Annotated in this window: 104 protein-coding genes and 2 pseudogenes (1 of these 106 running past the window's edge); 71 read left to right on the top strand and 35 right to left on the bottom strand. The window is 66.1% G+C overall.

The window, feature by feature from the left end; translation table 11 throughout:
* Positions 1 to 117: the 5' end (the start) of a glycine betaine/L-proline ABC transporter ATP-binding protein gene (locus tag C5O79_RS05135; RefSeq protein ID WP_122477816.1), read on the bottom strand. 1,173 nt of this gene lie to the left of the window's left edge; the window shows 117 of its 1,290 coding nt (coding positions 1–117); its start codon is at positions 115 to 117; its stop codon lies off the left edge, out of view.
* Positions 118 to 729: 612 nt separating this feature from the next.
* On the opposite strand from C5O79_RS05135, the gene C5O79_RS05130 reads away from it, so the two are divergent.
* Positions 730 to 1,320: a dimethylsulfonioproprionate lyase family protein gene (locus C5O79_RS05130; RefSeq protein WP_122477819.1), complete on the top strand. Its 591-nt coding sequence runs from the start codon at positions 730 to 732 to the stop codon at positions 1,318 to 1,320.
* A gap of 162 nt (positions 1,321 to 1,482) precedes the next feature.
* On the opposite strand, the pseudogene C5O79_RS05125 reads toward C5O79_RS05130, so the two are convergent.
* Positions 1,483 to 2,364: pseudogene (locus C5O79_RS05125) on the bottom strand (transposase); the annotation flags it as partial.
* A gap of 1,018 nt (positions 2,365 to 3,382) precedes the next feature.
* Between C5O79_RS05125 and C5O79_RS05120 the strand changes: the two are divergent.
* A complete protein-coding gene (locus C5O79_RS05120; protein ID WP_122477824.1) occupies positions 3,383 to 4,294 on the top strand; it encodes a DUF72 domain-containing protein in 912 nt (303 codons plus the stop codon).
* Positions 4,295 to 4,354: 60 nt separating this feature from the next.
* Positions 4,355 to 4,525 (top strand): hypothetical protein, encoded by a 171-nt coding sequence (locus C5O79_RS38020; protein WP_162999306.1) that lies wholly within the window; start codon positions 4,355 to 4,357, stop codon positions 4,523 to 4,525.
* Between the two features lie 42 nt (positions 4,526 to 4,567).
* Here the strand turns inward: C5O79_RS38020 and C5O79_RS05115 are convergent.
* Positions 4,568 to 5,466, bottom strand: a pseudogene (locus C5O79_RS05115) (LysR substrate-binding domain-containing protein).
* Between the two features lie 110 nt (positions 5,467 to 5,576).
* Between C5O79_RS05115 and C5O79_RS05110 the strand changes: the two are divergent.
* Both C5O79_RS05110 and C5O79_RS05105 read left to right on the top strand, forming a co-directional pair.
* Positions 5,577 to 6,440 carry an NmrA/HSCARG family protein gene (locus tag C5O79_RS05110; RefSeq protein ID WP_122478973.1) on the top strand — a complete coding sequence of 288 codons (864 nt, stop codon included), beginning with the start codon at positions 5,577 to 5,579 and terminating at the stop codon, positions 6,438 to 6,440.
* A gap of 124 nt (positions 6,441 to 6,564) precedes the next feature.
* Positions 6,565 to 6,963, top strand: a complete 399-nt coding sequence (locus C5O79_RS05105) for a cupin domain-containing protein (protein WP_071336112.1) — start codon at positions 6,565 to 6,567, stop codon at positions 6,961 to 6,963.
* A 132-nt stretch (positions 6,964 to 7,095) separates the two neighbouring features.
* On the opposite strand, the gene C5O79_RS05100 is transcribed toward C5O79_RS05105, so the two are convergent.
* Complete coding sequence (locus tag C5O79_RS05100; RefSeq protein WP_046546918.1) at positions 7,096 to 7,971, bottom strand: aldo/keto reductase family oxidoreductase; 876 nt, start codon at positions 7,969 to 7,971, stop codon at positions 7,096 to 7,098.
* Positions 7,972 to 8,074: 103 nt separating this feature from the next.
* Between C5O79_RS05100 and C5O79_RS05095 the strand changes: the two genes are divergently transcribed.
* Together C5O79_RS05095 and C5O79_RS05090 are read left to right on the top strand one after the other, a co-directional pair.
* Positions 8,075 to 8,980, top strand: a complete 906-nt coding sequence (locus tag C5O79_RS05095) for a LysR family transcriptional regulator (RefSeq protein WP_122477826.1) — start codon at positions 8,075 to 8,077, stop codon at positions 8,978 to 8,980.
* Between the two features lie 178 nt (positions 8,981 to 9,158).
* Positions 9,159 to 9,806, top strand: a complete 648-nt coding sequence (locus tag C5O79_RS05090; protein WP_205746221.1) for a substrate-binding domain-containing protein — start codon at positions 9,159 to 9,161, stop codon at positions 9,804 to 9,806.
* Between the two features lie 161 nt (positions 9,807 to 9,967).
* Here C5O79_RS05090 and C5O79_RS05085 read toward each other — a convergent pair whose 3' ends face one another.
* Positions 9,968 to 10,537 carry a lipocalin family protein gene (locus tag C5O79_RS05085; protein WP_047853329.1) on the bottom strand — a complete coding sequence of 190 codons (570 nt, stop codon included), beginning with the start codon at positions 10,535 to 10,537 and terminating at the stop codon, positions 9,968 to 9,970.
* Positions 10,538 to 10,787: 250 nt separating this feature from the next.
* Here C5O79_RS05085 and C5O79_RS05080 point away from each other — a divergent pair, with 250 nt between their 5' ends.
* The 13 genes from C5O79_RS05080 (at position 10,788) to C5O79_RS05020 (ending at position 22,159) form a co-directional block, all read left to right on the top strand.
* On the top strand, positions 10,788 to 11,399 hold the full coding sequence (locus C5O79_RS05080; RefSeq protein WP_034203526.1) for a sigma-70 family RNA polymerase sigma factor: 612 nt from the start codon (positions 10,788 to 10,790) through the stop codon (positions 11,397 to 11,399).
* Entirely contained in the window at positions 11,396 to 12,130 is a 735-nt protein-coding gene (locus C5O79_RS05075) for an anti-sigma factor (protein WP_122477828.1), read from the top strand. Before C5O79_RS05080 ends, C5O79_RS05075 begins: the two co-directional genes overlap by 4 nt.
* Positions 12,131 to 12,287: 157 nt before the next feature.
* Positions 12,288 to 13,121, top strand: coding sequence for a DUF1295 domain-containing protein (locus tag C5O79_RS05070; RefSeq protein WP_122477830.1), 834 nt, complete (start codon positions 12,288 to 12,290; stop codon positions 13,119 to 13,121).
* A complete protein-coding gene (locus tag C5O79_RS05065) occupies positions 13,118 to 14,218 on the top strand; it encodes a class I SAM-dependent methyltransferase (RefSeq protein WP_122477832.1) in 1,101 nt (366 codons plus the stop codon). Before C5O79_RS05070 ends, C5O79_RS05065 begins: the two co-directional genes overlap by 4 nt.
* The gene (locus C5O79_RS05060) at positions 14,215 to 14,835 is read left to right on the top strand and encodes a lipocalin family protein (RefSeq protein WP_122477834.1); all 621 of its coding nucleotides are present in this window, start codon (positions 14,215 to 14,217) and stop codon (positions 14,833 to 14,835) included. Before C5O79_RS05065 ends, C5O79_RS05060 begins: the two co-directional genes overlap by 4 nt.
* A 92-nt stretch (positions 14,836 to 14,927) precedes the next feature.
* Positions 14,928 to 16,232 (top strand): FAD-dependent oxidoreductase, encoded by a 1,305-nt coding sequence (locus C5O79_RS05055; protein WP_122477838.1) that lies wholly within the window; start codon positions 14,928 to 14,930, stop codon positions 16,230 to 16,232.
* Positions 16,229 to 17,083, top strand: coding sequence for a DUF1365 domain-containing protein (locus tag C5O79_RS05050; protein ID WP_122477841.1), 855 nt, complete (start codon positions 16,229 to 16,231; stop codon positions 17,081 to 17,083). Before C5O79_RS05055 ends, C5O79_RS05050 begins: the two co-directional genes overlap by 4 nt.
* Positions 17,080 to 18,297, top strand: coding sequence for a cyclopropane-fatty-acyl-phospholipid synthase family protein (locus C5O79_RS05045; RefSeq protein WP_122477844.1), 1,218 nt, complete (start codon positions 17,080 to 17,082; stop codon positions 18,295 to 18,297). The genes C5O79_RS05050 and C5O79_RS05045 overlap by 4 nt, the downstream gene beginning before the upstream one ends.
* Before the next feature lies 1 nt (position 18,298).
* Positions 18,299 to 18,832, top strand: a complete 534-nt coding sequence (locus C5O79_RS05040; RefSeq protein WP_046546927.1) for a chalcone isomerase family protein — start codon at positions 18,299 to 18,301, stop codon at positions 18,830 to 18,832.
* Positions 18,833 to 18,926: 94 nt separating this feature from the next.
* Positions 18,927 to 19,097 (top strand): DUF2256 domain-containing protein, encoded by a 171-nt coding sequence (locus C5O79_RS05035; protein WP_122477846.1) that lies wholly within the window; start codon positions 18,927 to 18,929, stop codon positions 19,095 to 19,097.
* Positions 19,098 to 19,406: 309 nt separating this feature from the next.
* A complete protein-coding gene (locus tag C5O79_RS05030; protein WP_236862417.1) occupies positions 19,407 to 20,507 on the top strand; it encodes a hypothetical protein in 1,101 nt (366 codons plus the stop codon).
* Positions 20,508 to 20,606: 99 nt separating this feature from the next.
* A complete protein-coding gene (locus C5O79_RS05025; RefSeq protein WP_021157777.1) occupies positions 20,607 to 21,338 on the top strand; it encodes a GTP cyclohydrolase I in 732 nt (243 codons plus the stop codon).
* A gap of 116 nt (positions 21,339 to 21,454) precedes the next feature.
* Entirely contained in the window at positions 21,455 to 22,159 is a 705-nt protein-coding gene (locus tag C5O79_RS05020; protein ID WP_122478975.1) for a sigma-70 family RNA polymerase sigma factor, read from the top strand.
* A 125-nt stretch (positions 22,160 to 22,284) separates the two neighbouring features.
* Here the strand turns inward: C5O79_RS05020 and C5O79_RS05015 are convergent, their stop codons facing one another.
* Positions 22,285 to 23,814, bottom strand: coding sequence for a cryptochrome/photolyase family protein (locus C5O79_RS05015; RefSeq protein ID WP_131931288.1), 1,530 nt, complete (start codon positions 23,812 to 23,814; stop codon positions 22,285 to 22,287).
* A gap of 280 nt (positions 23,815 to 24,094) precedes the next feature.
* Here C5O79_RS05015 and C5O79_RS05010 point away from each other — a divergent pair, with 280 nt between their 5' ends.
* A complete protein-coding gene (locus C5O79_RS05010; RefSeq protein ID WP_122477855.1) occupies positions 24,095 to 25,066 on the top strand; it encodes a MerR family transcriptional regulator in 972 nt (323 codons plus the stop codon).
* Positions 25,067 to 25,151: 85 nt separating this feature from the next.
* Here C5O79_RS05010 and C5O79_RS05005 read toward each other — a convergent pair whose 3' ends face one another.
* Positions 25,152 to 26,111 carry an alpha/beta hydrolase gene (locus tag C5O79_RS05005; RefSeq protein WP_047853319.1) on the bottom strand — a complete coding sequence of 320 codons (960 nt, stop codon included), beginning with the start codon at positions 26,109 to 26,111 and terminating at the stop codon, positions 25,152 to 25,154.
* A 412-nt stretch (positions 26,112 to 26,523) separates the two neighbouring features.
* Between C5O79_RS05005 and C5O79_RS05000 the strand changes: the two genes are divergently transcribed.
* Together C5O79_RS05000 and C5O79_RS04995 are read left to right on the top strand one after the other, a co-directional pair.
* A complete protein-coding gene (locus C5O79_RS05000; RefSeq protein ID WP_236862418.1) occupies positions 26,524 to 27,084 on the top strand; it encodes a DUF2878 domain-containing protein in 561 nt (186 codons plus the stop codon).
* A 74-nt stretch (positions 27,085 to 27,158) separates the two neighbouring features.
* Positions 27,159 to 28,679 carry a deoxyribodipyrimidine photo-lyase gene (locus tag C5O79_RS04995; protein WP_122477859.1) on the top strand — a complete coding sequence of 507 codons (1,521 nt, stop codon included), beginning with the start codon at positions 27,159 to 27,161 and terminating at the stop codon, positions 28,677 to 28,679.
* Between the two features lie 136 nt (positions 28,680 to 28,815).
* Here C5O79_RS04995 and C5O79_RS38015 read toward each other — a convergent pair whose 3' ends face one another.
* The gene (locus tag C5O79_RS38015; protein ID WP_163009064.1) at positions 28,816 to 28,980 is read right to left on the bottom strand and encodes a hypothetical protein; all 165 of its coding nucleotides are present in this window, start codon (positions 28,978 to 28,980) and stop codon (positions 28,816 to 28,818) included.
* Between the two features lie 67 nt (positions 28,981 to 29,047).
* On the opposite strand from C5O79_RS38015, the gene C5O79_RS04990 reads away from it, so the two are divergent.
* The 4 genes from C5O79_RS04990 (at position 29,048) to C5O79_RS04975 (ending at position 32,779) form a co-directional block, all read left to right on the top strand.
* Positions 29,048 to 29,737, top strand: coding sequence for a hypothetical protein (locus C5O79_RS04990; RefSeq protein WP_122477861.1), 690 nt, complete (start codon positions 29,048 to 29,050; stop codon positions 29,735 to 29,737).
* Positions 29,725 to 30,426: a hypothetical protein gene (locus C5O79_RS04985; RefSeq protein WP_131931223.1), complete on the top strand. Its 702-nt coding sequence runs from the start codon at positions 29,725 to 29,727 to the stop codon at positions 30,424 to 30,426. The genes C5O79_RS04990 and C5O79_RS04985 overlap by 13 nt, the downstream gene beginning before the upstream one ends.
* 201 nt (positions 30,427 to 30,627) lie before the next feature.
* Positions 30,628 to 30,942, top strand: coding sequence for a hypothetical protein (locus C5O79_RS04980; protein ID WP_046546935.1), 315 nt, complete (start codon positions 30,628 to 30,630; stop codon positions 30,940 to 30,942).
* A gap of 466 nt (positions 30,943 to 31,408) precedes the next feature.
* On the top strand, positions 31,409 to 32,779 hold the full coding sequence (locus C5O79_RS04975; protein ID WP_122477863.1) for an MFS transporter: 1,371 nt from the start codon (positions 31,409 to 31,411) through the stop codon (positions 32,777 to 32,779).
* A 204-nt stretch (positions 32,780 to 32,983) separates the two neighbouring features.
* Here the strand turns inward: C5O79_RS04975 and C5O79_RS04970 are convergent, their stop codons facing one another.
* A complete protein-coding gene (locus C5O79_RS04970) occupies positions 32,984 to 33,145 on the bottom strand; it encodes a hypothetical protein (RefSeq protein ID WP_236862419.1) in 162 nt (53 codons plus the stop codon).
* 458 nt (positions 33,146 to 33,603) lie between these two features.
* On the opposite strand from C5O79_RS04970, the gene C5O79_RS04965 reads away from it, so the two are divergent.
* On the top strand, positions 33,604 to 34,260 hold the full coding sequence (locus tag C5O79_RS04965) for a hypothetical protein (RefSeq protein WP_122477866.1): 657 nt from the start codon (positions 33,604 to 33,606) through the stop codon (positions 34,258 to 34,260).
* Between the two features lie 298 nt (positions 34,261 to 34,558).
* On the top strand, positions 34,559 to 35,230 hold the full coding sequence (locus tag C5O79_RS04960) for a hypothetical protein (RefSeq protein ID WP_047853312.1): 672 nt from the start codon (positions 34,559 to 34,561) through the stop codon (positions 35,228 to 35,230).
* A gap of 83 nt (positions 35,231 to 35,313) precedes the next feature.
* Here C5O79_RS04960 and C5O79_RS04955 read toward each other — a convergent pair whose 3' ends face one another.
* Positions 35,314 to 36,504, bottom strand: coding sequence for a WG repeat-containing protein (locus C5O79_RS04955; RefSeq protein ID WP_163009065.1), 1,191 nt, complete (start codon positions 36,502 to 36,504; stop codon positions 35,314 to 35,316).
* A 147-nt stretch (positions 36,505 to 36,651) separates the two neighbouring features.
* Here C5O79_RS04955 and C5O79_RS04950 point away from each other — a divergent pair, with 147 nt between their 5' ends.
* Positions 36,652 to 37,338, top strand: coding sequence for an HAD family hydrolase (locus C5O79_RS04950; protein ID WP_047853310.1), 687 nt, complete (start codon positions 36,652 to 36,654; stop codon positions 37,336 to 37,338).
* An 85-nt stretch (positions 37,339 to 37,423) separates the two neighbouring features.
* On the opposite strand, the gene gabD is transcribed toward C5O79_RS04950, so the two are convergent.
* Complete coding sequence (gene gabD / locus C5O79_RS04945) at positions 37,424 to 38,893, bottom strand: NADP-dependent succinate-semialdehyde dehydrogenase (RefSeq protein WP_046546181.1); 1,470 nt, start codon at positions 38,891 to 38,893, stop codon at positions 37,424 to 37,426.
* A 92-nt stretch (positions 38,894 to 38,985) separates the two neighbouring features.
* Positions 38,986 to 40,269, bottom strand: coding sequence for a 4-aminobutyrate--2-oxoglutarate transaminase (locus C5O79_RS04940; RefSeq protein WP_083266220.1), 1,284 nt, complete (start codon positions 40,267 to 40,269; stop codon positions 38,986 to 38,988).
* A gap of 126 nt (positions 40,270 to 40,395) precedes the next feature.
* Between C5O79_RS04940 and C5O79_RS04935 the strand changes: the two genes are divergently transcribed.
* Entirely contained in the window at positions 40,396 to 41,907 is a 1,512-nt protein-coding gene (locus C5O79_RS04935; protein WP_131931221.1) for a PLP-dependent aminotransferase family protein, read from the top strand.
* A gap of 201 nt (positions 41,908 to 42,108) precedes the next feature.
* Here C5O79_RS04935 and C5O79_RS04930 read toward each other — a convergent pair whose 3' ends face one another.
* The gene (locus tag C5O79_RS04930; protein WP_047852562.1) at positions 42,109 to 42,945 is read right to left on the bottom strand and encodes a DMT family transporter; all 837 of its coding nucleotides are present in this window, start codon (positions 42,943 to 42,945) and stop codon (positions 42,109 to 42,111) included.
* A gap of 115 nt (positions 42,946 to 43,060) precedes the next feature.
* Here C5O79_RS04930 and selD point away from each other — a divergent pair, with 115 nt between their 5' ends.
* The 3 genes from selD (at position 43,061) to C5O79_RS04915 (ending at position 46,117) form a co-directional block, all read left to right on the top strand.
* Entirely contained in the window at positions 43,061 to 44,125 is a 1,065-nt protein-coding gene (selD, locus tag C5O79_RS04925; RefSeq protein ID WP_124494291.1) for a selenide, water dikinase SelD, read from the top strand.
* Between the two features lie 74 nt (positions 44,126 to 44,199).
* Positions 44,200 to 44,790: a LysE family transporter gene (locus C5O79_RS04920; protein WP_039367897.1), complete on the top strand. Its 591-nt coding sequence runs from the start codon at positions 44,200 to 44,202 to the stop codon at positions 44,788 to 44,790.
* Positions 44,791 to 45,037: 247 nt separating this feature from the next.
* Complete coding sequence (locus C5O79_RS04915; protein WP_131931219.1) at positions 45,038 to 46,117, top strand: purine nucleoside permease; 1,080 nt, start codon at positions 45,038 to 45,040, stop codon at positions 46,115 to 46,117.
* Between the two features lie 124 nt (positions 46,118 to 46,241).
* Here the strand turns inward: C5O79_RS04915 and C5O79_RS04910 are convergent, their stop codons facing one another.
* The 5 genes from C5O79_RS04910 to ceoR form a co-directional block, all read right to left on the bottom strand.
* Positions 46,242 to 47,009: a hypothetical protein gene (locus C5O79_RS04910; RefSeq protein ID WP_047851236.1), complete on the bottom strand. Its 768-nt coding sequence runs from the start codon at positions 47,007 to 47,009 to the stop codon at positions 46,242 to 46,244.
* 13 nt (positions 47,010 to 47,022) lie between these two features.
* The gene (locus tag C5O79_RS04905) at positions 47,023 to 47,709 is read right to left on the bottom strand and encodes a M35 family metallo-endopeptidase (RefSeq protein ID WP_081421143.1); all 687 of its coding nucleotides are present in this window, start codon (positions 47,707 to 47,709) and stop codon (positions 47,023 to 47,025) included.
* A 61-nt stretch (positions 47,710 to 47,770) separates the two neighbouring features.
* On the bottom strand, positions 47,771 to 48,334 hold the full coding sequence (locus C5O79_RS04900; RefSeq protein WP_236862345.1) for a PAAR domain-containing protein: 564 nt from the start codon (positions 48,332 to 48,334) through the stop codon (positions 47,771 to 47,773).
* 753 nt (positions 48,335 to 49,087) lie between these two features.
* The gene (locus tag C5O79_RS04890) at positions 49,088 to 49,381 is read right to left on the bottom strand and encodes a DUF4148 domain-containing protein (protein WP_047851234.1); all 294 of its coding nucleotides are present in this window, start codon (positions 49,379 to 49,381) and stop codon (positions 49,088 to 49,090) included.
* A gap of 407 nt (positions 49,382 to 49,788) precedes the next feature.
* Positions 49,789 to 50,793: a putative multidrug efflux transcriptional regulator CeoR gene (gene ceoR / locus C5O79_RS04885; protein WP_122476918.1), complete on the bottom strand. Its 1,005-nt coding sequence runs from the start codon at positions 50,791 to 50,793 to the stop codon at positions 49,789 to 49,791.
* 174 nt (positions 50,794 to 50,967) lie between these two features.
* On the opposite strand from ceoR, the gene C5O79_RS04880 reads away from it, so the two are divergent.
* From C5O79_RS04880 to opcM, 4 genes are read left to right on the top strand one after another with little or no spacing between them, the layout of a single operon-like run.
* Entirely contained in the window at positions 50,968 to 51,828 is an 861-nt protein-coding gene (locus C5O79_RS04880; RefSeq protein ID WP_046546176.1) for an alpha/beta hydrolase, read from the top strand.
* A 33-nt stretch (positions 51,829 to 51,861) separates the two neighbouring features.
* Positions 51,862 to 53,079, top strand: a complete 1,218-nt coding sequence (gene ceoA / locus C5O79_RS04875; RefSeq protein ID WP_046546175.1) for a multidrug efflux RND transporter periplasmic adaptor subunit CeoA — start codon at positions 51,862 to 51,864, stop codon at positions 53,077 to 53,079.
* Positions 53,080 to 53,124: 45 nt separating this feature from the next.
* Positions 53,125 to 56,325: a multidrug efflux RND transporter permease subunit CeoB gene (ceoB, locus tag C5O79_RS04870; protein ID WP_046546174.1), complete on the top strand. Its 3,201-nt coding sequence runs from the start codon at positions 53,125 to 53,127 to the stop codon at positions 56,323 to 56,325.
* A gap of 10 nt (positions 56,326 to 56,335) precedes the next feature.
* A complete protein-coding gene (gene opcM, locus C5O79_RS04865) occupies positions 56,336 to 57,871 on the top strand; it encodes a multidrug efflux transporter outer membrane subunit OpcM (protein ID WP_046546173.1) in 1,536 nt (511 codons plus the stop codon).
* Positions 57,872 to 57,972: 101 nt separating this feature from the next.
* Here the strand turns inward: opcM and C5O79_RS04860 are convergent, their stop codons facing one another.
* Positions 57,973 to 58,569 carry a TetR/AcrR family transcriptional regulator gene (locus tag C5O79_RS04860; RefSeq protein WP_122476915.1) on the bottom strand — a complete coding sequence of 199 codons (597 nt, stop codon included), beginning with the start codon at positions 58,567 to 58,569 and terminating at the stop codon, positions 57,973 to 57,975.
* A gap of 125 nt (positions 58,570 to 58,694) precedes the next feature.
* On the opposite strand from C5O79_RS04860, the gene C5O79_RS04855 reads away from it, so the two are divergent.
* Entirely contained in the window at positions 58,695 to 59,123 is a 429-nt protein-coding gene (locus C5O79_RS04855; RefSeq protein WP_122476912.1) for a Tautomerase enzyme, read from the top strand.
* A 334-nt stretch (positions 59,124 to 59,457) separates the two neighbouring features.
* Positions 59,458 to 60,510 carry an RNA-guided endonuclease TnpB family protein gene (locus C5O79_RS04850; protein WP_122476910.1) on the top strand — a complete coding sequence of 351 codons (1,053 nt, stop codon included), beginning with the start codon at positions 59,458 to 59,460 and terminating at the stop codon, positions 60,508 to 60,510.
* Between the two features lie 260 nt (positions 60,511 to 60,770).
* On the opposite strand, the gene C5O79_RS04845 is transcribed toward C5O79_RS04850, so the two are convergent.
* The 6 genes from C5O79_RS04845 to C5O79_RS04820 form a co-directional block, all read right to left on the bottom strand.
* Positions 60,771 to 61,622: an alpha/beta hydrolase gene (locus C5O79_RS04845; RefSeq protein WP_122476906.1), complete on the bottom strand. Its 852-nt coding sequence runs from the start codon at positions 61,620 to 61,622 to the stop codon at positions 60,771 to 60,773.
* A 272-nt stretch (positions 61,623 to 61,894) separates the two neighbouring features.
* Positions 61,895 to 62,224, bottom strand: a complete 330-nt coding sequence (locus tag C5O79_RS04840) for a DUF3579 domain-containing protein (protein ID WP_039367942.1) — start codon at positions 62,222 to 62,224, stop codon at positions 61,895 to 61,897.
* A gap of 22 nt (positions 62,225 to 62,246) precedes the next feature.
* Positions 62,247 to 63,608, bottom strand: a complete 1,362-nt coding sequence (locus C5O79_RS04835; protein WP_046546168.1) for a sigma-54 dependent transcriptional regulator — start codon at positions 63,606 to 63,608, stop codon at positions 62,247 to 62,249.
* A complete protein-coding gene (locus C5O79_RS04830; RefSeq protein WP_046546167.1) occupies positions 63,598 to 65,481 on the bottom strand; it encodes an ATP-binding protein in 1,884 nt (627 codons plus the stop codon). Before C5O79_RS04830 ends, C5O79_RS04835 begins: the two co-directional genes overlap by 11 nt.
* A gap of 127 nt (positions 65,482 to 65,608) precedes the next feature.
* Complete coding sequence (locus C5O79_RS04825; RefSeq protein ID WP_122476900.1) at positions 65,609 to 66,973, bottom strand: 2-hydroxycarboxylate transporter family protein; 1,365 nt, start codon at positions 66,971 to 66,973, stop codon at positions 65,609 to 65,611.
* Positions 66,974 to 67,073: 100 nt separating this feature from the next.
* On the bottom strand, positions 67,074 to 67,298 hold the full coding sequence (locus C5O79_RS04820; protein WP_046546165.1) for a hypothetical protein: 225 nt from the start codon (positions 67,296 to 67,298) through the stop codon (positions 67,074 to 67,076).
* Between the two features lie 106 nt (positions 67,299 to 67,404).
* Here C5O79_RS04820 and C5O79_RS04815 point away from each other — a divergent pair, with 106 nt between their 5' ends.
* The 11 genes from C5O79_RS04815 to C5O79_RS04765 all read left to right on the top strand — a co-directional run bounded on the left by C5O79_RS04815 (position 67,405) and on the right by C5O79_RS04765 (position 78,467).
* Complete coding sequence (locus C5O79_RS04815) at positions 67,405 to 68,235, top strand: MetQ/NlpA family ABC transporter substrate-binding protein (protein WP_047851226.1); 831 nt, start codon at positions 67,405 to 67,407, stop codon at positions 68,233 to 68,235.
* A 10-nt stretch (positions 68,236 to 68,245) separates the two neighbouring features.
* Positions 68,246 to 69,658: an LLM class flavin-dependent oxidoreductase gene (locus C5O79_RS04810; protein WP_047851225.1), complete on the top strand. Its 1,413-nt coding sequence runs from the start codon at positions 68,246 to 68,248 to the stop codon at positions 69,656 to 69,658.
* 18 nt (positions 69,659 to 69,676) lie between these two features.
* Complete coding sequence (locus C5O79_RS04805) at positions 69,677 to 70,873, top strand: ATP-binding cassette domain-containing protein (protein WP_047851224.1); 1,197 nt, start codon at positions 69,677 to 69,679, stop codon at positions 70,871 to 70,873.
* Positions 70,866 to 71,522, top strand: a complete 657-nt coding sequence (locus tag C5O79_RS04800) for a methionine ABC transporter permease (protein ID WP_131931214.1) — start codon at positions 70,866 to 70,868, stop codon at positions 71,520 to 71,522. The genes C5O79_RS04805 and C5O79_RS04800 overlap by 8 nt, the downstream gene beginning before the upstream one ends.
* A gap of 53 nt (positions 71,523 to 71,575) precedes the next feature.
* Positions 71,576 to 72,418, top strand: a complete 843-nt coding sequence (locus tag C5O79_RS04795; protein WP_047851223.1) for a hypothetical protein — start codon at positions 71,576 to 71,578, stop codon at positions 72,416 to 72,418.
* Positions 72,415 to 73,626 (top strand): acyl-CoA dehydrogenase family protein, encoded by a 1,212-nt coding sequence (locus C5O79_RS04790; RefSeq protein WP_046546159.1) that lies wholly within the window; start codon positions 72,415 to 72,417, stop codon positions 73,624 to 73,626. Before C5O79_RS04795 ends, C5O79_RS04790 begins: the two co-directional genes overlap by 4 nt.
* Positions 73,627 to 73,761: 135 nt before the next feature.
* The gene (gene zigA / locus C5O79_RS04785; protein ID WP_174242152.1) at positions 73,762 to 74,970 is read left to right on the top strand and encodes a zinc metallochaperone GTPase ZigA; all 1,209 of its coding nucleotides are present in this window, start codon (positions 73,762 to 73,764) and stop codon (positions 74,968 to 74,970) included.
* Positions 74,971 to 75,028: 58 nt separating this feature from the next.
* Complete coding sequence (gene folE2 / locus C5O79_RS04780) at positions 75,029 to 75,955, top strand: GTP cyclohydrolase FolE2 (protein WP_174242151.1); 927 nt, start codon at positions 75,029 to 75,031, stop codon at positions 75,953 to 75,955.
* On the top strand, positions 75,949 to 76,527 hold the full coding sequence (locus tag C5O79_RS04775) for a 6-carboxytetrahydropterin synthase (RefSeq protein WP_047851220.1): 579 nt from the start codon (positions 75,949 to 75,951) through the stop codon (positions 76,525 to 76,527). The genes folE2 and C5O79_RS04775 overlap by 7 nt, the downstream gene beginning before the upstream one ends.
* Positions 76,527 to 77,087, top strand: coding sequence for a carbonate dehydratase (locus C5O79_RS04770; protein ID WP_046546155.1), 561 nt, complete (start codon positions 76,527 to 76,529; stop codon positions 77,085 to 77,087). Before C5O79_RS04775 ends, C5O79_RS04770 begins: the two co-directional genes overlap by 1 nt.
* A gap of 3 nt (positions 77,088 to 77,090) precedes the next feature.
* Complete coding sequence (locus tag C5O79_RS04765; protein WP_047851219.1) at positions 77,091 to 78,467, top strand: dihydroorotase; 1,377 nt, start codon at positions 77,091 to 77,093, stop codon at positions 78,465 to 78,467.
* Here C5O79_RS04765 and C5O79_RS04760 read toward each other — a convergent pair.
* Positions 78,464 to 78,928 carry an Lrp/AsnC family transcriptional regulator gene (locus C5O79_RS04760; protein ID WP_046546153.1) on the bottom strand — a complete coding sequence of 155 codons (465 nt, stop codon included), beginning with the start codon at positions 78,926 to 78,928 and terminating at the stop codon, positions 78,464 to 78,466. The two genes, C5O79_RS04765 and C5O79_RS04760, sit on opposite strands and share 4 nt — an antisense overlap.
* Before the next feature lie 154 nt (positions 78,929 to 79,082).
* Between C5O79_RS04760 and C5O79_RS04755 the strand changes: the two genes are divergently transcribed.
* Positions 79,083 to 79,712 (top strand): LysE family translocator, encoded by a 630-nt coding sequence (locus tag C5O79_RS04755; RefSeq protein ID WP_047851218.1) that lies wholly within the window; start codon positions 79,083 to 79,085, stop codon positions 79,710 to 79,712.
* Between the two features lie 99 nt (positions 79,713 to 79,811).
* Here the strand turns inward: C5O79_RS04755 and C5O79_RS04750 are convergent, their stop codons facing one another.
* Together C5O79_RS04750 and C5O79_RS04745 are read right to left on the bottom strand one after the other, a co-directional pair.
* A complete protein-coding gene (locus tag C5O79_RS04750; RefSeq protein WP_131931212.1) occupies positions 79,812 to 81,539 on the bottom strand; it encodes a YadA family autotransporter adhesin in 1,728 nt (575 codons plus the stop codon).
* A 416-nt stretch (positions 81,540 to 81,955) separates the two neighbouring features.
* Positions 81,956 to 82,804 carry a helix-turn-helix transcriptional regulator gene (locus tag C5O79_RS04745; RefSeq protein WP_046546151.1) on the bottom strand — a complete coding sequence of 283 codons (849 nt, stop codon included), beginning with the start codon at positions 82,802 to 82,804 and terminating at the stop codon, positions 81,956 to 81,958.
* 196 nt (positions 82,805 to 83,000) lie between these two features.
* Here C5O79_RS04745 and C5O79_RS04740 point away from each other — a divergent pair, with 196 nt between their 5' ends.
* Together C5O79_RS04740 and C5O79_RS04735 are read left to right on the top strand one after the other, a co-directional pair.
* Positions 83,001 to 83,963, top strand: a complete 963-nt coding sequence (locus tag C5O79_RS04740; RefSeq protein ID WP_039367830.1) for a DUF2167 domain-containing protein — start codon at positions 83,001 to 83,003, stop codon at positions 83,961 to 83,963.
* Positions 83,960 to 84,685 (top strand): site-2 protease family protein, encoded by a 726-nt coding sequence (locus tag C5O79_RS04735; protein ID WP_046546150.1) that lies wholly within the window; start codon positions 83,960 to 83,962, stop codon positions 84,683 to 84,685. Before C5O79_RS04740 ends, C5O79_RS04735 begins: the two co-directional genes overlap by 4 nt.
* Before the next feature lie 78 nt (positions 84,686 to 84,763).
* Here C5O79_RS04735 and C5O79_RS04730 read toward each other — a convergent pair whose 3' ends face one another.
* Entirely contained in the window at positions 84,764 to 86,143 is a 1,380-nt protein-coding gene (locus tag C5O79_RS04730; RefSeq protein WP_046546149.1) for an MFS transporter, read from the bottom strand.
* A 247-nt stretch (positions 86,144 to 86,390) separates the two neighbouring features.
* Between C5O79_RS04730 and C5O79_RS04725 the strand changes: the two genes are divergently transcribed.
* Together C5O79_RS04725 and C5O79_RS04715 are read left to right on the top strand one after the other, a co-directional pair.
* The gene (locus tag C5O79_RS04725) at positions 86,391 to 87,968 is read left to right on the top strand and encodes an aldehyde dehydrogenase (NADP(+)) (RefSeq protein WP_122476887.1); all 1,578 of its coding nucleotides are present in this window, start codon (positions 86,391 to 86,393) and stop codon (positions 87,966 to 87,968) included.
* A 451-nt stretch (positions 87,969 to 88,419) separates the two neighbouring features.
* On the top strand, positions 88,420 to 88,971 hold the full coding sequence (locus tag C5O79_RS04715; RefSeq protein WP_122476884.1) for a hypothetical protein: 552 nt from the start codon (positions 88,420 to 88,422) through the stop codon (positions 88,969 to 88,971).
* A gap of 137 nt (positions 88,972 to 89,108) precedes the next feature.
* Here the strand turns inward: C5O79_RS04715 and kdgD are convergent, their stop codons facing one another.
* On the bottom strand, positions 89,109 to 90,023 hold the full coding sequence (kdgD, locus tag C5O79_RS04710; RefSeq protein WP_046546147.1) for a 5-dehydro-4-deoxyglucarate dehydratase: 915 nt from the start codon (positions 90,021 to 90,023) through the stop codon (positions 89,109 to 89,111).
* A gap of 229 nt (positions 90,024 to 90,252) precedes the next feature.
* Here kdgD and garD point away from each other — a divergent pair, with 229 nt between their 5' ends.
* The 4 genes from garD to C5O79_RS04690 all read left to right on the top strand — a co-directional run bounded on the left by garD (position 90,253) and on the right by C5O79_RS04690 (position 93,595).
* Positions 90,253 to 91,806 carry a galactarate dehydratase gene (gene garD / locus C5O79_RS04705; protein ID WP_047851211.1) on the top strand — a complete coding sequence of 518 codons (1,554 nt, stop codon included), beginning with the start codon at positions 90,253 to 90,255 and terminating at the stop codon, positions 91,804 to 91,806.
* A gap of 229 nt (positions 91,807 to 92,035) precedes the next feature.
* On the top strand, positions 92,036 to 92,428 hold the full coding sequence (locus C5O79_RS04700; protein WP_047851210.1) for a nuclear transport factor 2 family protein: 393 nt from the start codon (positions 92,036 to 92,038) through the stop codon (positions 92,426 to 92,428).
* A 79-nt stretch (positions 92,429 to 92,507) separates the two neighbouring features.
* Positions 92,508 to 92,963 (top strand): RbsD/FucU family protein, encoded by a 456-nt coding sequence (locus C5O79_RS04695; RefSeq protein ID WP_034187820.1) that lies wholly within the window; start codon positions 92,508 to 92,510, stop codon positions 92,961 to 92,963.
* A 194-nt stretch (positions 92,964 to 93,157) separates the two neighbouring features.
* Entirely contained in the window at positions 93,158 to 93,595 is a 438-nt protein-coding gene (locus C5O79_RS04690; protein WP_039367803.1) for a DoxX family protein, read from the top strand.
* Between the two features lie 103 nt (positions 93,596 to 93,698).
* Here the strand turns inward: C5O79_RS04690 and C5O79_RS04685 are convergent, their stop codons facing one another.
* Positions 93,699 to 95,009 carry an MFS transporter gene (locus tag C5O79_RS04685; protein WP_122476882.1) on the bottom strand — a complete coding sequence of 437 codons (1,311 nt, stop codon included), beginning with the start codon at positions 95,007 to 95,009 and terminating at the stop codon, positions 93,699 to 93,701.
* Between the two features lie 326 nt (positions 95,010 to 95,335).
* Positions 95,336 to 96,472, bottom strand: coding sequence for a branched-chain amino acid ABC transporter substrate-binding protein (locus tag C5O79_RS04680; RefSeq protein ID WP_046546380.1), 1,137 nt, complete (start codon positions 96,470 to 96,472; stop codon positions 95,336 to 95,338).
* A 662-nt stretch (positions 96,473 to 97,134) separates the two neighbouring features.
* On the opposite strand from C5O79_RS04680, the gene C5O79_RS04670 reads away from it, so the two are divergent.
* On the top strand, positions 97,135 to 97,929 hold the full coding sequence (locus C5O79_RS04670) for an AraC family transcriptional regulator (RefSeq protein WP_039367798.1): 795 nt from the start codon (positions 97,135 to 97,137) through the stop codon (positions 97,927 to 97,929).
* A gap of 78 nt (positions 97,930 to 98,007) precedes the next feature.
* Here C5O79_RS04670 and C5O79_RS04665 read toward each other — a convergent pair whose 3' ends face one another.
* Together C5O79_RS04665 and C5O79_RS04660 are read right to left on the bottom strand one after the other, a co-directional pair.
* The gene (locus tag C5O79_RS04665) at positions 98,008 to 98,271 is read right to left on the bottom strand and encodes a hypothetical protein (protein WP_039367795.1); all 264 of its coding nucleotides are present in this window, start codon (positions 98,269 to 98,271) and stop codon (positions 98,008 to 98,010) included.
* Between the two features lie 288 nt (positions 98,272 to 98,559).
* Positions 98,560 to 100,452, bottom strand: a complete 1,893-nt coding sequence (locus C5O79_RS04660) for a sugar phosphate isomerase/epimerase and 4-hydroxyphenylpyruvate domain-containing protein (protein WP_131931210.1) — start codon at positions 100,450 to 100,452, stop codon at positions 98,560 to 98,562.
* 256 nt (positions 100,453 to 100,708) lie between these two features.
* On the opposite strand from C5O79_RS04660, the gene aroQ reads away from it, so the two are divergent.
* The 3 genes from aroQ to C5O79_RS04645 are packed head-to-tail and all read left to right on the top strand — an operon-like array spanning position 100,709 to position 103,396.
* Complete coding sequence (aroQ, locus tag C5O79_RS04655; RefSeq protein WP_039339247.1) at positions 100,709 to 101,164, top strand: type II 3-dehydroquinate dehydratase; 456 nt, start codon at positions 100,709 to 100,711, stop codon at positions 101,162 to 101,164.
* The gene (locus tag C5O79_RS04650; RefSeq protein ID WP_047851205.1) at positions 101,161 to 102,015 is read left to right on the top strand and encodes a shikimate dehydrogenase; all 855 of its coding nucleotides are present in this window, start codon (positions 101,161 to 101,163) and stop codon (positions 102,013 to 102,015) included. Before aroQ ends, C5O79_RS04650 begins: the two co-directional genes overlap by 4 nt.
* 37 nt (positions 102,016 to 102,052) lie before the next feature.
* Entirely contained in the window at positions 102,053 to 103,396 is a 1,344-nt protein-coding gene (locus C5O79_RS04645) for an MFS transporter (protein WP_047851204.1), read from the top strand.
* Positions 103,397 to 103,502: 106 nt separating this feature from the next.
* Here C5O79_RS04645 and C5O79_RS04640 read toward each other — a convergent pair whose 3' ends face one another.
* Positions 103,503 to 104,612, bottom strand: a complete 1,110-nt coding sequence (locus C5O79_RS04640; RefSeq protein ID WP_122476877.1) for a 2-aminoethylphosphonate--pyruvate transaminase — start codon at positions 104,610 to 104,612, stop codon at positions 103,503 to 103,505.
* Positions 104,613 to 104,871: 259 nt separating this feature from the next.
* Between C5O79_RS04640 and phnS the strand changes: the two genes are divergently transcribed.
* From phnS to C5O79_RS04605, 7 genes are read left to right on the top strand one after another with little or no spacing between them, the layout of a single operon-like run.
* Positions 104,872 to 105,960 (top strand): 2-aminoethylphosphonate ABC transporter substrate-binding protein, encoded by a 1,089-nt coding sequence (gene phnS, locus C5O79_RS04635; RefSeq protein WP_046546140.1) that lies wholly within the window; start codon positions 104,872 to 104,874, stop codon positions 105,958 to 105,960.
* A gap of 34 nt (positions 105,961 to 105,994) precedes the next feature.
* Complete coding sequence (gene phnT / locus C5O79_RS04630; RefSeq protein WP_131931208.1) at positions 105,995 to 107,098, top strand: 2-aminoethylphosphonate ABC transport system ATP-binding subunit PhnT; 1,104 nt, start codon at positions 105,995 to 105,997, stop codon at positions 107,096 to 107,098.
* Positions 107,076 to 107,996, top strand: a complete 921-nt coding sequence (locus C5O79_RS04625; protein WP_122476875.1) for a 2-aminoethylphosphonate ABC transporter permease subunit — start codon at positions 107,076 to 107,078, stop codon at positions 107,994 to 107,996. The genes phnT and C5O79_RS04625 overlap by 23 nt, the downstream gene beginning before the upstream one ends.
* Positions 107,986 to 108,846 carry a 2-aminoethylphosphonate ABC transport system, membrane component PhnV gene (gene phnV / locus C5O79_RS04620; RefSeq protein ID WP_046546137.1) on the top strand — a complete coding sequence of 287 codons (861 nt, stop codon included), beginning with the start codon at positions 107,986 to 107,988 and terminating at the stop codon, positions 108,844 to 108,846. The genes C5O79_RS04625 and phnV overlap by 11 nt, the downstream gene beginning before the upstream one ends.
* Positions 108,843 to 110,150: a phosphonoacetate hydrolase gene (gene phnA, locus C5O79_RS04615; RefSeq protein ID WP_131931206.1), complete on the top strand. Its 1,308-nt coding sequence runs from the start codon at positions 108,843 to 108,845 to the stop codon at positions 110,148 to 110,150. Before phnV ends, phnA begins: the two co-directional genes overlap by 4 nt.
* On the top strand, positions 110,147 to 111,601 hold the full coding sequence (gene phnY / locus C5O79_RS04610; RefSeq protein ID WP_122476870.1) for a phosphonoacetaldehyde dehydrogenase: 1,455 nt from the start codon (positions 110,147 to 110,149) through the stop codon (positions 111,599 to 111,601). Before phnA ends, phnY begins: the two co-directional genes overlap by 4 nt.
* 4 nt (positions 111,602 to 111,605) lie before the next feature.
* Positions 111,606 to 112,157, top strand: a complete 552-nt coding sequence (locus tag C5O79_RS04605) for a phosphonate degradation HD-domain oxygenase (RefSeq protein ID WP_046546134.1) — start codon at positions 111,606 to 111,608, stop codon at positions 112,155 to 112,157.
* Positions 112,158 to 112,541: the final 384 nt, after the last annotated feature.

Raw genomic sequence — 112,541 nt, 5'->3', positions numbered from 1 at the left:
GGTCAGGATGTCCGTTCCCGTCGCGATACTCGACCGGGCAATCGACGGCGCACCGCCGGTGTGGATTGCCCCGGTGGGAAGTACGTCGCCCGGCGCAAACGTCATATTTGGAGCCATTCTGTCATCCCGACTGACTGGTAAGGGAAGCCGCGAACTTCGTGCGAGTCGTCATCGATCTCCCGCCTGGCGTGGGCCCGATGCCGCTCCTGCGTTGGTTGACGGCGCTGATGCAGTGAATGCAGCGTATCAATCCAATTTCGTCGCTCCAGATACATTTTCTGTGCGCTTTTCCATACCTTTGGTAATGCATCGTTTCGGGGCGAAAAGGCGTGTTCGCCGCAAAACGGTGCGAAATAGGCGAAACGCAATGCCGGCGCGGCTGTGCTGAATTTTGCGGTGGGCGGCGGCCCAGCGGCGCGCGCAGCGCGCGCAAGCGTCCGCTAGGGGAAAATCCCGACGCGGGGACTTCAGGGAAACTACCGAGAAATCAGGCCCGTGACTGCGCGAGCGGCTTTGTTCGTGATGATCGCGGCCCGCCGCGTCGGCGCGGGTGGAGCAGTGCCCGTGAAGACCGTGCGGTTAGCGGGCAGGCCACGGTGCGAACGGCAACCGCGGCACGCAGATGGCGGCCAATGCCAAGCCCATCGCGCATTTTCGCTGCCCGCATCGACAGGTTTCTGCCTAGACTTTCGCTGATCGGCCCACATCACTCAGGGAGCGGCAAGCAGCATGCATGAACGTCCGAAGCCCATCGCGGATTTCGTCCGGATCGCCGGCGAACTGTTCCAGTCGGAAAAGCTGCCCGCCGCCGCGCGCGCATTCGCACCGCACGTATTCGCACGATTGCAGCAGCCGTCGGACAACGGCGTGCGCATCGCAGTGCGCTACCCCGCATGCGAATGGCTCGGCCCGGCGCTCGGGGCCGTCGCACGAGTGAACCCGACGTTCGCCACCGTCGCGCGGCTGATCGGGTCGCTGGAGCCGGTAGTCGGCTGGACGCGCCGTACGTCAGGAAAGGACGGTAGCCCGAACTACATAGAAGGGCACGTGAACGGAATGATCTGCGGGCCCGGCGGCGCCGAAAGCCGTGACGACATTCAACTCGGCTTCTCGCTGATGATGCCCCGCGTACGATATCCCGATCACGGCCATGCGCCGGAAGAAGCGTACGTGCTGATGACCGCCGGTGAATTCCGGCAGCAGAATGGCGCATGGTTCGATCCCGGGATCGGCGGCGGCATCCACAACCCGCGCGGCGCGCTGCATGCGATGCGCTCCGGCGACGCGCCGTTCCTCGCGATCTGGTGTCTGCTGAATTAATCCAGCGATCGTCGCGATGTGCCGACGGGTTCGCTTGCCCAAGATGAAAATGAAGTCGTCACCACCTCATCTCGCCGCCGGCACGAAGCGGCGGCGCCGCGCCGCGAGGAATGCCAAACGCCCTACCGCTCGGCCGGCGGCGGCCGGATGCTGCGCGGAATCGCCAAGTGCCGCGCGCACTCGGCGATATCCGTAGCAGCGGTAATTCAGTTCAAAGATATCTGCGATGGCAACGCGCACACCGGCATACTTGTCGGCAGCCTGTATCCGCGCCCGGTGATAGAAGTAGGAGCTACGGGCGAGCCCCAGTTCAGCAAAGAGCTCCGGCAGCGTGTAAGTCTGTTTCAGGGCATCAACCAGCGCCGTCTTCTCCCGATTCGTCAGGAGTTGCGGGTTGACGCCCAGGCCTTTTTCTATTATTTCATTGGCCTTCTTCAGGATGTCGTGTTCGATCTGGAGCTTTCGAATGTCTCGTCGGAGTGATTCGATCTCCTGCTCCAGCGTCGCTTTTTCAGAGGTTTGCGGAGGATCGTTGCGGCGTGTCATGGCTGAAACGGACTCCTGACTGAGTAACCGATTTCTCCAGCTGTACAGCGTTGGGCGGCTCACGCCAATCTTTTTAGCAACTTCCTCGGCGCTTTCTCGTCGAGTGCATAGATCGATGACCGCCGTCTGCCTGAACTCTGGCGTATGTCGAATACCCGACGCCTTCCCGAAAATGCGTTTCTTTCGTTCAGGATGTAGCTCGTCGAGCCAGGTGACGAGCGTCCCGCGTCCCGGATATCCCAAAGCCTTTGTCGTTGCAGCCAGACACCGGCCATGGCTCATATAGTGGTCTGTGGCCGCCCTCTTACGCTCTGCCGAACAGCGCGGCCTCAAGCAAATACGTTTCCTCGGCAAATCCAGACATCGCTCGTACGTGTGATACCGCCGTTCGAGAGACTTCGTGGTGGGATAGCCCAATTGACGAATGGTCGCGGTAAGGCGCTTTCCAAGCTTCAAGTAGAGTTTGACTGCTCGGATGCGGTCTTCGTACGAATACATGGACTCGCTCCCAAATAGTCCAAGAATTCCGCCGCCCCCCTCTGGGCAAAGTTGAAATGTCGTAGCTCGAGGGATTCGGAGTGCCCCGGAGTAAAACTATGTGGTTTTGGGCGGCTTACATCCCAACCGCATAGATTTTCGACGCTCCATCTCAACCACATACTTTTTTTGGGGTAAAAAAAAATCGTACATCCCAACCACACACATTTCTACCAATGTCGCTGCAGGCCCTCGGGCAGCTTCCACGATGAGCCGTGGCTGCAAGGATGTGTGCTGCATCGATGATCGGATTTTCCAAGGCCTCGACCGAACTTTCCCGATCCGACGATCGGATCGGATCCGATTTGGCACGGCTTGCCTGTTCACGGGGCAACTGCGACCCGCCAGAACCAACAGGTTCCACCCCTTCAAAAAGCGTCTGTAATACTACTTACTTCAAATAAAGCATTCCTAATAATGTCCATCCGTGTTCAGCGTCCGCCGTCGCACCTTCAGCACTCTCACCGAATTCACGTGGCCTGCCCGATCCCTGCCGCCGCACCCGGGATGATCGCTACCCTTTGCCGCTTTACCCAAAAAAAATATTCAGGGTCATGAGGCTCTGCCCGGATTGAAGAGGTTAACTAAAAACGTACGGCAATCCAAACCTTCCCGTCAGCCCACTCGCTTTAAAACGCGCGGCGGCTACTGCATCAGTTTTCCTATATGCGGCAGGCATCACGGCCGTATCCAAACGTCCGAGGATTAGCGAGACAATGGGCGTGCGCCAATCGTCAACGCGGACGAACCATGTCGCGTATAAACCGCCAGGCCCCACGTCAACAGCGCGTCCAGCGCGAGCGACACCGACATCGCGAGCATGCCCGGTGCATACGAATGCGCCGCGTCCTTGAGCACGCCGACCATCCACGGGCCTACGTAGCCGCCGAGGCCGCCCGCCGCAAGCAAAACGCGTCCCGCGCGCAGGCACGGGCATTGCTCCCCTCGTCACGGTTCGATCGACCCGGCGAGGAGCGACGTGACGAGCACTTCAGGCGACATTCACATCGGCATATCGGGCTGGCGCTACGAGGGCTGGCGCAGCACGTTCTATCCGAAGGGATTGAAGCAGGCCGACGAGCTTCAATACGCGTCCCATCGTATGCAGACGATTGAAATCAACGGCACGCATTACAGCCTGCAATCGCTGGGCAGCTGGCAGCACTGGTACGACGAAACGCCGCCCGGTTTTACGTTCAGCGTGAAAGGGGCGCGCTATCTGACGCACATGCTGCGCTTTCGCGATGACTCGGCCACCGTCGCCTGTGCAAATTTCTTCGCTCAGGGACTGCTCGCGCTGAAGGACAAACTCGGGCCCATCCTGTGGCAATTTCCGCCGTCGCTGCGCTTCGACCCCGAGCACATCGCCCACTTTCTGGACCTGCTGCCGCACGATACCGAAGCCGCGCACGCACTCACGAAGCAGCACGATCGCCGGGTCAGGACACCCTATGTGCATGTCGATGAAACGCGCGCGTTGCGTCACGCGATCGAAGTGCGCCACGCGAGCTTCGTCGATCCCGCATTCGTGAAGCTGCTGCGCCGCCACAAGGTCGCGCTCGTCGTTTCTGATTCGACCGAACCGTGGCCGCAGCTGGAAGATCTCAGCGCCGACTTCGTCTATATGCGCCTGCACGGCACGAAAACGAAGTACTCAGGCGAATATTCGGACGCCGCGCTCGAGCAGTGGGCGCGCAAAATCGAATCGTGGAGCCGCGGCGAACAGCCCCGCGATGCGCATCTCGCGGCGCCGGACCTGTCGCCGCCGCGCGCGCGAACGCGCGACGTGTACTGCTACTTCGACAACGACGCGAAAACGAATGCGCCGTTCGACGCGCAGCGTCTGATGGAACGCCTCGGTCTGCATGCGCATGCGGCAGCGGCCGGATGAAACGGCCTGCCGCGCGGCGGCAGCTTGCCCGATGAACCCCGAACCACAAGGAGAACAGCGATGACCCTGCTCATCTACCTGCTCGGCTGGATCATTTTCATCGCCGGCGTCGCGTGGGGATTGATGACGCTGCACGTATCGCAGCACATCATCGAGATCGTCGCCGTCATTCTGTTCGGCATCGCGGTGATCACCGGCGCGACCCGCGCACGCAATCGCGACCGGACGTAGCGCCCGCATCGTCGCGGCAATCGGATCGCGAGCGACGCCGGTTCAGCGCGCCGGTTCGATGTACGCGGCGAGGTCCTCCGGCGTGCCGGCCGGAAACGCGTCCTTCAGATGATCGAGAAACGCCGAGACGCGTGCGCTCAACAGTCGCCTCGACGGATAGAGCGCCCACAACGCGATTTCCGGCCCCGGCACGTCGCCCCAGCTGACGAGCGTGCCGGCGACTAGATCGCGGCTCACGAGCGACACCGGCAGGCATGCGGCGCCGAGGCCGAGCCTGACCGTATCGCGCACGATGAGCAGCGACGACAGCCGTGCGACGGGCTCGAACGCTATGCGCGAGCTGCCGCCCGGGCCGGTGACGTCCCAGGCCGCGCGCCCGTCGTCCACGCCTCGGACGACGGCCGGTACGGCCGCGTTGCCGGCCGGCCGCGCCAGCGCGGGCGCCGCCACGACGACCAGCCGGTCGCGCAGCAGCACGCGCCCGATCAGCCGTTCGTCCGGGTCCGGGTTCACGCGGATCACGAGGTCGTAACCTTCGTCGATCATGTCGACGGGGCGGTCTTCCGTCGTCACGTCCGGGCGCACGTCCGGATACTTCGCCACGAACGTCGCCACGAGCTTGCCGATTGCGAGCTGGGAAAACAGCATCGGCGCGCTGATGCGCAGCCGGCCGCGCGGGCGTTCGCTGCCCGACGCGATCGCCGACGCGCTGTCGGCGGCTCCGCGAGCAGCGCGCCCGTGCGCTCGTACAGCGCGCGCCCTTCCTGCGTGAGCGTCACGCCGCGCGAGCCGCGTTCGAACAGACGCAGTGCGAGGCTGTTCTCCAGTTCGGTCACGCGGCGCGACAGTGTCGCCTTCGGGCGGCCGGCCGCGCGCGCGGCCTCGCCAAAGCTGCCGTGACGGGCGACGAGATTGAAATCGGCGAGAGCGAGCAGGTCCATGTGTTCCACCATTGAGACACCGAGTCTATTTATCAGATCTTCCGGATCATATGTGGATCACTTAACTTACCTGGGCAGTCAACTCAACCGTTACCCCAGGAGTGAACATCATGACCATTCTCGTTACCGGTGCGACCGGCCGTGTCGGCCGCCACGTCGTCCATCAGCTTGTCGAGCGCGGCGCCGACGTGCGCGTGCTCGTGCGCGATCCGTCGAAGGCCGATTTCCCGGCCGCGGTGAGCGTCGTCCAGGGCGACATGCTCGATCTCGACGCGCTGCGCACCGCATTCGCCGGCGCGCGCACGCTGTTCCTGCTCAACGGCGTCGCGGGCGACGAGTTCACGCAGGCGCTGATCGCGCTGAATCTAGCGCGCGAGGCGGGAATCGAGCGCCTCGTCTATCTGTCGGTCATGCACGCCGACCGCTTCGTGAACGTGCCGCACTTCGCGGTGAAGTCCGGCGCCGAGCGGATGATCGAGCAGATGGGTTTCGGCGCGACGATCCTGCGGCCTGCGTATTTCATGGAAAACGAACGGATGGTCAAGGACGTGATCGTCGGTCACGGCGTGTATCCGATGCCGATCGGCAGCAAGGGCGTCGCGATGGTCGACGTGCGCGACATCGCGGAAGTTGCCGCGATCGAACTGATCCGCCGCAACGACGCGCCGGGCAAGTTGCCGGTCGAGACGCTCGACCTGGTCGGCCCCGACACGCTGACGGGCCCGCAGCTGGCGTCGATCTGGTCGGAGATTCTGGGCCGGCCGGTCGCGTACGGCGGCGACGATCCGGCCGCGTTCGAGAACAACCTGGCCGGCTTCATCCCGAAATGGATGGCATACGAGATGCGGCTGATGGCCGAACGCTACGTGAGCGACTGCATGGTGCCCCAGGCCGGCGACGTCGAGCGGCTGACCGCGATTCTCGGCCGCCCGCTGCGCACGTACCGCGACTTCGCGGTCGCGCTGGCCCATTGAGGGCGGCGCTGCGCCGTCGTGCAGCGTCGGGGCGGCGTCCCTATAATCGGCTTTCCCTACCTGTCGACGACCGGCCTCGCGCCGGTCTCGATACCGCATGCGTACCCCTGGATCTGGAGACGAGATGCCCCTCCCCGCCGTTCCGTTTGCCGAATCGTTCGACCTCGAAGCTGCGTTCGCCGATGTATCCGACTATTGGTCGCCGAAGGTCGTCGCGCAGATCAACGATCAGTACGTGAAGGTCGCGAAGGTACGCGGCCAGCTCGTGTGGCACGACCATGCGCATGAAGACGAGTTGTTCTTCGTCGTGCGCGGGCATCTGAAGATCGAGTACGAAGGCGGCCGCGTCGTCGACTTGCCGGCCGGCTCGATGCACGTGGTGACGCGCGGCACGCTGCACAATCCGGTCGCTGACGAAGAATGCTGGATCGTGCTGATCGAACCCGTGCAGACGAAGCACACCGGCGACGTGCAGTCGCCGCTCACGCGGTCGATCGACGAGCAGCTCGGGCAGGCTCGCTGAAGCGGTCATCCGCCGGCCGATGGTGTCGCCCGACCGCGCGCCGCCTCCAGGCTCACGCTGGACACACGTTCGGACAGCCGGGTGGCAACGGCGCGAACCTTATCGCGTCGGAAAAACCGCAGACACACATCCTCAACCGCCGGCCGCCGCGACCCCATCCAGCTGTCGCACCGCTTCCTCCGGCAACGTTAGCGCACCGGCCGCCAGATTCTCGCGCAGATGCGCGACCGACGACGTGCCCGGAATCAGCAGGATGTTCGGCGCGCGACGCAGCAGCCACGCGAGCGCGGTCTGCATCGGCGTCGCGCCGATCCGCGCGGCGACCGCATCGAGCGTCGACGACTGCAACGGATTGAACCCGCCGAGCGGAAAGTACGGGACGTACGCGATGCCGTCGCGTCCGAGCGCATCGATCAGGTCATCATCGTCGCGGTGCGCGAGGTTGTAATGATTCTGCACGCAGACGATGTCGCAGATCCGCCGGCCTTCGGCGATCTGGGCGGCCGTCACGTTGCTGAGCCCGACCTGCCGCACGAGACCCTGGCGCTGCAGCTCGGCCAGTGCCGTCAACGGCGCCTCGATCGAGCCCTCGGCCGGCCCGTGCACGTCGAACATGATCCGCAGGTTGACGACGTCGAGCACGTCGAGGCCAAGGTTGCGCAGATTGTCGTGCACGGCGGCCGCGAGCGCGTCGGCAGAAAATGCCGGTAGCCACGAACCGTCGTCGCCGCGCTTCGCGCCGATCTTGGTCACGATCAGCAGATTGTCGCGATACGGATGCAGCGCTTCGCGAATCAGCCGGTTCGTCACGTGCGGGCCGTAAAAATCGCTGGTGTCGATGTGATCGACGCCCGCTTCGACGGCTTCGCGCAGCACGGCGAGCGCCGCGTCGCGGTCCTTCGGCGGGCCGAACACGCCCGGGCCGGCCAGTTGCATCGCGCCATAGCCGAGGCGATGAACGCGGCGGCCCGCGACGGAAAACGTACCGGATTGAACGATGGGTGACATGGCGTTGCTCCTGCATCGAATGAAGAATGAACCGCAGGTTACGCCGCGTCGCGTTGCGCGATAACCGGTCATAATACGCACGACCTGTACGAAAAGGCGAACAATGCAAGTCGATCTCGGCGATCTGAATGCGTTCGTCGCGGTGGCCCGCGCAAAGGGCTTCCGCGAGGGCGCACGCGTGGCCGGCGCAAGCGCGTCGGGCCTCAGCGAAGCAGTGCGCAGGTTGGAGGCGAAACTCGGCGTGCGGCTGCTGCATCGCACGACGCGCAGCGTGTCGCCGACCGAAGCCGGGGAGCGGCTGCTCGCCCGGCTCACGCCGGCGCTGAGCGAGGTGGAGGCCGCGCTGGACGTGGTCAACACGTTCCGCGAGAAACCGGTCGGCACGCTCAAGCTCAACGTTCCGATGAGTGCGGCGCGGCTCGTGCTGCCGTCGATCGTCCCGCGCTTTCTCGATGCGTATCCGGAGATCCGGCTGGAGGTCGTGGCCGACGAGAGCTTCGTCGACATCCTCGCGGCCGGTTGCGACGCGGGCATTCGCTACGACGAGCGCCTCGAACAGGACATGATCGCCGTGCCGATCGGCCCGCGCTCGCAACGCTTCGCGACTGCCGCGGCGCCCGCCTATCTCGACCGTCGCGACCGACCGGCCCATCCGCGCGATCTGCTCGGTCACGCGTGCCTGCGCGGCCGCTTCGCGAGCGGCACGATGCCGGCGTGGGAGTACGAGCGCGACGGCGAAGTCGTGCGCGTGGAGCCGTCGGGGCCGCTGGTCGTACAAATCGGCGGCGCCGTCGATCTCGTCGTGGATGCCGCGTGCGCGGGACTCGGCATCGTGCATCTGTACGAAGACTGGCTGCGCCCGCATCTCGCGAGCGGCGCGCTCGAGCCCGTGCTCGAAGGCTGGTGGCGGCCGTTCTCGGGCCCGTATCTGTACTATCCCGGGCGACGCTTCGTGCCGGCGCCGCTGCGCGCGTTCGTCGATTTCATCAAGGCGGATGCTGGGTATTGAACGACCGGCGGCAGGTATCCAGGCAGCAGACTGCGACCATCGCTCGCGGAGACCCGCCGGGTGAGACTCCCGCCGTTGCAGGTAGCCTCCTGCCCACTGATCCGCATCGAGCTATTTCTCGACGGATCTCGAGGAGAACGCGGTACGTGGATTGCTCGGGTAGTCGCCGGCGGCGCTCGTGCTCACGTCGCACTTCCATTCCCCGGGAACCGAGGAACTGATCGAACAGACGCAGGTGCCCGTGCTCGAAACGTGGGACTTCCAGCCGCGGCGCAAACCGCTGCAGATCGGCTTCGTGCACCAGGAAGCCGGACGCATCGCGGCGCGTCATCTGGTCGAACGCGGCTATCGACGCATCGCGTTCGTGCTGAACAGCGCGGCGGGCGACGCAAGCGCGCGCGAGCGTTGCGATGGTTATACCGAGATCATGCGCGAGCATGGGCGCGAGCCGATCGTGTTTGCACCGACCGAAGCGCAGCCGATGCACGCAGGACGCGAGGCGCTGCTCGCGCTGTGTTCCGTCCGCCGCACGGCCGACGCGATCATCGTCGCGAACGACAACCTCGCGTTCGGTGCGCTGATGTCCGCGCCCGGCGCGGGCATTCGCGTGCCGGAGCAATGCGCGATCGTCGGCTTCGGCGACTATCCGATGGCGGAGATGCTGACGCCGGGCCTGACGACCGTGCGGCCACCCGCGAGCGAAATCGGCATCACGGCGGCCGCGCGGATCTTTCAGCTTCTGCAGGAGGATCCGCCGACGCTCGACACGCTTCGCAAAAGTCAGCGACCGATGTCGTGCCAACTGATTATCCGGGCGAGCAGTTAACTGCCGAAGGCAACGAACCGGCTTTCGCGTTCAGCGAACGTAGACCCAAAGGCGTCATCCCGCCTTTCGCCGTCGCCTTCGACCACGGCCGCGCGCATACGCGGCGCTCGGCGTTGCCCCCGGCCCGATGGCGCCGCGCACGCGTGCTGCGTGCGGTCGCCCTAATGCGCAGTGCGCCGCAACATCGTCGTGTCGTAACCGAGCGCCCGCACCCGTTCGACGAGCGCCGCGGCCTGTTCGGCGGAAGGCTTCGCATCGCGCGTCAGGACCCACAGGAACCGCCCCGACGGTTCACCGACGATCGACCATGCGTAGTCGTCGGCGCGATCGAGCACCCAGTAATCGCCGAAGAAGAACGGCCCGAAGAACGACACTTTCAGCTTTGCGCCGCCGCTGTCGGCCACGATCCTTGCGCGGCCGTCGGCGCTTCGCGCGCGGCCGTCCGGCCCGCCTTCGCGGCAGGTATTGCGCACGCCGACGAGACCGTCTTCCCGCTTCGCATAGTCGGCCGTCACGCCGTCGCATCCGCGCTCGAAGCGGTTTTCATACCGCGCGAACTCGTACCATCTGCCGACGTAGCGATCGAGATCGACGGATTTCGCGGGTTGCGGAACGTGTGCATTCCCGCTGGGCCCGCCGGCGAGGCCTGCACATCCCGCCAGCACCAGGGCGGCGCCCGCCACGATCACGCCCGCCGCCCACACCGGTCGGCCCACGATACTTCGCTTCATTGAGTGACTCTCCAGACACGAAACCCGTTCATTGTGCACGCAACCGACGGCAGTCGACCGCATTCGCCGCACGTTGCGGCTGCCTGCATCCGCGCGGACGCGTCGCTCGTATCTGGTTGAAGAGATCACAGCGGGCGTTGCGCTGCACAACGTGCAGCGGGCGCGCCACCGATCGGTCGATCACATGCATCCGAGAGTGCTATATTTCGCTCGATATTCACATCATGGCGGTCCGCGCCATCCCCTTCGCATGAGCGACACGCCAGGCGGTGCCAGCGGCTTCGATCAGTCTGCCCCTTCGCGCGATGCCGATGCGGATGTCGCGCGCCGCGAACATCTGAACCGGGTGATGCTTCAGGCAGCAACAGGCGACCAGGCGGCTTTCGCGGAGTTGTACCGGCTGACCGCGTCGCGGGTGTTCGGGACAATCGTGCGCATGCTTCACGATCACGGGGAAGCCGAGGATCTCCTCCAGGAGGTCTACACGACCGCATGGCGACGCATCGACGCATTCGACCCGGCGCGCGGCGGCGCGATGACGTGGCTGATCACGCTGGCGCGCAACAAGACGATCGACCGCTTGCGGCAGCATCGCGACGCGCAACTCGACGACGAACAGGCGCTGGAGCTTCCCGCCGAAGATCCGACGCCCGCCACGCTGGCGGAGGCCTCGCAGGAGCGCCTGCGCCTCGAGCGATGCCTCGCGCAACTCGATCCGCAGCAGGGCCGCGCGGTGCGCGAGGCCTTCTTCAGCGGCGCGACCTACAGTGAGCTGGCAGCGCGACTGCGTGTGCCGCTCGGAACCATGAAGAGCTGGATCCGGCGCAGCCTGATGCAGCTGAAGGTGTGCCTGGAGCAATGAATACGCCGGCCGATCACAATCCCGAATTGCGCTGCGCGGAATACGCGCTCGGCGTGCTCGACGCAGACGCGCGCCGCGAGCTGGAGCAGGCCGCCGCGCGCGACCCGGCGTTGCAAGCCACGCTCGAGCGCTGGCAGCACCACCTCGCCCCGCTCGCGGACGACGTCACGCCCGTCGACCCGCCCGCGCGAACCTGGACGAGAATCCAGCACCAACTGGGCTTCATCCCGCCGCCGCGCCCGCGCAGCGCTGCGCCATCCGACGGATGGTGGAACAACCTGAAACTGTGGCGCTGGGTCGGCATGGGCGCGAGCGTGGCGGCGCTCGGGCTGCTCACGGTCAACGTGATCCGGGTGGGCGAAGCGCCGCCGCGCCCCGCTGCCGAAGACAGCCACTACATGGCGGCCACGCTGGCACAAGCGGATGGCGTCGCACGGTGGACCGCCACGGTCGACTTGCGGCGTGCCCGGATGGTCGTGGTGCCCGCGAACACGCCGCCGGTCGCCGCGGACCGCTCGACGGAGCTCTGGCTGATTCCGCCGAATGCGAAGCCGATCTCGCTCGGCGTATTCGCGTCGAACGCACCGGCGTCGATGACGCTGCCGCAAGCGATCGTCGCGCGACTCGATGCACGCGCGGTGCTCGCCGTATCGCTCGAACCTCACGGCGGCTCGCCGAGCGGCCAACCCACCGGGCCGGTGCTCGCCACCGGCGCGATGCACACCACTTGACGCGCGCAACGCGCGCTCGACCCGCAAATGTAAAGCGCGGCGGCGTGCCGCCCGCCGCCGTCTCGCTCGACGGGATCACGTCGCATCACGTCGCATCCGTCTGCATCCGGTCGGTCGCCTGCTCCGTATATAGGGATATCGCGCCCTCGGAGCCCGTATGCCCGCCGTCGTCGTTGCCCTCCTCGCCTTCGTCGGACTGATCCTGTCCTTCACGGCGGTATGGATTGCCCAATTGCATTCCCGGAACGCCGGGATGATCGATCCGGTCTGGGCCGCGACGCTCGGCGGCGTAGCCGTGTTCGTCGCCGTGCTGGCGACCGGCCCGGAATTGAATCGTGCGCTCGTCGCCGCCGGCGGCGGCATCTGGGGGCTGCGACTCGCGCGGCACCTGTGGCGGCGCAATCGCGGGCAGCCGGAAGACCCGCGCTATCGACAGTTCCGCCTGCAGTGGGGCGACGCCGCGCCGCGCAACATGTTCTGGCTGTTCCAGTTGCAGGCGCTGATCTCGATGCTGCTGTCGATCGCGTTCTTCATCCCCGCATACAGCGCGGCAACCCCGTCCCGGTTCGCGATTGCCGCGGCAGTGGCGATCTGGATCGCCGCCGTCGCCGGAGAGACTGCCTCCGACCGGCAACTCAAGCGGTTTCTCGCGGATCCCGACCACGGCGGCCAGGTCTGTCGCGCCGGCTGGTGGCGCTATTCGCGGCACCCCAACTATTTTTTCGAGTGCGTGCACTGGCTCGCCTACACGGCGCTGGCGATCGGCATGCCGTGGGGCTGGTTGACGCTGTTCCCGCCACTCCTGATGGCATGGCTGCTGCTCAAGGTATCCGGCTTGCCGCTGCTCGAAGCGCGTCTGGTGCAAAGCCGGCCGGGCTACCGCGAGTACATGCGCACGACCAGCGCCATCGTTCCGTGGCCTCCGAGGCCGGCGCCCGGCCCTTCCCTCACTCGATCCGATCACCTTGAAGACCGGAGCACGCGATCATGACCGCTACCACCTCGCAACCGTCGCCGGCCTCGGCGGCGGCACCCAACGACGCCTGGCTGATTCGCTGCTGCGAGCGCGGCTGGCTGCCGGACCGGCTCATCCGGGCCGGCATGCGCTCGCTCATGCGGCAACGCCTGCGCGACGAACACGCGTATGACGGCGAACGGCGCGCGGCGGCCTACGACACGCTGGTGCGTGAACTGGGCGCGAGCCCGATCGCAATCGAGACGCTCGCCGCGAACACGCAGCATTACGAAGTGCCCGGCAGCTTCTTCGAGGCCCATCTCGGCCCGCGGCTCAAATATTCGTGCGGCTATTACCCGCGTGGCGACGAAACGCTGTCGCATGCAGAGGAGGCCATGCTGGCGTTGTACGCGCAGCGCGCCAGGCTGGAGGACGGCCAGCGCATTCTCGACCTCGGCTGCGGCTGGGGTTCGCTGTCGCTCTGGCTCGCCGAACGGTATCCGGCCGCGCAGATCGTCGGCCTGTCGAATTCGCACGGTCAACGCCACTTCATCGAGCGGTGCGCGGCGCAGCGCGGGCTGACGAATCTGCGAATCGTGACCGGCAACGTGGTGGAGTTCGACTTCGATCCGGCGGATGCCGGTTTCGACCGTGTGCTCTCGATCGAGATGTTCGAGCACATGAAGAACTACGGGCAACTGCTCGCCAAAATCGCGCGCTGGATGCACGACGACGGCAAGCTCTTCGTGCACATCTTCGCGCACAAGCTGCTCGCCTATCACTTCGCGGTGCACGACGACACCGACTGGATGTCGCGCTATTTCTTCACGGGCGGGACGATGCCGTCGGCCAACCTGCTGCTGCGGTTCCAGGACGACGTGCGCATCGCCCGCCAATGGTGGCTCGACGGGACTCACTACGCCCGCACGGCCAATCAGTGGCTCGCGTCGCTCGATGCGGCGCGCCCCCGGGTCATGCCGATTTTCGAGACGGTCTACGGCGCCGACGCCCGCATCTGGTTCCAGCGCTGGCGGATGTTCTACATGGCGGTCGCCGAGCTGTTCGGCTACGCCGACGGGCAGGAATGGGGCGTCGCCCACTATCTGTTCGACAAGCGCCGGGTGCTCGCATGACGGCCGCGATCGCGTGCCGGGTTCTCCGCCGTGCCGCAGTCACGGTCGTGACGGCGTTCGCGATCGGCGCCGCCGGGTGCTCGGGCAGCCCGCCGAACCCGAATCCGCGCGCCGCCGTTCCGCTGTCGACCGTCCCCGTCGACTTGCCGCGCTACATGGGCCGCTGGTACGTGATCGCGAACATCCCGTATTTCGCGGAATGCCACTTCGTCGGCAGCCGGGCCGAGTGGCGCCTGCGCGACGACGGCCGGATCGACGACGCATTCGTCGGCCGCAAAGGCGGCTTCGACCAGCCCGAGAAGCACTATCGGTTCGTCGACGCGGTCAAGCCCGGCAGCGGCGGCGGCGAATGGCGCGTGCGGCTGTTCTGGCCGGTGTATGTCACGCAACTGACGCTCTACGTCGACCCCGACTACCGGTACACGATCCTCGGCTACCCGGGCAAGACGCTCGGCTGGATCTTCTCGCGCGAGCCGACGATGGACGAGGCCACCTATCGCTCGCTGCTCGCCCGGCTCGATGCGATGGGTTACGACACGTCGCGCTTCAGGCGGGTGCCGCAAACACCCGACCAGATCGGCAAGCCGGGCTTCGCGTCGCCCGGCGATCGCGAATGACCACCGCACCTGCATCCGCCGCGTGCGGTGCGACGTATATGAGCACATGTGATTCCCGAACCTGCACTTGTGACTGACGGAGACCATTCGCGATGCACCCGGAACTTTCAATGTCGCTGCCCGGCCGGCGGATTGCCGTCGTCGGCGCCGGCATCGCGGGCCTGGCCAGCGCGTACTTGCTGGCCCGCCGTCACCGTGTGACGCTGTTCGAGGCCGCCGACTACCTCGGCGGTCACACGCACACGGTCGACGTCGAACTCGACGGCGCACGCCACCCCGTCGACACGGGATTCCTCGTGTTCAACGACCGGACCTATCCGAACCTGATCGCGCTGTTCGACGAACTGGGCGTGGCCGCCCATTCGACCGACATGTCGTTTTCGGTTTCGGTCGACGGCGGCCGGCTCGAATGGGCCGGCAGCAACCTGAACACGGTGTTCGCGCAACGCCGCAACCTGTTCTCGCCGACCTTTCTCGGGATGTTGCGCGACATCCTGCGCTTCAACGCGTCCGCGCACGATCACCTCGAATCGGCGAGCCGGCAGCGTCTTTCGGTCGGGGAACTGCTCACGGCCGGCGGTTACGGCGCATCATTCCAGCATCACTACCTGCTGCCGATGGCGGCCGCGATCTGGTCGAGCGCGGCCAACGACATCCTGCGGTTTCCGGCGGCGACGTTCCTGCGCTTCTGCCTGAATCACGCGTTACTGCAGGTCAACAACCGGCCGACCTGGCGCACCGTCGCGGGCGGCGCGCGGCAGTATGTCGAGCGCATCGCCGCGACGCTCGACGACGTGCGCGTGAATACGCCGGTCCGCGCGATACGGCGCGACGACGCGGGCGTGACGGTGGCGACCGATACAGCCGGTCACGAGCGTTTCGACGCGGTCGTGCTCGCGTGCCATGCGCCGACCAGCCTGCGGCTGCTCGCGGATGCCAGCAAGGCCGAGCGCGACGTGCTCGGCGCCGTGCGCTACCAGCACAACGTCGCGGTGCTTCATACCGATACCGCGTTGCTGCCGCGCCGGCGGCGCGTGTGGTCGGCGTGGAACTACCTGGGCGGCCGGCCGAGGCGCACGGGCGGCGAATCGCCGGTGTGCGTGAGCTACCTGCTCAACCAGTTGCAGCCGCTGCCGTTCCGCTCGCCGGTCGTCGTCACGTTGAATCCGGTCGACGAGCCCGCGCCCGACACCCAGCTCGGCCGCTACGATTACGAGCACCCGCTGCTCGATCTCGCGGCCGTGGATGCGCAGCATCGCCTGCCGATGCTGCAAGGGCGGCGCAATACGTGGTTTGCGGGAGCATGGACGGGCTACGGGTTCCATGAGGACGGACTGAAATCGGCGTTGCGCGTCGCCCGCAGCTTCGGCATCGCGCCGGCCTGGGCTCGCCCATGAACGCGCCCTTCGCCCGCGACGGCATGGCCGCCCGGCTTCTCGTCGGCACCGTGATGCACGAACGGCTGCGGCCGGTGCGCCATGCGTTCGCGTACCCGATATTCCAGGTCTGCTGCGACGTCGAGCGGCTGGCCGAGATCGACGCCGGCTGGTTCGGCATCGATCGCTGGGCCCCGCTCGCGCTCGCCTCCCGCGACTACGGCCCGCGCGACGGCCGCGCGCTCGGCCCGTGGATGCGCGATGTCCTCGCGCACGCCGGCATTCCCGCCGACGGCCCGATCTGGTTGCAGACGATCCCGCGCGTCTTCGGCTACGCATTCAATCCGGTGAGCTTCTGGTACTGCTACGACCGCGCGGGCCGGCTGCGCGCGCTGTACGCCGACGTGCGCAATACGTTCGGTGCGCACCACGGCTACCTGCTGAGTGCGATGCGCCACGCGCCGATCGACGCCGACACCGTGCTCGTCTGCCGCAAGACGTTTCATGTCTCGCCGTTTTGCGACATCGTCGGGGATTACGCGTTTCGCGTGCGTCAGTGCGGCGACCACCTGAGCGTGGCGATCGACTATCGCGACGACGACGGTCTGCTGCTGCGCACGGCAATCGCCATGCGGTCCACGCCGCTGACGGCGGCACGCGCATGGCGCGCGCTGGCCCGGCAGCCGCTGAACGCGATCAACGTCGTCATTCGCATTCATTGGCAAGCGCTGCGGCTGTGGCTCGCACGCGTGCCGTTCTACGGCAAGACGCCCCCCGGCCGTTCTACCGCTGCCGATTCGCCATTGTCCCGTTCGCCGGGCGCGTCGCCACGCGGCCGCTCGGCGATGTCCGATCACGAGGCTCGTCCATGACCTTGCTGCGCCTGCTGTCTCCCGCATCGCAACCGGCGATGCCGCTCTCGGCCCGGTTGTTCATCGCGCTGCTCCGGCAAATCCACGACGGGCACCTGACGCTCGTGACGCCCGAAGGCGCGCAACACGTGTTCGGCGATCCGCACCGCCAGCCGGCCGCGACGCTGCAGGTCCGCGACTGGCGGGCATGCCGTGCGATCCTGCGCGCGGGCGACATCGGATTCGCGGAAGCGTATCGCGCCGGCTGGATCGACACGCCCGAACTCGTCGCGCTGCTGCGCCTCGCGATCCGCAACCAGCCGGTGATCGCGACGACGGTGACCGGCGGCCGCCTGGCACGCCTCTGGTACGCGCTGCGGCACCGGCTGAGGATGAATACGCGGGCCGGCAGCCGCCGCAACATCCACGCGCACTACGATCTCGGCAACGACTTTTACGGGTTGTGGCTCGACGATACGTGGACGTATTCGAGCGCCTGCTTCGACGGCGACGCGCAGCGTTCGCTCGCCGACGCGCAAACGGCGAAATATCAGCGCATCGTCGATTCGCTCGGCCTGCGCGCCGGCATGCGCGTGCTCGAGATCGGCTGCGGCTGGGGCGGGTTCGCCGTGCATGCCGCGCGGCAGGGCATCCGCGTGCATGGCGTCACCATCTCGCAGGCGCAATACGCGCTGGCCACCGAGCGCGTTGCGCGCGACGGGCTGTCCGATCGCGTCACGCTCGAATTGCGCGACTATCGCGACGTCGACGGCCAATACGACGCGATCGTGTCGATCGAGATGTTCGAGGCCGTGGGCGAAACGTTCTGGCCGGTGTACTTCGACACGCTCAGGCAGCGCCTGAAGCCCGGTGCTCGCGCGCTGATTCAATCGATCACGATCATCGAGTCGCTATTCGACGCGTACCGCACGTCAAGCGACTTCATTCGCGAGTTCATCTTTCCCGGCGGGATGCTGCCGAGCCCGGAGCGTTTCATCGATGCCGCGCGGCGGGCCGGCCTGGCCGCCGAACCGGTGCTCGCGTTCGGCGACGACTACGCGCGCACGCTGCGCACTTGGCGGGCCGCGTTCGAGGCGCGCATCGACTCGGTGCGCGCGCAACGGTTCGACGAGACGTTCATTCGCACCTGGCGGCTCTATCTCGCCTATTGCGAAGCGGGATTTGCCGAGCGGCGGACCGACGTGATGCATTTCATCGTGTCGTCGGGCGGCTGACATGCGGCGCCGGCTTGCGATGCTCGCCGCAGTCGCGGCCGCGGCGCTGGCTGCCCCCTTGTTCGCCGGCGCGAGCTGTGTCGACGACATCGCATCGGCGCGACTGATCGGATCCGGCCGGTTCTGCATACTGGGCATCTGCCTGTACGACGCCCAGCTGTGGGCGCCCCGGCCCCCCGGCGCGTTCGACACGCCGTTTGCGTTGTCGCTGGCCTACCGTCACGACGTGAAAGGCGAGCGGCTCGTCTCGACGGGCATGGACGAAATCGAGAGACTCGCACCCGCGCCGTTGCCGGCGACGACGCTCGATGCTTGGCGCCGCGATATCGAACGGGCTTTCACCGACGTATCGCGCGGCGACGTGCTGTGCGGCGTGTATGTGCCCGAGCGCGGCGCACGCTTCTACACCAACGGCCGCCTCACGGCCGACGTGACCGACCCGGCATTCGCGCGCGCATTCTTCTCGATCTGGCTCGACCCGCGCACGCGGGCAAAGTCGTTGCGCCGTCAGTTGCTGGGCGACGATGCGCGCTGATTCGACGGTGAGCGGCGATGGTCCGATATATCGACGCCGGCAGCGCTGCTCGACCGGACAGTTCGCCAGAATTCTTCTCGACGCGTGATTCGCCATGGTCAACAAGATGCACTTGCCTGAGAAGACATGCGAGACCTGCGGCTTGCCTTTCAGCTGGAGAAAGAAATGGAAAGCCGCGTGGGACGAAGTCCGATATTGCTCGGAGCGTTGCCGTCGGAATCGGCGGCCGCGTTCCCGCATGAAGACAAACGCTGCACGTCGGTGACTTCGCGTTGATGAGCCGGTCGCGAGCAGCGCGCGTGCCCGGATAGCGCTTCGATCCGAGACGGAGTGCTCGCGCCTGTTTCGGGCAATCGTGATCGATCGGCACCGGTGTGCGCAGGCGTGCTCATCGGAGCGGCCCCCTCCTTCCCGGCGTCTGGGTTGCAGCATGCGCGGCTGCCTTCAGGCGGTTCACTCCTCCTCGTTTCAGCTGCACGACGCTTGCGTGAACGCCCGGTCATGTGCGTTCGCGCGAACGGTCGCGAACCGAAGCCAGCCGCATCGACACGCAAATGTGCGACACGATCGCTTCATGTATCGAAATCACAAACCTTTCACCGTACTTTCCAGCCAATCTTGGCGCAGTTTGGCTGCCATTCCATTGACCTCAAACATCGTTTCATATGCGTTACAAACGCGCAATTTCGTTGTATACACGAGCACTCACGTGCTTATGCTGCAATTTTCCGACGCTCACCCGATATTTGACGCAAAAACTCAAGGCACAATTTATTTCATGAATCACTTTTCCGCTTCACTTTCCGGAGAATTTGCATACAATCCAGCTGTGACGCATGAATCGACCGAGGGAGGCCCCGTGCCAACACGCAATCACGACATCAAGCCGCACCGGTTTCCGGCGTGTCCGGCTTCATTGATGACGCGCGTGTCCGTCGCCCCGGCACGCAGCCCGTCACACCACGCCGGTACGGCGCTCGACCGGCCGATTGCATCGCGCTTGCGGGTCGCCGCGCAGCAGCGCGGCCAACGCTGCCGGCGCCGCTCGCCACAGGTGCCCGACCGGTGTGCAAGCGCCAGCCTGCACGGCGCACTGCCCGAACGGCGATCGAACACCGTCGCGGCTCGCGTGTGTCCCACGCTACTCGTCACGGGCTGGCTGACTGTATCCGACGAAACGATCGAGCAAGCCGGCCTGCACGTCAGCGAGCGCGTCGAGTCGGTGCCGCGGGCGCTACGACAGCCGGACCCGGCTGTCGACGCCCTGGTCGCCGAGGTCTCGTCGTTGCATATGGCTCTGGCGATTCAATTCGTGTCGCTGGCACAGGCGCGCCGTGTCCGCGCGGCCGCGATCATCTATGAGTACGGCAGCGTGCAGGCCCTCGCGTTGATCCGCCTTGCAGGGTTCCATCTGTTTCATTCGGTCGGCGGCCGCGTCGACCGGGCGTTCGTCCTGGCCAGGTTGCAACAGTCCGCCGCCGTCATGCTCGCGGCGAAGCCGACGGCGAACGACCCGATGTTGCGGTTCCGCCGGAACGTCGGCGGCTGGGCCCCGGCAACGCCAATGGGTCCGTCGTGCGCGATCAGGACCGGATCTCCGGTGACGCTGCCGGGCCGCCATGCACGCCCGCGCACGCCGGGCGAGCGCCACACGATCGGCGAGTCATCGAAATAGCGGCGGCGTTCGCCCGATTTTTACCCAAGGAACACAGGCAAATCATTGCCTCAGTCGCGATCCATCGCATGACCCCCTAACCTCGAGAAACGAACCGAAATGGGCAATCTGATCGACGCTCCCGAGCACACCTTGACTGCGATCGACGAGGGCATTCCTCTGTCGCACATCATCCGTCGTCGGCTCGAGAACGCGGGCGTGCGCTTCCATGCAAACGACAACATCGCCGCGCACCTGCGCGACGGCGAACTGGAGGCGTTGCAGAACGAAGTTGCGCAGGGAATGGAAGCGGTGCTGCGCTCGCTCGTGATCGACGTCGACAACGACCACAACACCCGGGAAACCTCGCGGCGCGTCGCGAAGATGTTCATCCGCGAGGTGTTCGCGGGCCGCTACGACGCGGCGCCGTCGGTCACCGAATTTCCGAACGTCGAGCGGCTGGACGAGCTGCTGATCGTCGGGCCGCTGCGCGTGCGCAGCGCCTGCTCGCATCATCTCTGCCCGATCATGGGCCGCATCTGGATCGGCGTGCTGCCGAGCGCCGCGTCGAATCTGATCGGCCTGTCGAAGTACGGAAGGCTCGTGAACTGGGTCATGACGCGCCCGCAGATCCAGGAAGAAGCGGTCAAGCAGATCGCCGATCTCCTCGAATCGCGCATCTCGCCCGACGGGCTTGCCGTCGTACTCGAGGCCGAGCACTTCTGCATGCATTGGCGCGGCACCAAGGACGACCAGGCAAGAATGACCAACAGCGTGATGCGCGGGAAATTTCTCGCGGACGCATCGCTTCGCCGAGAGTTTCTCGCCTTGTTGTCCGGAAAGAATGCGTAATGCGCGCGACAGGCATTCGCGACGAATGCGACGGCACCGTGCCCGGCCTTGAGCCGCGCCCGCTCGTCACCGCGGGCGCGCAACAGCAGGAAGCGCAAAGCCATACGGAGTTCCCGATGAACTGCTCGCACGATTCGCTCCGCCCGTCGTCCGGCCAGGGTCGATCGACGAAGCCGCATTCAGGCAGGCAGCAACGCCGGGACGCGTCCCGCGCGAGGTCGCGCCCGGGCGGCAGAACCGAATTCACCGCCGATGCGGTCATTCAGCCCGACGAAGCACCCGGCGCGCATGCGGAACTCGACCAATTGCTGTCTCGCGTCGCCGCCGGCGACGAGCACGCGTTCGCGCAGCTGTATCGATTGACGGCGGCGCGGCTGTACGGCGTGATCGTCCGGATGATCCGCGACCGCCACGAAGCGGAAGACCTGCTTCAGGACGTGTTCACGACGGCATGGCGTCGCGCCGACTCATTCGACGCCGGACGCGGCACGGCGATGACATGGCTGATGACGCTCGCACGCAATCGGACCATCGACCGGATCAGGCAACACCGCGAGGTTCCGCTCGACGACGAACTGGCGCTGTCGATCCCCGACGAAAACCCGACACCCGACCTCGGCGCTCAGGCGAGCCAGGAGCGCCTGCGTCTGGAGCGCGGGCTCGCGCATCTGGGCGAACGGCAGGCGTATGTGCTGCGGGAAGCGTTTCATGGCGGCGCGTCGTATGCGGAGCTGGCCGAACGCATGCAGGTGCCGCTCGGCACGATGAAGAGCTGGATTCGCCGCAGCCTGATGCGACTCAGGATGTATCTCGAGCAATGAGCATGCGAATCGCTTCGCGGTTCGAGCAGAGATCATTGGCGATCCGAAGCGAAGAGTGCATCCACACCGCACATGCATGCTTCACACGCTCCGTTTTCGACGGCGGCGGCAGATGACGGAACGGCCTACAGCGATTCGATATTCCGCACCACAGTGTCCGCCTGCATGCGAATCGCTTCGAGCGCCTCGTCATCAAAGCGCGCGAGCTGCCGATAGACCATTCCAATCCGATTGTTGTGCTGCAGCGCGCCGCGGTGCCGGTCGAAAAAGTCCCAGTACAGCGCGTTGAACGGGCATGCGCGCGCGCCGGTTCGCGCATTGCGGTCGTACGCGCAGCCCTTGCAGTAATTGCTCATCCGATGGATGTACGCGGCGCTGGAAACGTAGGGCTTGGTCGCCATTGCCCCGCCGTCGGCGTATTGACTCATGCCGAGCGTGTTCGGCATCTCGACCCATTCGAACGCATCGATATAGACACCGAGGTACCACTCATGCACCTCGTGCGGATCCAGCCCGGCCAGCAGCGCAAAGTTGCCGATCACCATCAGCCGCAGGATGTGATGCGCATGCGCGTCTTCGAGCGACTGCCGCAGCGCATGCGACATGCAGGCCATTCGCGTGCGGCCATCCCAGAACCAATGCGGCAACGGGCGGCGATGACCGAACGCATTGCTGTTTTCATAGCCCGGCATGCGTGCCCAGTACACGCCTCGCACGAACTCGCGCCAGCCCAGTATCTGCCGGATGAATCCTTCGACCGCAGCAAGCGGCGCCGCGCCGCTGTGATACGCGTGCTCGGCCCGCGCGACGACCTCGCGCGGATTCAACATTTTCACATTGAGCGCGAACGACAGCATCGAGTGGAACAGGCGCCGCGCGCTCCCGTGCATCGCGTCCTGGAACTGCCCGAAAAACGGTAGTGCGTCCCGGATGAAGGCGTCGAGGCAAGCGAGCGCTTCGGCTCGATCGACGGGCCAGCGGAAGTCGCCGGCCGACGGCTCCCCGAAGCTGCGCACGCCCGCCGCAACGATCTGTTGCCACAGCACGCGATGATCGTGATGCGGACGCCAGTCGGCCGGTTCCGCGGGCGAGCCGGGCCACGCCTGGCGGTTTTCGGCATCGTAGTTCCACTGCCCGCCTGCCGGTCGCCCTTCCCCGTCGAGCAATACGCGATGCCGCACGCGCATGCTCCGGTAGAAGCGATCCATGATCCATGATCGGCCGGTTCCGAGCACATGTCCGACCTCGTCTCGCGTCGTATGGAAATGACCGGTATCGACCGCGCGAACCGGCACGCTCGCCGATGCCGCATAGGCGTTCAGTTGCTGGTCGACACGCCATTCGTCCGGCAGCAGATACTCGATGCACGCTGCGCCGTGAAGCTCGGCGACGGTGTCCAGGTTGGCGGGAATGGCCTGACGATTGAGCGGATCATCGATCTCGATGTAGTGCACGCGATGGCCCGCATCGCGCAACAGCGTCGCGAAGCGACGCATCGCCGCAAAGATCGCAATCAGCTTCTGCGCGTGATGGAGCGTGTAGTCGGTTTCCTGCCGAACTTCCATCAGCACGTAGATCGTTTCGGCCCGGACATCGGAAAACCAATGATGATTCGGGTCCAGCTGATCGCCGAGGACAAGCCTTAAAGTCTTCATGGGACGCTTCGCGATTGATGATCGCCGCCTGGGTTGTCGAGACACCTGCGCGTGCGCGTCGAATGAAACACCTTGACCCACCGTATGCCCGGCACCGCGCGCGTCCCGACCGACCTCGCGACACCGAGCGGTACCGCTTCGAAGCATTCTAGCCGGCTCGCGCTTCGCGAACCACCTTTTCGGACGAAAATCGGCTTGTTGAATCACTTTCCTGCTTCGTATTTCACGCAAACTGCGTACAATCCTGAGACAACAGTACGTCGACTTCAGGAGAGCAACGATGCCCCCTCGCAAGGATCGCGATACGCCCCATCGCTATCGCAGCGGCGAGGCCGCGCGCCTGGCGCGCATGCCGGCAGCCACGCTGAGAATCTGGGAAAGGCGCTATGGCGTGGTTGCGCCGCCCAAAACGCCGTCCGGACAACGGCTGTACTCGGACGACGACGTCCAGCGAATTCGATTGCTGAAAACGCTCGTCAATCAGGGCCACGCGATCGGCTCGATCGCCAGCCTGAGCCGCGAGGAACTCGAGGCGTTGTCGTTGACGAATACGCGTGACCCGGCGTTTCACGAGGCAAGTGTGAGCCTCGCGGTCGTCGGCGCGCTTTCGATTCCGGAATCCGCGATAGAGCGAATGGGAATCCGGATCGCCGCGCGAATCGACTCGCTCGACGACACGAGCGCGCATGCGGGTACGTCAGTCGATGCCCTCATCGCGACGACCACGTCGCTCCATGAGGATGTCGTTTCGCAGCTCGCTGCCGTGGCGCAACAGCTCAACGCGCACGCCGTGGCCGTCGTATACGGGTTCGGCACGGCAGAGGCGGTCGAGCTGGCGCGTCTGTCGGGGTTCGAGCTGTTCCGGTCGACGGAAGGCCAGACCAACCCGATATCGATCGTTTCGAAACTGGCGCAAGCCGTCGTCAAGTCGCGCCAATCGAATGACGCGGATCGCGGGCTTTGGCTACGCACGCGGCGACGCTTCGACGAGGCGACGCTCGCGTCGCTCAGCGGCCTGTCCACCACCGTCAAATGCGAGTGCCCGCGTCATCTCTCCGAATTGATCATGCAGCTCGGTGCGTTCGAGCGATACAGCGACGAATGCGTGTCGCGATCGCCGGCCGATGCGCTGCTGCACCGCCACCTTGGAGACGCAGCGAACCGGGCAGCCGAATTGCTCGAGACGGCGCTTGCCGTCATTCTTCGCGAAGAGGGATTGGGCGGGTCGACGCCGGAACTGAAGGCGCTGTAGCGCGGCACACGCCGCCGGCTGTTCCGACCTGCCCACGACGGCAGGTGGCGATGCTCTTTCGCGCGCAATGCAGGGCTTGCGTCGATCACTGAGCCGAAACGGAAGAACGAGCCACTGCGGCAGGCGATGTCGGCGGCCTGCCCGTGGTTCCAGCATTCGACGCATTCGCGACGCGATTCACGAACGCGGAGAGATCGTCGAGCACTGACGCCATCCCTCTCAACGGCGCGCCCAGAACACCGACGATCGACGCATGGCTCACGTTCCCGTAACGCATGACCACGACGGTGTCGCCCATCTGTTGCAATGCTCGCGCGAAGCGGGTCGTGTTGCCGGGCTCGACCACGGTGTCGTTCTCCGCGGTGGCCAGCCACATCGGCGGCTCCGTACCCTGAATGAACCGGATTGGCTGGCTCGCGGCACGCACTTCCTGCGGGAATATCCTTTCAAGCGTGGTATCGCGCAGCGGCAGGAAATCATAAGCCCCGGCCAGGCCAATCACGCCGGCGATATCGCTCTTCCGCATCGCCTGTGCCGCCAGATAGCGGCCGTCGGTCGCAAGCAATGCGGCAATCTGCGCACCCGCGGAATGCCCCATCAGAAACAGGCGACGTGGATCGCCGCCGAACGCAACCGCGTGCTCGCGTGCCCACGCGACCGCCTGCGCCGCATCGTCGACGAAACCGGGAAAGGTGGTCGCCGGATACGTCCTGTAGTCGGGTAAGACGGCAACAAAACCCCTCGACGCGAGCGCCTCTCCCACGAACAGATAGTCCTTGCGCTCGCCGGACTGCCAGCTTCCACCGTAAAGGAACACGACCACAGGGGCGCCCGCACTCGCATCGGCCGGCCAGTGATGCAAGACGCGCGTGGGCAAGTAGACGTCGAGCACCTGGCGTTCGCCGGATCCGTACGGGATACCTGCGAAAAGACTGAACGTGTAGCTCGGCGTCAGCGCATTCAGGAGCCGCACCGGGCTGCACGCGGAGAGGAGACCGGCCGCGAGCAGCACCGACAGGACGACGAGTCCGGCTTTCATGTTCATGGAGATCCCCATACCTGACGATTCCGGCCGCATCCGCCGCCTGGTATGTGGTTTACGGCGCTTGCGCGCAAGCGGATGCATGCATCGCATGGCAGCCGCTCCCCCTTAACGGCATCCAGGTCTTCCGTACGCAAGTGCATCCGTCCGCAACGGAGAGTCGTATGTGGAATGGATATGTGAACAACGCGGAATGCCGACCATCGCTCGCTGCCAAGCAAACGTCCGGTGGCGAGTCCGCTAGTCGACGATAGTGAGAGCCGTTTGCCATGAACGTTCTACCTGCCACTTACCCCGAGATGCAACGTCGACATGGCGGCGCGGCGAGCATGCCGTTACCGATCCCGCGCGAACGATCATGAGAAGCGCGCCGAATCAACTGACGTCGAGCACGCGAAAGTCCGGTACCGCTCGCGTGTACGTCTATCTCGCGACGACCCAGACAGGATGGTTGGTATGCGTGATGACTGCCGCATCGCATCACGCGGCGTGGGGCGTCACCTACGCGCTGATCGCGACAGCCGGCCATCTTCTCTTCGCGCGTCGGCCAGCATCCGAGGCGCGGATTGTCATCACGGTCACGGTGTCCGGATGGTTGTGGGACAGCGCCGTTGCACATTCTGGCCTGCTCGTGTACCCGAACGGCGTTCTTCTCAAAGGTACAGCGCCGTACTGGCTCGCGGGGCTGTGGGCGCTGTTCGCGATTCAACTCAATACCTTGCTGCTCTGGCTTCGGGCGCGACCACTCGTCTCGGCGCTCGTCGGCGCATTCGCAGGCCCGGCGTCCTTTCGCGCAGGTGCGGCGCTGGGAGCCGTTCATTTCAAAGACCCGGCTGCAGCGCTCGTCGTTCTCGCAACCGGCTGGGCGTTCATCTTGCCGGTCGCGCTTGCGATTGCAAGCCATTGGGATGGCGTAACGCCCCCTTCTCCTCCGCCAATCGGCGCAGGCGACATGAATGACGCCCGCGCCGGATAGAGCCGGACGCGTCGCAAGCCAGCGTTATCTCCGATCCCGTTCAAATTGCCAACGTACCTTCTCGGGCACCACACATGACACGCACCGAATTGCCGTATGAATCCCGCCCCGTTATCGTATGGTTTCGGGATGACCAACGACTCAGCGACAATCCCGCACTCTCTCATGCGGTCAGTACCGGCCATCCTGTAGTTTGCGTCTACGTATACGACCCTGCCCCGAAGCTCGGGCGCGCCATGGGGGGCGCGCAAAAGTGGTGGCTGCACGAGTCCTTGAAAAAACTCGACGGCTCGCTTTCCGCTCTCGGCGGCTCGCTGCTCGTGCTTCGCGGTAACGAACACGAAGCCATCAGAAGCCTCGCCGTCGAGACCCAGGCGGCAATGGTTTTCTGGAATCGCCGCTACTCGAAAGCGCAAACGGAAATGGATGCATCGATCAAGAAAGACCTGATCGGGCGCGGAATCGACGTGTCGACATTCAATGGCCATCTTTTGCGCGAACCCTGGACAGTGGCCACGCGCGAAGGCTTGCCGTTCCAGGTATTCAGCGCGTACTGGAGAGCCGCTCGCCGCGATAATTTTTTTCCGCCGTGCCCACTGTCGGCGCCCGCTCGGATCACGTTCTTTCCCGTCTCCAGAAACGTCAGCGCACACGTCAGTACGCTTCCCGAACTTGCGCTGCAGCCCTCGACGCCGGACTGGGCGGAGGGCCTGCGTGCAACCTGGCGATGCGGCGAGGAGGCGGCCGGGCATCAACTCGAGGCCTTCATTGAACACTCGTTTTCCGACTATGCCGGCGCTCGAGATTTTCCGGCCACTCGAGCGACGAGCCGGCTCTCTCCGTATCTTCGCTTCGGAAATATCTCGGCCCGGCAGGTGTGGTACGCGACGTTATCAGCGGTAGACGCGATGCGAAGCAGGCGAGTTGTTCGCATTGACGATGCCAAAAATGAGTCGTTGAACAAGTTCTTCAGTGAACTCGGATGGAGAGAATTCTCGTATTACCTTCTCTATCACTGCAAACCCCTTCATCGGTTCAATTTTCGGCGTCAGTTTGACGCCATGCCGTGGCGTACCGACGCAAAGGCGCTTCGCGCGTGGCAAAGGGGGAAAACAGGATACCCGCTGGTCGACGCCGGCATGCGCGAGCTTTGGCACACAGGCTGGATGCACAACCGCGTGCGCATGGTGACAGCGTCATTTCTCACCAAGCATTTGCTGATCGACTGGCGCGAGGGCGAAGCATGGTTCTGGAATACGCTGGTTGATGCGGACGAGGCAAGCAATCCCGCCGGGTGGCAATGGGTGTCAGGAAGCGGCGCCGACGCAGCCCCGTATTTTCGAATCTTCAATCCTGTTTTGCAGGGGGATAAGTTCGACTCGAGCGGCGAATACACGCGGCGGTGGGTGCCCGAACTGTCTGCACTCCCCGCCAAAACACTCCACAGCCCATGGACCGCTTCCGCTGAAGCGCTGCAGGAAGCATCCATCGCGCTCGGCGCAAGTTATCCCTTTCCGATCGTGGATCACCAGGATGCACGCGCGCGCGCCCTCAGTTCGGTAGAGATCCTGAATATACATAGCCAAATGAAGTGACCTTCGATCGCTAGTCGGGATCGAATCACGAATTGCCGATTGGAACGTTCGGGCTCGACCGTGCGACGGGTGCGCCCCGACGACACACCGGGGACGACGTGATGTGCAAGCGCACGGCCTGCTCACGCACATCACGTCAGCAATCGGAGATACGAGTCGAACCGCGCAGCGGATGCACGGTTGAACACTTCATCGCGGACAGATCCGCGATCCAGGGAATGCCGAGGGTGTCGACAACCGTGCCCATCTTCAATCGCCACTGCATCCGTTCTCGCTCCGCCACCGTATCTGCAAATGTCATCCAGCCAAGGTGCTTGGCGTCCCACCTCGGGAAATGGCGTCGCGATGGCATTCAGTGGAGACAACTCATGAAGCTTTTCATCGGTATCGTCGTTGCCGCAGCGGCGCCGTTCGCGCTCAGCGCTTGCGGAGGCGGAGATGACATTGCTCCCGTGCCAGCGCAACATCCGGAGAATCAGGCCATCTGGGCCGCGCTCGGCGGTGATTCGGCGGCCCCCGGCGTGGTGGCAGGCGTGGTCAATGCGGCTGTCGCAGGCCTTTTGGCGGACCCGGTCGAAGCGCCCTATTTTGCGGCTGTAACAGGTAATGCGAGCCACAGCAGTGCAGCCCATGACACGCCAGCACGGCTTGAAGCATGTCTCACGCTGCAGTTCGAATCGCTCCTCGGCGGTCCGTACACCTACCCTGGTCCCGTCAAGGTGGCCGGAGACATCGACGCCCAGCCGGAGATGTGCCAGGACATGACGGCTGCCCATAACGACGTCGGCGTTCCAGGCTGCGTGTTCGACCAGTTCATGGTGGATCTCGTCGCGACGCTGCAAAGCAAACTCTCGGCCGCGGACTTTGCCGCTCTGACGTCGACGACAAATGGAACGTACACGCTCACCGAGAAAAACTCAGCCGGCATCTTGGTCGGCACAAAGTTTCAATTCAGTACGGTACCCACCCTCTTCAACCTGCGTAGTACGATCATCAGCGCCACACCCGGCGGCCCGGTGTATCTTCCGCCGACGGTTGCAACATCATGTACGGGCTGACGGCGGTGCGAAGGACCCACGTGATCGCGTGGGTCGCTGCGGCAATTTCCGTGAGTGTTGCCGGGATCGGCTGGTTGCACACGACACAAGGGCGACGGCTCCTCACCGAGCTCGGCGTGAAGTGTCCAGTTGATTCCGTCGATTCCCGAACGGTGCTGTCGATTCGAAACAAAGCCATTTTGCAGGAGAAGGGTGTATCAGCGGCCGCCCACCGCCCTGCGTTCGGCCTGCAGCTCGATCGCAGTACGGAAGCAGAAGTATCGGAACGAATGTCGCGATACAACGCGCAGTGCCTCGAATTGTCGCGAGGCTTGCGCTACCTGCGCTGTCGAGGCGTGCCTGCCCAATCGCTCGGCTCGAATGGCCCACCCGTGAGCGAGATATGGTTCAGTTTCGCGCCGGATCACACGTTGATGGCCATCAATGTGTACCGTCGCGACATGTCCGCAGATGAAACACGACGGAGCTGGCAGATCGCCGTCCGGAATCTGCACGATGCGCTCGGCGCACCGACATCCGTGTCTGGAGATACCACGCTGGAATCGCTGATAGGCAAACCCGTGGCGGTTGCACGGGTGAGCTACGCCTATTCGGATTACGTAGCGACAGTCACCGCATCCCACCTGCCATACGGGGGGCTGGCAGTCCGCGAACAGTACATGTCTACCGCGGTCAGGCAAGCGGGATAAACCGGGCGCGTGAACACGATGCTCGATGCCGCACAGGTACAACGAGAAACGGATCAAGATCTCGCTTGGCGCGCTCAGTCAGATTGAATACAGTGAAGGCCTCGGGCTGACGACACAAACCAGTCTAGGAATTCCGCCGCGCGACGCTCGGTCAATCCTCGCGCGGCGTTAGAATAGCGCCCCTTCTCACAGGAGACGAAAATGTCCTGGTTCGTTTACGAAGTGCCCGAATACCACGAAGACGCTGCGCGCATCGAGCCCTTCAGTGACCTGCGTAGCCGTGTGCTGCAAATCAGTGGCCCGGCCATGGCCGACGAACTGGAAAGCGTTCGCGAGAACGCCGCGGCGACGGTCGACAGCCCCGAGCGCCCGCTGCGTACGCCGGAAAATCCGCATGTCTTTCCGATCCCTTACGCCGACTCCATGATCCTGGTCGGGTTCATCTTCGATCTGAAACGCGAATTCCGGCAACTGGTCGTGTCACCCGTGGAAATGCCCTGGTTGAAAGACGCATAAATGGTGAGCAGGCCTGGTCGGTCCACCGCCGATCACCTCGATCGCATAGCCGCTTGCCTCTGTTTTCCGACTTGCCTTTCCAGTACTGCGATAGCTTCACGCACGCTATCGCCCATTGTCTGAATATCTGCGGCCGTCACCCGCGCGCGCGTATTGCGCATGCGGATCAGCCGGATCGGCATCGCCGCGCCGACGGTCGCGCGGTGCGAGCCGTAACGGCGTCAGGTGCGGTCGTCGAATGCTCGGTGATAATCCATTCGGCGGACCTACGTGCATACAACTCGAACCTCACACCGACCTCATGGCTGCCACGGCGGATGATGGTTAAACCTCATGTCATGATATTCAAGGATGACTGAATGAAGACCCCGAGCGGCGAGGTAGCCATTCGCAGCTCGCGCTTGCCGGAACCTGTCGCGGGGCGTATGGTTGATTTCTCTATCGCCCTTTTCCGGGAGATATCAAGATGGCTGCCATGCAATCCGCGGCCCCGCCCCTCTCCGACGAGGAAGCCCGGCGCCAGTTACGCCGCGCCGTCATCGCCAGCACGATTGGCACCACGATCGAATGGTACGACTTCTTCCTCTACAGCACGGTCACCGGCCTGGTCTTCGCAAAGCTGTACTTTCCGCAATCCCACCCACTGGTCGGTACGCTGCAGGCGTTCCTGATCTATGCCGTCGGCTTTGCCGCACGGCCGGTCGGCGCGGCGATCTTCGGCCATTACGGCGACCGCATCGGACGCAAGGCCACACTGATCGTGACCCTGTTGCTGATGGGGCTCGCCACCTTCGCCGTGGCCTTCGTTCCGACCTTCGCCGCGATCGGCATCTGGGGCGCAGTGATCCTCACGGTATTGCGTTTCATCCAGGGCGTCGGCGTGGGCGGCGAATGGGGTGGCTCCGTCCTGATGTCGATGGAGTGGGCGCGCACCAACGCGCATCGCGGCTTCGTCGCGTCGTGGCCGCAGTTCGGCGTGCCGGCGGGCTTGTTTCTCGCCAACCTTGCCGTGCTGGCCATGAGCTGGTTTTCCGGCAACGCATTCCTGACGTGGGGCTGGCGCGTGCCGTTCTTCCTCAGCGTCGTGCTGGTCGCGATCGGGCTCTATATCCGCCTGAATATTCTCGAGACGCCGATCTTCGCGAAGCTGCTGGCCGAGCGCCGGATCGAGAAGACACCGATGCTCGAAGTGCTGCGCAAGCAGCCGAGGGATATCGTGCTGTCGGCGTTTGCGCGGATGGCCGAACAGGCGCCGTTCTACATCTACACGGCGTTCGTGTTCACTTACGGGATCACGGCGCTGGGCGTCACGCGTGAACTGCTGCTGGCGGCGGTGCTGGCCGCATCCGTGGTCGAGTTCTTCACCATTCCGCTGTTCGGGCACGTGTCGGATCTGATCGGCCGGCGGCGGATGTACATGATCGGTGCGGCCGCCGTCGGCGTGTTCGGATTCGTCTACTTCGCGATGGCCGATAGCCGGAATCCGGGATGGATCTTCGCAGCGATCGTATTGTCGCTGGTCCCGCATTCGATGATGTATGGACCGCAGGCTGCATTGATTGCCGAATCGTTCACAGGGCGGTTGCGGTATAGCGGCGCGTCGATGGGCTATCAGCTCGCGTCGGTCATTGCCGGCGGCCCGGCACCGCTGATCGCAACCGCGCTGTTTGCCTACTACCACTCGGGGTATGCGATCGCGGCGTACGTGCTGGTGTGTGCGGTGCTGAGCGTGGTCGCCGCATCCAAGCTCGGGGACTACACGAACAAGGATATTTCGCGGGAATACGACGATGCTCGGGGATTGGGGGATCACGGGCACGCGCCGCCGGTAACTTGACGAATGAGCCCGCTCAGGCCGGCGATGACGAGCAGCCGCAATCCCATCGCGTCAAGGGCGCGAGACGCAGGCCGAGACGTTCGCGATCCGGCGCTCGCCGTCCGGCGAGCGCGTTCCACCGGGATCGAAATGGGTAGAGCTGCCGGACGGCGAGATCGATGCTGTCGCGCAGTGCCTCGCCCGGCGTAACCTGGTTATCGCGGGTTATCGCTCGCTGACCTTCACGCGCGGCAGCCATTCGGCCCCGGCGCCCTGCGTGCCTTTCAGATGGGCGGGAATCGCGTCCTGTGCGTGCGCGCCGAGGCGACGTGCCGCCTCGGTGTCGAGATGCCGGCCGTCGAACGTCGATTGGCGACGGGTAATCATGTTGATGCGAAGTCGTTTTGCCGCCATGGTCGGTATTCCTTGAGAAACGGTACCTCGCCGACTGGCGAAGTGCCATAGATTTACGCGGGAAAGATGTCGCTGCGATGACGCGGCGCACGATGTCCCCGCCATTACATCGCTGCATCAGCGATCAGCGCCATCCCGTCCTACCTGCCGCAGCGCATCAAGATCCCAATGACCCGGCTCGGCGGCAGGCAGCTCATGATGGACAAGCAGCAATGCTTCGAGTTCAGTGTCCGCTTGCCGCCCGGCACGGGATCAGACAGAATCGCGACGATCGAATCGGACCGGACGTCTGCTGTGCGCGGCGCAGCGGATCTCAATTGGACGCGTCAATGCCTCCTTTAATCGAAGCCATCGTTGACTGGGCCACCGTCTCACTCGGCGGACTTGGTTTGCTCGCCATGATATTGGGTGTGTTGGCCCCGGACCGGTGGATGTTCGACGCCGGCTACGGATGCGTCCCCGACGGCCGGGATCTGGTCCTGTCGCCGCGCCGCGTGCGCATTAACCGCTTCGTCTGGTGGCTGCTCGGCTTGGGCTTCGGCACGCTGGGCCTGGCCTGTCTGATCGGCGTACCCGCGCTGGCCGGGCTCCTGACCGGAGACGAGCTGCATGCCTGGTACGAACGGCTCGGCCTCGGCATCACGGTGCTACTCCTCGTCGGCGTGGGCGTGCTGATGATCTGGATTGGCTGCAAGCTGATGCGCGCGCGCTGGTTCGGCGGCCCGCTGCGTGAAACCCGCTTCTGCTGGCGAGACGGGGAGCGCTGGATCGACGTCACCACGATGCGGCTGCTACGCAGGCCCGTGCGGCATACCTACGCGTGTCGCGATCTCGAGCGTTTGCTGATCGGCGTTCGCCGGAGTCTGGACGGTGCAGTCGTGGGTGGCTCGTGGACGACACTCCGGCAGGATCTTGTGCAACTCGTGCTCGTTTTTCGTGCCTGCCCGCCGATCGACCTGATGGGCCGGTTCAACGATGGCGCCGGTGCACGCCGCATGATCGACATGATCGGCACCTGGTGCGGCGTCGAAGTACGACGCGTCGAAGGCTTGCCGAACGTAACGCCGGTCAATTTCGACCGGATCTGACCTTGCCGGCCCGGTTTGGATTGGATCGCCGTTGTAATCGCGGTGATGCTACAGCGGCGGCAGCTTGTCGCTTGCCGGCTACGCCGGGATAGTTTCCGTTTCGCGCTTAACGCGCTCAAGACAAATACAACGGTTTCCCTTGGCGTCACCGGGTTCACGGGGATCCTGGGGAAAAGAGAGAGGGCCTCACCGATGCCGGTTTCCACGCGTTTTGATCGCAACGCATTCAGGGAATATCCGCTGGATGGCGCAGTGCTGCGCTTTCACCCTGCGACGGGGACGCACATCCGGATCGAGAATGCAGCGACGCGTGCCAGGTGAACTCGTCGAGGCTCGGCAATGGCTCGCCGCCTATGCGGCCGGCCGCCCGCTCGCCGCCGAGCTCGTATTTGACGACATGGATGAGACGGCCATGCTGGCAGTCATGAAGCGGCTCGGTGCGGAGATCGGTAGAACGCCAAGGCTCGCGGTGCATTTCGGATGGCGTGACGATGCCGGCCAGAAGGCGGTTCGATTCGCGCAAATGGTCGGAGAGGGGCAGACGAACGTCGCGGGCAAATGCGTATTGGTATCGGGACTCGAACGGCGCAAGCGGCTCGCCGTGCTGGCCTACCGACAGGGTGCGCATGTCAGCGCCATCGACGGCCGGGAAGTGCGCGTCAGCGCCTATCTTGCCGTGCCGGGCGCCAAGCCCCAAAAGGGCCGGCGTGCGGAAGCCGGCGAGATCGGGATTGGCCGGGTTCGCGACGCGCTCCACCAACGGTTTCCGGGTGGCATACGCATGGATGTCAGGGCGGGATATCGTCGAGGCACGGCCTACGTGAACATCGTCACCGCCGACCCCGGATACGCTTTCGCTCAGTTCGAGCAGCTTGCCGCGTCGTTGGGCGCAACGCTTTCCATCGGGGTGCACGAGGTCGATCCGCTGGCGTTTGCGGTTCGACGCGTGATCGCGGACGTACGATCCTGATCTGCCGTGCAACGCGTCGAACCCGCGCCGTCGCGATTTCCGAATTCGCTTACTTCGACGTCAGTCGATGCGAACCGGTCGAATCACGCGCGAACCTGCACGCCATCCTCGTCGAACGTGGTGACCGCACCGGTATCCGCATGCGTCACTTCATAGTGATATACCTTGTTGCCCTCACCCTGTTCGACCTCGTATGCCCGGATCTGCTCGCCCGGTAGTGTCCCGAGCCGCGCGAAGCGGCAGGTAAAGATCTCCGGCACGTCGTTGCCTGGGCGGAACGCAACGATCAGACCGATCGAATCCTCGATCGATGCGTACTCGTCCGGCAGACGCCATTGCCCTGACGCATCGATCACCCCCCATCGCTCGTGTTCGCGGGCTGCCCAGCAAGTGCCGCCTGAATGTTGCAACACGGTCAGTTCCGCGTAACGGCACGGGATGAGTTGCCCCCCGCTGCGATCCACCACCCCGTACTTGCCGTCGTTCAGCACGCGCGCATATTCCCCTCGCCAGAACGCCCATACGCGCTCGTACTGAAGCGGCGAAATCTCGTGCCCCTGGCTGTCGATATGTCCGTACCGGTCGCCTTGCCGAACGACGGCGACTTCCATCCAACTATCGAAGTCGATCTCGTCGTAGCGCGGCGGCACCAGCACTTCGCCCGTGATCGCCATGATGCCCATCTTTTCGTCTTGCTCGAACACTTCGATCTGCTCGTAGTAGATCGAAGTCAACGGTTCCCACCCGTAGTCGTAGTGGTCCTGGTTGATCAGTTCGCGAAAACTGGCGACCTCTTCTGCCGCCAGGCCCTCGCACTGGTCGAGCATGGCAGGATCGTCGGCCTCGATCGCGTGCTCGATCCTCGCGTTGTCGCGCTGGATACGCGCCAGCAGTGCCTGGGCCTGTTCGACATGCGGTGCGACCGACAGGTTGAACACATCCCAGCCGTTCAGGTGAAAGTAGCGGTGGACGGCGCGATTCCCGAGAAATGCCAATATCTTGCGCTTCGCTTCGCGGAATGCGTCGAGATCGTCGATCAGGCGGTCGGCGTGGCGCTCCAGAAACGCATACAACCGGGCCATCAGCGCCTTGCCGCCTTCGCTTTCCGCGTAAATGCCGTCATCGTCGCCGGTATCCCTGCAACGATTACGCGCAAGGAATGGCGCCGCCGCGAGCAGCGGACTCAACACCGTCGGGAAGTCGTAGTTCCACTCGACCATGTTCAGGCATGGTGTATCGGCCGGACCAATGTCGTGGAGGTTGAACATGTACATGCGATGCGCCATCGGAGTTCCTTGTTATGAGTGATGCGTTGGCATTCAGCGGCCCGGGTGCTTATGATAGCCGCTCAGTAGTCCACTGATCGAACCGGCCGGTCGGTTCCGAAAAGACAGCAAGCCGTTCCTTTCCGATGTCATTCAATGAAAACCGAACACATACTTGTTTTGGATATCGACGGCACGTTGACGGATTCGGTTGCCATGCATCAGTCTGCGTTCCTGGCGGCGCTGCTTGCGTTGAACCTGCCTGCCCTCGACACTGACTGGGGGCGTTATCCGCATCACACCGACACGGGAATCCTCGCGCACGCACTATCGTCCAACGGCTGGAGCCCAATGGATGCATCGGCTGTCGCTGCCTTCGAGCAGGACATCGACCGTCATTTCGTGGATGCACTTTCCCGTCAGGAACTCCAGGAAATCCCTGGCGCCGGCAGGTTTGTTCGGGAGGCGATGGCTTCGGGTTGGGGAGTCGTCTTCGCGACAGGCGGCATACGGCGCGTCAGCGAGCGGAAACTGCAGGCCGTCAGGATTCCGTTTGACGACCACCTGCTGGTAACGGCGTCCGAGTACCCGTCACGGACGGATCTCGTTGCCGCTGCCGTCGAACGTGCGCGGGAATACCACGGCGTCGAATCAGCTTGCCGGACTGTTTCCGTCGGGGACGGGCTCTGGGATCTTGAAGTCGCCGATCATCTCGGCCTCGAATTCATCGGTATCGGCATGCCGCCGAAAGCGGACGTTTTGACCACGCGCGGGGCGGTTGTCTTTCCCGATTTCGATGATGACCGGCTTGCCGAACGGCTTGGGATCGCAACGGCTCACTGAGAAACATGGCAGTCACTCAGGACATGGCTTGTCCGCGCAGACTGCGCGCCAGATTGCTCCGGCGACGCAGTTGCGATTGCACGAATCAAACCGCCAGGCACAGATACTTGATGACGACGTAGTCGTCGATGCCGTAGTGCGAGCCTTCGCGGCCGAGGCCCGACTGCTTCACGCCACCGAACGGCGCGACTTCGTTCGAGATCAGGCCCGTGTTCACGCCGACCATCCCGTATTCGAGCGCTTCCGCCACCTTCCACACGCGGCCGATGTCGCGGCTGTAGAAGTACGCGGCCAGGCCGAACTCGGTGTCGTTCGCGAGGCGGATCACTTCGTCGTCGCTGCCGAACTTGAACAGCGGCGCGAGCGGCCCGAACGTCTCTTCCTTCGCGACCTTCATCGCCGGCGTGACACCCGTCAGCACGGTCGGCTCGAAGAAGCCGTGGCCGAGCGCGTGGCGCTTGCCGCCCGTCACGACGGTCGCGCCCTTCGCGAGCGCGTCCTCGATGTGTGCCTCGACCTTCAGCACCGCGGCTTCGTTGATCAGCGGACCTTGCGTGACGCCCGGCTCCGTGCCGCGGCCCACCTTCAGCTGGCCGACGGCCGCCGCGAGCTTCTGCGCGAACTGGTCGTACACGGCTTCATGCACGTAGAAACGGTTCGTGCACACGCAGGTCTGGCCGCTGTTGCGGTACTTCGACGCGATCGCGCCTTGCACGGCCGCATCGAGATCCGCATCATCGAACACGATGAACGGCGCGTTGCCGCCGAGTTCGAGCGACACCTTCTTGACCGTCGCCGCGCACTGCGACATCAGCAGGCGGCCGACCGGCGTCGAGCCGGTGAACGACAGCTTGCGCACGATCGGGTTCGACGTCAGTTCGCCGCCGATTGCCTTCGGGTCGCCCGTGACGACGCTGAACACGCCCGCCGGCACGCCCGCGCGCTCGGCCAATACGGCCATCGCGAGTGCGGAGAACGGCGTCGCTTCAGCCGGCTTCACGACGATCGGGCAACCGGCCGCGAGCGCCGGGCCGACCTTGCGCGTGATCATCGCCGCCGGGAAGTTCCACGGCGTGATCGCCGCGCACACGCCGATCGCTTCCTTCGTCACGACGATGCGCTTGTCGCTCGCCGGCGTCGGGATCGTGTCGCCGTACACGCGCTTGCCTTCTTCCGCGAACCATTCGAGGAACGACGCGGCATAGCCGATCTCGCCCTTCGCTTCGGCCAGCGACTTGCCCTGCTCGGTGGTCAGGATCAGCGCGAGGTCGTCGGCGTTTTCCATCATCAGGTCGTGCCACTTGCGCAGGACGACCGCGCGTTCCTTTGCCGTCTTCTTGCGCCACGCCGGCCATGCGGCGTTCGCGGCTTCGATCGCGTGACGCGTCTCGGCCGTGCCCATTGCCGGCACCGTGCCGAGCAGGCCGCCCGTCGCCGGGTTGCGGACGTCGAACGTCTCGCCGTTCGTCGCGCCTTGCCATTCGCCGTTGACGTACGCCTGCTGGCGGAACAGCGACGGGTCTTTCAGTGCCAGGGTTTCCTGAACCGTGCTCATATGAATCACCTGCTTCGAATAGGACGGATGAAACGACCGCCGCCGTCACGAAGACGGCGGCGGCGCAATCAGTTGATGAAGTCGACGGACACTCAGGCCGGCACGCCGACCGTTTCCTTCAGCACTTCCTCGAGGATCACGAGCGCTTCGTCGAACACGGCTTGCGGGATCGTCAGCGGGAACAGGAAGCGCACGACGTTCGAGTACACGCCGCACACGAGCAGCAGCAGGCCGCGCTCGAGCGCACGCGTCTGCACGCGCTTCGTGAATTCCGCATCCGGCTCGCCCGAGCCCGGCTTCAGGAACTCGACCGCGATCATCGCGCCCGGGCCGCGCACGTCGGCGATCTGCGGCACGTCGGCCTGCAGTGCGTTCAGCTTCGCCTTCAGCACGTCGCCCAGTTGCGTCGCGCGCTCGCACAGCTTCTCTTCGTCGATGATCTCGAGCACCGCGTGTGCCGATGCGACGGCCAGCGGGTTGCCCGCGTACGTGCCGCCGAGGCCGCCGGGCGCTGCCGCGTCCATCACGTCCGCACGGCCGACGACGCCCGACAGCGGCATGCCGCCTGCAAGGCTCTTCGCCATCGTGATCAGGTCGGCCAGCACGTCGTAGTGCTGCATCGCGAACAGCTTGCCGGTACGCGCGAAGCCCGTCTGCACTTCGTCGGCGATCAGCAGGATGCCGTGCTCGTTACAGATCTTGCGCAGCGCGCGCACGAACTCGGCCGGCGCCGGGTTGAAGCCGCCTTCGCCCTGGACCGGTTCGAAGATGATCGCGGCGACGCGCTTCGGATCGATGTCGGCCTTGAACAGCATCTCGATCGCCTTGATCGAGTCGGCGGTCGTCACGCCGTGCACGGCGTTCGGGTACGGAGCGTGGAACACGTCGCCCGGGAACGGGCCGAAGTTCAGCTTGTACGGGGCGACCTTGCCGGTCAGCGCCATGCCCATCATCGTGCGGCCGTGGAAACCGCCCGAGAAGGCGATGACGCCCGGACGGCCGGTCGCTGCGCGCGCGATCTTGATCGCGTTCTCGACGGCTTCCGCGCCGGTCGTGAAGAACGCGGTCTTCTTCGGGAAATCGCCCGGCGCGCGGTCGTTGATCTTTTCAGCCAGCTCGACGTACGACGCGTACGGGACGATCTGGTAAGCGGTGTGCGTGAAGTTGTTCAGCTGATCCGCGATCGCCTTGACGATCTTCGGGTGGCGGTGGCCGGTGTTCAGCACCGCGATGCCGGCGGCGAAATCGATGAAGCGGCGGCCTTCGACATCCCACAGTTCCGCGTTCTCGGCGCGGGCTGCGTAGAAATCGCACATCACGCCAACGCCGCGCGGGGTGGCGGCGTTCTTGCGGGCCTGCAGGTCGGCATTCTTCACGGTCATCTCCTTGATGTTCTGTCCGGTGGGATAAAAAACGGCCGCATTGGCAGCCCATGGAGGCGACTATAATCACATTTGGCTCTGGCAATCAGAGCCATTTCAATAAATATTCAGGAGCCAATCATGCGCGCGAGCGTGTTGTCGGACTGGCTGGCGCAGCGCCTCGTGCGCGGCGGCGAACAGCCGATCTACCGGCAGCTTCACCGGCTGCTGCAACAGGCGATCCTGTCGCGCGAACTGCCGGCCGGCACGCGCGTGCCGTCGTCACGGCTCCTGGCCGCCGAGCTCGGGATCGCGCGCAACACGGTCACGCAGGTTTACGAACAGCTTGCGCTCGAAGGCTACGTGAACTCGGCAACCGGCCGCGGCACGTTCGTCGCCGACAGCGCGCCGGACGAGATCGTCGGTGCGCCGATCGACGCGGCGGCCGCGCGCCCGGCGCTCGTGCAAGCTTCCGCGCGGAGGCTGTCCGCTCGCGGCACGCGCCTCGTCGAAGGCGCAGGTGTATCGAAACGGCAGGGCGGCGCGTTCATGCCGGGCGTGCCCGATGTGTCGCGATTTCCGGCGCGCGTGTGGACGCGGCTGCACAACAAATACTGGCGGCGCTTGCGTCCCGACCTGCTGACCTACGCGCCGGGCGGCGGGCTCGCGCTGCTGCGCGAGGCGCTGGCCGACTACCTGCGCACGTCGCGCTCGGTGCGCTGCACGCCCGAGCAGATCGTGATCACGACCGGCATTCACCAGTCGATCGACCTCGCGGTGCGGCTGCTGACCGACCCGGGCGACGCGATCTGGACCGAGGATCCGTGCTACTGGGGCGTGCGCAGCGTGCTGAACGTGTCGGGGCTGACGACGCGGCCGATTCCGGTCGACGACGAAGGCATCGCGCCGTCGGCCGCCGATCTCGCCGAACCGCCGAAGCTGATGCTCGTCACGCCGTCGCACCAGTATCCGCTCGGGATGGTGATGAGCCTCGCGCGGCGGCGGATGCTGCTCGAATACGCGCGCCAGCACGGCTGCTGGATCATCGAGGACGACTACGACAGCGAATTCCGCTACGGCAGCCGGCCGCTCGCGTCGCTGCAGGGGCTCGATACGGCCGGGCAGGTGATCTATGTCGGCAGTTTCGGCAAGACGCTGTTCCCGGGGCTGCGGGTCGGCTACCTGGTCGCGCCGGAGCCGCTCGCGGAAAGTTTCGCGACCGCCAGCGCCGAGCTGTATCGCGAAGGGCAGTTGCTGCAGCAGGCGGTGCTGGCCGAATTCATCGCGGAAGGGCACTTCGTGTCGCACATCCGCAAGATGCGCACGTTGTATGGGCAGCGGCGCGAGGTGCTGCTCGACGCGGTTGCTCGGCGCTACGGCAACACGCTGCACGCGCTCGGCAGCGATGCGGGGCTGCATCTGGTCACGCAGTTGCCGGAAGGCGTCGACGATCGCGCGGTCGCGCAGGCCGCGCTCGAACGCAATATCGTCGTGCGGCCGTTGTCGGGGTATTACGCGGATCGCGAACGTGCGGCGCCGGGCTTGCTGCTCGGCTATGCGTGCGTGCCGGAGGACGAGATCGCGACCGCGTTCGCGACGCTCGCCGAGGCGATCGACGAGCGGGCGTTCGGCAAGACGGTCGAGGTGGCTTGAGCGGCGTGCTCGATTGCAGCCTTGCTTCCTGATGTTTGCTGTCGGGGCTGGCGGAATCGCTCTCTCCGCAGTGCGGGGGGAATCCGCCGCTTGCGGCCTCCGGAACCTCGATACCGATCCACGCCGCAGACGACGGCGTCACGTTAGCCCGTGCGAGCAGCGTCGAGAATGGCGGCCGCTCGACGCGGATCCGCGCGCCGGCTACAGCCGGATCAGCGCCGCGCCCGCCACCACCAGCGCGCACGCGGCGAGCCGCTGCGCGCCGGGCCGCTCGCGCATCACGAGCCAGCCGATCGCGACCGCGAAGATCGAGCTCGTTTCGCGCAGCGCCGATACCGTCCCGACCGGCAAGTACCGGTACGCGAGGATCACGATGCCGTACGCGGCGAGCGAGATGGTGCCGGCGATCGCGCCCTGCGTGAGCGCGGTGCGCGAGCCGAGCACCGCGCGCGGGCCGCCCCGCACCGCGCACACGAGCACGAACTGCGGCACGCTCCACAGCACGTACACCCATGCGATGTAGCCGAGCGCGCTGCCGGACACGCGCGAGCCGATGCCGTCGCAGATCGAATAGGCGGCGATGAACACGCCCGTGAGCAGCGCAAACGGCACGCCTTCGCCGGAGAACCTGAAGCCGCGCCGCAGTGCGAGCGACATGATGCCGAACGACACGAGCACGATGCCCGCGAAGCCGAACGGCGTCGGCCGCTCGTGCAGAATCGCGAGCGCCAGTACCGACACGAGCAGCGGAGAAATCCCGCGTGCGATCGGGTAGATCTGCCCGAATTCGCCGCTGCGGTACGCGCGCGCCAGCGTGAAGCAGTACGCGACCTCGAGCACGGCCGACCCGGCGATATACGGCCACGCGGCAGGCGCCGGCGCGGGCAGCAGTGCGACGCCGGCGACGCCGAACACGAAATACGGCAGCGACATCGTGCCGAGCTGGACGAGCCGGTCTTCGCTGACGTGGAGGAATGCATTCCAGATCGCGTGAAGCAACGCGGAGCACAGCACGAGGCCGATGAAGAGGTGGTCCATGAACGAACGGGCGGACAGGATCGCGAGCAGAGGGGGCGCGGTCATTATGTGGGTATCGGGCGCACTCGCAAGGAATTGTCGATAATGGCGTGTTGTTATTCACCGGATGCCGACCATGACCGAAGCCACCCAAGCCCAGCCTGCCGTTCCGCGCCTCACGAGCCTCTCACACGGTGGCGGCTGCGGCTGCAAGATTGCGCCTGGCGTGCTGTCCGAACTGCTGAAGCGCGCGACGCCGCCCGCGCTGTTCCCGGATCTGCTGGTCGGCACCGAGACGTCCGACGACGCGGCCGTCTACCGCCTCAACGACGAGCAGGCGATCGTCGCGACCACCGACTTCTTCATGCCGATCGTCGACGATCCGTTCGACTTCGGCCGCATCGCCGCGACCAACGCGCTGTCCGACGTCTATGCGATGGGCGGCAAGCCGATCCTCGCGCTCGCGCTGGTCGGCATGCCGATCAACGTGCTGCCGCACGAGACGATCGCGGCCGTGCTGCGCGGCGGCGAATCGGTGTGCGCGGACGCCGGCATCCCGGTCGCGGGCGGCCATTCGATCGATTCGGTCGAGCCGATCTACGGGCTCGCGGCGATCGGCGTCGTGCATCCGTCGCGCGTGAAGCGCAATGCGGCTGCGCGCGCGGGCGACGTGCTCGTGCTCGGCAAGCCGCTCGGCGTCGGCGTGTTGTCCGCCGCGCTGAAAAAGAACCAGCTCGATGCCGATGGCTATGCGCAGATGGTCGCGACGACCACCAAGCTGAACCGGCCGGGCACCGAGCTCGCCGCGCTGCCGGGCGTGCACGCGCTGACCGACGTCACGGGCTTCGGGCTGCTCGGCCATACGCTCGAGCTGGCGCGTGGTGCGCACCTCACCGCACGCGTGCACTATGCGTCGCTGCCGTGGCTCGCGGGCGTCGAGGCGTTCGTCGCCGACGGCGTGTTCACCGGCGCGTCGGGCCGCAACTGGGCCGCGTACGGCGCGGACGTGCAACTGGCCGCTACGCTGCCGCCCGTCGCGCAGGCACTGCTGACCGACCCGCAGACGTCGGGCGGCTTGCTGGTCGCGTGCGCGGCGGAGGCCGTCGACGACGTGCTCGCGTGCTTCCGTGCCGACGGCTTCGACCGCGCGGGCGTGATCGGCGAGATGGTGGACGGGCCTGCACGCGTCGACGTCGCGTGACGTTCAAGCGGCATACAGGATTTTTTTGCGGTCGCTAGAATCGATGCCTTCCATCGAGAAGGCATCCACGACCGATGAACGACTTCCTGTTCGGGCTGATGATCGCGCTGTCGGTCGGGCCCGTTGCGCTGATGATCGCGAACTACGGGATGCGCGCCGGCACCGCAAGCGGCGTGCGCGCGGCGGTGGGTGTCGCGACGGCCGACGGCTGTTATGCGGTTATCGCGTTCACGCTCGGCGCGATGCTCGCGAGCACGCTCGCCGCGCATCTGTTGCTGTTTCGTCTGGTCGGCGCGCTCGTGCTGCTCGCGATGGGCGCGCGGATGCTGTGGCAGGCGCTGCGGGATCGCCGCCGCACGCTCGACGGTGATGCGCGGCCGCCAGGCAGCCGCCCGTTTTCATCGATGTTCTTCGTCACGCTGGCGAACCCGCTCACGATCCTGTTGTTCTATGGCTATGCAACGGCTGCCGCCGGTGCGCACCGGCACTGGCTGCTTGGTGCCGCGTGCGTGTTTGCCGGCAGCCTCGCCGGGCAGCTCGTGTTCGCATTCGGCGGCAGCGTGATCGGCAGGATCGTGAAGTCGCCGGGGCTGCTCGCCGCGAGCCATGTGGTCGCGGCGCTTGTCGTGCTGGGTTACGGCGTGGCGGGGCTGGCGCGGTTGTAGCAGTTCGCCGGGTCGCACGCGTGCAAGTGCGATCGACGTGCCGGTGTCGGGCAACCGGATAGTATTCCTGATGGTGTGTCGACGCACGAAGACCATTTGCTTCGTCATTCCCGCGTGCTCCGGACCTGCACTGACGCACCATTGCCGTTTCGTAGTCGGGTTCCGCATCGGGCACGCGCGTTTTATACTCCGACGCGCAGTCTACGAGAGCCGTTCTCACCCAACATCATTGAAACAAGGAACGCCGATGCTGACTCGCTCCATTCTTTCCGCCGCTGCATTCTCGCTCGCAGCCTGTGCGACCGCGCCGTCGATCGCGCAGGATAACCAGGGCAACAACGCGGGCAACAATGCATTCGCCGAGACCGGTGCACAGGGCCGCCCGGTCAAGGTCATGATCATCACGATGTTCGGTCCGGAGGGCCAGGCCTGGCTCGACCGGATCGGCCCGTGGCGCGACATCGCCGTGCCCGGCCTGTCGCCCGACTATCCGAACGTGCATTGCAACAAGCAGGACGTCTGCGTGGTCACGACCGGCATGGGCTACGCGAACGCGTCGGCGACGATCATGGCGCTCACGTTTTCGCAGCGCTTCGATCTGCGCCGCACGTACTTCCTGATCTCCGGCATCGCGGGTGTCGATCCTGCGCAAGGCACGGTCGGTTCGGCCGCGTGGTCGAAATACCTCGTCGATTTCAGCCTGCAGTGGGAGCTCGATGCACGCGAGATTCCGGCCGGCTGGAATACGGGCTTCCTCGGCATCAACACGAAGAGCCCGAACGACAAGCCGCCGCTCGACTATCGCACCGAGGTGTTCCAGCTCAACCCGCAGCTGACCGACGCCGCCGTCGCGCTGTCGCGCAACGTCGTGCTCGCCGACAGCGCGCAGGCGCAGGCCGCACGCGCGAAGTTCAACTACGCGCCGGCGAACCGGCCGCCGACGGTGATCCAGTGCGACACGTCATCGGGCAACACGTGGTTCTCGGGCACGCTGGTCGGCGAGCGCGCGCGCCAGTGGACCAAGATCCTGACCGACGGCAAGGGCACGTACTGCATGACCGCGCAGGAAGACAACGCGACGTATGAAGCGCTCAAGCGCGCGGCGAGCGTGAAGCGGGTCGACCTGTCGCGCGTCGCGGTGCTGCGCACCGGGTCCGATTTCGACCGGCCGTATGCAGGGCAGACGAGTGCCGACAACCTGCTGAACTACGCGGACCAGGGCGGCTTCGCCCCGGCGACCGAAAACCTGTATCGCGCGGGCAATCCGCTTGTACAGGACATCGTGACGCACTGGGGCGAATGGCGTGATGGGGTGCCGCGCCGTTGAGCTGATTTGATCCGATGGGACGGTGCAGATTGATGTGCAGTCCCGTCGATCAAGTGGGCCGGATGGGCCTCCGGTAGCGGAGGAGGCGACCGCGCCGCCGGCGATGAGCAAAGGTCGGGGTCTGCTACGGCGTCGGCCTGTCCGGTCTCTCGATCCTGACTTCGATTTTCGTGTATTCGGGCCCCAATAACTGCACGGGCCCGGTTCGACCACGTTCATCGGTCATGCCCGAATATCGGGCGGCGCTCGTGCTGATCCGATAGCAGGTCCGTGCGAGCGGCCGCTTTTGATCATCCAGAAGCGTCAGCGGGTTATCGTTCGTCCGTTCGGTCCAGCGCGTGGTGGTCACGACGCGGGTGCGCGCAGGGGCAGGATCGTCGCCGCACGTCAGACGGTCGGCATCCGGAGGCGGCCCGGGTGTGGCAGGTGTTATTGCGTAGCTGGCGACTCCCTCCAGCCCCGGCGTGTTGCAAAGTTGCTGACATCCGGCCGGTGGACATTTCGGAACGAATTGCACCCAGATTTGCTTCGCGCTGTCGGCGTCGAGCTCGCCGTCCTTGCGAGCGAAGATCCGTTCTTGTACGTAGACATCGTCCGGTGCCATACCGAGTTCGACGAGAAAAGATTTCATCTGTTCGCCACGTTGCCTGGCCAATTGAGCCGGCTTGTGCTCCCATTCGTATGCAAGCGCATCGATCGTGGCCATCACGCCTTCCTGTGTCCACTCTCGCGCCGTCAGATAGTGCCTGACGAGGCTGAGCCTCGCGCTGTTGCCTATCTCGGTCGAGTTCAACGGCAACTGCATGCTGTCGGTGAGCAGGACTTTGCACGCGTTTGCTTGCACCGGGCCAAGCAAAAGGGCAATCAGCAAGGAGACGAAGGTACGCTTCATGGATTCGGCCTGGTTAGCGAGCAAGAATGAACCACGCAATGCTGTCCGCATTGCCTAAAGCATCGTTGGGATGGTGTTTGGCGAAATGCATGCATGCGGTCCGCCCATACGCACCCGAATGGTCGACCGCGTTGAACGTGTCCTCGAAGTGAGTGCACTCGTGCACGATCGTCAGTTGCTGCGAGGACAGGTTTCCGGCCGAACGCTCCGGGAGTGAACAGAACGGGAGACTGATGGCGATGGTATGGGTAGACGTATCGGGACGGCACACATGAGCGACTTCCGCATCGAGATTTTTCATATTGGGTAGACAGCCGGTGGCGCGGTCGGCATCTGATCCAGTGCGGACGAAGTTTCTGGCATCCAGCCTTGCCATGACGTCAGCCAGGGCGTCGAGTCCGTTTATCAGCGTGCGTCGGGTTTCGATGTCGGATGTGCCGAACCAGTCGATGACGCGTGCTTCGGTGGCGGGGCTCCATCGAGCCAGTTCCCGGATTCGCTGCCGCGTGATGGCGACAGCCTCGTCTCGCAATTCGAGCATCCGCTTTCTGAACGTCGAGTCCGTCATGTTCGGGCATATCGGCGGTCCGTCGAGCGATAGCGGTATGGAAACGACGGAGTCGCGGATCGTGTTGACCGATACGGTTGCAATGCGGATCCATTCTTCATCGTTCGTTGCGTCGGGATCGTTCAAAGGCATGGGCTTTCCTGACAGGGAAGGAGCGCACATCCCGGCGTTGCGTGCCGGAATGCACGCGTATTCATCTGGCGGCAATGTCGAGATGGAGTTTGCCGTGGCTGGCGAGGCTGACACGTTGCGTGCAGCCTTCCATATCGGTCGTCCCGGTAATGACGGAATCAGGCGCGCTATCGGATGTGATTCGATAGCGGACGTTCTTCAACGGATGTCCTGTCGATTGGTCGAGTAACCGAAACTGCTCGTCGTACGCTGAATTGGGCGCAGACGGCTCGCGGGACGAGAGCGGAGTTCGGTTGTAGCCCGAGTGTCGTTCCAGGAAGATGCTGGAATCGCTTCCCGCCATCACGCGGTTCTTTCCGCAAGGGCACGACACGGAATCGCCATCGACGACGGCGTTGCGGCCGCCCTCGGAAATCCCCTTCCCCGTCCCGACAATGCTGAAATGACCGTCGCAGATGCCGCATGACGCGCGGTCTTCGCTGAGCGCTATATGTTTGCCGTGGTCGAACATCGTCGACGAGTGGGCGATGACATGCCCTCGCGTCGTGGTTGGGTCGCCATTGCGCACGACGGCTTTGCGTTGCCTTGCGCCATCCATTTCACGGGTATGAGCCGACGTAGTCATATGAGTCTCCATTCGGATATGACCGGAGCGCTCATGCTAAGGACTCGGTGCTTGCGGAGAACTCGCTGAAATGCGAACGACGCGACACCGATCGTTGGAAAGTGTGAAAGGGGAAGGCGATGATAGGGCGCGTTGGCGTTGTAAAGGCGAACCCGCGTGTATGACGTGCCGTGTCGGGAAGAGGATCAGAACAGCTGTGGGCAAGGGCCGGCGCGGCTGCCGGCAATAGGGCCTGCGCGCGAGAGGCACTTGTTACGCAAGTCTGCGTTGGTCAAGCGCTTGATTAAGGGACGGCAGGACCGGATTCCCGAATTCGGGGCGACCAATGTTAGCGATCGTGTCGACGAGACGACTTTTGCGTTGCCATCGCGGCACGCATGATCGGTGTTCGACAACGGACATCCCGGTTGCCCGCCGAATACGCGGGCAACCGGGATGGAACTTCGCCCCAGCAACCGAAAACCTGTATCGCACGGACAACCCGCTCGTGCAGGACATCGTCATGCACCGGGGCGAATGGCGCGACCGCGTGCCGCGCCGTTGACGGCTCAGCGGGGCGTCAGTGCGAATGCGGGGCCGAACGGAACGGTGTCCACACCGGCGTGGTGTCGTCCCAGTGATCGAGCGGCGAAGGGAGTTGATCGTTCATCATGTCCTCCTGCAACTAACTATCTAGCTGACTGACTCGGCGAGTCGTCGATGGATGATTCGGAACGCCGCGCGCGGGGCAACCCGTTGCGCGGCGTTGCGCGTTTACCGGCCTCCGCCGGCGAGCTGGTTGCTTTCCGGCATCGAGCGATACGGGCCTTGCGCCAGGTCGAGCCCTTGCGGATACGAATTGGCTTTGCGCAGGTACGCGAGCGTGCCGTCCTTGCGCGCTTGCTCGACTTCCGCGCTCACTTCGGCGCGGGTACGCGGGCCGTTGTGCTGCGAGTACCACGACGTGTTGCCGTAGTCGCCGGCGTGCGGGGTGCCGGAATCGGCGAAGGCCGGTGCGGACACGGCGAGCGTGAGGGCGAGGGCGGAGAGAAGATGGCGGCGGTTCATGGCGAGACTCCTGGAATTTCGGAGCTGGCGCTGGAGCGCTTACTCCGGTCCCGTCAAGCGGGATCTGTTCGATGCGCAACGAGGTGCGCGACAGGGTTTACTCTAGGTATCTGTTCCGTCGCGATAAATGCGGCAGATGCGAATTGAATTGTCGTGTCAGTGGAACAATCGACATCCGTACACCCGGCAGGGTTATGCGGAAATCGCTCGAACCCGCCTGCAGCGGGCCTCGCACGGGAGCGACGACGGCGCGCGGCGATGCCCGCGGACGATTGCGTCGCGTGGCACAAAGGTTTGCTGCGGATTCGGGAAGGATCGAGTGCGCCGGGCGGGAAATGGGGCGCGGAGGCGGGACGACACGCGGGCTGGCGGCCCGCGTGTGCGGTTCGGTTGCTCAGTTCAGGCGCTTACGCGACCCACTCGTTGATGACCGGCGTGTCGAGCGCCGGCGCGCGTTCGGCTTCCTCGAACGTGCGCTTGCTGCACGTCGCATCGAGGCTGCCCTTGCCGCTCAGTAACGGGCAGCGGTCGAATACCTCAGCGATCCAGTCGACGAACACGCGCACTTTCGGTGACAGATGGCGGCTGTGCGGATACACGACCGAGATCGGCATCGGCAGCGGCTTGACGCCCGGCAGCACTTCCTTGAGCCGGCCCTCGCGCAGGTGCGGCAGCACCATGAAGAGCGGCGGCTGGATCAGCCCGAAGCCTTCGATCCCGCAGGTCACGTACGCATCCGCGTCGTTGACCGACACGATGCTTTCCATCTTCATCTCGACTTCCTTGCCGTCGGTCAGGAACGTCCAGTCGATCGTGCGGCCGGTGCGGCTCGAGAAGTAGTTGACGGCCTTGTGCTGGTTCAGGTCGTCGATCGTCTGCGGCTCGCCGTGGCGCTCGAGATAGTCGGGCGACGCGACCGTCACGCATTCGAACAGGCCGACCCGGCGCGCGACGAGCGACGAGTCCTGCAGCGCGCCGACGCGGATCACGCAGTCGACCCCTTCCTGCAGCAGGTCGACCGGCCGGTCGGACAGGCCGAGCTGCAGGTCGATGTCCGGATAGCGCGTATGAAATTCGCACAGCGACGGAATCACGAGCAGCCGCCCGATCGAACCCGGCATGTCGATACGCAACTTTCCGTGCGGTTTCCGGTTGTTCGCCTGGAAGCTCGCCTCGGTTTCCTCGACGTCCGCGAGGATCCGCACGCATCGTTCGTAGTACGCGGCGCCGTCCGGCGTGAGCGACAGCCGGCGCGTGGTCCGGTGCATCAGCCGCACACCGAGGAATGCTTCGAGATTCTGGATGATCGTCGTGACGGACGCTCGCGGCAAGCTGAGCGTTTCTGCTGCCTTGGTGAAGCTGCTTGTATCGACGACGCGAGTAAACACCTGCATGGCCTGAAGCCGGTCCATCACAACCTCCGCAATCTAATGAGCCTCCGGAACGACAAGGCTGCGCTACCTCGTGGGTAAACGCAGCCTCGGATTGTTCGGGGGCGTTGAATTGTGTTGCCGGATTATAGGCATTTATCCCAATGTCTGCCGGACCCAGAATTCGTTCCATCTCGAAATGGACGCTGCATCGTCATGGACGCTTCTGAATTCAGCAAATTCCTGAAGGCCGCATTGCCGCCGCAAGCCACGGCAGGCGCGGCGCTGACGGTCGCCGAAGTGGAAATTCCCGGCTACGCGCAGGACATCGTGCTGCGCCTCTACCGCCGCCCGGACAAGACCGGGTTGCCAGTAGTGCTTTATTTCCACGGTGGCGGCTTCGTTCGCGGTTCGCTCGAAGACGCCGATTTCGCCGCGCGTTTTTTAGCAGAACGCTTACCAGCGCTCGTAGTGTCGGTCGATTATTCGCTCGCACCGGCCTTTCCTTTTCCGGCCGCGCCGGAGGATGCGTATCGCGCCGCCGTGTGGGCCGCGACGCGCGCCCGCGCGTTCGGCGGCAACCCGAAGAAGATCGGTGTCGCGGGTCATGACGCGGGCGGCCAGCTCGCGAACTGCCTCGCGTTCATCGCGCGCGATCGCGGCGAAGTGCAGATCGTCGCGCAGGCGCTGTTCGGACCGATGCTCGACCCCAGCATGACGCGCATCGGCGACGCCGATCGCCTCGCCTCCGACATCACCCCGCGCGAATGCGCGGCCTGTTATCGCGCGTATCTGCCGCAGGCCGCGCAACGCATGCACCCGTACGCTGCGCCGCTCGAATCGGTGCGCCTCGCGGGGCTGCCGCCGACGCTCGTCGTCACCGCGCAGAACGACGTGCTGCACGTCGAGGCGGAGAAATATGCGGGCTGCCTGATCTCGTCGGGCGTGCTCACGCAGGTGATCCGCTATCCGGACATCACGCACGCCGCGCTCGCGACGCACGAAGCCGCCTTCGAGGAAGCCGTGCGCTTCTTCCAGTGCCGCTTCCAGGCGCGCCAGCCGAACCGTTCCGAATAACCAAAAACCAATCCACGTTTACTGGAGATCCACATGGCCATCCTACGCACCTCCCGTTCCCGAATCGCGACAGCGGCGATCGTGACGCTCGCCGTCGTCGGCCTCGGAACATTCGGCGCGATGCGCGTGAACGCAAACGCGCCCGAGAAAGCGGCTGCACCGCTGCCCGAAGTCGACGTCGCGACCGTCGTGCCGCAGACCGTGACCGACTGGCAGAGTTATTCGGGCCGCCTCGAAGCGGTCGAGAAAGTCGACGTGCGCCCGCAGGTGTCGGGCACGATCGTCGCGGTGAACTTCAAGGACGGCGCGCTCGTGAAGAAGGGCGACGTGCTGTTCGTGATCGATCCGCGCCCGTACCAGGCCGAAACCGACCGTGCGGCCGCGCAGCTCGCGGCCGCGCAGGCGCGCAACGGCTACGCGCAGACCGACTGGCAGCGCGCGCAGCGGCTGATCGGCGACAACGCGATCGCGAAGCGCGACTACGACGAGAAGCAGAATGCGGCCCGCGAGGCGACGGCGAACCTGAAGGCCGCCGAAGCCGCGCTGGAAACGGCGCGCATCAACCTCGGCTATACGCGGATCACCGCGCCTGTGTCGGGCCGCGTGTCGCGCGCGGAAATCACGCTCGGCAACGTCGTGTCGGCCGGCGCATCGGCCGCGCCGCTGACGACGCTGGTGTCGGTGTCGCCGATCTACGCATCGTTCGACGCGGACGAGCAGACCTACCTGCAATACATCAACGGCGCGCGCAGCGGCCGCAAGGTGCCGGTCGAGCTCGGCCTCGCGAACGAAACCGGCTACTCGCGCAGCGGCGAGATCGATTCGGTCGACAACCGGCTCGACACGTCGTCCGGCACGATCCGCGTGCGCGCGCGCTTCGACAACGCCGACGGCGCGCTCGTCCCGGGCCTCTACGCGCGTGTGAAGGTGGGCGGCAGCGCGCCGCACGAGGCACTGCTCGTCGACGACGCGGCGATCAACACCGACCAGGACAAGAAGTTCGTGTTCGTCGTCGACCAGCAAGGCCGCGTGTCGTACCGCGAAGTGCAGCAGGGGATGCAGCACGGCAACCGGCGCGTGATCGTGAGCGGGCTCTCCGCCGGCGATCGCGTGATCGTGAACGGTACGCAGCGCGTGCGCCCCGGCGAACAGGTGAAGCCGCACATGGTCCCGATGACGGGCGGTGACGCGCCGTCCGCGCCGTTGGCGGGCAACGCGAAGCCGGCCGCCCCGGCGAAGGCGGATTCGTAAGCGGCTCGCCGCTTCGTATCCGCGTTCAACCAGACAGAGCCACACATGAACATTTCAAAATTCTTTATCGACCGGCCGATCTTCGCAGGAGTCCTATCGGTGATCATCCTGCTCGGCGGGGTGATCGCGATGTTCCTGCTGCCGATCTCCGAGTATCCGGAAGTCGTGCCGCCTTCCGTGATCGTGAAGGCGCAGTACCCGGGTGCGAACCCGAAAGTGATCGCCGAGACGGTCGCGTCGCCGCTCGAGGAGCAGATCAACGGCGTCGAGGACATGCTCTACATGCAGTCGCAGGCGAACAGCGACGGCAACATGACGATCACCGTCACGTTCAAGCTCGGCACCGATCCGGACAAGGCCACGCAGCTCGTGCAGAACCGCGTGAACCAGGCGCTGCCGCGTTTGCCGGAAGACGTGCAGCGGCTCGGCATCACGACGGTGAAGAGCTCGCCGACGCTGACGATGGTGGTCCACCTGATCTCGCCGGACAACCGCTACGACATGACCTACCTGCGCAACTACGCGCTGATCAACGTGAAGGATCGCCTGTCGCGGATCCAGGGCGTCGGCCAGGTGCAGCTGTGGGGTTCGGGCGACTACGCGATGCGCGTATGGCTCGATCCGCAGAAGGTCGCGCAGCGCGGGCTGTCGGCCGAGGACGTCGTGCAGGCGATCCGCGAGCAGAACGTGCAGGTCGCGGCCGGCGTGATCGGCGCATCGCCGTCGCTGCCGGGCACGCCGCTGCAGTTGTCGGTGAACGCGCGCGGCCGCTTGCAGACGGAAGACGAGTTCGGCGACATCGTCGTGAAGACGACGCCGGACGGCGGCGTCACGCACCTGCGCGACATCGCGCGGATCCAGCTCGACGCATCCGAATACGGGCTGCGCTCGCTGCTCGACAACAAGCCGGCCGTCGCGATGGCGATCAACCAGTCGCCGGGCGCGAACTCGCTGCAGATCTCGGACGAAGTGCGCAAGACGATGGCCGAGCTGAAGCAGGACATGCCGGCGGGCGTCGACTACAAGATCGTCTATGACCCGACGCAGTTCGTGCGTTCGTCGATCAAGGCCGTCGTGCACACGCTGCTCGAGGCGATCGCGCTGGTCGTGATCGTCGTGATCGTGTTCCTGCAGACCTGGCGCGCGTCGCTGATTCCGCTGATCGCGGTGCCGGTGTCGATCATCGGCACGTTCTCGCTGCTGCTCGCGTTCGGGTATTCGATCAACGCGTTGTCATTGTTCGGGATGGTGCTCGCGATCGGGATCGTGGTCGACGACGCGATCGTGGTGGTCGAGAACGTCGAGCGGAACATCGAGAGCGGGATGAACGCACGGGCGGCGACCTACAAGGCGATGCAGGAAGTGAGCGGGCCGATCATCGCGATCGCGCTGACGCTCGTCGCCGTGTTCGTGCCGCTCGCGTTCATGTCGGGCCTGACCGGCCAGTTCTACAAGCAGTTCGCGATGACCATCGCGATCTCGACGGTGATCTCGGCGTTCAACTCGCTGACGTTGTCGCCGGCGCTGTCCGCGATCCTGCTGAAGGGCCACGGCGACAAGGAAGACTGGCTCACGCGCGTGATGAACCGCGTGCTCGGCGGCTTCTTCCGCGGCTTCAACAAGGTGTTCCATCGCGGCGCGGAGAACTACGGCCGCGGCGTGCGCGGCGTGCTGTCGCGCAAGACGCTGATGCTCGGCGTGTACCTCGTGCTGGTGGGCGCGACCGTGCTCGTGTCGAAGGTCGTGCCGGGCGGCTTCGTGCCCGCGCAGGACAAGGAATACCTGATCGCGTTCGCGCAGTTGCCGAACGGTGCGTCGCTCGACCGCACCGAGAAGGTGATCCGCGACATGGGCTCGATCGCGCTGAAGCAGCCGGGCGTCGAGAGCGCGGTGGCGTTCCCGGGGCTGTCGGTGAACGGCTTCACGAACAGCTCGAGCGCGGGCATCGTGTTCGTCACGCTGAAGCCGTTCTCGGAACGGCACGGCAAGGCGCTGTCGGCCGGCGCGATCGCGGGTGCGCTGAACCAGAAGTACGGCGCGATGAAGGACTCGTTCGTCGCGGTGTTCCCGCCGCCGCCGGTGCTGGGCCTCGGTACGCTGGGCGGGTTCAAGATGCAGGTGGAAGATCGCGGCGCGGTCGGCTACGCGCGGCTCGCGGATGCGACCAACGACTTCATCAAGCGCGCGCAGCAGGCGCCTGAGCTTGGCCCGTTGTTCACGAGCTACCAGATCAACGTGCCGCAGCTCAACGTCGATCTCGATCGCGTGAAGGCGAAGCAGTTGGGCGTGCCGGTGACCGATGTGTTCAACACGATGCAGGTGTATCTCGGCTCGCTGTACGTGAACGACTTCAACCGCTTCGGCCGTGTGTACCAGGTGCGCGTGCAGGCCGATGCACCGTTCCGCCAGCGCGCGGACGACATCCTGCAGTTGAAGACGCGCAACGACAAGGGCGAGATGGTGCCGCTGTCGTCGCTCGTCACGGTGACGCCGACGTTCGGCCCTGAAATGGTCGTGCGCTACAACGGCTACACGGCGGCCGACATCAACGGCGGCCCGGCGCCGGGCTTCTCGTCGGGCCAGGCGCAGGCCGCGATCGAGCGCATCGCGCATGAAACGCTGCCGCGCGGCGTGCGGTTCGAATGGACCGACCTCACGTACCAGCAGATTCTTGCAGGCGATTCGGCGATGTACGTGTTCCCGATCAGCGTGCTGCTCGTGTTCCTCGTGCTCGCGGCGCTGTATGAAAGCCTGACGCTGCCGCTCGCGGTGATCCTGATCGTGCCGATGAGCATTCTGTCGGCGCTGACGGGCGTGTGGCTCACGCAGGGCGACAACAACATCTTCACGCAGATCGGCTTGATGGTGCTGGTGGGGCTGTCGGCGAAGAACGCGATCCTGATCGTCGAATTCGCGCGCGAACTCGAACACGACGGCAGGACGCCGCTCGAGGCCGCGATCGAGGCGAGCCGGCTGCGGCTGCGCCCGATCCTGATGACGTCGATCGCCTTCATCATGGGTGTGGTGCCGCTCGTCACGTCGACGGGCGCCGGTTCGGAAATGCGCCATGCGATGGGGGTCGCGGTGTTCTTCGGGATGCTCGGCGTGACGCTGTTCGGGCTGATGCTGACGCCGGTGTTCTACGTCGTGCTGCGCACGCTCGCGGGCGGCAAGATTCACGTCGCCGGGAAGGACTCGGCCGGCTACGGTGTGCCGTCCCAGCACGTGCCGGCTTCGGATGCTTGAGGACAGGAAGATGAATAACTTGCACAACACGAACGGCCTGATGCGCTTCGCGAAGGTGGCGGCCGCGAGCACCCTGCTCGCGACGCTGCTCGCCGCGTGCGCGGTGGGGCCCGACTACAAGCGCCCGGATGTGTCGACGCCGACGGCGTTCAAGGAAGCGCCGACGCTCGCCGCCGGCGAGCAGGCCGGCACGTGGAAGACGGCCGAGCCGGCGGACGACGCGCATCGCGGCGAATGGTGGAAGGTGTTCGGCGACCCGGTGCTCGATTCGCTCGAGACGCAGGCGCTCGCCGCGAACCAGAACCTGAAGGCCGCGGCCGCGCGGGTCGAGGAAGCGCGGGCGGCTACCCGGACCGCGCGCTCGCAGTGGTTCCCGCAGATCGGCGCCGGCTTCGGGCCGACGCGCGAGGGGCTGTCGTCGGCGTCGCAGTTCCAGCCGCAGGGCACGGGCCCGACCAATGCGACGCTGTGGCGTGCGCAGGGTACGGTGTCGTATGAAGCCGACCTGTTCGGTCGCGTCGGCCGCAACGTCGAGGCGTCGCGTGCCGACCAGGCGCAGAGCGAAGCGCTGTTCCGTTCGGTGCAGCTCGCGCTGCAGGCGGACGTCGCGCAGAATTACTTCGAACTGCGTCAGCTCGATTCCGACCAGGACCTGTACCGCCGCACGGTGGAGCTGCGCGAGCAGGCCCTGAAGCTCGTGCAGCGCCGCTTCAACGAAGGCGACATCAGCGAGCTCGACGTGTCGCGTGCGAAGAACGAGCTGGCGACCGCTCAGGCCGATGCGGTCGGCGTCGCGCGGCGGCGCGCGGCGTCCGAGCATGCGCTCGCGATCCTGCTCGGCAAGGCGCCTGCGGATTTCGCGTTCAAGGAAACGCCGATCGTGCCGGTCGCGGTGAAGGTGCCGCCGGGCCTGCCGTCCGCGCTGCTCGAACGGCGCCCGGACGTGTCGGCGGCCGAGCGGGCGATGGCGGCCGCGAACGCGCGGATCGGCCTCGCGAAGTCGGCGTACTTCCCGAAGCTCGATATCACGGGTGCGTTCGGGTATGAAGCGTCGACGCTCGGCAACCTGTTCCTGTGGTCGAGCCGCACGTTCCTGCTCGGGCCGTTCGCCGGCACCGCGCTGACGCTGCCGCTGTTCGACGGCGGGCGTCGTGCGGCGGGCGTGCAGCAGGCGCGCGCGCAGTACGACGAGCAGGTCGCGAACTACCGCCAGCAGGTGCTCGTCGCGTTCCGCGAGGTCGAGGACAATCTCGCCGACCTGCGCCTGCTCGACGACCAGATCCGCGCGCAGGATGCGGCCGTCAACGCGTCGCGGCGCGCGGCGACGCTGTCGCGCACGCAGTATCAGGAAGGCGAGGTCGCATATCTCGACGTGATCGACAGCGAGCGTTCGGTGCTGCAGTCGCAATTGCAGTCGAACCAGTTGACCGGCGCGCAGGCCGTGTCGACCGTGAACCTGATCCGCGCGCTGGGCGGTGGATGGGGAGCGGCGCCGGCGGCGGTGGGCGATGCGGCGACGGGCAAGGCGGAGGTGGCGGCGCGGTGATGCACCGGCCCGAGACGGGCCGACTTACCGGGTAGTCGATCGAAGCACCCCGATCCGTGGCGACGCGGATCGGGTTTTTTATTGGCGGTCAGTCAGGGCGGTCAGGCCTGTTGCTCCGGCTTCACGTCCGTGCGTTCGGCGATCACCACCGCGTAGCGGCCGACCGCATCGGCGATGCGTTGCGCGAGCTCGGGATCGCGCACCGCGCGCGCGAGCGTGACACCGCCTGACAGCAGCGCGAGGAACGCGATTGCCCGATCGTCATCGAGTGGGCTGTCCATTCCGGCCGACACTTCGTCGACGATCTGCCGCAGTGCCTGCTCATACGCGTCGCGCGTCTCGTCATCGGCGCGCATCACTTCCGGGGACAGGCTCGGCAGTGCACAGCTTTCACCGAGTTCGCAGGTGCGTCGCGGGCCGAGGTAGAACGACACGAACGGGCGCCGCCAACGCGCGCCATGCTCGGCCTTGAACGTCGCGACGCCTTGCCGGAGCTGGGCGAGGCCATCGAGGACGACCTGCCGGAACGCTTCACCCTTCGTTTTGAAATGGCCGTAGAACGCGCCGTTGGTGACGCCCGCCGCCTTCGTCAGCGGACCGATGCCGGAGCCGCCATACCCCTCCTCGCGAAACAGCCGGCTCGCGGCTTCGAGGATGCGCGTACGGGTTTCGTGCTTGTGCTCGACGGAATAACGCATGACAGGCTCGCTTCAGAGCGATCACTCTTTATCTTGTATAGAGAGCGATCAGTGTCTAATGTATAGAGAGTGACTGGTATTTATATCACGTCACGATCCCGATGACCTGACCTGGAGAAAGTGCGATGCCGATTACGCTGACCGTATCAGAAGGAGTTTTCACGCCGGACGACGAGGGGCCGGTGTTTGCCGAGTTGACCGATGCGCTGCTGGACGTCGAGGGGCTGACCGGGAATGCGTTCCTGGCGCCGAACGTGGTGGGCACGCTCAACGTGCTGCCGCGTGACCGGACCTTCGTGCAGGGGCGCGCGGAGCCTGCCGCGTTCGTCGAGCTGAAGCTGCCCGCCGTGGCGCTCGCGGCGCCTGAGCGGCAGCGGCAATTCGTCGAACGGGCGACCGCGATCGTGCTGCGCCGGGCAGGTGGGCGGCTGACGGCCGCGCAGGTGTGGGTGAACGTCGTCCATGCGGTCGACGGTGGATGGGGCATTGCCGGACGACGCTACGACAACGCGTCGCTTGTCGATTCGATCCAGAGCGCGGCGGCAGCGCATTAATCGCAATTAACGGTCAAGCCGTCAGGCGTTGACCGGCGGCGTGGTGGCGCTCGCCCCCACGCCGGTTATTTTCCGTCGCCTGCAGCGAAGCGCTCGCACGAGTTCTGCAGTGGCCTGACCACGCAGCAGCAAATCTTTGACACCTTACGACTCACGCGGCGCATGCGCGTGCAGTCATTCGATTATCAAATGCGCGTCGGGCAGCAGCGCGAATCATCGATTGCTTCAAGAAAGCGCCCCATTCTTTCACAAGGCGGAGTCGTTTGGAGCGCATGACGGCGAGGATAGGCGTGCTGTTGACAGGCCGCTTCTTCCACGGGTTAGGATCACCGATATGATTCTTGTCTATCGCTACAGGGTGAAGTCGCTCAACGGACTGCTTAACAAGCAGAGTCGCGCGGTGAACTACGTCTGGAACTTCTGCAATGACGCGCAGAAGCACGCGCTCAAGTGGAGCAAGAGGTGGCCGACGGGTTTTGATCTGAACGTGCTGACAGCCGGTAGCAGCAAGGAACTCGGCATCCACTCCGGCACGATCAACGCAACGTGCGAGCAATACGCGAAGTCGCGCAGCCAGCACCGTCGGCCCTACCTGCGCTATCGCGGCAGGAAGTCGCTCGGCTGGGTTCCGCTGAAGGGCCGTGACCTGAAGCGCGAAGGCGACGCGTTCCGTTTCGCCGGCAATACCTTTCGCGTGTTCAACAGCCGCCCGCTTCCCGGAGGCAAGATCAAGGACGGAACCAACTTTGCGCAGGATGCCCGTGGCAACTGGTTCCTGAACGTTGTGGTCGAGGCACCCGATGTTCGGGCCCGTCCGATTCGTTCCGGTGTCGGAATTGACCTTGGTCTGAAAGACTTCGCCACACTTTCGACCGGCGAAAAGTTGCCTAATGATCGGTTTGGTCAGCGTGCGGCTGAAAAGCTGGCGAAGGCGCAGCGTGCGCGAAAGCACAAGCGGCATATCGCAAAGCTGCACGCCAAGGTGGCGAATGCCCGCGCCGATTTCCAGCACAAGCTTGCATTGAATCTGGTGCGACGCTTCGACTACATCGCGGTCGGCAACGTGTCCGCGGTCAAACTTGCCAGAACCAGGATGGCGAAGAGCGTCTACGACGCATCCTGGTCGTCCTTCCGAAACAAGCTCCGTTACAAGGCGATGGCGCACGGAGCCACGTTCGAGGAAGTGGACGAAAGCGGTTCTACCCAGTCCTGTTCGGCGTGCGGATCGAAAGACAGCACGACGCGGCCGAAAGGTATCGCGGGACTGCGAGTAAGGGAGTGGGCCTGCGATGGCTGTGGTGTCGAGCATGATCGAGACACCAACGCTGCGCTCAACATTCTCCGATGCGGACGTGCATCGCCAGGTGTGGGAATCCATTGCCATTAGGCGATGGAGGACGTCAAGCAAGGGTGGAAGAGACGCGACGTTTGCGTCGTAATGTTCGAGGCGCTTGGTGATCCTGATCGCGTCGATTGTGCTGATCGTGTTCTCCCCCAATCTTCACGTTCGCGTACAACTGGGCGTTCGACAGCGTGTTCGGGTTGCCGGACGCGGAACGCGGTGACCGTCGATGCGGAGCGGGGGCCCGTATCGTTTAGAAAAGAGCGGGAGAGCGATTGGGCGGAACGAATGCCGCCCGGGAGCACTTACGCGGCGACGAACTCGTGCACGAAGCGGTTGAACACCGCGGGGCTCGCCGCATTCATCCCGTGCGATGCGCCGGCAACCGTCTGCCGTTGCGCATTGCCGATCCACTGCGACAGCGTATCGACGTTGTTGCGGAACATCTTCGGGCTGCGCTGGCCGTCGATCAGCAGCGTGCGGCATGCGATATCGCCGGCAGTGTGCTGCGAGTACGCGGGCAGCGGATCGCGCAATTGCTTCGGCAGCGTGCTCGCGTTGTCGATCGCCATCGTGCGGAAGCGCGACGTGCTCTTCTTCCACGCGCCCGGCAGGCTCACGGAATCGACGAACATCTCGAGGCCGGCGTCCACCTCGCCTTGCCCGATCAGGCTCACGGCCTTCGTGCGCAGCGCGATCGCAGCGGCCGGCAGCGCGGCTTCGCGTACGCCCGGCTGTTGCAGCGGGCCGCCCGGATCGGCGAGCGTCAGCGATTCGACGAGATGCGGATGCTGGCGCGCGACGTTGAACGCGACGCTGCCGCCGCGCGAGTGGCCGACCAGATGCACGGGGCCGAGATCGAGCGCGTCGATGAATTCGGCGAGCTCGTCGACGTGGTTCTGCCAGCTGAACTCGTCCTGGATGCCCGCTTCGACTGCCGGCCAGTAGTGGCTCAGGCTCGGCGCGATGCAGCGGTAGTGGGCCGACAGCGCGGCGAGCTGCGGATCCCAGTAGCGGTAGTCGCACAGCGAGCCGTGCACGAACACCATCGGCGCGCCGCTGCCCCGCTCGACATACGGCAGGCTGATGCCTGACGAAAGCGTCGCAAATTGCAGGTCGGGGTTCGCGAGCACGGACGGCTCGATTCGCATGTTCATGACTGAAAGACTCAAAGGTGCGTCAACACGACGCAACTATGCATCACGGCGACCTGCAAGGAAAACGCATAATTTTCATCGTGACGATCAATTTTATTGATGGCTCGGCCGGAAAGCCTTGTCGGAAGGAGATGGGTGTCGATGCTTTCAATCGTCTAACGATTGATCGTGAAGCCGGAAAGGCCGGAAAAGGGCGTGCGGCGGCCTGCGCAACCGCGCATCGAAACCAGGGAAAGGGAAGGCCGCGAGCCGCCGCGAAAGCGGCTCACGCGTCAGCGCACCGCCAGCGCGGGCGCGGTCTGAAGCACGACGGGGAGGTCGTTGTCGGCCGCGAACTGCATCGCGAAATCGAATGCGTCCGCACACACGCTGCGCAATTCGTCCGACACGAACAGGCATTTGACGTTGCCGTCTACGACGGGCATCGCGAGCCGCGACAGCGCGCAAGGATAGCCGGGCCGCCGTTCGCCGACGAACAGCGTGATGACGCCCGCGAGCCGCTCGGGCCAGTCGCTCGGGCGGAAGGTTTTCTGCGCGTGCGTGACGCCGCGGATCAGGTGGCCGGTGATGCGGCCCTGTTCGGTGACTTCGATGCGATCCATGCTGTGCGTGTCCTCGTTCGCGTCATTCGCCGCCATCGGCCGCCGCGTCGCCGCGCGCGGGAATCCGCAGGTTGCGCAGCTTGTGATAGAGCGTTTTCTTCGGCATCCCGAGCGCCTCGCTTGCGTCCGCGACGTTGCCGTTGTGACGCTGCAGCATGTCCTCGATCAGCATCCGCTCGAAATACGCGAGCTGCTCCGCGAGCGTGCCGCCCGCGGCCGGCGTGCCGCCGGACGACAGCAGGCTGTCGCCGGTCAGCCCGAGCACGAAGCGGTCGGCCACGTTCTGCAGCTCGCGCACGTTGCCCGGCCACGCATGCGTCATCAGTTCGGACACCTGTGCAGCCGTGACGACCGGTGCCGGCTGCCCGAAGCGGCGCGCGGCCGCGAGCACGAAATGTTCGAACAGCAGCGGCACGTCCTCGCGCCGCTCGCGCAGCGGCGGCAGTTCGATTTGCGCGACGTTGAGGCGATACAGCAAGTCCGCGCGAAAACGGCCGTCGGCCGCGAGCTCGGCGAGATCGGCCTTCGACGCGGCAACCACGCGGCAGTCGACCGGAATCAGCTCGTTCGCACCGAGCCGCTCGACCACGCGCTCCTGCAGCACGCGCAGCATCTTGACCTGCAGCGGGATCGGCATCGTCTCGATCTCGTCGAGGAACAGCGTGCCGCCGTCCGCCCATTCGATCTTGCCGATGCGTTTCTTGATCGCGCCGGTGAATGCGCCGGCTTCGTGGCCGAACAGTTCGCTCTCGAAGACCTGTTCCGGCAGGCCGCCGCAGTTCAGCGCAACGAAATGCGCGTCGCGCCGGCCGCCGAAATCGTGCAGGCTGCGCGCGATCAGCTCCTTGCCGGTGCCCGTCTCGCCGGTGATCAGCACCGACACCGATGTATCGGCGAGGCGCAGGATCTTCTTGCGCACGTCGGCCATCGCGGGTGACTTGCCGAGCACGAACGCCTCGATGCCCTGCCAGTTGTTCAGCGCCGCGCGCAGCCCCTGCACCTCGAGCGTCAGGCGGCGCTTCTCGACCGCGCGCGCGACGCGCCCCGCGATCACGTCCGACGAAAACGGCTTCTCGATGAAGTCGTACGCGCCGACCTGCATCGCGCCGACGGCCGTCGAGATGTCGGCATGGCCGCTGATCAGCACGACCGGGATCTGCGCGTCGATGGCCATCACGCGATCGAGCAGCTGCAGCCCGTCGATGCCCGGCATCCGCACGTCCGACACGATCACGACCGGTGCGCCGGGCGCGACGTGATGCAGCGCGTCGGCGGCCGACGCGAACGCATCGACCGCGAAGCCGGCAAGCGCTACCGCCTGCTCGACGCCGATCCGGACGTTTTCATCGTCCTCGACGACCAGCACCCGAATCTCATCTTCCATGCTCTGTCCTTTGCAGCGTGGCCGCCGCGAATTCGATACTGAACTGCGCGCCGCCTTCGTCGCGGTTCGTCGCGGCGATCTTCGCGCCGAACGCCTCGACGATGCGCGACGTGATCGCGAGGCCGAGCCCGAGGCCCTGGCCGCGCGGCTTGGTCGTGACGAACGGCTCGAACAGGTGCGGCAGCACCTCGGGCGCGATGCCCGCGCCGCTGTCGGCCACCGTGAAGCGCACGCGGCCGGCTTCGTCCGGCCCGGCGGCCTCGATGACGATGCGGCGCACGGGCGCGTCGTGCACCGCGTCGAGCGCATTGCCCAGCAGGTTCACGATCACCTGCTGCAGCTGGCTCGATTCGGCCGACACGGCGGTGCCGGGCGCGATGTTCACGTCGAGCTGCACGCCTTCGTCGCGGATCCGCGCATCGTAGATGAGCCGCGCATGCGCGACGGCCTCGTTCAGCGACACCGCGACGCGCTCGACGTCGGGCTTGCGCGCGAAGGTCTTCAGCTCGCCGGTGAGCACGGCCATGCTGTCGACGAGCTTGCCGATCCGTTCGAGATTGGCGAGCGCCGGCGCAGGCTGGCCGCGCTCGAAGAACGTGCGCGCGTTGTCGCACAGCGTGCGGATCGCGACGAGCGGCTGGTTCAGCTCGTGCGTGAGGCCGGCGGCCATTTGTCCGAGCACCGCAAGCTTGCCCGCATGCACGACTTCCTGCTGCGATGCGCGCAGCCGCTGCTCGGTGCGCTCGCGCTCGACGATCTCGCGCTGCATCCGTTCATTCGCGGCCGTCAGCGCGGCCGTGCGCTGCGCGACGGTCAGCTCGAGCTGGTCGTTCGCGCGCCGCAGCGCGTCCTGCGCGTTCAGCCGCGCGACGATTGCCCGACGTCGCTGGATCGCGTAGCCGGCGAGCAGCGCGGCGATCAGGAACGCGCCGGTGACGAACACGAAGGCCGTCTGCTGCTGGCGCCGCGCGCCCGCGATGTCGAGCAGCACCATCAGCGAATCGCCGGCCTGCGGCGCGGGGCGTGACATCACGAGATAGCGCGTGGTGCGGCCGCTGTGGCGCGTATCGGGGAAGGTGCCGAACCACGCGGCCGCGCTGCGGTCGCCGATATGGCGGTACGGCAGCACGTCGACCGTGCGCCCCGCGTATTGCCGCGACGCCTGGATGTCGTGCTGCTGCTGCGCGGTGATCGGGCGCAGCGCGGTGAATTTCCATGCGGGTTCGGTCGAGATCACGACCACGCCGTTGCGGTCGACGACCATCGCGGCGACGCCCGGCGCGCGCCACGCCGATTCGAGCGGATCGACGCTGATCTTCACGGCGGCCACGCCGATCGGCACGCCGTCGTCGCGCACCGCGCTGGCGAAGTAGACGCCCGGCACGCCGGTGTTGGTGCCGATGCCGAAGAAGCGGCCGCTGCCGCGCGCGAGCGCGTCCTTGAAGTACGGCCGGTACGACACGTTGGTGCCGACGAAGCTGAGCGTCTCGTTCCAGTTGCTGGCGGCGATCACGTCACCCTGCAGGTCGATCACGTCGACCGCGCCGCTGCCCGCGTCGCGGTTCACGGCTTCGAGGTAGGTGTTGACCGTGTGCACGAGCGCGGGGGCATCGTGCGGCGCGGCTTTCAGCATCGTGCGCACGCCGTCCTGCCGCGCGACCAGGCCGGGCAGGATCTCGAAGCGGCCGAGCTCGCTCTTCAGGCTCGACGCATACAGGTCGAGCCGGTGCGCGCCGGTTTCCTCGAGCGCGTCGATCGCGCGTTCCCACGCGAAATCGACGGCCGCGGCCGCCACGCATACATACAGCACGCCGGCCGATGCCCAGCCCCACCACGGGATTCCCTTGAAGCTCTTCTGCACGTTCGCCCTCATCGAAGCCCGCAACCGTCCGCACGGCACGACGTCCGACACGACGCCCCGAACGACGCGCGCCGCGCGCCGGCTGGGCCGGCGGCGGCGCGTGCGAAGCGGCCTGCGCGACGGTGCGCGCGGCGGCGCGTCATCCGAAGTGGGCGATCAGGATCAGCGTGACCGTGACGACGATCGCGCCGCCGATACGCGTCGCGATCTGCGCGAACGGCATCAGCTGCATCCGGTTCGCGGCAGTCAGGATCGCGACGTCGCCGGTGCCGCCTTGCCCGCTGTGGCAGGCGTTCACGATTGCGGTGTCGATAGGGTACATCTTCATCAGGCGGCCGACCACGAAACCGGTGCCCATCAGCGTCGCGACGGTCGACACGATCGTGACGACGTTGACGATCGTGAACGCGGCGGCCAGCTTGTCCCACGGCGTCATCGCGACGCCGATCGCGAACAGCAGCGGATACGTGACGGCGGTCGAGAAGAACTTGTAGACGACGAACGCGCCTTCCTGCAGCGGCGGCGACACTGCGCGCGCGAGCTTCACGAGCACCGCGAGGAACAGCATCGCGACCGGCGCGGGCAGGCCGAACAGCTTGTGCGCCATCAGGCCGACCAGGTACAGCGTGATGGCCGTGATGCCGGCGCCCGCGATGTGCGAGACGTCGACGTGGCCGCGGATTTCCTCGTTCTCGGGCGTCATGTCGCCCGATTCGCCGACCTGCAGGCGGCCGTTGCCGGTCAGGTGCGGGAAGCGCTTGCCGAGCATGTCGAGCGCGCCCGACAGGATGATCGCGGTCAGGCTGCCGAGCATTACGGGCGGCAGCACCATCGCGAACATCTCGCCTTGCGGCAGGTGCATCAGTTCCGAATAGCCGATCGACAGCGGAATCGCGCCTTCGCCTACACCGCCCGCCATGATCGGCACGACGATGTACAGCAGCGTGTGGCGCGCGCCGAGGCCGAGCGCGGTGCCGACCGCCGTGCCGACGATCGCGGCCGCGACCGAGCCGGCCGCGAGCGGGATGAAGATCTTCACGAAGCCCTGGATCAGCACGCGGCGATCCATGCTCAGGATGCTGCCGACGATGATCGACGCGATGAACAGGTACAGGAAGTTGGTCGACTTCGTGAATTCGACGGTCAGGTTCAGCACCGGCTTCGGCAGCACGTGGTAGTACGTGAGCGCCGACGGCACGAAGGTCGCGAAGATCGCGGCCGCGCCGATGTTGCGCAAGAGCGGCAGGCGCTTACCCAGTTCCGCGCAGGTGAAGCCGAAGAACGCGAGCACCGCGATCGCCATCGAGATCTCGCCGGGCACCTTGCCGGTCACCGAGAAGCCGACGATCAGCGCGAACAGGATGAAGTAGACGGGCAGCGGAATGATGCCGATGCGGATTTCCATCAGTTTCCACCAGCCTTCCGGCCAGAAGCGCTCGCGCGGGGTGGCGACGGCGTCGGAAACCGGCTCCGGATGGGACGGGGTATGGATAGAGGTCTGCAAGACGTGTCTCCTGATGTTGGTATGCCTGCATGGCTTCGCGGCATCGTGTGCCGTCTATTACGCAACCCCCGTGCCAGAAATCCGGCTTGCCGGAATATTTTTAATGCATTGATTTATAACGGGTTTGTTTCGTCTGCTGAAAGATCGGCCCGACAGGCTGGCCGAGATTTCGGAATTCGCCCGGCGCCCAGGCCGAGATTTCGGCCAGCCGGCCGGCCGGCGCCCGGTCGCGCCCCCGATCCCGCATGGCCGCCCGCCATATCGCCGCGCGCGATTTTCTTCGCACAATCGCTTCGTAGACCACCCCCGCGCCGCTCTCTATCATCGGCTGATCTTTTCCGATGCGATGACCCCTGTCCGGAGAACGCCCGCGCGTTCGCCGCGGCGTCGCTCATCCGTCGATACCGTCTTTGGACAGGAGAGTGGTTTCCATGCTGCATGCCGTTTTTTTCACCCGCTTTTCCGCCGGCCGCGTCACGCGCCTGCTGGCTGCCGCCGTGCTTGGCGTCGCATTGCTCAATGGCGCGCACGCCGACACCGCGCCGCTGAAGGTCGGCATCTCGACCAGCCCGCAGATCGAAGCGCTGAAGGTCGCCGCGAAGGAGGCGAAGGCGCAGGGGCTCGACGTGAAGATCGTCGAGTTCACGGACTGGAACACGCCGAACGCGGCGCTCGCGAACAAGGACATCGACGTCAACTACTTCCAGCACATCCCGTTCCTCGAGAACGCGAACAAGCAGGGCGGCTACAACTTCGTGTCGATCGCACCCGGCACGATCATGAAGATCGGCCTCTATTCGAAGAAGGTGAAAAGCTTCAGCGAGCTGAAGGACGGCGCGAAAGTCGCGATCGCGAACGATCCCGTGAACGGCGGGCGCGGGCTGTTGCTGCTGCAGCGCGCGGGGCTCATCACGCTGAAGCCGGGCGCCGACTACCGCGCGACGACGCACGACATCGTGTCGAACCCGAAGCACCTGAAGATCATTCCGCTCGAAGCGTCGCAGCTCGCGCGCTCGCTCGACGACGTCGATCTCGCGCAGGGCTACCCGAGCTTCATCAAGCTCGCCGGCACGACCGACCCGAACAGCGCGCTGCTGTTCGACGGCACCGAGAACAAGATCTTCGCGATCCAGTGGGTCGTGCGGCCGGACAGCGTGAACGATCCGCGCATCCGCAAGTTCATCTCGATCTACCAGCACTCGCCGGCGGTGCGCCGTGCGCTCGACAACGCGTTCGGCTCGCTGTACGCGGTCGCGTGGTGACGGAGGCGGCATGACGACGGCGAACCGCAAGAAGATCCTGCTCAACGCGTTCAACATGAACTGCGTCGGGCACATCAACCACGGGCTGTGGACGCATCCGCGCGACCGCTCCGCGCACTACACCGATCTCGATTACTGGGCCGACCTCGCGAAGACGCTCGAACGCGGCAAGTTCGACGGGATCTTCCTCGCGGACATCGTCGGCGTGTACGACGTGTTCGGCGGCGGCCCCGATGCCGCGCTGCGCGAATCGGTGCAGGTGCCCGTCAACGATCCGCTGCTGCTGGTGCCCGCGATGGCGCAGGTCACGCGGCATCTCGGCTTCGGCGTGACCGCGAACCTGACTTACGAACCGCCGTACCTGTTCGCGCGCCGCATGTCGACGCTCGATCACCTGACGAAAGGGCGCGTGGGCTGGAACATCGTCACCGGCTATCTCGACAGCGCCGCGCGCGGGATGGGCCTCGCGCAGCAGATCGGCCACGACGACCGCTACGAACGCGCGGACGACTACATGGACGTCGTCTACAAGCTGTGGGAACAGAGCTGGGACGACGACGCGGTGATCCGCGACGCGCAGGCGCGCGTGTTCGCGCAGCCGGGCAAGGTGCGGCGCGTGAAGCACGACGGGCCGTTCTACTCGATTGACGCGATCCATCTGAGCGAGCCGTCGCTGCAGCGCACGCCGGTGCTGTACCAGGCCGGTTCGTCCGCACGCGGCGTCGAGTTCGCGGGTCGTCACGCGGAATGCGTGTTCGTGAACGGGCAAAGCAAGGCCGCCGCGCGCGCGGCGACACTCGACATCCGCGCGGCCGCTGCGCGGCAGGGCCGCGACCCGGCGTCAATCAGGATCTTTGCCGGCGTGAGCGTCGTGACGGCGGAAACCGAACTCCTGGCGCGCGAGAAATTCGACGAATACCGGCGCTACGCGAGCCCCGAAGCCGGCCTCGCGCATTTCGCGAGTTCGACCGGCATCGACTTCGCGAAGTACGGCCTCGACGAGCCGATCTCGTACGTGAAAACCGATTCGATCCAGTCGGCCGTCGACGCGATCTCGCGCAAGAGCACGACCGGCACGTGGACCGTGCGGCGCATGCTCGAACAGATGTCGCTCGGCGGCCGCTATGCGCCGATCGTCGGCTCGCCGTCGCAGGTCGCGGACGAGCTGCAGTCGTGGATCGACGAGACCGGCATCGACGGCTTCAACCTGACGCGCACCGTGATGCCCGAGTCGTTCGAGGATTTCGTCGACTGGGTCGTGCCCGAGCTGCAGAACCGTGGCGTCTACAAGGAAGACTACGATCCCGCGCCGACGCTGCGCGAGAAGCTGTTCGGCGCGGGCCCGCGCCTGCCCGCGTGGCACACGGGCGCGCAGCACCGGCCGGCCGCCGTGGCCGAGTTCGCGCATCCCGCGCATGCGTGAACGTGACGGAGCGAAGCGATGACGCAATTGTTCGATACGCTGGGTTTCATCGATACGTCGGCCGTACGCGCCGGCACCGCTGCCGCGACGCATGACGCAGCGGCTGCGTCGGCCGAATCGGCCGGCTCGGCCAGTGGCGCCGCCGTGTCGCTGGAGCACGTCGGCAAGGTGTTCGCGACCGCGCGCGGCCAGGCCGCCGCGCTGCGCGACGTGACGCTCGACGTGCGGCGCGGCGAGGTCTTCGGGATCATCGGCCGCAGCGGCGCAGGGAAGTCGACGCTGCTGCGGCTCGTGAACGGCCTCGAACGGCCGAGCTCGGGCCGCGTGCGCGTGCAGGGCGTCGATGTCGGCGCGCTCGACGAGGACGGGCTCGTCGCGCTGCGGCGCCGCACCGGCATGGTGTTCCAGCATTTCAACCTGCTGTCCGCGAAGACGGTGTTCGAGAACGTCGCGCTGCCGCTGAAGATCGCCGGCGTGCCGAAGGCCGAGCGCGTGCGCAAGGTCGAGGCGCTGCTCGAGCTCGTCGGGCTCGCCGCGAAGCGCGACGCGTATCCGGCCAGCCTGTCGGGCGGGCAGAAGCAGCGCGTCGGCATTGCCCGCGCGCTCGTGCACGATCCCGAAGTGCTGCTGTGCGACGAGGCGACATCGGCGCTCGATCCCGAAACGACGCAGTCGATCCTCGCGCTGCTCGCCGACATCAATCGCCGCCTCGGGCTGACGATCGTGCTGATCACGCACGAGATGGAAGTGATCCGCGCGGTGTGCGACACGGTCGCGGTGATCGAGCAAGGCGAAGTCGTCGAAACCGGCCCCGTGTGGCGCGTGTTCGGCGATCCGCGCCACGGCGCGACGCGCGCGCTGCTCAGCACGCTCGTGCACGACCTGCCGGCCGAACTGGCGGCGCGCGTGCAGCCGCTGCCCGAGCAAGCCGCGTTGCCCGACGGCGCGCAGGTCGTGCTCGACGTCCGCTATACGGGCGAGAGCGGCGGCGAGCCGGATGTCGGCGCGCTTGCGGCGGCGCTCGGCGGCTCGGTACGTTTCCTGCACGGCGGGATCGAGCGTATCCAGGGGCATGCGCAGGGGCGGCTCGTGATCGCGGCAGCGCCGCACGCGGACGACGCCGGCCAGCCGGCGTCGCGCGGCGGTGCGGTTGCCGCGCTGCTCGAACGCGCGCGCCGCCACGCGAATCACGCGGAGGTGCTCGGCTATGTTTGACCTCTGGTGGCCCGAACTGCTCGACGCGATCCGCGACACGCTGTCGATGGTCGCCGCGTCGGCCGTGATTGCCGCGCTGATCGGCATCCCGCTCGCGGTGATCCTCGTGACGACCGCGCCCGGCGGCATCTACGAGCGGCGCGGCGTGAACGCGGTGCTCGGCGCGCTCGTCAACGTGTTCCGCTCGACGCCGTTCATCATCATGCTCGTCGCGCTGCTGCCGTTCACGCGCGTGCTGATCGGCACGACGATCGGCGTCTTGGCGGCCGTCGTGCCGCTGTCGATCGCCGCGATCCCGTTCTTCGCACGGATCGCCGAGGTGAGCCTGCGCGAAGTCGACCGCGGGCTGATCGAGGCCGCGCTCGCGATGGGCGCGAAGCGCCGCCACATCGTGTGGCACGTGCTGCTGCCCGAAGCGCTGCCGGGCATGCTCGGCGGCTTCACCATTACCGTCGTCGCGCTGATCGGCTCGACGGCGATGGCGGGCGCCGTCGGCGCGGGCGGCCTCGGCGATCTCGCGATCCGCTACGGCTACCAGCGTTTCGACACCACCGTCATGGCGACCGTGATCGTGATCCTGATCGCGCTCGTCTCGGCCGTGCAAATCACGGGCGACCGCCTGGTCCGACGTGTGACCCGGCGTACCTGAGCGACGCCACGAGCGTCTGCTCGCTTCATTCATGATCCTGAGAGAAAGAACCTATGACCTTGCCCATCGGCGCGCCGCGCGAATGGAACGGACAATTCGAGGAAGCGCTGTTTCTCGACGTGGCGCGACGCCATCGTCCCGATTTTCCGGCGAAGCTTGTCGAGCCGCCGCGTGAGCCGCTTGACGCGGAAGAACGTGCCGCCGTCGCCGATTACTACACGAAGATGGCGTCGCACGACCTGTTCATCGTGCAGGTCGTCGCGAAAGCGATCGACACGCTGTTCCGCGACGATCCGCATTTCCAGCTGATCCTGTCGCGCCAGCTCGGCGACGACGGCGCGCACGCGGTGATCGGCCGCGAACGCGTGACCGAACTGACGGGGAGCGATCCGCTGCCGGAAGTCGACCGGCTCGTCGCCGCGCACTGGGCGCGCATCGGCGACATCGCGGTGCGCGACGTCGCGGGCTTTCTCGCGTTCGAGTGGCATTACGAGCTGCATATCCTCGCGAAGCTGTGGATCCAGCGCAAGACCGGCCGCATCGGCGATTCCGCGATGCGCGAGCACGGCGAGAACCGGATCCGGCCGGACGAGGAATGGCATCGCGTGCAGATCGTCCAGTGGTGGTTCGACACGCTGCAGGCGCTGCCGGCCGCGGAGCGCGACGCGCTGATCGATCGCGTGATCGCGGCCGACGAGGAAACCCAGGCGCGGCTCGACGGCTACCTGCACGACGAGTACGCGCATACCGCGCTGGTGTTCGGCGCGGATATCGCCGAATATCGTGCGATCTACGACGACTGGCGGCGCGAGATCCTGTCGCGGCTGACCGGCCGCCGGCTCGGCGCGCTCGTCCCGCTGTCGGGTGAAACCGTTGAACAGGAAGCTGTCGCATGAACGATCCACGCGGCCCGGCGACCCTCGCGCCGGATACCGATACACCGGCTGTCGACCGCGCCGCGCTGGCGCGTGCGATCGACGCGCTGCGCGTGACCGCCGCCGCGCGCGACCGCGCGGGCGGTCACGCGGCGCAGGAGAAGCAGTGGCTCGCCGATGCGGGCTTGCTGACGCTTGCGGTACCACGCGCGTTCGGCGGGCAGGAAGCCGCATGGCCGGCGATCTACGATGCGATCCGGCAGATCGCGCGCGTCGACAGCGCGCTCGCGCATCTCGTCGGGTTCCAGTGCCTGCAGGTGGTGAGCGTCGACGTGTGGGGCAACGCCGCGCAGCGCGAGCGTTACCTGCGCGGCACGGTCGAGCAGCAATGGTGGTGGGGCAATGCGGTCAATCCGCTCGACACGCGGCTCGTGGCCACGGCGACGCCCGACGGCGGCTACCGGCTCGATGGCGTGAAGGGCTTCTGTTCGGGCACGCGCGGCTCGCAGCGGATGACGGTGTCCGCGCACGATCCGGACACCGGCCGCACCGTGTTCGGCGTGGTGCCGACCGATCGCGCGGGGATCACGGTCAACGAAGACTGGGATCCGATCGGCCAGCGCCAGACCGACAGCGGCAGCGTGCGCTTCGACGGCGTGACGCTCGCGCCGGACGAGGTGCTGCACCGTTCGGAGTCGCCGCCGACGCCGCGCGCGACGCTGCGCACGCTCGTGTCGCAACTGGTGCTGACCAACCTGTTCGTCGGGCTCGCGGAAGGCGCGCTGGCGGAAGCGCGCGACTACGTGCTGAAGCATGGACGCCCGTGGATCCAGTCGGAGGTCGCGCAGGCGAGCGACGATCCGTACACGCTGCAGCGCTTCGGCGACATGCGGGTGCGGGCCATCGCCGCGGCGGCGCTGGCCGATCGCGCGGCCGCCGCGTTGCAGCGTGCGTGGGCGCGGCAGGATGCGCTGACGGCGGACGAGCGCGCCGAGGTGGCGCTCGCGGTATCGGAGGCGAAGATCGTCGCGCAGCGCGCGGCGCTCGAGAACGGCGAGGCGCTGTTCGACGCCTGCGGCGCACGCGCGACGGCCGCGTCGCTCGGCCTCGACCGCTTCTGGCGGAACGCGCGCACGCATACGCTGCACGACCCGCTCGACTACCGGCTGCGCGACGTGGGCCGGTTTGCACTGGCCGGGGAATGGCCGCCGGCGTCGCTCTATACCTGAAGGACCGACACCGGAGCGGGCGCGGCCCGCTCCGGACAAAAACCGACCGGCCTGCTGGACGTCTGAAATGATATGTTATATCGTTGCGATACAACATATCATTCTCTCTTCAACGTCTTCGACCGGAATTGCCCGATGAGCCCCGCACTTCCCCCGTCCACGCGGCTTCCCGTGACCGTCCTGTCCGGCTTCCTCGGCGCCGGCAAGACGACGCTGCTCAACCACATTCTCAACAATCGCGAGGGCCGGCGTGTCGCGGTCATCGTCAACGACATGTCCGAGGTGAACATCGACGCCGCGCTCGTGCGCGACGGCGGCGCGGGGCTGTCGCGCACCGACGAGAAGCTGGTCGAGATGAGCAACGGCTGCATCTGCTGCACGCTGCGCGAGGATCTGCTCATCGAGGTCGACCGGCTCGCGCGCGAGGGGCGGTTCGACCAGCTCGTGATCGAATCGACCGGCATCTCGGAGCCGCTGCCGGTAGCCGAGACGTTCACGTTCGAAGGCGAGGACGGCCGCAGCCTCGGCGAAGTCGCGCGGCTCGACACGATGGTGACGGTGGTCGATGCGTTCAATTTCCTGCGCGACTACGCGTCGCGCGACAGCCTGCAGTCGCGCGGCGAATCGATGGGCGAGGAGGACGCGCGCACGGTGGTCGATCTGCTGATCGACCAGATCGAGTTCTGCGACGTGATCGTGATCAACAAGATCGACCTGATCGACGCAAACGCGCGCGAGCGGCTGGTCGCGCTGCTGCGCGGCTTGAATCCGCGCGCACGGATCGAGATCGCCGAATTCGGCAAGGTGCCGCTCGAGCGCGTGCTCGACACCGGCCTGTTCGACTTCGACGCGGCATCGCGCGCGCCGGGCTGGCTGCAGGAGATGCGCGGCACGCACACGCCCGAGACCGACGCGTACGGCATCCGCAGCTTCGTGTATCGCGCGCGTCGGCCGTTCCATCCGCAGCGTTTCTTCGATCTCGTCGAAGGCGAATGGCCGGGCGTCGTGCGCTCGAAGGGGTTCTTCTGGCTCGCCACGCACCCGACCGTCGCCGGTTCGTGGTCGCAGGCCGGCGCGGTCGCGCGGCACGGGCCGGCCGGCTACTGGTGGGCGGCCATGCCGCCCGAGCGCTGGCCGCAGGACCAGGAAGCGGTCGCGCAGATCCGCGCGCGCTGGGACGAGCACGTCGGCGATGCACGACAGGAACTCGTGCTGATCGGCATGGACATGGACGAGCCCGCGCTGCGCGCGCGCTTCGACGCGTGTCTGCTGACCGACGCCGAGATGGCCACCGGCCCCGAACACTGGACCACGTGGGACAACCCGTTTCGCGACTGGCCCTGACCCGAACGCGCTTCCTGCATCGATCCGGATGGAGAAGGCGCTCCACCGGATTCCGAGCATGAACGCACCCCTTCCCGATATTTCCCTGACTGATGCCGCGCCGGGCGGCCGCCCGCTCGAATGGGTCGGCATGCAGGGCATCGACCTGCCCGTTGCGGTGGCCGAGCCCGGCTGCCGGCGCGACGTGCATGCGCGCGCCGACGTGCAGGTCGATCTGCCCGCGCCGCACGTGAAGGGCATCCACATGTCGCGGCTGTACCGGCTGCTCGACGGGCTCGGCGACGGCGCGGCACTGTCGCCGGCCGGCCTGCAGCGTGTGCTGCATGCGATGGTCGACAGCCATCGCGACTGCGACACGCACCGTGCGCGGCTACGGCTGCGCTTCGACTTGCTCGCACGCCGCGCCGCGCTGGTGACGGACGGGCTGGCCGGATGGAAAGGCTATCCGGTCCGGATCGACGCGGCGCTGACCGGCTCCCGGTTCGAACTGCGCGCGCAGGTGACGGTCGCCTATTCGTCGACGTGCCCGTGCTCCGCGGCGCTGTCGCGGCACTGGGTCGAGCAGGCGTTCCTCGCGGCGTTCGGCCGCGACGATCGCGTGGCGCCGGCGGCGGTCGCCGCGTGGCTGAAACGGCACGCGACGGCGGCCACGCCGCACAGCCAGCGCAGCGAAGCCGTCGTCAGCGTGGCGCTGCCTGCCGATCGCGCGACGCTGGGGCTGATCGACCTGATCGATCGTATCGAGCACGCGCTCGGCACGCCGGTGCAGACGGCCGTCAAGCGTGCGGACGAGCAGGCGTTCGCGGTGCTGAACGGCGGGAACCTGATGTTCGTCGAGGATGCCGCCCGCCGCGTCCGGGACGCGCTGGATGACCTCGGCCACGATGCGGCCCCGCACGTGCACGTGCGCCATCTGGAAAGCCTGCATCCGCACGACGCGGTGGCTTGGGCCGCGCCGGTGCGCGAAGGCGCCGACGCATGCTGATCCGCAAATTGTTCCGCTTCGAGAACGCGCACGTCGTGCGCGGTTGCAGCACGCGGCGCTGCTCGCATTCGATCCACGGCCATTCGTACCGCGTCGAGCTGCTGCTGGAAGCACACGCGCTGGATCGCGGGCAGATGATCTACGACTTCGGGCTGCTCAAGGGCGACGTGCGCGACCTGGTCGACGCGTTCGATCACGCAGTGACGTTGTGGTCGGATGATGACCCATGCTACGTCGAGAGCATGCGCCGGCATTCCGAGCGCTGGGTGCTGCTGCCCGTGTCGCCGAGCGCCGAGCAGTTCTCGCGTGTGTTCTTTCGCCTCGTCGATGCGGTGCTGTCCAGCACCCGCATGACGAACGGCGAAGCCGAGGTTCGGCTGCATTCGATCATCGTTCACGAAACCGATACCGGTTACGCGCAGTGCTTTCGCGACGATGCGTTCAACCCGCGCATGGGCCGCATCGACCTGGATGCGATCGTGTTCGCGCCGGCCATCGCCGGACAGTGGCGCGATCCGGGCCTGTTCGAGCGGATCAAGCGCGGCCGCCCCATTTCAAGGCAGGAATCCTGATGATCAGAAAGAACCCGCGCGGCGACCTGCCGCAGATTCACCCGAGCGCCTTCGTCGATCCGACCGCCATTCTGTGCGGGCTCGTGATCGTCGAGGAGAACGTGTTCATCGGCCCGTACGCGGTGATCCGCGCCGACGAAACGGATGCCGGCGGCCGGATCGCACCGATCGTGATCGGCGCGCATTCGAACATCCAGGACGGCGTGGTGATCCATTCGAAGTCGGGCGCGAGCGTCTCCATCGGCCGGCACACGTCGATCGCGCATCGCGCGATCGTCCACGGGCCGTGCAAGGTCGGTAACGGTGTGTTCGTCGGCTTCAACAGCGTGCTGTTCAACTGCACGATCGACGACGGCTGCGTGGTGCGCTACAACGCGGTCGTCGACGGCTGCCACCTGCCGCCGGGTTTCTACGTGCGCTCGACCGAGCGCATCGGGCCGGAAACCGATCTCGCCGCGTTGCCGCAGGTGACGGCCGACGCGAGCGATTTCTCCGAGGACGTCGCACGCACGAACAATGCGCTGGTGCTGGGCTACAAGCACATCCAGAACGAGTTCTGAGTCATGGACGAGCGCATCCGACGGGAAGCGGGCGTGAGCGACGCGCTGCAGCGACGCCACGCCGACCTGCTCGTGCACGGCGGCACGGCGATGACACCCAACGGGGCCGAGCGGATCGACATCGCGTGCGTGGACGGCCGTGTCGTCGCGCTGGGCGCGTTGCACGGCACGTGGAGCGCCGACGTCCTGCTGGATGCCGGCGGCCTGCACGTGTTGCCGGGCGTCGTCGACAGCCAGGTGCATTTCCGCGAACCGGGCCTCACGCACAAGGAGACCCTCGAGGCCGGCACGCGCGGCGCGGTGCTCGGCGGCGTCACGACGATCTTCGAGATGCCCAACACGCATCCGCTGACGCTGACCGCGCAGGATCTGCAGGCCAAGCTGGATCTCGCGCGCGGCCGTGCGTGGTGCGACTACGCGTTCTATATCGGCGGCTCGGCCGCGAACGCCGAACGGCTGCCGGTACTTGAAAACCTGCCGGGCTGCGCGGGCGTGAAGGTCTTCATGGGCAGTTCGTTCGGCGATCTGCTGGCCGATGACGAAGCCGTGTTGCGCCGGATCGTGCGCAACGGGCGGCGGCGCATGGCCGTGCACGCGGAGGACGAGGCGCGGCTGCGCGAACGCCGGGCGCTGGTGGAAGCGAGCGGCGACGTGCGTGATCATCCTCGCTGGCGCGACGAGGAAAGCGCGCTGGCGGCGACGCGGCGCATCGTCGGGCTGGCTGCCGAGACGGGCCGCCGGCTGCATGTGCTGCACGTGTCCACCGCCGCGGAAATGGCGTTCCTCGCGCGGCACCGGCATCGCGTGACCGTCGAGGTCACGCCGCATCACCTGAGCCTGCACGCGCCCGATTGCTACGCGCGGCTCGGCACGTTCGCGCAGATGAATCCGCCGGTGCGCGAGCGGCATCATCAGGACGCGCTGTGGCAGGCCGTTCGCGACGGCGTGGTCGACGTGATCGGCAGCGATCACGCGCCGCATACGCGTGATGAAAAGCGCAGGCCATATCCGCAGTCGCCGAGCGGGATGACCGGCGTGCAGACACTCCTGCCGCTCATGCTCGATCACGTGCAGGCGGGCCGCCTGAGCCTCGCGCGGCTGGTCGATCTGACCAGCGCCGGGCCGGCGCGCATCTTCGGCATCGCGGGGAAAGGGCGCATTGCGGCGGGCTACGACGCCGATTTCAGCATCGTCGACTTGCAGGCGCGCAGCGTTATCCGGGATGAGTGGATTGCCAGCGTGAGTGGCTGGACGCCTTACGACGGGTGCGCGGTGACCGGCTGGCCCGTGCATACGGTCGTGCGCGGGCACGTCGTGGTGCGTGAGGGTGCGCTGAACGGGAAGCCCGAGGGGCAGGCCGTGACGTTTCTGGATGCCTAGATCGGCAGGCGAACCGTCTGCTTGATGCGCTTCAGCGGAATCTCGGTTTCGACGTTGCGAACGCCTTCGATCTGTGTGAGCGTCTCCATCTGGAAGCGCTGGTAGTCGTCGAGATCGCGGGCGATCACGCGCAGCAGATAGTCGTAGCTGCCGGCCATCAGGTGGCATTCGAGTACTTCGGGCGCTTGCTCCATCTCGCGTGCGAAGTGTTCGACCGTCTTCTTGTCCTGGCGCTCCAGCGTGACGCGCACGAACGCGGTGAATCGCAGGTCGACGGCAGCCGGGTTCAAGAGCGCGACATACGCATCGATCACGCCTTGCTCCTCGAGCAGATGAACGCGGCGCAGGCATGGCGTGGCCGACAGCCCGGCCTGTTGCGCGAGCTCGGCATTCGTCTGGTTCGAATTCCGTTGCAATGCACGCAGAATGCGCCGGTCGATCGCGTCCAGTTTGATTGGCATTTTTAACTACCAGGGGCGTGAAAACTAGAGAGTAGCTCCAAATCGCCGTTTTAAAGTAGCCAAATACGCATCCAATCTCCACGGAAGGGCGCCGATAATCTGACGCCCGGCCGGGCGATTCGCGTCCGTCGGCTATCCCTTCAGGAACTCTCCCATGTCGCATCTATCCTGGCTGCCATTCATCGCCACGTCGCTTCTGATCATCGTCACGCCGGGTCAGGACATGGTTCTCGTGATGTCGCGCACGCTGTCCGGCGGCACGCGCGCGGGTCTCGTGACGGCAGCGGGCGTCAGCGTCGGGCTGCTCGTTCATACGATGCTCGCGACGCTCGGTCTGGGCGCGCTTCTTCAGGCATCCGAATGGCTGTTCACGGCGCTGAAGGTGATCGGTGCGCTATATTTGCTGTACCTCGGCATCGCGTTGCTGCGAACGTCGGGCGAACTGGCGCTCGCGAGCAGCCGCGACGGCGCGCAGGCATCGCGGCTGCGCACGTTCGCGCAAGGCGCGCTGTCCAACGTGTCGAACCCCAAGGTCGCGCTCTTCTATCTGGCGTTCCTGCCGCAATTCGTGCCGGCGGGCACCGCGCATCCGATGCTGTCGCTGTTTGTGCTGGGTGCGACGTTTGCCGGCCTGACGTTTCTCGTCAAGGGGCCGGTCGCATTGTTCGCAGGCCTGCTGTCTGCATCGATCCGCCGCAATCCGCGCATCCTGACGCGCATGCATCGCGTCAGCGGGGTGGTGCTGCTGGGGCTCGGCGTGAAGCTGGCGCTCGAGCGTCGTTGATCGCGGTCACCTCGTACGCGAGCCGTCGGCGCGATCGCGCCGACGGCTCGCTTCCCGGCGTCGAGACAAAGCCGTTCGACGCTTCACGGCCAACGTCGATTACCAGCGATAGCCGACACCCGCGCCCGCGCCGAACGAGCCGTGGCCCGACACGGCCGTCGTCATCGAACCCTTCACAAGCCATTTCGTCGTCGCGAAGGACAGGCCGACCGCCATCGCGCTTTGACCGCCGTACGTGCCGCCGCCGAGCGCGACGACCTTTTCGCCAGGCAGCACGGCTTGCGGCATGTTGGCCATCGCGATCGCGCTCGCGGTGCCCGCATCCGCGTCCTTGCGGTACTTCGACATTTCCTCGCGGACCGAGTTGATCGCGCCGTTCAGCTGGCGCACGTTCACGCCGTCCGTCGGCGCCGTTCCGTCGGCCACGTTGGTCAGCTGGCGCTCCGCGCCCGGTGCACCGATCGACACCGTGTTGTCGCGCGACGCGACCGAATTGGCGCCCAGTGCGACCGCATTGTTTGCCGGTACCTGGCTGTTCGCGCCGATTGCCGTCGAATTGTTGCCGGAGACATTCGAGCCGGTGCCGGTCGCCGTGCCGTTCGTCCCCGTGACTTTCGAGTTCGTCCCGGTCGCCGTGCCGTTCGCTGCAGTGACGTTCGCGTTCGAGCCGATAGCCGTGCCGTTGTTGCCCGACACATTCGCACCATTGCCGTACGCCGTGCCGTTCGTCGCGCTGACCGACGTGTTCTTGCCGATCGCGGTGCCCGTGCTGTCCGCCACCGTGCCGCTCGGGACGCTCGACGAAATCTTGCCGACGGTGTTCGTCAGCGTGGCCAGATTGTTCGTCAGCGTGGACACCTGGCTGGCGATCGAGAAGAGCTGCGAGCCGTTGACCGCGTCCGTGCTGGTCGCGCTGATGGCGCCGGCCGCGACGTTGACGATCTGGCGCTCGGCGCCGACGCTGCCCACGCTGACCACGCCGACCGGCGTACCCGCGAAACCGCTGTAGCCGACGCCGTTCAGCGTCACGCTGCTGACGGTGGTCGCCGCACGCGTGGCCGAGTTCGCGCCCAGCGCCACGGAATTCGCGTTGGCCGCGTTCGCCCCTTCGCCGATCGCGACCGCATTCACTGCAGATGCCGTTGCACGGGCGATCGCGACGCTGCCGGTCGCGGACGCCGAGCTGTCGACACCGAGCGCGACCGCATCGGCTGCGCCGGCGTTGGCCTGGAAGCCGAGCGCCGTGCCGCCGGCCGCGCTGCTGCCTTTGCCGATCGCCGTCGAGAACGTCGTGCTGGCGCTGGCGCCCTGGCCGACTGCCGTCGACTGATCCACGGCGAACGCGCCCTGACCGAATGCGGATGCCGTTGCGCCGTTCGCGACGGCGCCGTTACCGACTGCCGTCGCCTGGGTACCGACCGCGCTCGCGACTGCCCCCATCGCCGTCGCCTGGTCGCCGGTTGCGACGGCATTGCCGCCGACAGCCGTTGCGAGCGCGCCGGTCGCGGCCGCCATGCGGCCGATCGCGACGGTTTCGCTGTAGGCGCCGGTCGACGAGCCCGAATTCGCGGCGGCCGCCGTACCGATCGCCACGTTGTCGCAGCCCGTTGCCGTGGCCGGATAAGTGCTGCTTCCAGAGATGGCGATGTTACCGACACAGCCGCCCGACGATTCGGTCGACGTCCCGTTCTGCACGTAGTCGGCCCGCGCCGGCGCGGAAGCCGCGAAGGCGACGACCGCTGCACTGACGGCGATGGCCAGCGCCGCTTTCGACTTTGCCGGCGCGCGCTGCGCCGGGTTCCCCAACCCTCGTTGATTCTTGTTCATGTTCTTCCTAGGCTCGATATAAAAATTGTGTTGCGGCTAGCGTGTCCTTCTCACGATTTCCCGATCGCATTGCATGGACGCGTTCTTGGCCGAAGCCCTTGTTCGAGTACGATCCGATTGAAAAGATGTACTAAACAAATTTGACATTCGACGGAATGAATCCGAGGGGGAAACGGCGCAGGTGCGGCTGCCTGGCTCGACGTGTTCCGGCACGCTCGCGCGCTTCGGATCGGCAACCTGAGATGCGACGACGCATTCTGATCGGCCGCGCCGGCGCCCAGGTTTGCCGTGGCGGTCGATCTCTATGTTTCAGGGGAAATTCAGCTGGGGAAATGCGCGGACTACCGGCATGGCAGTGGTCGGCGCGGAAGCCGGCGTTCGCGTGCCGGCTTCCGTCAAGCTGGGTGGCGCACGCGCTATTGTGCCGGCAGCGCGTCCGCCAGCGCCCGCATTGCCTCTACCGTCTCAGGGTTCGCCGGAAAGAACGCCTCGATCGCGAGTTCCGACAGCGTCACGTCGACCGGCGTACCGAACACGGTCGTCGTGCTGAAGAACGTCAGTTCGCCGGCGGCCGTGCGCAGCCGCAGCGGCACGGCGATATCCGCGAAGTCGGCGCGTGCATGCGTGTCGTCGGGCTGGCCGGCCGGCGCCGGATACGCGGCGAGTTCGTCACGCAGCGTGTGCAGCGTGCGGTCGCCGCTCGCATCGATCTGCCGCTGCAACCGATGCAGGATGTGCGTGCGCCATTCGTGCCAGTTGACGATCTGCGACGCGAGCCCGTCCGGATGCAGGCTCAGCCGCAGCACGTTGACGGGCGGCTGCAGCAGCGCCGGGTCGGCCTGCGCGACCAGCGCGCCGAGCATCCGGTTCGCGGCGAGCAGCGTCCAATGGCGGTCCACGGCGAGCGCCGGGTAGGGCTCGTGGCCGCGCAGCACGGCTTCGACCGCATGGCGTGCGGCATCCAGTTGCGGATCCGAAAACGGCCGTTCGCGAAACAGCGGCGCGAAGCCGGCCGCGACGAGCAGCGCATTGCGCTCGCGCAGCGGCACGTCGAGACGCTCGGCGAGATGCAGCACCATCTCGCGGCTCGGCTGCGCGCGGCCCGATTCGACGAAGCTCAGGTGGCGCGCGGAGACTTCCGCGTCGAGCGCGAGCGCCATCTGGCTGAGGCGCCGGCGTTGCCGCCACGTGCGCAGCAGCGGGCCGATGCCGGGCGTACGGCCGGCGGACGGGGAGGGCGAATGAAGGGCGGCGGTCGGGTTCATGGTGCTGATGATAGGCAATCCCGCGCACCCTGGACATTACCTGTGACGTAAGCATCTCGCCGTTCCCCGGGCGTGTCGCCGCGCTGCGTTACCATAGCCCCCGTGCCAACTGAGAGACGACGCCGGACCCGCGATTGAATGCGCCTGGGCCGGTGCCGTGCATATTTACGACAAGGCATTCCAGGGGAATCCAACAATGAAAAAACTTGCCGTCCGGCTCGCCTGCGTGGCGACGCTTGCATTCGCCGCGACCACCGGCCACGCGCAGACCGAAGCTGCGCAGGTGGAAATGAGGGCCGCCGCCGCGGCCGCCAACGACGCGGTCGTGAAGGGCCCGACCGACATCGACGTGAAACACGAAGCCGTGCTGAAGCTGAAAGCCGGCGAATCGTTCGTGCCGGCCGCCGAAGCCGGCCGCTACCTGCGCTCGATGGGCAACTCGATCGACGAATCCAGGCTGGTCGGCCTCGTGCTGCCCGACGATCCCGATGCCGACTGGATCTCGGTCGTGTCGTTCGAGCCGAGCGGCTATATCCGCGACGACGACGCGAAGGACTGGAAGCCCGACGAGCTGCTGAAGAGCCTGCAGTCCGGCACCGAGGAAGACAACCCGGGGCGCAAGGAGCGCGGCCTGCCGGAAACCGAGGTGGTTGGCTGGGCGAAGGCGCCCGCATACGACGCGGCCACGCACCGGCTCGTGTGGTCCGCGATCATCCGCGACAAGGGCGCGGCACCGAACGCCGAGAACGACGGCGTGAACTACCGGACGCTCGTGCTCGGCCGTGACGGCTACCTGTCGCTGACGATGGCGTCGACGCTCGCCGATCTGCCGAAATACAAGGCGTCGGCCGACGAGTTGCTGTCGAACATCAGCTTCAACGACGGCAAGCGCTACGCCGATTTCAACAAGTCGACCGACCATGTCGCCGAGTACGGCCTCGCGGCGCTGATCGTCGGCGTCGGCGCGAAGAAGCTCGGCCTGCTCGCGCTGATCGGCGCGTTCGCGGTGAAGTTCTTCAAGATCGGCGCGGTCGCGCTGCTGGCCGGCGGCGCGGCGCTGAAGCGCTTCTTCGGGCGCAAGCCGAAGGCGGCTGCGGTGCCGGCCGTCGCCGATGCATCCGGCGTATCCGACGTGTCCGGCACGGAGCGCAAGGAATGACGAAGCTGTTGCTGCTGATCTTCGGCGGCCTCAAGCTCGGCAAGGTGCTCGTGTCGGCGGGCACCATGCTGGCGTCGATCGCGGTTTACGCGCTGTTCTACGGCTGGCGGTTCGCGGCCGGTTTCGTGGCGCTGCTGCTGGTGCACGAGGCCGGCCACTACATCGCCGCGCAGCGGCGCGGGCTCGACGTCGGGCTGCCGACCTTCATCCCGTTCGTCGGCGCGTGGATCCAGCTGAAGGAGATGCCGCACGACGCGGAAACCGAGGCGTACGTCGGGCTCGCCGGGCCGTTCGTCGGCACGCTCGGCGCGCTGGCCTGCTACGCGGCCGCGCGCCACTACGACAGCAACCTGCTGCTCGCGCTGTCGTACACGGGCTTCTTCCTGAACCTGTTCAACATGATTCCGCTGTCGCCGTTCGACGGCGGGCGGATCACCGCGGTGCTGTCGCCGCGCATCTGGTTCGCGGGCGTGCCGGTGCTGATCGCGCTGTTCGTGTATCGCCCGAGCCCGTTGCTGATCGTGATGGCGATCCTCGCGCTGCCGCAACTGAAGCGTGCGTGGCGCTACGATCCCGACGCGCCGGAGAACCGCGTGTACTACGCGACGTCGATCGAGACGAAGACGACGTACGCGCTCTGCTACGTGGGCCTGCTCGCATTCCTCGCGCTGATGACGTCCGGCGTGCACGACATGCTGCGCGTCGCACATTCGTCGGTCTGACAGCGGGTACCTGAGGTCGAATGCAACATCGGCGGCCGTTTTCATGCGGCCGCCGTTGTCTTGTCTTGAAGCCGAACGTCAGGCGTCGCGATGACGCAGTTCGACGCGCCTGATGTCCTTCACGATCACGAGATAGCTGAACACGGTGACGAGCGCGTTCAGCCCGACGAACACGAGTGCGCCGTTGAACGAGCCGCTCGCGCCGACCAGGTAGCCGATCGCGATCGGCGCGACGATGCCGGCCGTGTTGCCGAACATGTTGAACAGGCTGCCCGACAGGCCGATCGCTTCCTTCGGCGCGGTATCCGCGACGACGGCCCAGCCCAGCGAGCCGATCCCCTTGCCGAAGAACGACACGGCCATCAGCACGATCACCAGCACTTCGCTGTCGACGTAGTTGCAGCCGATGATGACCATCGACAGCGCCATCCCGCCGACGATCGGGATCTTGCGCGCGAGCGTCAGCGACACGCCGCGGCGGATCAGCCCGTCCGACAGCATCCCGCCGAGCACGCCGCCGAGAAACCCGCAGATCGCGGGCAGCGACGTCATGAAGCCGGCCTTCAGCAGCGACATTCCGCGCGCCTGCACGAGATAGATCGGGAACCACGTGAGGAAGAAGTACGTGAGCACGTTCACGCAGTACTGGCCGAGGTATACGCCGATCAGCATCCGGTTCGACAGCAACTGGCGCACGTAGTACCAGCCGGCCACGCGGCTGCCTTCCGCGCGCGCGCCATTGCTGCTGCGTGCCGCGGTGCGCACGAGGCCGCCGCCTTGCTCGATGTGCTCGAGTTCCGCGCGGTTCACGGCCGGATGATCGGCCGGATCCTTCATGACCCGCAGCCACAGGAACGCGAGCGCGATGCCCGCGAGGCCGAGCCACAGGTACACCTGGTGCCAGCCATACGCATGCGTGAGCCACGCCATCAGCGGCGAGAACACCACGGCCGCGAAGTACTGCGCGGCGTTGAAGATGGCCGACGCGGTGCCGCGTTCGGCGGTCGGGAACCAGCTCGCGACGACCTTCGCGTTCGCCGGAAACGCGGGCGCTTCGGCGATACCGACCGCGAAGCGCATCGCGAACAGCGCGGCGACTGCGAACGCGGCGCTGCCACCGAGGCCGATCGTGCTTTGCAGCAGCGTGAACGCCGACCACAGGAAGATGCTGGCCGCATACACGCGCCGCGCGCCGAAGCGGTCGAGCAGCCAGCCGCTCGGCAGCTGCGCGAGCACGTACGCCCAGCTGAACGCCGAGAAGATGTAACCCATCGTCACCGGATCGATGCCGAACGCCTTGCGGATCGGCGTGCCGGTGATCGACAGCGTTGCGCGGTCCGCATAGTTGAGCGTTGTGACGACGAACAGCATCGCCAGGATCCAGTAGCGCACGGCGGTCCGGCGCGCGGCGCGCGCGAGGTCGAGCGGAAGATCGCGAGGGGAGGTCTGGTTGCTCACTTTAAATGTACGTCGTCGTATGACATGGCCAAAAGTGTATTGAGAATGCTCGAATTCAGAAACCTCGGGTTTTCCCTCGAAGATCGGCATCACAGTGTGGGAGAGTCATGATTCTCTGGCTCGGCAAGGCCTTAGGATGTATCGTCGACGCCTTCACAGGTGGCGAGAATGACGCTGCGTCGTCGGCAGACATCGTATCTGTTGAGCTACAATGAACGATCAATTCCCGAACCACGGAGCACACCCCATGCAACTGACTGGAGAGATGCTGATCGGCGCCGAAGCGGTCGCCGGCTCGGCCGGTACCTTGTACGCGTTCGACCCGTCGAAGGGCGCGCCGATCGACGCGCCGGCCTTCGGCGTCGCGGCGCAGGCCGACGTCGAGCGCGCATGCGAACTCGCGCGCGATGCGTTCGACGCGTACCGCGCGCAGCCGCTCGCGGCCCGCGCGGCGTTTCTCGAAGCGATCGCGGATGAAATCGTCGCGCTCGGCGACGCGCTGATCGAGCGTGCGCATGCCGAAACGGGCCTGCCCGTCGCGCGGCTGCAGGGCGAGCGCGGCCGCACCGTCGGCCAGCTCCGGCTGTTCGCGCGCGTCGTGCGTGACGGGCGCTTCCTCGCCTCGTCGATCGATCCCGCGCAGCCGGCGCGCACGCCGCTGCCGCGTTCGGACCTGCGGCTGCAGAAAGTCGGGCTCGGGCCCGTCGTCGTGTTCGGTGCGAGCAACTTTCCGCTCGCGTTCTCGGTGGCCGGCGGCGATACGGCGTCGGCGCTCGCGGCCGGCTGTCCGGTGATCGTGAAGGCGCACGAGGCGCATCTCGGCACGTCCGAGCTGGTCGGCCGCGCGATCCGCGCCGCTGTCGCCAAAACCGGGATGCCGGCCGGTGTGTTCTCGCTGCTGGTCGGCCCCGGCCGCGTGATCGGTGGGGCGCTCGTCAGCCATCCGGCGGTCCAGGCGGTCGGCTTCACCGGGTCGCGGCAGGGCGGCATGGCGCTCGTGCAGATCGCGAACGCGCGCCCGCAGCCGATTCCCGTCTACGCGGAAATGAGCAGCATCAACCCCGTCGTGCTGTTCCCGGCGGCGCTTGCCGCGCGCGGCGACGCGATCGCGACGGGCTTCGTCGATTCGCTGACGCTCGGCGTCGGCCAGTTCTGTACCAACCCGGGCCTCGTGCTCGCGATCGACGGCCCCGATCTCGACCGCTTCGAAACCGTCGCCGCGCAGGCGCTCGCGAAGAAGCCGGCTGGCGTGATGCTCACACAGGGCATCGCCGATGCGTATCGCAACGGCCGCGGCAAGCTGGCCGAACTGCCGGGCGTGCGCGAAATCGGCGCGGGCGAGGCGGCGCAGACCAATTGCCAGGCCGGCGGCGCGCTGTATGCAGTCGGTGCGCAGGCGTTCCTCGCCGAGCCGGCGTTCAGCCATGAGGTGTTCGGGCCGGCGTCGCTGATCGTGCGTTGTCGCGATCTCGACGAAGTCGCGCGCGTGCTCGAAGCACTCGAAGGCCAGCTGACGGCCACGCTGCAGATGGATGCCGACGACAAGCCGCTCGCGCGCCGGCTGCTGCCGGTCCTCGAACGCAAGGCCGGCCGCCTGCTGGTCAACGGCTACCCGACCGGCGTCGAGGTGTGTGACGCGATGGTGCACGGCGGGCCGTTCCCGGCCACGTCGAACCCGGCCGTCACGTCGGTCGGCGCGACGGCGATCGAGCGCTTCCTGCGGCCGGTGTGCTACCAGGATTTCCCGGACGATCTGCTGCCGGAAGGGTTGCAGGAAAGCAATCCGCTCGCGATTCCGCGGCTGCGGGACGGGAAGGCGGAGTGATGACGCACCTCGATTGAGGGAGCGATCGGCTGCGACCGGTGAGCCTGAGAGCGCGCCGGTCGCCAAAAACGAAAAGGCGGGAGTGGCCAATGAGCCGCTTCCGCCTTTTTGCATGGCAGGTTTGCGTGGTGTCGATCTTGCAGCGTCAGTGGGCGGGATGCGCGGCGAGCCCCAGGCGGTCTGCTGCGCCCGGCAGGCGCCGGTTGCGCGTCCACAGCTTGCTTCCACCGGTCAGTCGGACCGAAGCGAGGAGGTGCGCATTCGTGCCGAAGCGGCATGGAGGGTCCGGTGTCCGGGGCGAGCGCCGTTGCCGCCGTGTGGGCAAAAGCGGTCGTTGATCTCGCCGGCTTTCCCGCCGCCCGCTTTTCTCCTACAGTACCGGAGCCCCGGGTCGACCGACCCGCGGGCGAAACCTGAGAGATCCAGAAAAAGACCAAGAGGGAACGGCATCATGAACATCAACAAACGTGGCGACCACCTGTTCGCGGCCGGATTGTGGAAAGCGATCGGCGACGTCGCGAAATCCGTGCGAACGCAGATCGGCCAGTACAGCGAAGGACGCGTGCTCGCGAATGCGCTGCTGGAATTCCAGCGTGACCTGGGCGGCAGCGAATTCGACATCACGATCAACCAGGGGCGGCTCGTCACGGGCTCCGACGCGCATTCGCTTGTGTTCGGTCAAGCCGTACGCCGTTTCCGGCAGGACATGGAGGCGCTGGTGTTCGCGCTCCAGTACCGGCGCGGTATCGATGAACGCGATCCGGGCCTGCGTACCGAAGCGTTGATGCAGGCGAACAGCCAACTCGCGACCGCGAAGCAGTCGGCGACGATCACGGTCGGCCGGTTCTTCGACGCGGTCGTTGACCGCGACGTACTCGGGCAGATCCTTGGCGGCGAATCGAATTCGCGCGCGCGATCGGGTGCGCAGGACCAGATCGAGGCGACACGCGTCAAGCTGGGGAACGTGCGTTACCGGATCGTCGGGGTCATCGCGCAGATGTGACGGCGGCGACACGCATCGCGGCGGATGCGTGCGTCATCGCGGAAAGCGCGCAAAAGGTCACGGCCGGCGAATGCCGGCCGCGATGCAGAACTGGCGGCGCGGCGCCAATGAAGGCGTGCGCCGACGACGAACGCCGCTTATTGCGGGCCCATCTTCTTGATCAGCACGTCGAGCTCCGCCGCTTCTTCGTCGGTGAGGTCGACGAGCGGCGCACGCACCGGGCCTGCGTCATGGCCGACGAGCTTCGCGCCCGCCTTCACGATGCTGACCGCATAGCCCGCGCGGCGATTGCGGATCTTCAGGTACGGCAGGAAGAATTCGTCGATCAGGCGGCCGACCGTGGCGTGGTCGTCCTTCGCGATCGCTTCGTAGAACGCCATCGCCGTCTTCGGGATGAAGTTGAACACGGCCGACGAATACACCGGCACGCCGAGCGCCTTGTACGCGGCCGCATAGACTTCGGCCGTCGGCAGGCCGCCGAGGTAGGCGAAACGGTCGCCGAGGCGGCGGCGGATCGTCACCATGCTTTCGATTTCGCCCACGCCGTCCTTGAAGCCGATCAGGTTCGGGCAACGATCGGCGAGGCGCTCGAGCATGTCGGCGTTCAGCTTCGAATTCGCGCGGTTGTACACCACCACGCCGATCTTCAGCGCACGGCACACCTGCTCGACGTGGTCGGCGATCCCTTCCTGGCTGGCTTCGGTCAGGTAATGCGGCATCAGCAGCACACCGCTCGCGCCGAGGCGCTCGGCCTCCTGCGCATATTCGATCGCGACGCGCGTCGCGCCGCCCGCGCCGGCGAGGATCGGCACCTTGCCCTTGCAGGTTTCCGTCGCGACACGGATCACGTCCGAATACTCGCGCTGCGTGAGCGAGAAGAATTCACCGGTGCCGCCGGCCGCGAACAGCGCACTCGCACCGTACGGCGCGAGCCATTCCAGGCGCTCGGCGTAGGTGGTCGGGCGGAAGCTGCCGTCGGTGTCGAAGTCCGTCAGCGGAAACGACAGCAGGCCGTGGGAAATGATCTGTTTGAGTTCTTGCGGTGAGGTCATGGTTGGGTCGTCCGTCTAGCGCGAGTGCTGGGTTCGTCGGGAACGGCATACGAGCCACATTGGCGATGTCGTTGTATGTCATCGTACAACGAGGGGAGATGTGACGCAAGCGGTTTGCCGGTCGATAAATAGTAGGGTCTTTCCGGGTAAGGGTTTACGTAGCATCGCCGATTCCGGCTGAATGTCGTATGATGACTAACAATATGGCCGATAGCCTCCTGGAATTCCGATGACTGCTTCCCCGCTCTATATCCGTGTGCATCCGGACGACAACGTCGCGATCGTCGTCAACGACGGCGGCTTGCCGGAGGGCGCGACGTTCGCCGATGGGCTGACGTTGCGCGAAGGCGTGCCGCAGGGGCACAAGGTCGCGCTGGTCGACCTCGCGGCCGGCGACCCGATCGTCCGCTACAACGTGGTGATCGGCTATGCGCTGGTCGAGCTGCGCCGCGGCAGCTGGGTCAACGAACGCACGATGCGCATGCCCGAGCCGCCGGGGCTTGACGACCTGCCGCTCGCAACACGCGCCGCGCCGCCGCTGCCGCCGCTCGAAGGCTATACGTTCGAGGGCTTCCGCAATGCCGACGGCTCGGTCGGCACGCGCAACATCCTCGCGATCACGACGACCGTGCAGTGCGTGTCGGGCGTCGTCGAGCACGCGGTGAAGCGGATCAAGGCCGAGCTGCTGCCGCGCTATCCGAACGTCGACGACGTGGTCGGTCTCGAGCACACGTACGGTTGCGGCGTGGCGATCGATGCGCCCGACGCCGACATCCCGATCCGCACGCTGCGCAACATCAGCCTGAATCCGAATTTCGGCGGCGAGGTGATGACCGTGAGTCTCGGCTGCGAGAAGCTGCAGCCCGAGCGCCTGCTGCCGCCCGGCACGATTCCGGTCGCGGCCGACGGTGCGACCGACAACGGCGGCGTGGTGTGCCTGCAGGACGCCGCGCACGTCGGCTTCAACTCGATGATCGACTCGATCATGAAGATGGCCGAATCGCACCTCGAGCGGCTCGACCGCCGCCGCCGCGAGACGTGCCCGGCATCGGATCTCGTCGTCGGCGTGCAGTGCGGCGGCAGCGACGCGTTCTCGGGGCTCACCGCGAACCCGGCCGTCGGCTTCGCGGCCGACCTGCTGGTGCGCGCGGGCGCGACGATCATGTTCTCCGAGGTGACGGAAGTGCGCGACGGCGTCGCGCAGCTCACGTCGCGCGCGGCGAACGAGGACGTGGCGCGCGAAATCATCCGCGAGATGGACTGGTACGACCGCTACCTGCAGCGCGGCCGCGTCGACCGCAGCGCGAACACGACGCCCGGCAACAAGAAGGGCGGCCTGTCGAACATCGTCGAGAAGGCGATGGGCTCGATCGTGAAGTCGGGCAGCGCGCCGATCGCAGGCGTCGTGCGTCCCGGCGATCGCGCGAAGCAGAAGGGGCTGCTGTACGCGGCGACGCCCGCGAGCGACTTCATCTGCGGCACGCTGCAGCTCGCGGCCGGGATGAACCTGCACATTTTCACGACCGGCCGCGGCACGCCGTACGGCCTTGCACAGGTGCCGGTGATCAAGGTCGCGACGCGCAGCGACCTCGCGCGGCGCTGGCACGACCTGATGGATCTCGACGCGGGGCAGATCGCGACCGGCGCGGCCACGATCGAGGACACCGGCTGGGCACTGTTCCGGCTGATGCTCGACGTCGCGAGCGGCAAGCGCCGCACGTGGGCCGAGCAATGGAAGCTCGCGAATGCGCTGACCCTGTTCAATCCGGCGCCGGTGACCTGACGCGAGCGGCCGCTGCCGCCGAAAGATGCGGGCGCCTTCGGGCGCCCGTTGTCATTGCGGCGGCGAATTCACGATCCGGCGCATGCAGCACCTCTTGCGCGGACGGTGCGAATTCCTTACCTGTCACGTAATCGACCGCCCGCACGAGGCCGGCGACGATGTCTGCACGCGAACACGCAACATGCCACGTTCGCGACATCGTCCTCTCATCGACACAAGGAGCCTCGCCATGAACACCGCCCCCTCCGCATCTTCCGTTCACGCCGACCTGATCGACCGCTACATCGACGCGTGGAACGAACCCGACGTCACGCGCCGCCGCGCGCTGATCGATGCGACCTACGCGAGCGACGCGGCCTATCGCGATCCGCTGATGGCCGGCGACGGCCACGCCGGCATCGATGCGATGATCGCAGCCGTGCAGGCGCGTTTCCCCGCGTTCCGCTTCCGCCGCACGACCGACGTCGACGGCTTCGGACAGCACCTGCGGTTCTCGTGGGCGCTCGTGTCACCCGACGGCGCGGCGATCGTGAAGGGTTCGGACTTCGGCACCGTCGACGCTTCGGGCCGCCTCGCGTCGGTCACGGGTTTCATCGACGAAATGCCGGCCGCGGCGTCGTGACGTGAGCGATGCATGCGCAGCGGCCGCCGGGATCGGGTAACGTTATGCGATTCGTTCTTGATCCCGGAGACTAGCCGACATGCTGAAGAATCTCGACCCGCTGCTGCACGCCGACATCCTGCACACGCTGCGCGCGATGGGCCACGGTGATGAAATCGCGATCTGCGATGCGAATTTCCCGGCGGAATCCGTCGCGGAGCATACGGTGGTCGGCCGCGCGTTGCGGATCGACGGCGCCGATTCGGCGCGCGTCGTGCGCGCGGTGCTGTCCGTGCTGCCGCTCGACACGTTCGTCGACACGCCCGCATGGCGGATGGAAGTCGTCGGCGATGCGGCGGCGGTGCCGCCGGTGCAGCGCGAAGTGCAGGCCGAGATCGATCGCGCGGAAGGGCGCGCGGTGCCGCTGACCGGCGTCGAACGTTTCGCGTTCTACGAGCGCGCGCAGCAGACGTATGCGGTGATCGTCACCGGCGAGCTGCGCGGCTACGGCTGCTTCATCTTCAAGAAGGGCGTGTTGTTGAGCGACGCGGGCTAAACGCCTTTTCGTCCCGCTGCCTTCGCGGCCGCGCGGCCGCGGTCGTGTAAAGATTTGCTACAACCTTTTTCTTGGACACGGCCGAAACTCTGTCTATGCTGGCCCATTTGCCGCGGGCCCCGCTGGGTCGCGCGGCGCTGAACCGCCCGGGCGCGTCCCGCGCGGACGGCCGAATTGCATACGAGGAGAGAGGCATGACGCGTTCCGTCGATTCCGGCGTCATTTTTTTCGCGCGCCTGGCGCTGGCGGCGTTGTTCCTGTGGGGCGGCGTGATGAAGCTGCTCGGCTACGGCGATTTCATCGGCTACCTGCATGGGCTGAACGTGCCGTATCCGCAGGTGATCGGGCCGATCGTCGTCGCGATCGAAGGGCTCGGCGGGTTGCTGCTGATCGTCGGCTACAAGGTCAGACCGCTCGCACTGCTGATGGCGTTCTATACGGTCGCGACCGCGATGGTCGGGCACAATTTCTGGGACGCGACGGACGCCGCGGTCCAGCACGAGATGGTGATCCATTTCTGGAAGAACATCGCGATCGCCGGCGGCTTCCTGCTGCTGTTCGTCACCGGCGCCGGCGGCGCGAGCATTGACGGCCTGCGTCGGCCGAGCACGACGTACGGCAGCCTGCGCTGATCGCGCATACCCGCGCCGTTGCCGTTGCGCTGAAGCAAAACAAAAGGGCCGAATCCCGCGGGATTCGGCCCTTTGTTCATGGAGCGCGCGTGCGCGCCGGCGCTCAGTGCGTAGCCTTCACGTCCTTCGCATCCTTCGAGAACTGCACGGCGATCGCGCCGAGCACGCAGATCGACGCGACGTACACCACCGGTGCGAGCGGATTCGACTTCATCATCAGCGACACGATCACCGGCGTGAGGCCGCCGAAGATCGCATACGCGACGTTGTACGAGAACGAGATGCCCGAGAAGCGCACGACGGCCGGGAAGCTCTTGACCATCACGAACGGCACCGCGCCGATCGTGCCGACCATGAAGCCCGCGATCCCGTAGTAGAGCGGCAGCGTCGACGCGTCGGCCGCGACCTGCACGAACAGCAGGTAGTAGCACGCGGCCAGCCCGATGCCGCCGATGCCGAGCACGCGCTTCGCGCCGATCCGGCCCGCGAGCGAACCCGCGGTGATGCAGCCGGCCGTCAGGCACAGCGTCGCGATGCTGTTCGCGAACAGCGTGGTTGCGGGCGCGAGGTGGAACTGCTTCTGCAGCAGCGCGGGCGTCATCAGGATCACGACGACGATCGCGGCCGACAGCATCCACGTGAGCAGCATCGACACGATCACCGCGCGGCCGTGGTCGCGCAGCACGGCCTTCAGCGGAATCTCGGCCGCGAGTGCCTTCTTCGCCTTCATCTCGGCGAACACCGGCGTTTCATGCAGCCAGCGGCGCAGGTACACCGAGAACAGGCCGAATACACCACCGAGCAGGAACGGGATGCGCCACGCGAACGCGCCGACTTCGGCGCTCGAGTAACGGCTGTTGATGCCGGCCGCGACGAGCGAGCCGAGCAGGATGCCGGCCGTGAGGCCCGCGGTCAGCGTGCCGCACGCATAGCCGATGTGGCGCGACGGCACGTGCTCGGACACGAACACCCATGCGCCCGGCACTTCGCCGCCGACGGCCGCGCCCTGCAGCACGCGGAACAGCAGCAGCAACACCGGCGCGAGGATGCCGATCGTGTCGTAGGTGGGCAGCAGGCCCATCAGCAGCGTCGGCACGGACATCATCAGCACGCTCAGCGTGAACATCCGCTTGCGGCCGAACAGGTCGCCGAAGTGCGCCATGATCACGCCGCCGATCGGGCGCGCGAGATAGCCGGCCGCGAAGATGCCGAACGTCTGCAACTGGCGCAGCCAGTCGGGGATGTCGTGCGGGAAGAACAGTTGCCCAATCGCCGGCGCGAAGAACACGAAGATAATGAAGTCGTAGAACTCGAGGGCGCCGCCGAGTGCGGCGAGGCCAAGGGTCTTGTAGTCGCTGCGCGTGAGCGCGCGTTCGGCGGCGCGAGGCACGCCGCTCAATTCGGAAGCTTGCATGGTCAGGACGATCGGTTTTGGAATGGTGTTGTCGGTGCTGCGTCTCCAGGGCCCGCTTTTCGGCATGGACTGACAAGGCGCGGCTTGCGTCGTCGAAGCGTGCCGCGTGCGGGGTGAGGCACGAAACACGCACCGCCGCACCGGGATGGGGCGCGGCGGGGACGAAGCGTCAAAGCGGGTGGGGGGATTCTACAGGAGCGCGAAATGAGCCCGTGTGGGCGCGCGCCGAGGAACGGTTCGGATCGCGAAGCCGAAGCTGAAGCGGACGCAACGGCGCGCGCGGCCGGTGAGCCGCTGACGCGCCGCGCGGGGCAGGGCTTTGCGTATCAGTTGCCGGCGATCGTATCGACCGGCTTGAACGCGCCGTGCTCGACCTTGTAGATCGTCACCGGCGCATCCCTCAGGTCGCCCTTCGTGTCGTACGCGATGCTGGGGGCCGACACACCCTTGACCGACACCTTGCCGAGATACGGCGTGTACACCTTCGGGTCGGTCGAGTTCGCGTCCTTCATCGCCGTGAGCAGCGCGATCGTGCCGTCGTACGAGTATGGCGAGTAGGTGATCACGTCTTCGTTGAAGCGCGCCTTGTAGCGTGCCGCGTAGCCGGCGAAGCCCGGCATCTTTTCCTTCGGCAGCCCGCCCATGTAGACGATCGCGCCTTCGGCCGCGTCGCCGCCGACTTTCAGGAACGTCGGCGAACGCGACATCTCGCCCGTCACGAACGCCGACTTCATCCCGAGCTGTCGCATCTTGCGGATCATCGGCGACGATTGCGCATCGCCGCCGCCGTAGAAGATCGCGTCCGGGTTCATCCCCTTGAGGTTGGTCAGGATCGCGGAGAAATCGAGCGCCTTGTCGTTCGTGAAGTCGCGCTTGATGATCGTGCCGCCCGCTGCTTCGACGGCCTTCGCGAATTCGTCGGCAATGCCCTGGCCGTAGGCCGTGCGGTCGTCGATGATCGCGATGCGCTTGAAGCGCAGCGTCTTCACCGCGTACGTGCCGACGATGCGGCCCGCCTGCGCGTCGCTCGTCAGCAGCCGGTAGGTGGTCTTGTAGCCGCGCGCGGTGTATTGCGGCGACGTGGCCATCGAGATTTGCGGCAGCCCCGCGCGATCGTACAGGTCGGACGCGGGAATGCTCGTGCCCGAGTTGAAGTGCCCGATGATCCCGCGGACGTTGTCGTCGATCAGCCGCTGCGCGACGGTCGTGCCCGTGCGCGGGTCGGCCTGGTCGTCCTGCGAATCGAGCTGGAACGTGACGGGCTTGCCGCCGATCGTCGGACGCGTTGCATTGAAATCGGCGATCGCGAGTTGCACGCCCTTCTGCATGTCCGTGCCGTAGTTCGACTGCGGGCCGGTCAGCGGTGCGGCGAAACCGATCTTGACGACGTCGGCGGCCATGGCGTGCGCGCCCGACAGTGCGCAGGCGGCGGCCAGCGCGACGTGCGATACCTTCAGCTTCACTTTCACTTCCCCTTGATGGCGTGGTTGGGCCGCCGCCGGCTGGCGTGCCGGCGCCGGTAAACCGGGCGAGACGGTTCGGTCGGCAGGCCGGTGCGAGGGCCGTGCGTGCTTGCCGCGTGCTGCCCGGGGCTGTGCCGAAATCGGCGCACATGATGGCCGATGCCGCAGGCCATGCATGCCGATTGCTGCAGCGGCGTGAGGTCGTCTCGTGACCGTGAAGCGAAGTCTAGTCAGCGAAAATGCGCGCGTCTTGCGCGTTCGATGCGCGGCCGGCGACGATATCGGCATATCGTCGATAACCCTGATATATGCTGAAATCGTCATGCCGAATGCGCAAACGCGCCAAGACGCTGCACGTTCGCATTTTTATGCTGGCGAGTTCGAGCGTGCGGTGCCGGTGTGCGAATGCGCCAGTCCGCGCGCGGCATGTCGGCCCCGGCGCACGCGTGGTTGTCGCGTCGACGCGCGCGGCCTTTCGATCGGCCACCGCACGCTCGGCGCAGTGGTTGCGCACGCAACGTATGTTGCGTGACGATGCCGGCCGACCGGCGGCGCGCTGCGTCGGCCGCCGCCACCTTGCCCGCCTTTGCGATCGGCGCGACGCGATCGAAGGGGCGCTTCTATAATCGACGCCATCTGCCACTCGCATTGCGGTTGCCGGGATGACGCCCTTGCTTGCCGTACCGACCATGAGCCTGTCAGAACCGTTGCGCTACCAGCCCGACAACGCCGATTTCGGCGCGATGCTTGCGCACTTCCGCCTGCTCGAACCGGTGTTCGACGCACTGCCGGACGTCGCATTCTTCGTGAAGGATGCGAGCGGCCGCTACGCGATCGTCAATCGCACGCTGGCGATGCGCTGCGGCTACAAGGACAAGCGCGACCTGCTCGGCAAGACGGCCGACGAGGTGTTTCCACGCCGCTTCGGCCGCAGCTATTTCGAGCAGGACATGGCGACGATCAACGCCGGCCAGCAACTGATGGACCAGCTCGAACTGCACCTGTATCCGGGCCGTCAGCCGGGCTGGTGCCTGACCTGCAAGGAGCCGCTGCGCGACGCCGCGGGCAGGGTGGTCGGCCTCGCGGGCATCTCGCGTGACCTGAAGGCGCACGAGGGATCGCATCCGGCGTACAGCCGGCTCGCCGATGTCGTCCAGCACATCCAGGATCACTACGTGCAGCCGCTGAACCTGAAGCATCTCGCACAGATGGCGGGGATGTCGGTCGCGCAGCTCGAACGCTACTTCCACAAAGTGTTCCACCTGACGCCGCGCCAGGTGCTGCTGAAGACGCGCCTCGATGCGGCCACCGCGCTGCTCGTCACGCACGACAAGGTAACCGACGTCGCGGCGCTATGCGGCTATACGGACCACAGCGCGTTCACGCGCCAGTTCAAGGCGACGGTCGGCGTCACGCCGACGGAATACCGGCTGATGCTGCAGGAGCGGGCAGGGTGACGCGACACGCCGAAAGGGCCGGCGGGTCGCTGGGATCGGGGTGCTGCGGGAAAGCGGGACAGGGATGAAAACGGCGGCTCAGCGGTAGCCGAGCCCTTTCAGGACGGCGGTGCCGTCTTCGGTCAGCCGGAAGCTGGGTGCCGTTTCGGTGTCGAGCTTGACCATCTCGACGAGACCGGCCTCCTGCAGCGCAGGCAGTTCGGGTTTGGCATTGGCGCCGATCGGTGCGTGCAGCAGCACGAGCAGCGTCGCGATTTCATGATGACTGAGCAGGCGGCGCAGCATCGTCTTCTTTGCAGGGGGCGCGGCCGGGCGGCCCGCGGGTGCTTCTACGGCGCTCATCGCTTTCCTCCTTTTCGAGATAACCATCGGGTACTGGTTGCGGATGGTGCCGTCGAAGACTTAAGCGATTCTTAAAGCCGCGGTGGGCGACGCAATGCTGCGCTGCGGTACGGGTTACCGGATGTAACGCCATATGGAATGCGGTTTCCGGCTTGATCGCGGCCAGCCGCGCGGGCGGGCGCGCGGACGCGTGATTCACCACGATGGTGCGCGCGGGATGCGGCCCTCCGAAGCAGCCGCGGACCACGAACGTGATTTGCCCGTTAAATCCGCGTCTGCTTCGTTCCCTTATTTTCTGCGCTGGGCCTGTGCGGCGAGCCGCACGGCCGCATTCGTCGCGCCGTAGCCGTCGTATCCGCCGCGCCGCTCGACGATCTCGAGCGAGAAGCGGTTGTCGACCAGTTCTGTATACGCATGCAGGAATTCGCCGCCGTGCTCGTCGCGGTCATACAGCAGGTGATGCGTGCTCAGCGTGTCGATCAGCTCGTCCGAAAGCGCGTAGCGTGCGGCGAGATCGTCGTAGTAGTTCGGCGGAATGCGCAGGAACGGAATGCCGTCGGCCGCGAATGCGGCGATCGTCTTCACGATGTCGTCGGTACGGAACGCGACGTGGTTCAGCCCCGTGCCGTGGTAGCGGTCGAGCGATTCGGCAACCGCCGTGTGGCGGTCGACCGACGCGTTCAGCGCGATCCGCACCGAGCCGTCCGCGCTGCGCACCGCACGGCTGCGCATCAGCCCGTACGGATCGGGCACGAGCCAGCTGCGCTCGGCCTCGAAGCCGAATGCCGTCTTGAAGAACAGGATCCACGTATCGAGCGCGTCGGCCGGCAGCGCAAGGCACACGTGGTCGATGCCGGTCAGCGGGCCGACTTCGCTCGGGCCGTCGATGTCGGTCAGCACGAAGTCCGATTCGTACAGCGTCGGCGCGTTCGGCGCTTCGTCGACGAAGTACTCGAGGCTGCCGTCCGGCGCCTGCACGCTCGGCAGCACGCGTTCGTTCGGCCCGACGCGGCCGGAGAACGGCGCATAGCCGAAGCCGGCGGCGCGTTCGAACGCCACTTTCGCGTCGTCTACGCGGAATGCCGATGCACACAGCGACAGCCCGTGCTGCTGGAAGAACGCGTCGGCGAACGAGTCGCGCTCGGCGTTCAGCACGATCGACGCGGCGCCGTGCTGGAACAGCGTCACGTCCTTCGACCGGTGGCGGCCCGCGAGCCGGAAGCGCATCCGGCCGAGCCATTCGCCGACGGTCGCCGCCGCCTGCGCGTCGACCGCGAATTCGATGAACTGAAACCCGACGTGTGCGGGCGGCGCGGGTGGCGCGAACAGCGGCTGGGCGGCGGCCGGCGCGCGGCCGTCCTGCGCGAGCCGCTCGCGCGTCAGTTCTTCCAGGTAGAGCAGCGAGCGATGGCCGTCGGCGGCCGTGATCGCGGTCGGCGCCGCGCGGAAGCCGTCGTTGAAGATCTCGAGCGACAGCGGCCCCGTATAGCCCGACTCGATCACGCGCGCGGTGAAGCGTGCGAGGTCGAAGTCGCCCTGGCCCGGGAACGAGCGGAAATGGCGGCTCCATTCGAGCACGTCCATCACGAGCTTCGGCGCATCGGCGATCTGCACGAACGCGATCCGGTCGCCGGGGATGTCGGCGATCGCGTCCGGCGAATCGTCGAGCGACAGCGTGTGGAAGCTGTCGAGCGCCAGGCCGAGGTGCGGGCTGTTCACGGCATTCACGAGTTTCCACGCATGGCCGTACCGCTTCACGACGCGGCCCCACGCGAGCGCTTCGTACGCGGCGACCACGCCGGCCTGCCGGGCGGCTTCGGCAAGCGCGCCGAGCTGGTCGACGAGCAGCCCGTCGTCCGCGATCGTGTCCGCCGACACGTTGCTGCACACCAGGATGCGGTCGGTGCCGAGCGCATGCATCACGTCGAACTTGCGCTTGATCCGGTCGAGGTTGCGGGCGAGCTGGGCCGCGCTGACCCCCTCGAAGTCGCGAAACGGCTGGAACAGCACGATGTCGAGGCCGAGATCGGCGGCCATGCGCCGGACGTCGGCCGGCGATCCATCGAAGTAGACGAGGTCGTTTTCGAAGATTTCGACGCCGTCGAAGCCAGCGGTCTGGACGGCGGCGAGCTTCTCGGCGAGCGTGCCGGACAGTGACACGGTGGCGATCGAGCGCTGCATGGGCGATTCCTGAGGATGAGCGGGCATGGCGTCGGCCGAACCGACCCTGAATGAACCAGTCGTTGAGTTCCTGACGGGCACCATATCCCGAATTTACTAGGCTAGTGATGCATATTGTACAAACTAACTAGATGGTACAAATTAGCGAAAACCCGAAAAGACAGCCCGCTTGCACGGGCGCACACTAGCGCCACATTCCGATGTCTTCGGGGCGGCGCCGATCGTGGTCTGCCCCTGTTTCAGGAGCAGAAACACGATGAGCAAGCACAAGGTGCTCGTGCTGAACGGCCCGAACCTGAATTTGTTGGGCACACGCGAGCCCCATATCTACGGCGCGGAAACGCTTGCCGACGTCGAGCAACGCTGCCGTACGGCGGGCGAGGCGCTCGGGCTGGAAATCGAGTTCCGCCAGTCGAACGCCGAGCACCAGCTGATCGACTGGCTGCATGCCGCGCGCCACGACACGCACGGCATCGTGATCAACCCGGCCGCCTATACGCATACGTCGGTGGCGCTGGCCGACGCGCTTTCCGCGATCGCGAAGCCGGTGATCGAAGTGCATATCTCCAACGTCCATCGCCGTGAGGCGTTCCGCCACCATTCCTACGTGTCGGCGCTCGCCGAAGCCGTGATCTGCGGCTGCGGCACCGAAGGCTACGTGTTTGCGCTGCAGCGTCTGGCGACGCTGTTCGCGCAGGGGGCCGCACGATGAGCCGCCCGTCGTTTCTGATCGGCCTGATCGGCCAGGGCATCGGCGGCTCGCTGTCGCCCGCGATGCACGAGGAAGAGGGGTTCCGCCAGGGGTTCGGCTATGTCTATCGGCGCATCGATCTCGACGTGCTCGGCGTGACCGTCGACGCACTGCCGCAACTGCTCGATGCCGCGCAGCGGATGGGCTACAACGGCCTGAACATCACGCATCCGTGCAAGCAGCGCGTGATCGAGCACCTCGATGAACTGTCGGACGATGCGCGCGCGCTCGGCGCGGTGAACACCGTGCTGTTCAAGGACGGCAAGCGGATCGGCCACAACACCGACTGGTCGGGTTTCGCGAAATCGTTCCGCCGCGGGTTGCCCGGCGCGTCGCTCGAACGTGTCGTCCAGCTGGGTGCGGGCGGCGCGGGCGCGGCCGTCGCGCATGCGGCGCTGCAGATGGGCGCGGCCGAACTGACGATTTTCGACGTCGACGGCACGCGCGCCACCGCGCTCGCGGCCGAATTGCAGCAGCGTTTCCCTGCCGCCCGGGTCACGCCGGGCAGCGATCTCGCGGCCGCGATGCGCGCGGCGACCGGCCTGATCCACTGCACGCCGACCGGCATGGCCAAGCATCCGGGCCTGCCGCTGCCGGCCGACCTGCTCCACGCGGGCATGTGGGTGGCCGACATCGTGTACTTCCCGCTCGAAACCGAACTGATCCACGCGGCGCGCGCGGCCGGCTGCGCCACGCTGCCGGGTGGCGGGATGGCCGTCTACCAGGCCGTCGACGCGTTCGAGATCTTCACCGGACGCACACCCGACGCAGAGCGGATGTTCGACCACTTTCAGTCGCTCGTCGCGCGCTGACCCCCTTATAGACACAGAAAGAGACCAGGAGACGACCATGCAGCACACCACCCACACGAGCGCCGCGCCGGCGCAGGCGTCCGGCACCGTCCGGCGCACTTCGGCGCGCTACAAGATTCTCGCGCTGCTCGCGATCGGCACGATGATCAACTATCTCGACCGCACCGTGCTGGGGGTGGCTGCGCCGCAGCTCACCAAGGAGCTCGGCATCAACGCAGCCGTGATGGGCATCATGTTTTCCGCGTTTTCGTGGACGTATGTCGCGATGCAGGTTCCCGGCGGCCTGTTCCTCGACCGCTTCGGCAGCAAGATCACCTATTACTGGTCGATGACGCTGTGGTCGCTGTGCACGTTCCTGCAAGGCTTCGTGCCGGGCATCGCGACGCTGCTCGCTTGCCGGCTCGGCCTCGGCGTGACGGAAGCGCCATGCTTCCCGACCAACAGCCGCGTCGTTGCGACGTGGTTCCCGCAGAACGAGCGTGCGATGGCGACGGGTACCTACACCGTCGGCGAGTACATCGGCCTCGCGTTCTTCAGCCCGGTGCTGTTCGCGCTGATGGGTGCGTTCGGCTGGCGCTCGCTGTTCTGGGTCGTCGGCGCGGTTGGTATCGTGTTCGGCCTGGTCTGGTGGAAGTTCTATCACGAGCCGCGCAACCATCCGGGTGCGAATTCGGAGGAGCTGGCCTATATCGAGGCGGGCGGCGGTCTCGTGCACGGTGCGCGCAAGAGCGGCGACAAGGGCGACAAGCCGGCGCAGGCCAAGTTCAGCTGGTCGATGGTCGGCCAACTGGTGAAGAAGCGCCAGCTCGCGGGCATCTGCCTCGGCCAGTTCGCCGGCAACTCGACGCTCGTGTTCTTCCTGACCTGGTTCCCGACCTACCTCGCCACCGAACGCCACATGGGCTGGCTGAAGATCGGCTTCTTCGCGGTGATGCCGTTCATCGCCGCGTCGGTCGGCGTGATGTTCGGCGGGATTTTCTCCGACTGGCTGCTGCGTCGCGGCAAGTCCGCAAACCTCGCGCGCAAGCTGCCGATCATCGCGGGCTTGCTGCTCGCATCGACGATCATTCTCGCGAACTACGTGCAGAGCAACGAGGCCGTGATCGCGATCATGTCGGTCGCGTTCTTCGCGCAGGGGATGGCCGCACTCGGCTGGACGCTCGTGTCGGACATCGCACCGGACGGCCTGCTCGGCGTCACGGGCGGCATCTTCAACTTCGCGGCGAACCTCGCGGGGATCGTGACGCCGCTCGTGGTTGGCTTCATCGTCGCATCGACCGGGTCGTTCGTCGGCGCGCTCGTGTTCATCGGCGTGATCGCGCTGGTCGGCGCGGCATCGTACATCTTCGTCGTCGGCGACATCAAGCGGATCGAGCTGTAAGCACCGGCTCCACGCAGATCCTGTGCGTTAGCCCGGCAGCCGCAAGGCCGCCGGGCTTTTTTGCATGCGCGCGCCGGTCGATCTGCCGGCTGGCGCGGTACGGCGCTTACGCACGCTGCACTGCGATGCCGAGCGATTCGACCGCCTGCGCAATGGCCGCGACTGCGCGGCGGATATCGTTCGAGTCGATTGCGCCGATGCAGCCGACACGGAACGTTTCGAGCTGCGTGAGCTTGCCTGGATACAGGATGAAGCCCGCGTCGCGCACCGCGTCGTAGAAGTGGCGGAAATCGTAGGCCGGGTGGTCGGGCGCGTGGAACGTGACGATCACCGGCGCCTGCACGCTCGCATCGAGGAACGGCGTGAAGCCGAGCGCGTGCATCGATTCGACCAGCGTCCGGCAGTTGTCCACATAGCGCGCGCCGCGCGCCGGCTGGCCGCCTTCGGCGAGATACTGGTCGAGCGCGGCGCGCAGCGCGGCGATCACGTGTGTCGGCGGCGTGAAGCGCCACTGGCCCGTCTTGCGCAGGTATGCGTACTGATCGTGGAGATCGAGCGCGAGCGACGGCGAGTTGCCTTCGCTCGCGTCGAGCGCGTCGTGCCGCACGATCGCGAATCCCATCCCCGGCACGCCTTCCAGGCATTTGCCGCTCGCCGAGATCAGCGCATCGATGCCGCTGCCGGCCAGCGTGATCGGCAGCGCGCCGAATGAACTCATCGCGTCGACGATCAGCCGCTTGCCGTGGCGTCGGCACACGGCGGCGATGTCGTCGAGCGGGTTCAGGATGCCGGCGCTCGTCTCCAGGTGCACCTGCGCGACGTGCGTGATGCGCGGCTCGCGCACGAACGCGGCTTCGATCGCGGCCGGATCGACGGCCGCGTCCTCGCCGAACGGCAACGCGATTGCTTCGACACCGAGCCGGCCGAGGATCTTCAGGATGCGCGCGCAGTACGCGCCGTTGTCGGGCACCAGCACGACGCCGTCATGCGGCACCAGCGTGCCGAGCGCGGCTTCCACCGAGAACGTGCCGCTGCCCTGCATCGGCACGCACACGTACTCGTCGCCGCCGTGCGCAATCGCGACGAGGTCCGCGCAGACGCTGGCCGTCAGTTGGTTGAAAGCGGCATCCCATGAGCCCCAGTCATGTTGCATTGCGTGGCGTGTTGTGGCGGACGTGGTGAGCGGGCCAGGCGTAAGAAGAATCGGATCGGACATGGTTTTCCTCTGCAAAGGTCGGAAGAAACGCCGGAACGCATTTCTGAATGACTTGCATGATATTGGCAAAATGTGTCATTTTTTGGAAATTGCCGCATTCGTCACGGGTTTGTCATCGAACGCTGTGATCCTTCGCTTGCCGCGCGAAACCTAACCTCGGCGCGGTAGCGAGGCGGGCCGTCGATCGGCCTTGCCCGGAGATAACAGGAGAGCCGGATCGTGCCCCGGCCATTTGGTGTTCCGCCTACGGAGAAGTCAGATGACACTGCAGAAACCCTCGCGCACCGCTGCCGGTGCGTTCCGCAAGCTTGCGCTGGCCGCCAGCGTCGCCGGTCTGATGGGCGCCGCGCTGCCTGCCCATGCGGCGAGCGCGGTCGTGCTGTATACGGCAGACGGTCTCGAGAACCTCTATCGCGATGTGCTGCCGGCTTTCGAGAAGAAGGAAGGCGTCAAGGTCAACATCGTGACGGCGGGCAGCGGTGAAGTCGTCAACCGTGCGAACATCGAGAAGAACTCCCCGAAGGCCGACGTGATCGTCACGCTGCCGCCGTTCATTCAGCAAGCTGGCCAGATGGGCCTGCTGCAGCCGTACCAGAGCGTGAACTACAAGAACGTACCGGCCATCGCGAAGGCCGAAGACGGCACGTGGGCGACGTTCGTGAACAACTACTTCTCGTTCGCGATCAACCCGGACGTCGTGAAGAACCAGCCGAAGACGTTCGCCGACCTGCTCGCGCCGGCCTACGCCGGCAAGGTTGCGTACTCGAACCCCGCCACCGCCGGCGACGGGATGGCCGTGCTGATCCTGACGACGTCGCTGATGGGCGAGGACAAGGCGTTCGACTACCTCGCGAAGCTGTCGCAGAGCGTGAAGTTCCACACGAAGGGCACGGGCTACCTGAACGTGCTGCTGTCGCGTAACGAAATCAGCGTCGCGAACGGTGACCTGCAGATGGACCTCGACGATGCCGAACACGGCGCGCTGTCCGTCAAGCCGATCTTCCTGGCCGGGAAGGAAGGCGACCAGCCGACCACGTTCCAGCTCCCGTACGGCATCGGCCTGATCAAGAGCGGCCCGAACCAGGACGCCGGCAAGAAGCTGATCGACTACCTGATGTCGACGGAAGTGCAGTCGAAGGTGCCGGACATGTACGGCATCCCGGGCCGCACGGACGTGCCGCTGGCCGGCAAGAACGGCGAAGCGGTCAAGAAGGCGATCGCGGGCGTGAAGCTGATCCCGGTCGACTGGGCCCAGGTGATGGCGAAGAAGCCGGTGTGGATCGAGCGCTGGAAGAAGGACGTGATCGGCAGCTCGGGCAAGCAGCTCGACGTCGTCAAGCCGAAGTGATCGGCGCACGCCGCCTGTATTTGTGAGCGAGAGGATGAACCCGGTGGAAACCACCCTGACCCATCCCGGCGCATTCGGCGCCGCCGAACCGCGCGCAACGTTGCGGTCCGGCGCGCCGGGCGGCGTGCAGATCGAACACCTGAGCGTGCGCTACGGCGCACGCACGGTGCTGGAAGATCTGTCGCTGTCGATCGGCGCCGGTGAATTTTTGACCGTGCTCGGCAAGAGCGGCTGCGGCAAGACCACGCTGCTGCGCTTCATCGCCGGGTTCGTGAAGGCCGACGGCCTGACCGGCACGCTGACCGTTGCCGGACGCGACCTGACCTACGCGCCGCCGCACAAGCGCAATCTCGGTCTGCTGTTCCAGAATTACGCGCTGTTCCCGCACTTGTCGGTGTTCGAGAACGTCGCATTCGGGCTGCGCGCACGCGGCATGGCGTCGTCGGAAGTGACGCGCCGCGTCGCCGATGCGCTGAAGCTCGTGCAGCTCGGCGATGCGGGCCATCACCTGCCCGCGCAACTGTCGGGCGGGATGCAGCAGCGCGTCGCGCTGGCGCGCGCGCTCGTGATCGAGCCGGACGTGCTGCTGCTCGACGAGCCGCTGTCGGCGCTCGACGCCAACCTGCGCGCGTCGGTGCGCAGCGAACTGAAGGCGCTGCACGAGCGTTTGCCGAACCTGACCGTCGTCTGCGTGACGCACGATCGCGACGACGCGCTCGTGCTGTCCGATCGCGCGCTGCTGATGCGCGACGGCCACATCGCGCAGCTCGGCACGCCGCAGCAGCTGTACGACGCGCCGCAGGACGGCTACGTCGCGCGCTATCTCGGCCCGGCCAACCTGCTGCCGCCGCACGTGATCTTCCCGCTCGGCGATCCGCGCCACGAAGTGCGCGACAAGGTGGCCTGTGTGCGCCCCGAGCGCCTGACCCTGATGCCGCTGGCCGCGGGCGGGCTGCACGGCACCGTATCGTCCGTCGAATGGCAGGGCGCGGACCTGTCGATCGCGGTCACGATCGATGCAGCCCCCGACGAGCCCGTGCGCGTCACGATGCAACGCGGCCGCGGTGCGGCTCCCGAGCGCGGTGCGCGCGTTTCCCTGCATTGCGAGGCAGACGATGTCGTCCTTATCGAGCCCTGAAGCCGGCCTGCCGCCGCACGTGCTCGCGTCGGCCGCCGCGCACGCCGCCGCCGCGCGGCGCCGCAAGCGCATGGGCGACCTGCACCTGGCGGCGCTCGCGATCATCCTGCTGGGCCCGCTCGTCGTCTATCCGCTGATGCGGCTCGTGCTGCTGAGCGTGTCGGGCGACCACGGGCTGAGTTTCGCCGCATACCGTACGTTCTTCGGCAACCCCGATACGCGCAGCGTGCTGCTGACCACACTCGGCGTGCTGTTCGCGAGCGCCGGCACCGCGTCGGTGCTCGGCGTGCTGCTGGCCGCGCTGCTGTTCTTCAAGCCGTTTCCGGGCGCATCGCTCGTCACGCGTTTCCTGGAACTGTACGTCGCGTTCCCGTCGTTCCTCGTCGCGTTCACGCTGATCTTCCTGTACGGCTCGCAAGGCTCGGTCAGCATTGCGCTGCAGCATCTGTTCCATCTCGAGAATCCGCCGCTCGACTTCCTGTTCGGCATCGGCGGCGTGATCCTTGCGCAGACCGTGTTCTATACGCCGTTCGTCGTGCGCCCGACGCTCGCGTCATTCGCGACGCTCGACCTGCGGCTGATCGAAGCCGCGCGCAGCCTCGGCGCGTCCGGCTGGATGCTGGCGCGCCGCGTCGTGCTGCCGATCGCGTGGCCGGGCATCGCCGCCGGCACCGTGCTGTGCTTCCTGCTGACATTGAACGAATTCGGGATTCTGCTGGTGCTCGGCAGCGCGCGGCTCGTGACGCTGCCGGTTGCGATCTACAGCAGCGCGACGGTCGACCTCGACCTGCCGACCGCGTCGGCCGGCGCGGTCGTGATGCTGTCGCTGTCGCTGGCGCTGTATGCGGTTTATCGCCGGGTGAACCGGCGTGCGACGGGAGGAAACGATGTCCGCTGAATTTCGTATCGGGCAAGCGGTGCCGCGCCATCAGATCGGCTGGGGTGACACGGTGCTCAAGCATGCGTCGCGCGCGGCGCTCGCGCTGGCCGCGTTCGCGTGCTTCTGGCTGTTCGTGTTGCCCGTCATCGTTGTCGCGCTCTCGAGCGTGGCGACGCAGTGGTCGGGCACGATTCTGCCGGCCGGCTACAGCCTGCGCTGGTTCGAGCGGCTCGGGTCGCCGGAATACGACGCGCTGCTGACGAGCCTGGAAATCGGCTTCGGCGTGTCGGCGGTCGGCACGATCCTCGGGCTGTGGCTTGCGCTGGCGCTCGAAGGGCGCGACCGGCGCGGCCTCGGCGCGGTGGTCGACGCGCTCGTGATGGTGCCGAACGGTGTGCCGAGCGTCGTGCTCGGGCTCGCGGTGCTGATCGCGTATCACCAGAAGCCGGTCGACCTGTCGAGTTCGGCGGCGATCGTCGTGCTCGTGCAGCTCGCGCTGATTTTGCCGTTCTGCTATCGCTGCGCGGCCGCCGCGCTGCGCCCGGAGCTGACCGTGCTGCGCGAAGCGGCGGCAAGCCTCGGTGCACCGCCCGCGATGGTGCTGCGCCGCGTGCTGCTGCCGCAGCTCGTGCCGGCGCTGCGCGCGAGCCTCGCGCTCGGCTTTGCGCTGTCGCTCGGCGAGCTCGGCGCGACACTCACGGTTTATCCGCCGGGCTTCGCGACCGTGCCGATCGTCGTGATCGGCCAGGTGGAGCGAGGGTATTACCTTCCGGCATCGGCACTGTCGCTGCTGATGCTCGGCGCGTCGCTCGCGGCGCTGCTGCTGATCGCTGCGCGCGTGCCGCGCGGCAAGCGGGTGGCATCATGAACGCCGCGTTCGCATTGCGCCAGCCGGGTGAAGCGTCGGCAGCCGGCACGTCGACGGGTCTCGCGGGACGTTCCGTCGACGTCAACGGCCGGCACTACCGGCTGCCGGTCGAGCCGACCATCGTCGTCTGCGTCGACGGTTGCGAGTACGACTATCTCGAACGGGCGGTGGAAGCGAGCGTCGCGCCGTTCATCGGCCGGATGATCGCGGAAGGCACGGCCTGGCGCGCTGATTGCGTCGTGCCGACCTTCACCAACCCGAACAACCTGTCGATCGTCTGCGGCGTGCCGCCGTCGGTCCACGGGATCTGCGGCAACTATTTCTGGGATCCGGCCGCCGACGGCGGGCGTGGCGCCGAAGTCATGATGAACGACCCGGCCTACCTGCGGGCCGGCACGCTGCTCGCGGCGGCGTCCGACGCCGGTGCAAGGGTCGCTGTCGTGACGGCGAAGGACAAGCTACGCCGGCTGCTCGGCTGGCAACTGAACGGCATTTGCTTTTCGGCCGAGAAGGCCGCGCAGGCGAATCTCGCCGAAAACGGGATCGTCGACGTGCTCGACTGGGTTGGCCTGCCGTCGCCGGACGTCTATAGCGCGGCGTTGTCCGAATTCGTGTTCGCAGCCGGCGTGCGGCTTGCGCAGACGCGCCAGGTCGACCTGATGTACCTGTCGACCACCGATTACGTGCAGCACAAGTGCGAGCCGGGGAGTGCCGGCGCGAATGCGTTCTACGCGATGATGGACGGCTACCTTGCGCAGCTCGACGCGCTTGGCTGGGCGATCGGCCTCACGGCCGACCACGGGATGAACGCAAAGCACGATCCCGCGACGGGCCGGCCGAATGTCATCTATCTGCAGGACGCATTCGACGGCTGGTACGGCGCGCAGGCTGCGCGCGTGATCCTGCCGATCACGGATCCGTACGTCGTGCACCACGGTGCGCTTGGCTCGTTTGCGACCATCTATCTGGCGCCGGGCGTCGACCGGGCCGAGGCGATGTGGCGCGTCGGCGGCCTCGACGGCGTCGAGCTCGTGCTCGACAACGCGGAAGCCGCTGCACGTTTCGAACTGCCGGCCGACCGGATCGGCGATCTCGTCGTAATCGGCCGCCGCGACATGACGCTCGGCACGCGCGAGCGCGAACACGATCTGTCGGGCCTCACGGTGCCGCTGCGTTCGCATGGCGGCGTGTCGGAGCAGGAAGTACCGCTGCTGTTCAATCGCCGTATCGAGCCGGCCGATCCTGCGCGTCGCCCGCGCAACTTCGACGTGTTCGATTTCGTGCTGAACCGGGTCGCGACATGATGGCTCATCCCCGACACGATCACCCGGCGTTTCGCGCGGAGGCGCTGCGCTGGTGCGGCACGCGCGCGACGCGGGAACGCACGCTCGACGTGATGGACCCGTATACGGGCACGCGTGTCGGGACGGCGCCGCTGGCGAGCGTCGACGATGTGCGCGCGGCATTCGACTACGCGATGGCGTACCGGCCGACGCTCACGCGGTACGAGCGTTCGCAGATCCTCGAGCGTGCGGCCGCGCTGCTGCGCGAGCGCACCGAGGAAGCGTCCGACCTGATCACGCTCGAATCGGGGTTGTCGAAACAGGACTCGCGTTACGAAATCGGCCGCGTCGCCGACGTGTTGAAGTTTGCGGCGGTCGAGGCGTTGCGCGACGATGCGCAAAGTTTCTCGTGCGACCTGACGCCCCACGGCAAGGCGCGCCGCGTGTTCTCGCAGCGCCAGCCGCTCGACGGTGTGATCGTCGCGATCACGCCGTTCAATCATCCGATGAACCAGGTGGCGCACAAGATCGCGCCGGCGATCGCGACCAACAACCGCGTGATCGTGAAGCCTTCGGAGAAGGTGCCGCTGTCGGCGTTCTACCTGGCCGACCTGCTTTACGAGGCCGGTTTGCCGGAGCCGATGCTGCAGGTGCTGACCGGCGATCCGCGCGAGATCGCGGACGAGCTCGTCACGCACCCGCATGCGTCGCTGATTACCTTCACGGGCGGCGTGGCGATCGGCAAGGCGATTGCCGCGCGGGCGGGTTACCGCCGCATCGTGCTGGAGCTCGGCGGAAACGATCCGCTGATCGTCCTTGACGATGCCGATCTCGAACGCGCGGCGTCGCTGGCCGTGCTTGGCTCGTACCGGAATTCGGGCCAGCGCTGCACGGCCGTCAAGCGGATGCTGGTGCAGCGTTCGATCGCGCCGGCGTTCACCGAATTGCTCGTTGAGAAGACGCGCGCATGGAAGTACGGCGATCCGTTCGATCCCGCCAACGAAATGGGCACGGTGATCGACGAGGAAGCGGCGCGGCTGTTCGAGGCGCGAGTGGAAGAGGCGGTCGCGCAGGGTGCGCGCGTGCTGACCGGCAACGTGCGGCGCGGCGCGCTGTATGCGCCGACCGTGCTCGACAACGTCGATCCATCGATGACGATCGTGCGCGAGGAGACCTTCGGCCCGGTGTCGCCGGTGATCGCGTTCGACACGATCGACGACGCGATCCGGATCAGCAACGGAACGGCGTTCGGGCTGTCGTCGGGCGTCTGTACGGACAGCACGGCGGCGGTCGTGCGGTTCGTGAACGAGCTGAACGTCGGCACGGTGAATGTATGGGAAGTGCCCGGATACAGGATCGAGCTGTCGCCGTTCGGCGGGATCAAGGATTCGGGGCTCGGTTACAAGGAAGGCGTTCAGGAGGCGATGAAGAGCTTCACGAACCTGAAGACGTTTTCGCTGCCTTGGGAGTGAATGAATGGCATTGACGGTGGAAGAGATCCACGGGCTGTATCGTGAGCATGGCCATGTGGCCTATAGCGGCGAGCCGGTCACGCAGCTCGAACATGCATTGCAGAGCGGATTGCTGGCCGAGGAGGCGGGGGCTGACGAAGCGCTGGTCGCGGCGGCGTTCCTGCATGATCTCGGGCATTTGCTGAATCGCCAGGGCGAGACGCCGAGCGCGCGCGGGATCGACGATCTGCATCAGTATTACGTGCTGCCGTTCCTGCGGCCGCTGTTTTCCGATGCGGTACTGGAGCCGATCCGGCTGCACGTCGACGCGAAGCGCTGCCTGTGCCGCACGGACGCCGGCTACTTCGACAGCCTGTCGCCGGACTCGGTGCGCAGCCTCGCGCTGCAGGGCGGCATCTTCAGTGATGAGGAGACAGCGGCGTTCCTGCAGCGGCCGTTCGCAGAGGACGCACTGCGTCTGCGCCGCTGGGACGATACGGCGAAGGAAGAAGGCAAGGTGACGCCAGATCTCGATCACTATATGGAGATCGTCGCGCGCCAGGTGCGCGCCGTCTGACGGATCGGCTGCTTCTATATAAGGCCCCGCACGCGGCAGCGTGCGGGGCCTTATATTTTTTGAGAAACCTCTTGCGCAGATCGAAGCGGGTGCTTAGAATCACGCCTCTTTCGCGCTAACGGAAACACGGCGCGGGAGAAGGGAAGCAGGGTTGGCGGTGTGCTGGAGTCTGAAGCGCGCAGCCGGCCTGGAAGTTGAGCCCCGCAGTCGCAACGATGTAGTGTAAAAAGTTGTTGACGAACTGCGAAACACGGTTCATAATCTCGCTTCTCTGCTGCTGAAAACGCAGCGCTGCCGGGAAACACGAAGTTCCTCGCAGAATGCTCTTTAAAAATTAACAGCCGATAAGTGTGGGCGCTTGATGGAAGCGAGCTGATCCTCGGA

Source organism: Burkholderia sp. SRS-25, assembly GCF_004343765.1.
GTDB lineage: Bacteria > Pseudomonadota > Gammaproteobacteria > Burkholderiales > Burkholderiaceae > Burkholderia > Burkholderia contaminans.
Note: the sequence above shows the minus strand (reverse complement) of the source record. Positions and strands in the feature narration are given on the sequence as shown.

Bases quoted from the DNA above. Each gene is read 5' to 3' on its own strand.
- C5O79_RS04760 (WP_046546153.1), bottom strand. From the start codon at position 78,928: ATGCCAATCAAACTGGACGCGATCGACCGGCGCATTCTGCGTGCATTG.
- C5O79_RS04805 (WP_047851224.1), top strand. From the start codon at position 69,677: ATGACGCAATTGTTCGATACGCTGGGTTTCATCGATACGTCGGCCGTA.
- C5O79_RS04950 (WP_047853310.1), top strand. From the start codon at position 36,652: ATGAAAACCGAACACATACTTGTTTTGGATATCGACGGCACGTTGACG.
- C5O79_RS05005 (WP_047853319.1), bottom strand. From the start codon at position 26,111: ATGAACATGAAAGCCGGACTCGTCGTCCTGTCGGTGCTGCTCGCGGCC.
- C5O79_RS04920 (WP_039367897.1), top strand. From the start codon at position 44,200: ATGAACGACTTCCTGTTCGGGCTGATGATCGCGCTGTCGGTCGGGCCC.
- C5O79_RS05080 (WP_034203526.1), top strand. From the start codon at position 10,788: ATGAGCGACACGCCAGGCGGTGCCAGCGGCTTCGATCAGTCTGCCCCT.
- C5O79_RS05050 (WP_122477841.1), top strand. From the start codon at position 16,229: ATGAACGCGCCCTTCGCCCGCGACGGCATGGCCGCCCGGCTTCTCGTC.
- opcM (WP_046546173.1), top strand. From the start codon at position 56,336: ATGAATAACTTGCACAACACGAACGGCCTGATGCGCTTCGCGAAGGTG.
- C5O79_RS04900 (WP_236862345.1), bottom strand. From the start codon at position 48,334: ATGACTACGTCGGCTCATACCCGTGAAATGGATGGCGCAAGGCAACGC.
- garD (WP_047851211.1), top strand. From the start codon at position 90,253: ATGACTGCTTCCCCGCTCTATATCCGTGTGCATCCGGACGACAACGTC.
- C5O79_RS05020 (WP_122478975.1), top strand. From the start codon at position 21,455: ATGAACTGCTCGCACGATTCGCTCCGCCCGTCGTCCGGCCAGGGTCGA.
- C5O79_RS04970 (WP_236862419.1), bottom strand. From the start codon at position 33,145: ATGATTACCCGTCGCCAATCGACGTTCGACGGCCGGCATCTCGACACC.
- ceoR (WP_122476918.1), bottom strand. From the start codon at position 50,793: ATGGACCGGCTTCAGGCCATGCAGGTGTTTACTCGCGTCGTCGATACA.
- C5O79_RS04830 (WP_046546167.1), bottom strand. From the start codon at position 65,481: ATGAGGGCGAACGTGCAGAAGAGCTTCAAGGGAATCCCGTGGTGGGGC.
- C5O79_RS05035 (WP_122477846.1), top strand. From the start codon at position 18,927: ATGGTCAACAAGATGCACTTGCCTGAGAAGACATGCGAGACCTGCGGC.
- C5O79_RS04855 (WP_122476912.1), top strand. From the start codon at position 58,695: ATGCCGATTACGCTGACCGTATCAGAAGGAGTTTTCACGCCGGACGAC.
- C5O79_RS04860 (WP_122476915.1), bottom strand. From the start codon at position 58,569: ATGCGTTATTCCGTCGAGCACAAGCACGAAACCCGTACGCGCATCCTC.
- C5O79_RS05060 (WP_122477834.1), top strand. From the start codon at position 14,215: ATGACGGCCGCGATCGCGTGCCGGGTTCTCCGCCGTGCCGCAGTCACG.
- C5O79_RS04765 (WP_047851219.1), top strand. From the start codon at position 77,091: ATGGACGAGCGCATCCGACGGGAAGCGGGCGTGAGCGACGCGCTGCAG.
- C5O79_RS04965 (WP_122477866.1), top strand. From the start codon at position 33,604: ATGTTCGACGCCGGCTACGGATGCGTCCCCGACGGCCGGGATCTGGTC.
- C5O79_RS04745 (WP_046546151.1), bottom strand. From the start codon at position 82,804: ATGAACCCGACCGCCGCCCTTCATTCGCCCTCCCCGTCCGCCGGCCGT.
- C5O79_RS04890 (WP_047851234.1), bottom strand. From the start codon at position 49,381: ATGAACCGCCGCCATCTTCTCTCCGCCCTCGCCCTCACGCTCGCCGTG.
- C5O79_RS04800 (WP_131931214.1), top strand. From the start codon at position 70,866: ATGTTTGACCTCTGGTGGCCCGAACTGCTCGACGCGATCCGCGACACG.
- C5O79_RS04980 (WP_046546935.1), top strand. From the start codon at position 30,628: ATGTCCTGGTTCGTTTACGAAGTGCCCGAATACCACGAAGACGCTGCG.
- C5O79_RS05030 (WP_236862417.1), top strand. From the start codon at position 19,407: ATGTATCGAAATCACAAACCTTTCACCGTACTTTCCAGCCAATCTTGG.
- C5O79_RS04930 (WP_047852562.1), bottom strand. From the start codon at position 42,945: ATGGACCACCTCTTCATCGGCCTCGTGCTGTGCTCCGCGTTGCTTCAC.
- gabD (WP_046546181.1), bottom strand. From the start codon at position 38,893: ATGAGCACGGTTCAGGAAACCCTGGCACTGAAAGACCCGTCGCTGTTC.
- C5O79_RS04725 (WP_122476887.1), top strand. From the start codon at position 86,391: ATGCAACTGACTGGAGAGATGCTGATCGGCGCCGAAGCGGTCGCCGGC.
- C5O79_RS05100 (WP_046546918.1), bottom strand. From the start codon at position 7,971: ATGTCACCCATCGTTCAATCCGGTACGTTTTCCGTCGCGGGCCGCCGC.
- C5O79_RS04670 (WP_039367798.1), top strand. From the start codon at position 97,135: ATGACGCCCTTGCTTGCCGTACCGACCATGAGCCTGTCAGAACCGTTG.
- phnS (WP_046546140.1), top strand. From the start codon at position 104,872: ATGACACTGCAGAAACCCTCGCGCACCGCTGCCGGTGCGTTCCGCAAG.
- C5O79_RS05015 (WP_131931288.1), bottom strand. From the start codon at position 23,814: ATGAAGACTTTAAGGCTTGTCCTCGGCGATCAGCTGGACCCGAATCAT.
- aroQ (WP_039339247.1), top strand. From the start codon at position 100,709: ATGAGCAAGCACAAGGTGCTCGTGCTGAACGGCCCGAACCTGAATTTG.
- phnV (WP_046546137.1), top strand. From the start codon at position 107,986: ATGTCCGCTGAATTTCGTATCGGGCAAGCGGTGCCGCGCCATCAGATC.
- C5O79_RS04660 (WP_131931210.1), bottom strand. From the start codon at position 100,452: ATGCAGCGCTCGATCGCCACCGTGTCACTGTCCGGCACGCTCGCCGAG.
- C5O79_RS05065 (WP_122477832.1), top strand. From the start codon at position 13,118: ATGACCGCTACCACCTCGCAACCGTCGCCGGCCTCGGCGGCGGCACCC.
- C5O79_RS04755 (WP_047851218.1), top strand. From the start codon at position 79,083: ATGTCGCATCTATCCTGGCTGCCATTCATCGCCACGTCGCTTCTGATC.
- ceoB (WP_046546174.1), top strand. From the start codon at position 53,125: ATGAACATTTCAAAATTCTTTATCGACCGGCCGATCTTCGCAGGAGTC.
- C5O79_RS04645 (WP_047851204.1), top strand. From the start codon at position 102,053: ATGCAGCACACCACCCACACGAGCGCCGCGCCGGCGCAGGCGTCCGGC.
- phnY (WP_122476870.1), top strand. From the start codon at position 110,147: ATGATGGCTCATCCCCGACACGATCACCCGGCGTTTCGCGCGGAGGCG.
- C5O79_RS04815 (WP_047851226.1), top strand. From the start codon at position 67,405: ATGCTGCATGCCGTTTTTTTCACCCGCTTTTCCGCCGGCCGCGTCACG.
- C5O79_RS04845 (WP_122476906.1), bottom strand. From the start codon at position 61,622: ATGAACATGCGAATCGAGCCGTCCGTGCTCGCGAACCCCGACCTGCAA.
- C5O79_RS04690 (WP_039367803.1), top strand. From the start codon at position 93,158: ATGACGCGTTCCGTCGATTCCGGCGTCATTTTTTTCGCGCGCCTGGCG.
- C5O79_RS05085 (WP_047853329.1), bottom strand. From the start codon at position 10,537: ATGAAGCGAAGTATCGTGGGCCGACCGGTGTGGGCGGCGGGCGTGATC.
- C5O79_RS04820 (WP_046546165.1), bottom strand. From the start codon at position 67,298: ATGATAGAGAGCGGCGCGGGGGTGGTCTACGAAGCGATTGTGCGAAGA.
- C5O79_RS04960 (WP_047853312.1), top strand. From the start codon at position 34,559: ATGCAGCGACGCGTGCCAGGTGAACTCGTCGAGGCTCGGCAATGGCTC.
- C5O79_RS04975 (WP_122477863.1), top strand. From the start codon at position 31,409: ATGGCTGCCATGCAATCCGCGGCCCCGCCCCTCTCCGACGAGGAAGCC.
- C5O79_RS04750 (WP_131931212.1), bottom strand. From the start codon at position 81,539: ATGAACAAGAATCAACGAGGGTTGGGGAACCCGGCGCAGCGCGCGCCG.
- C5O79_RS38015 (WP_163009064.1), bottom strand. From the start codon at position 28,980: ATGACATTTGCAGATACGGTGGCGGAGCGAGAACGGATGCAGTGGCGA.
- C5O79_RS05055 (WP_122477838.1), top strand. From the start codon at position 14,928: ATGCACCCGGAACTTTCAATGTCGCTGCCCGGCCGGCGGATTGCCGTC.
- C5O79_RS05010 (WP_122477855.1), top strand. From the start codon at position 24,095: ATGCCCCCTCGCAAGGATCGCGATACGCCCCATCGCTATCGCAGCGGC.
- C5O79_RS04685 (WP_122476882.1), bottom strand. From the start codon at position 95,009: ATGCAAGCTTCCGAATTGAGCGGCGTGCCTCGCGCCGCCGAACGCGCG.
- folE2 (WP_174242151.1), top strand. From the start codon at position 75,029: ATGAACGCACCCCTTCCCGATATTTCCCTGACTGATGCCGCGCCGGGC.
- C5O79_RS04955 (WP_163009065.1), bottom strand. From the start codon at position 36,504: ATGTACATGTTCAACCTCCACGACATTGGTCCGGCCGATACACCATGC.
- C5O79_RS05040 (WP_046546927.1), top strand. From the start codon at position 18,299: ATGCGGCGCCGGCTTGCGATGCTCGCCGCAGTCGCGGCCGCGGCGCTG.
- C5O79_RS05070 (WP_122477830.1), top strand. From the start codon at position 12,288: ATGCCCGCCGTCGTCGTTGCCCTCCTCGCCTTCGTCGGACTGATCCTG.
- C5O79_RS04770 (WP_046546155.1), top strand. From the start codon at position 76,527: ATGATCAGAAAGAACCCGCGCGGCGACCTGCCGCAGATTCACCCGAGC.
- C5O79_RS04795 (WP_047851223.1), top strand. From the start codon at position 71,576: ATGACCTTGCCCATCGGCGCGCCGCGCGAATGGAACGGACAATTCGAG.
- kdgD (WP_046546147.1), bottom strand. From the start codon at position 90,023: ATGACCTCACCGCAAGAACTCAAACAGATCATTTCCCACGGCCTGCTG.
- C5O79_RS04640 (WP_122476877.1), bottom strand. From the start codon at position 104,612: ATGTCCGATCCGATTCTTCTTACGCCTGGCCCGCTCACCACGTCCGCC.
- C5O79_RS04995 (WP_122477859.1), top strand. From the start codon at position 27,159: ATGACACGCACCGAATTGCCGTATGAATCCCGCCCCGTTATCGTATGG.
- C5O79_RS04740 (WP_039367830.1), top strand. From the start codon at position 83,001: ATGAAAAAACTTGCCGTCCGGCTCGCCTGCGTGGCGACGCTTGCATTC.
- C5O79_RS04625 (WP_122476875.1), top strand. From the start codon at position 107,076: ATGTCGTCCTTATCGAGCCCTGAAGCCGGCCTGCCGCCGCACGTGCTC.
- C5O79_RS04775 (WP_047851220.1), top strand. From the start codon at position 75,949: ATGCTGATCCGCAAATTGTTCCGCTTCGAGAACGCGCACGTCGTGCGC.
- C5O79_RS38020 (WP_162999306.1), top strand. From the start codon at position 4,355: ATGACCCTGCTCATCTACCTGCTCGGCTGGATCATTTTCATCGCCGGC.
- C5O79_RS05095 (WP_122477826.1), top strand. From the start codon at position 8,075: ATGCAAGTCGATCTCGGCGATCTGAATGCGTTCGTCGCGGTGGCCCGC.
- C5O79_RS04985 (WP_131931223.1), top strand. From the start codon at position 29,725: ATGTACGGGCTGACGGCGGTGCGAAGGACCCACGTGATCGCGTGGGTC.
- C5O79_RS04605 (WP_046546134.1), top strand. From the start codon at position 111,606: ATGGCATTGACGGTGGAAGAGATCCACGGGCTGTATCGTGAGCATGGC.
- C5O79_RS05025 (WP_021157777.1), top strand. From the start codon at position 20,607: ATGGGCAATCTGATCGACGCTCCCGAGCACACCTTGACTGCGATCGAC.
- C5O79_RS04915 (WP_131931219.1), top strand. From the start codon at position 45,038: ATGCTGACTCGCTCCATTCTTTCCGCCGCTGCATTCTCGCTCGCAGCC.
- C5O79_RS05045 (WP_122477844.1), top strand. From the start codon at position 17,080: ATGACCTTGCTGCGCCTGCTGTCTCCCGCATCGCAACCGGCGATGCCG.
- ceoA (WP_046546175.1), top strand. From the start codon at position 51,862: ATGGCCATCCTACGCACCTCCCGTTCCCGAATCGCGACAGCGGCGATC.
- C5O79_RS04910 (WP_047851236.1), bottom strand. From the start codon at position 47,009: ATGAAGCGTACCTTCGTCTCCTTGCTGATTGCCCTTTTGCTTGGCCCG.
- phnA (WP_131931206.1), top strand. From the start codon at position 108,843: ATGAACGCCGCGTTCGCATTGCGCCAGCCGGGTGAAGCGTCGGCAGCC.
- C5O79_RS04835 (WP_046546168.1), bottom strand. From the start codon at position 63,608: ATGGAAGATGAGATTCGGGTGCTGGTCGTCGAGGACGATGAAAACGTC.
- C5O79_RS05105 (WP_071336112.1), top strand. From the start codon at position 6,565: ATGCCCCTCCCCGCCGTTCCGTTTGCCGAATCGTTCGACCTCGAAGCT.
- C5O79_RS04650 (WP_047851205.1), top strand. From the start codon at position 101,161: ATGAGCCGCCCGTCGTTTCTGATCGGCCTGATCGGCCAGGGCATCGGC.
- C5O79_RS04810 (WP_047851225.1), top strand. From the start codon at position 68,246: ATGACGACGGCGAACCGCAAGAAGATCCTGCTCAACGCGTTCAACATG.
- C5O79_RS04715 (WP_122476884.1), top strand. From the start codon at position 88,420: ATGAACATCAACAAACGTGGCGACCACCTGTTCGCGGCCGGATTGTGG.
- C5O79_RS04850 (WP_122476910.1), top strand. From the start codon at position 59,458: ATGATTCTTGTCTATCGCTACAGGGTGAAGTCGCTCAACGGACTGCTT.
- C5O79_RS04880 (WP_046546176.1), top strand. From the start codon at position 50,968: ATGGACGCTTCTGAATTCAGCAAATTCCTGAAGGCCGCATTGCCGCCG.
- C5O79_RS04700 (WP_047851210.1), top strand. From the start codon at position 92,036: ATGAACACCGCCCCCTCCGCATCTTCCGTTCACGCCGACCTGATCGAC.
- C5O79_RS04735 (WP_046546150.1), top strand. From the start codon at position 83,960: ATGACGAAGCTGTTGCTGCTGATCTTCGGCGGCCTCAAGCTCGGCAAG.
- C5O79_RS05110 (WP_122478973.1), top strand. From the start codon at position 5,577: ATGACCATTCTCGTTACCGGTGCGACCGGCCGTGTCGGCCGCCACGTC.
- C5O79_RS04665 (WP_039367795.1), bottom strand. From the start codon at position 98,271: ATGAGCGCCGTAGAAGCACCCGCGGGCCGCCCGGCCGCGCCCCCTGCA.
- C5O79_RS04840 (WP_039367942.1), bottom strand. From the start codon at position 62,224: ATGGATCGCATCGAAGTCACCGAACAGGGCCGCATCACCGGCCACCTG.
- C5O79_RS04990 (WP_122477861.1), top strand. From the start codon at position 29,048: ATGAAGCTTTTCATCGGTATCGTCGTTGCCGCAGCGGCGCCGTTCGCG.
- C5O79_RS05130 (WP_122477819.1), top strand. From the start codon at position 730: ATGCATGAACGTCCGAAGCCCATCGCGGATTTCGTCCGGATCGCCGGC.
- C5O79_RS05075 (WP_122477828.1), top strand. From the start codon at position 11,396: ATGAATACGCCGGCCGATCACAATCCCGAATTGCGCTGCGCGGAATAC.
- C5O79_RS04695 (WP_034187820.1), top strand. From the start codon at position 92,508: ATGCTGAAGAATCTCGACCCGCTGCTGCACGCCGACATCCTGCACACG.
- C5O79_RS04790 (WP_046546159.1), top strand. From the start codon at position 72,415: ATGAACGATCCACGCGGCCCGGCGACCCTCGCGCCGGATACCGATACA.
- C5O79_RS04905 (WP_081421143.1), bottom strand. From the start codon at position 47,709: ATGCCTTTGAACGATCCCGACGCAACGAACGATGAAGAATGGATCCGC.
- selD (WP_124494291.1), top strand. From the start codon at position 43,061: ATGACCGAAGCCACCCAAGCCCAGCCTGCCGTTCCGCGCCTCACGAGC.
- zigA (WP_174242152.1), top strand. From the start codon at position 73,762: ATGAGCCCCGCACTTCCCCCGTCCACGCGGCTTCCCGTGACCGTCCTG.
- phnT (WP_131931208.1), top strand. From the start codon at position 105,995: ATGAACCCGGTGGAAACCACCCTGACCCATCCCGGCGCATTCGGCGCC.
- C5O79_RS04935 (WP_131931221.1), top strand. From the start codon at position 40,396: ATGCGCGCGAGCGTGTTGTCGGACTGGCTGGCGCAGCGCCTCGTGCGC.